The organism is Stutzerimonas sp. S1, from assembly GCF_025966695.1.
GTDB lineage: Bacteria > Pseudomonadota > Gammaproteobacteria > Pseudomonadales > Pseudomonadaceae > Stutzerimonas.
Genome location: NZ_JAOEIY010000007.1, coordinates 76,918 through 188,420 on the forward strand (window position 1 = coordinate 76,918; position 111,503 = coordinate 188,420).

Sequence of the window (111,503 nt, forward strand, 5' to 3'; positions counted from 1 at the left end):
CACTCATAGCTCAGCTGGATAGAGTACTCGGCTACGAACCGAGCGGTCGGAGGTTCGAATCCTCCTGAGTGCGCCATATGTTAGAGCTTCAATCGTAGATTGGAGATCATGACAGCCAGAAGCGATCTGGCTTATCAAGCGCTTACGCACTCATAGCTCAGCTGGATAGAGTACTCGGCTACGAACCGAGCGGTCGGAGGTTCGAATCCTCCTGAGTGCGCCATATACGAAGGGCCTGCAGCGATGCAGGCCCTTTTTGTTTTGTGGATCATCAGCGTTTGCCGGTGACGCAACCGCCTTCGTCGAAGGTTATGGTCCGTGTTCCGCCGTCATTGTCTGTATAGCGGTAGCGCACGCGGCCATTGCTGCTGGCGACGTTGTCCGGGCGCCCCAGCGCGCTTTCGACGTCGGCGCGGGTCATTCCGGCCAAAATCCGTTGTGCGATGATGGCGCTGCGTCGATCGCTACCCGTCACTCGATTGCCGCAACCATCATGTCGTTCAGCGACAATGGTCAGCCTTTCCTCGTTAGGGTGTTTGGCTTTTCGCGTTTCGCGCGGTTTGGTCGACGCCATCTTCGTTGCCTTCCCGGTGCTTGGTGTGGGGTTGTACGCCTGTTGCCTTTGCCTGTCGGTGCCGTCCGGACAGCCTTGCTGGCTGAAGGTCACCTGTCCATCGCTATCGGTGCAGCGGAACACGGTCGACGCAATAGACGCCTGGCTGGCCATAAGGGCTGAAGTGAAGAGCGTGACGGCTAGGTATTGGTGCATGTTCGTCCTCCATGACGAAAGGTGCGGTCTAGCCTAGGCGCAAAATTCTTTGTTGTGCAGTCGTGCCTTGTCGTGACGTGAAAGCGTCGACACATGAGACGTCCGCTAAGCATGGCTGAGCGCCAGCAGCTCTTTCGGGCCTGTGCTGCGAGCAGTTGTCAGCCGTTTGAAAGGCTTCTCCGGTCGGCGGGTGTTATCATCCGTGCCGTTCGCCCTTCGGGCCAATGGAAACCAATCTCCCTATGGACTTACCCAGTAGTCGCTCAAGAATCCTGCTTGCCAATCACATGATTGATTGATTCCCCTGGCGCGCCCCCTAGCGCCCGGGGGTGGAGTGCGCCATGACAGAAATAGAAGCAAAAAAACCGCAAGAAACGTTGCAGGACCGCCTGGCGCAGGTGGTCGAGCTGTTGCATCGGCATCGCCTGGTCGAGGATCTGACCCATCGTCAGGAGGGTGAGCACCAGGAGTTAGTGGAAAGTCTGGTGCATCGGCAGAACCTCGCCGAGCTGCAGCGCAAGCTGGATGAGCTCCATCCGGCGGATGTCGCGCATATCCTCGAAGCACTTCCGCTCGATGATCGTTTGACCGTATGGCAGCTGGTCAAGGCCGAGCGCGATGGCGACATTCTTCTGGAAGTCTCCGACGCGGTGCGAGAAACCCTGATCGCCGACATGGATGATCATGAGTTGCTAGCGGCCGCCAAGGAGATGGATGCCGACGAGCTGGCTGACCTCGCACCAGAGTTGCCGCGCGACGTTGTTCACGAACTCATGGAAACCCTCGACGCGCAACAGCGCGAGCGAGTTCGCTCGGCTTTGTCCTATGAAGAGGATCAGGTCGGTGCGCTGATGGACTTCGAGATGGTCACCATCCGCGAGGATGTCAGTCTGGAAGTGGTGCTGCGTTATCTCCGTCGGCTCAAAGAGCTGCCCGGCCACACCGATAAGCTGTTTGTGGTGGACTATGACGGCGTGCTGAAAGGCGTGCTGCCGATCAAGCGATTGCTGGTCAACGACCCGGAAAAGCAGGTGGCCGAGGTCATGGCTAGCGATCCGGTGACCTTTCACCCGGACGAGGACGCTTACGAGGCCGCGCAGGCGTTCGAGCGCTACGATCTGGTATCCACTCCGGTGGTCGACAAAAGCGGTAAGTTGATTGGGCGACTGACGATCGATGAAATGGTCGACCTGATTCGTGAGGAGAGTGAAAGCGAAGTGCTCAACATGGCCGGTCTGCGCGAGGAAGAGGATATCTTCGCCTCGGTGTGGAAGTCGGTACGTAACCGCTGGGCCTGGCTGGCCGTCAATCTGGTTACGGCATTCGTGGCTTCAAGGGTTATTGGTCTGTTCGATGGCTCGATCGAGAAGCTCGTTGCGCTCGCCGCGCTGATGCCAATTGTCGCAGGCATCGGAGGCAATTCCGGTAACCAGACGATCACCATGATCGTGCGGGCGATGGCTCTCGATCAGGTCGGGACCGGCAACACCGCTCGGTTATTGCGCAAGGAGGTAGGGGTCGGGCTGGTCAATGGCCTGGTGTGGGGCGGGGTGATCGGCGTGGTCGCCTACTGGCTCTACGGCAGCTGGTCTCTTGGGGTGGTAATGACCGCGGCAATGACCTTGAATCTGCTGCTGGCTGCGTTAATGGGCGTACTGATTCCGATGACCTTGGCTCGTCTTGGTCGGGATCCGGCGATGGGTGCGAGCGTCATGATCACCGCCATGACCGATAGCGGTGGATTCTTCATTTTTCTCGGATTAGCTACCGTATTCCTGCTGTAACTACGGCATTTCCCTTGTTCTGCGTTTGCTCTGGCTTTCTTTTTCAGGCTAAGGTTCGCTGGCTTCGCTTCGCGAGACTCGCCTGAAATATAACTACGAACAATAAGCGGCCGTGCCGCTGACAAGGGAACCCTTTATGACCCCTGGCGAACTTCTGCTCGAAGGTGTCGAACTCATGCTGTTCGGCTTGGGCTTCGTCTACCTTTTCCTCATCCTTTTGATCGTTTGCATCCGATTGATGTCATCGCTGACCACCCGTTTCGCCAGTGAGCCGATCCCTCATGCTCCTGCTCAAGCGGTTGTCGAAACGGATGCCGAGATTCTTGCCGCCATTCAGGCCGCCATCCATCAACACCGCGCGCGACGCGGTTGATTCGGAAAGGGAGTTCTTTTCCATGACCGTCGTAAAACGACCGCTCGGCATCACCGATGTGGTGCTGCGCGATGCGCATCAGTCTATTCTCGCCACCCGCGTCCGTCTCGAGGATATGCTGCCGATTGCCGCCAAACTCGATCGAGTCGGCTTCTGGTCCGTCGAATCCTGGGGTGGGGCGACTTTCGATGCCTGCATCCGTTACCTCGGCGAGGATCCTTGGGAGCGCATTCGCGAGCTGAAAAGGGCGATGCCCAACACGCGGCAGCAGATGTTGTTGCGCGGCCAGAACCTGTTGGGGTACCGGCACTATGCGGATGACGTCGTGGAGAAGTTCGTCGAGCGCGCGGCGATCAATGGCGTCGACGTGTTCCGTGTGTTCGACGCGATGAACGATCCGCGCAATCTGGAAACCGCGTTGCGTGCAGTGAAGCAGCAGGGTAAGCACGCTCAGGGAACCATCTCCTACACCACCAGCCCTGTGCATACGCTGCAGATGTGGGTCGACCTCGCTAAGCGGATTGAGGATCTGGGCGCTGATTCCGTTGCGATCAAGGACATGGCGGGCATCCTAACGCCCTATACGGCATTCGAACTCGTATCGCGCCTCAAGGCTAGCTTGGCGATTCCGATTCACATGCAGTGCCATGCCACTGCAGGGCTTTCCACCGCAGCGATCGTCAAGGCAGTGGAGGCCGGTATCGACAACGTAGATACCGCTATCTCTTCGCTTTCGATGACGTACGGGCATTCGCCCACAGAGTCAGTGGTCGCGATTTTCCAAGGGACCGAGCGGGATACTGGTCTGAATCTGGAGCTGCTTGAAGAAGTGGCAGCGTATTTCCGGGAGGTGCGGCGCAAGTACTCGAAGTTTGAAGGCAATCTGCGGGGAGTCGATTCGAGGATTCTGGTCGCGCAGGTGCCGGGCGGCATGCTGACCAATATGGAAAGCCAGCTGAAAGAGCAGGGTGCGCTCGATAAGTTCGACCAGGTGCTTGCCGAGATTCCTCGGGTACGTCAGGACCTTGGTTTCATCCCATTGGTAACACCCACTTCACAGATTGTTGGCACTCAGGCAGTGATCAACGTGCTGACTGGCGAGCGCTACAAGTCGATCACCAAGGAAACGGCCGGCATTCTCAAGGGCGAGTACGGCGCAGCTCCTGCGCCATTCGACTCTGAGCTGCAGGCGCGAGTGCTGGCGGGCAGCGATGTGATCACCTGCCGTCCCGCCGACCTTCTGCAGCCCGAAATGGACCGGCTGACCGCAGAACTGAAGGCCTTGGCGCAAGAAAAGAGCATCAAGCTGGCGGCGGACGAGATTGACGATGTGCTGACGTACGCATTGTTCCCGCAGATCGGTCTGAAATTCTTGGAAAACCGAGGCAATCCCGCAGCGTTTGAGCCTGTCCCCAGTGGGGATGAGCAACCGGCTCGTGCGGCTGGCAAACCGGAGGTTTACACCGTAGAAGTCAACGGTAAGGCGTTCGTCGTCCAGGTCAGCGAGGGAGGTGATATAGAAGGTCTGAAACCTCTCGCTGCGCCCGCTAGTGCATCATCGACAGCCGGCGCCACGCCAGTTGCCGAAGGAGAGCCTCAGGTAGCGCCGCTCGCTGGAAATATCTTCAAGGTTCTGGTGAAGCCAGGGCAGTCGGTACAAGAGGGTGATCTGGTGATCATTCTCGAAGCGATGAAGATGGAAACCGAAATCCGAGCTTTCAAGGCGGGTACCGTCGCCAGTGTCGACATCAAGGTGGGCGACGCGGTTTCGGTAGGCGATTGCCTGCTGAGCATCGCTTGAGGGGCACTCAATGGATAAGTTAATCAAGCTTTGGCAGGGAACCGGCCTGTACCACCTAGAAGCAGGACAGGCGCTGATGATCGTCGTCTGCCTACTGCTTATCTACTTGGCAATTCGCAAAGGGTTCGAGCCGCTGTTGCTGATCCCGATCGGTTTTGGTGGCATTCTGGCCAATATTCCCGTGGCCAACATGGCCCAAGGGGCTGGGATTCTCCATCTGTTCTATGAAGTGGGTTTGCCAACCAGCGTGTTTCCGCTGCTGATCTTCATGGGCGTGGGGGCGATGACGGACTTTGGACCCATGCTGGCGAATCCGAAGACGCTATTGCTCGGTGCGGCTGCCCAGTTTGGCATATTCGCCACCTTGCTGGGCGCGCTGGCACTGACCGTCTCCGGTATCCCGGGGATGGAGTTTACGCTGCGCGAGGCGGCGTCCATTGCCATCATTGGTGGCGCAGACGGGCCAACTTCGATCTTTGTCACGTCCAAATTGGCGCCCGATCTGTTGGGCCCCATTGCGGTCGCGGCATATTCCTACATGGCGCTGGTTCCATTGATCCAGCCGCCGATCATGCGTGCTCTCACAACGCCTGAAGATCGCGCCATCGTCATGACGCAGCTGCGTCACGTCGGGCAGGCGGAGAAGATAGTGTTTCCTCTGGTGCTCTGCCTGCTGGTCGGCTTGCTGCTGCCCGACGCTGCGCCATTGGTAGGGATGTTTGCGTTCGGCAACTTGCTGCGTGAGTGTGGCGTCGTGGATCGTCTTGCCGATACCTCGCGAAATGCCCTCATCAATATCGTTACCATCGCACTGGGCTTGACCGTAGGCTCCAAGCTTTCGGCGGACGCGTTTCTCCAGCTCAAAACGTTGGGAATTCTCGTGCTGGGCATGGTGGCTTTCTGCGGCGGCACGGCGGCGGGCGTGCTGATGGCGAAACTGATGAATCGCTTCAGTGAAAACAAGATCAATCCGCTGATCGGCTCAGCAGGTGTGTCGGCGGTGCCAATGGCGGCCCGTGTCTCGAACAAAGTGGGCTTGGAAGCCAACCCACAGAATTTCCTGTTGATGCACGCAATGGGGCCGAACGTGGCTGGTGTAATTGGATCCGCGGTAGCCGCAGGGGTGCTACTCAACTTCGTTGGATAGGATAAATAGGCATAAAAAAGCCGGCATTTGCCGGCTTTTTTATGGAGGCAGCCTAGAGTCAGCTGTCCTCTTTTGCCAACTCTACATCTTGTGCGATTAGGGCAATCAATGCGTTCTGCTGTCGATGTGTGAGCTGACGGAAACGTTGCAGCAGCTCACGCTCATGCAGCGACAGCTCGGGGCTATCCAGGCGCATGCTCAGGTCTTCATCCAACGCGCCTTCTTGAAGGAGGCTCTGCTCCAGGCGCGCGATGATTTCCGAGTTCATGCTGCGATGGTGGTTGCGCGCCACATCGGCGATGCGCTCACGCATTCCGTCGGGTAAACGAACCACGAACTTGTCAGCCGTTCGGCTGGAATAAACTGCCTGCTTCATAGGGCGCATATTAAACCGGTTAGTCAGGTTGGCGTGGTGGCTTATTGCCGTTGGTAGTCATCGGTCTGACAACCGCCGCCCCGCGCTGTTCCGCTGTGCATAAAAAACTTGTTGGGACGGGTTGGTGACGCCAATTATACGGCGGCGCATTTTTGGGGTAAAGGCATGGTGCTATCAAAATGCCTTTATTGTGATCGAGTGCCGCTCTCTGCGAACTGCGGTCATATCCGTAGAGATAAAGACAAGCCGGGTAGCGGATCCCTCGTTAGAAAAGCTAGCGAAGGATAGGGTCGAATTTGATGCGGCGGCCAACGAACATCGCACCTAGGAACGCAACGCTGCCGAGGCCAAGTCCTCCTTGGGCTGCGATTTGCCAGCCGGTGGCTGCGTCGGGAGCGACAATCAGAAAGACGCCAGACCCAGTAGCGACAGTCAGGCAGAAAATGGCGAGCTTGGACATATCCGTTATCCCTTGGTCGGCTGGTTACTGTCGGCGAGGTTTAGAAAACCCAGCGCTGCGTATGATACTGGGTACCCATTTCGCTGCCGCTGAGTGTAAAAACGCGGGCGCTTGGCGCATGGCTGGACGATTGGGGCGTGAGCGGTTGCGTTGCGAAAGGCTGGTGAGCGCCAGTGTCATTTTTCTGAAGCAGCTGCATGGCGCTGACAGAGGCAATTAGTAGAGTCGTGCTGAGCAGGTAGGCCGTTTTCCACATCATGCGTTTCCATTCGCGGAATCTAATGCCTCCTTTGGTGCATGCGTTGTGCCAATCGCTACGGTATTTTTATTTCTTATAAATCAATCACTTAGTAAGATTATTGGCCGAGCTTTCAATGCAGGATGCACGGTTCTGTAATTCTTTCATTGCAATTTGCAATGCGGGCTCAGTGTCATATGTTGGTAATTGCCCGCGAATGACAAATTCGCATCGGGTCGCTAAGATGCGGCCCGCACGTCCCAGTAGCTCAATTGGATAGAGCATCCCCCTCCTAAGGGGAAGGTTGTGAGTTCGAACCTCGCCTGGGACGCCAGTAAAATCAACCGCTTAGAGCTTTATGCCTAAGTGGTTTTTTTATGCGTGGGTGCAGGGCGGGTGCGTTTAGGTGCCTCTTGCCGCTTCCCTACACCTTCGAGCCGTAGCTGAGGCTCTCGTCTGCGGAAATTGACTAAGGTCGCCCCTAATCGCTGCTCCACCGCTAAGCGAAGCACCTTCAGCTTCCCGTCTCCACCCTTCAGAAATGGAATACCTACCTGTCCGAGCCAGCGCGCTTGGGCGGACGGCTTCTGGTAGCCGGTAAGTTGTTCTAAATCGCTCGTCGAAAGGAACACAAGGCCTGCTCTTTAACGGTGGCGGGACAGGTCAATTCCCAGCAGGGCGCCTTTTAGACGAGGCCTGTTTCTCAGAGGCGCGAGCGATTGCGAGGCGCTCCACCAGGGTCAAAGATCCGTCAGGGCGAAAGCGCGTCCTCGGTTCAATGTACCTTGCGGAAGGGGACACAAAGTAGCTTCGACCATGTTTCTCCGGAGCCGGATAAATGAATCCCTCCCGTGCCCACCGACGTAGAGTATTCAACGTGGGCGGTGTTTCGTAGGTTTGCTTTGCCCATTCTTCGAGTGTCAACAAAGCCATCGATCTCTGCCTCTCACGTTCCGTATGGTTGGGAGTACTGTAGCTACTCGCGGCCTATGTGAGCGGAGGAGGGCTCAACTCCCTGACTTTAGAGTTTGCCTTGGACACTACCCTCAGCGCTGCCCGTGGCGCTGGGCCTGATTCAACCCAAGCGTGGTACCCCTCGACATTGATCAGTGGCTTGTTATCGGGTGCGCGAATCCACACCTGACCTTCAGGCCATGTTCCTTTGGAGCACTTGGCCCTGATCGCATGTTCGGTGTAGCCGCTCTCAACGGCGAATTGTTTGATGGTCTTGTACTTGACCATGGTGTGCCGCCTTTAAGGTTGGTGATCGACTGGCCCCCTACTTGGATGACAGTGCCGAGTGGGGGCCACTCGGCAACTAGATAATATAGTGCCGATAAGGGGCTAGCTTGGGTCGCATCTGCCGACTGCCCCCTCCACTTGATATCCAATGATTGTTTATCAGAGGCCAAGCTGGCGAACAATCTCGGCAGGATCGGTGCCACGCTGAAGGGCTCGACGGGCATCACGCTGCATTGTGTCAATGCATTCGTTCTCGAACTTCTCTGCCATCCGACACGCCTTCTTCACGATCAGGACAGCAAGTTCTCTCGGAAACGGGACGGTTTCTTGCGCTGGTCGTCCGTAGGTGATCGACACTGATTCTCTCCGTTTTGAGCGGTTCTGGGCTCCCGGCTGTTAAGGGTGCTGGTTGTGGTTTCAAGCCACACACGGCCGGCCTCAAGCGCCCCAGGGAAGGGGAAACGCGACGGGGTGGCCCTGTACGACTAAACAACAACCAACCTCTCAGAAATGCTCATAAATAGCGAAAGGTCGTGGCGCGAATTACCCGCGATGGGCCAGCGGCCGGGGTCACAGTACCTTGGGTCTCGCGTAAGTCGGAGCTAGTAGCTGCTGGGAATCCAGCGCTTCGGAACTCAGACTCCAGCACCAAGCGCTGCTGTACGCGTGCCGAGTTGCTAAGAAATAGTAGGTATGGGCATTGTCATTATTGCGACCTCGGGAGCATTACTAGCCCCGGCCAATTCACGACGACGCCAGCGTGCGGCAGTCATGGCCTTCGATAGGTCAGTGGTAACCATGTGCACTCGAAATAATGCATAGCCATTGCTGCTCGGGAAGAAACCTAAGTCCTTAGGATCGAGACCGTTATCAGCGGCTATTTGTGCAGCAAGTTGTTTGCTTGGCATCTCTGCCACTACTTGAATAGGCTCTACTACAGACAGATATGATCCTTCCGTGCAGGCGTCATCGATCTGGACAGTGCAAAGCCTGTGCTTGTCCTCGACTTCATCGGTCGTAAAATCAGCATCTGTAAACGCATGGATACGAACTGAAAGATCTTCAAATCTTGCCAGAAGCCGATCTACTGCTTGCCCCGCCTCGGTCGCTGTTAAGAACGGCCCGAAATGCGGGAGCTTCACCAGTTCGTGCTTTGCCTCAACCGAAAATAGATACCTGTTTGCCATTAAGAGCCCCGATGGGTACGTCCAAACTTACGTGCCGTACTGCTCAACAAACGGTCGAACTGATCAGCCTCCGCAAGCATCGTATACGTTTCGCCGCCTGGTAGCGTGAGATTAACCACCCCTCGGCTTGGCTCAGAAGTCATCGTGTCCAGGCCGGCCACTGTTCCGATCATTCCGCCATCGGCAAACCGAGGGATCGATAAGCCACGATTGAGCAGGTCCAGCGCGTTCTTGCCCAGTTTGCGAACTGCCGCCGCACGGATGACGTACTCGCCATTCGATAAAAGTGCGGGGATGCTGTCGCTGGTACCGGTGCCAGGGCCGCTGATGTATCCGCCAGTGGCGTAGCCAGTTGGCTCGGGGCCAGGGTCTTGCAGGGTGTATGGGTTTAAGACGTCCGTGCCACCGCCCCCGAACGTAACCGGGATAACGATCTTTTGCCCGGCCAGCCGTGTGATCTGCTCCTTTACCGCGTCCAGACTGGCCTGATCCATCTCGAGCGAAACCGGGCTTTTCTTCAGCTTTTCCAGCTCGGCCTGCAGATACTTGGCGCCGGCCTGCGCTTTGTCGAACGCTTCCTGCATACCGTCGAGCATCTTAGAATCTGCCGTCTGCTCAATGGTCTGGAGCTCCTTAATGAAACCCTCGAAGCCGTACGTATTGCCGCCCGCTGCAGCCAGGTCTTGCAGCATCTTGAGTGCGGCCTGCGCCTGCTGCTTTGCCCCTTCAAGGTCACCGGCCTGAAGCGCTTCACGGGCGCCAACTTTCAACGATTGAGCCGCACCGTAGGATGGGTCGCCAGCGGTACCGGCTTTTATCGAAGCCAGAGCGTCGGCGTATCGCTCGTAGGTGTCGAGCTGTGCCTGCTTGGCTTTCTCGAGATCGGCTGCCGCGGTTTTCTCAAGCGCTACCTGCTTTTTAAGCACCGTCTCAGTAGCAGCGATCACTTTCTTTTGGCTTAGCTCGGTGTCGGCAACATCCTTGGCGCGCAGTAGCGCCATTTCAGCAGTGTGCAAACTAAACAGCTCTTCTCGGTAGCCATATTGATCCGCTTCAGCTTTAACCGCGCCCTGTTGTGCGCCTCGCCCAAAAACGAGCAGGTTCAATGCACCATCCAGCACCTTCGGGGAGCTAAGGAGTCGGAACGTTTCGGAGAACTTGTCGAGCCAGCTCGGCGCCTTGGTCGCTGACACCTTTGCAAGCACGCCGGAGAGCCGGTCAATTGATCCGGCGAAGGTGTCGGTTACGCCAGCAGCTTCATTCGTCTTTCCAATGATGCCGGTGAGCTGGTTGCCGAAGCCATCTAGCGCTCCACCTACGTCGTTCAGGGACTTATGGAAACTATCAATGCTCCTTACCGTTTCCTCATCAAGCACCCGGCCGAGTTCGGTTGCGTGGTCGCCCATCGCTTCGAGTTTTGCAGCGTTATCCGTGAGAAGGGGCAGCAGTAAGGAGGCGTCATCCGCGATGGCCTCAAGGTAAAACGTCATCTCGGAGTGAGAGAGGTTGGCGCGCTGCAATGTCCTTACATATAGCTGCAGAGCATCGGGGCCGGAAAGCTTACGGAACTGCTCAGCGGTTACGCCTGCGGCCGGAGCGATCTTCTCGAAGAAATCTTTAAGCTCGCCACCTCCCGTTTGCAGGAAGTCGCCTACCTTGTCCTGAACGTCTTTGAAGATATCGCCAAGCTTGTCCTGCTCTATGCCCAGCGAGCGTGCCGCATAGCTCCACTTCTGGAAGGCTTCGGCGCTGGTGTTCGAAGCCTGAGCAAGCCGATTCATTTCCGAAACCGCACGCGCTGACTCGGCAATCCACGCAGCGAAGGCTCCGGAGCCAAGCGCGGCGATAATGGCAGCACCGGCGGCTTTCGCCTCGCGGCTCATCTTCCCAAGGTCACGGTTTACCTGGTCGAAAGCTTTCTTCGAGTTGTTCTTACCGTCGATGACCAGTTGAGTCTTGACTGTGCTCATTGAACGGTTCCTCCCGAGAGTTGCCGGCTGACGTCACGGGCGAACGTTCGAAACCGCTCCCTAGCATCGCCGTCGCCGGCAAGCGCTCGCTCTATCAGGTTGATGTGTTCGCGGTGCTCTTTCAGGCAGGTTTCCAACAGGGCGTCGAGATAGTCAATAGCAAGCTGTTCAATGTTCACGAGTAGCTCCGATTCAAGTCTGGCCATCAGTGGAGGCGCCGTGCCGTGCGTTGCCGCCATATGCTGTCAGTAGTTACCGATCGTTCCAGCGAGTCCGGTCCCGCGGGCGCGGCTGTCGTTTCGACAGGAGCGTTACGGTTCAAACACCCGGGAACGGGGGGATTTGATTTAGCGGTCCGCGGGGCGACGGCCTTCTTGACCGGCTCGCTCTGCACGAAGGGCGTGCCGGCGTTAAGACTGGCGACCAAGCCATCAAGCGACCCGAGGCTATGGGCGAGGCCCGCCTTTACTGCGGCCGCTCCGACTTTCGTGCCGCCGTGATCTCCCATCTTTAGCAGCTGGTCGGGCTTAACCCCGAGGTTACGGGCAACGCGCTGAGCGAAAAACTCGCCAAGGGCATCGATCGGTCCAGCAACCACGGCTCGACCTTTCTCGGTGCTGAGGTTGGGCCGCTTGTTCGGGGCGTTCCGGCTGACAATCGGTGCAGGCCCGGTGGGTTTTCTGAAGGATGCAGCTGCTCCAATCCCCCCCACCAGGGCCGTGGCATCGATGATGATTTGGCTGGCTGCGCTGGCGATCCAGTAAGCCGCGCTGGCGCCGGTTCCGCCGATGTATGCGACGACCTTCTTCTTGCTCCGGCCTGCGTAGATTGTTTCGGCCAGTTCGCTAATCCCGCTCGCCTCGCCGCCCGGGCTGTCGATGTTGAGCACGATTGCCTTGATAGCGGCATTATCGAGAGCGGCCCGGAAATCGAGTGCAAGCACCTCTGTGCTGACATAACGAGAGTTGGCATAACGAAGAATCGGGCCAATTACATTGAGGACGGCCACCGCGTTCCGCACTGTGACCGTGTGCGTTCCTATCATCCGCGGGCCGGTGTGTCCGTTCATGGCTTCAATGGCTTTTAGAGGGTGCTCGTATCCACTCGAAGCACTCGACAACATGAGCCATGGGCGGCCGTCTGCGAATCCGTATTCATAGCAATTCATGGCAGTGTCTTTTCCGAGATACGGCTGTTGATTGAAGGCATGACAGGTTCGTGCTTGGTGCCGGCCGCCGCTCCCGAGGGTCCCCGATGCAGGAGGTGGAGCGCGCCGGCTGTCGGGGTTACTACGCCACTGGCCGACTGGGCGCCTTGCAGGTTTACTCAGGGACGCAGCGCGTCGACATCAATGGCGCCGCTGGAATCTCGTACTTGCCTGGCAGTAATCCGCGCACCACCGTCCCTCGCAGTGAGCGGAATGTGCAGGTCATCCATCGCCCGAGAGTTGCGGCTGACCGCCCAATCCACGGCGAGGATCTGAGCAGCCAGCTCCGACATCTCGCTTGCCATCGCGTCCCAACGTGCGCCGAGTTTGTGGCGTACGGCGAGCAGCCGGCGCTCACGGGCGCCTTCAAAGCGCTGCCGTTCGGCGGTACGCTTCTGCTCAATCGAATCGACCTGACTTTGCAGTGCTTGGAGGATGACGGCCTGCCGAGCGGTCTTACGCTGGATCTGCTCAAGCGCTTCGGAACGACCATTTAGCGTGTCCAGGGCGGCGGTTTCTTCAGACTCGCTGCCCTGCGCGATTGCGGCTGCGTAGGCCTCTGCAGCTTGGTTCTCGCTCTGTTTGGCCTCAGCGAGTTCTGCATCGGCAGCGGCTTGCAGCTTGGCCAGTTTGGCGCTCGCCTTTTCATAGTCAGCATCAAGCGCCGCCAGCGCTTTGCCTGCCGCGTCCATTTCTTTCTTGGCGGCCTTGATGTCTGCGTCGGCGCTATCTCGCGCCGCCTTCCAATTCAGCAGGTCGTCGCGCTTCACGATTTCGCGGCCGAGCCGATCAATCTCGCCTTCAGTGGCGCGGAGCTCGTCGTGCATCCCGCTGATAGGACGCTTGGAGGCCTTGCTGTCGTTCGTTGCGGCTTCGATGTCACTTCGCAGGGCATCAGCGAGCGCGTGCGCTTCTTCAAGCTGATCTTCGAGGGTGGGTTCTTGAGGCTCGCTGAGCAGTTTCAGTCCGAACACGGTATGTCTCCTTGGGTCAGGCGTCTTCGATCGAGACGCTGCTGCGATTGAGTAAGAGAGCTTCAGTCAGGCGCTCGGCCCGGCTGAATGCGCTCTCCTGGCTATCGCCTTGGAGCACTGCCAGGGTCCGGCCGTCGTGCTTTAGGCGAGCGTGATACTTCGGTGCAAACCCGTTGTGGAAGGGGCTTGGCTGCGGGTCATGCGCGGTGATGGCGAGCGCGCTCATCGGGTCGCCGGGAGCAGGTCGTAGCTGCTCAGGTAAGCCAGGTCGACCACGCGGATATCGACGCCAACGCCAAAGACGCGAATGCGGCCAGAGGGAAGCGTTTCAATGTGCAGGCCTCGCTGCTCGGCGAGCCGCTGTATCTCGTCGCGCTTGTTTGCGAGCTGTGCGGCTCTGGTGCTCATACGAAAAGCTCCCGGCAGCTGACGAAGGGTTTGTTCTCGCTAAGTGCGATGAGAAGGGCGCTGGCTGGAATGCTGCCCTTATCTGCCGCATCACGAATGCGTGACCACGCTGCGGTTAGTTCGGCGCGGTTAGGGCGCACTTGGCGGCCTCTCGGCTTGTCGATCGTGTTCATTAGCTGACTCATGTAAAGCAACAATACATGTCGTTCAAGTAGTCATATTACTCTCGATCTGGCCTTATGCAAGCTTTTTACTGGTTGGGCATCCAGTATTTTGTGGGTGCGGTATGTCCTGGTCGCGGGGGCTGCGATAGCGTCAGGAGGAAGAACCTGTGCGAAAACTAGACACGTCAGATTCCTCCGGGGGAGACAACCACGCGCTTTATGGCTAGCGTTTGGCTATCACATACAGGGAGGTATTCAGGTGGAAATCAACGTAACGGCTGTCGAGCGAGCTGTTCGGCTATTCGCACTGCCAACGGCACTCATGCTGCTTGGGCTGATTCTGCTGGTCTTCACAGGCGGCGCGATGGACACCCTTAGCCCGATGCTGCGGCCGACGCTTGAGGCTGTGATTGTCCCTGTCAGGTGGTTTCTGGCTGGACTATCGTGCTGGGGCGCTCTTTGGTTCGCCTGGCGCTTGCTCCTCATGTACCGATGGGAGAACGGCGCCGATGGCGGTTGTCATCGATGCGGCGGCTTCGTCAGGCACCTTGAGGGCCGCTGGGGTGATTACAGCAAGTGCATGATGTGCGGCGGGACCAAATCGGGGCATCACTAACAGCGCCTGCTGGGAGGCCCGAGCCTAGGATCAGAGCAAGGGTGAGGATGTCGGCTCGATCAAATGCCGGCCTTCATTGCGAACGTTCCCGACCGCCTTATCTACAGCGAACCATTCGAAGGCGTCGACCGGTAATGCCAAGTCGCGAGCCAGTTCCTCGGCTCGTTCTAAAGACAGGTCCGGCTCGATCCATTCTCGCGCGCGGTCAGCCTCAAACACGACAGGCCGTCGATCATGGATGTCCAGCATCCCCTGGTCGCTGTCGGCGGTGATGATTACGAACCCATCCCCGTTGCGATCGGTCAGGCCGGTGCGATCCAGCTGAGCCAGCGCGGCGAACCATAGCGGCGCGCCGTCCTTGCGACGGATGTAGTAAGGCTGTTTCTTCTTCGGGTCGGTGGCGTCTTTTACCCACTCGAACCACCCATCTGCCGCAACTAGCGTTCGACCGGTGGCCCAGATGTCTCGGAAAAACCGGCTGGTCGCTGCCGTCTCGACACGCGCGTTGATGGCTGGCGGTCGTTTTCCCATTGCCCAAAATGGCTGATAGCCCCACGGTAACCGCGCCATCCGTAAGCCGGTGTCTGTCTCGTAGAAGATCATTACCTTCGAGCGCGGCGTTACGTTGAAGCGACCTATCGGCTCTGGATCGATGCCGCTCTCGATCGGCTTGTCATAGCGCAGCGCATCCAGGTACTCGACCGCTGTTCGGTACTGTGTAAAGCGACCGCACATATCCCCTCCAGCCTGCTATCGGATGGCTGCCTTACTTCATTGACCGCATGAAGTGCTCGCGGTTTACTGTACACATATACAGTAATCGCAGAGCAGTATCATGCGCGCCACTATCCTCGGCCAGCTTGGCCCGTCGTCAACATTCCTCCAGTTCGTCGACACTCGCGTTCCAGCGGGCTTTCCTTCGCCCGCGGCGGACTATGAGGAGGTCACGCTATCTATTGATGAGCTGGTCGACCTGCGTACGCCACACGTCTATCTGGTGAGGGTAGAGGGTCCCAGTATGGTCGGCGCCGGCATTTACGACGGCGATGTGCTCGTGGTGAACCGGGCACTGGAGGCTCGCGCCGGGCACATTGTCGTTGCCTACGTCGACGGCGGCATGACGGTTAAACGGTTGCAGGTGTCGCAGGAAGGCGTGTGGCTGCAGGCCGAGAATCCCGATTACCGCGCGATCCGCGTTACCGAGTCCCTGCACGTTTGGGGCGTGGCCACTCACAATTTGCACCAGCTATGTTCGCGCTGATCGACTGCAACTCGTTCTATTGCTCCTGTGAGCGCGTCTACCGGCCGTGGCTCGATGGTGTTCCGGTCGTGGTGCTGAGCAATAACGACGGCTGCGTCATTGCCCGCACGCGAGAGGCCAAACGGCTCGGCATTCCGATGGGCGCTCCGTATTTCCAATGGCGCGACCAGATGCGCGAGTGGGGCGTGGTCTGTTTCTCAAGCAACTATGAGCTTTACGGGCAGATGAGTGCCCGGGTGATGACGACGTTGGAGGGGATGTTTCCGCGAATCGAGGTGTACAGCATCGACGAGGCGTTCGCCGACCTGACAGGGATGACGGGCGATTTGTTGCCGCTGGGGCATGAGGCGCGGGAGCGAGTGCTGCGCTGGACCGGCATTCCGGTGGGGGTTGGAATTGGGCCGACGAAGACCTTGGCCAAGCTCGCCAACTGGGCAGCCAAGACCTGGCGCAAGTCCGGCGGGGTGATCGACCTGCGCGACCCGGAGCGACGGGACAAGCTGTTGCGGATGACAGAGGTAAGCGAAGTGTGGGGCGTTGGCCGACGGCTGACTGCTCGCCTACGCCCGCTGGGCATTCAAACGGCCTGGGATCTGGCGCAGTACGAGCCGGCGTCGCTGCGCCGCCAGTTCAGCGTGGTGCTGGAGAAAACAGCCCGGGAGCTGCGTGGGATTTCATGCCTCGAACTGGAGGAGGCGGTACCGCCCCGGCAGATGATTTGCTCCTCGAAGATGTTCGGTAGCCGCCTGCGCGACGTCGCGCCGATCCGTGAGGCGGTCGTGGCCTACGTCACCAAGGCCGCAGAGAAGCTTCGCGCACAGAATAGCCTGGCCGGCGCGCTGCAGGTTGCGATTCGTACCGGAATGCACAACCCCAACCAGCCGCGCTACGCCAACGCAATCAGCTGCCCTCTGCCATATCCCACCGATGACACCCGAGTGCTCGCCGCCGCGGCCGTTCGTGGGCTGGAAGCGATTTTTCGGACCGGCTACGCCTACAGCAAGGCGGAGGTACTGCTGATGGATCTGCGTCAGCGCGGCGAATTCACTGGCGACCTGTTCGCGGATGCACCTCGACCCGGCGCCGATCGGCTGATGGAAGTTGTCGATCGCATCAATGCGCGGGAAGGCCGAGGCACGGTTCGGCTCGGGCGCATCCCAGCTACCGCTGACTGGTCAATGAAACGAGAGATGATGAGCCAGCGATACACGACACGGTGGGATGAGCTTATGGTGGTGCGGTAGGCCATCATTGGAGCGAGGCCTCAGCTGGCGGTACAAAAAAGCCCCGCTTACGCGAGGCCTTAGCATCATTCTGAGGGCGCGTTTAGCGCGCGCGCACTGACTCAAGTACTTCCCGCTGACGCTTCGTGGCCTGAGTAATCACGGTATTGTAAACGCGCTTCTTCTCGTCCGATTTTGCGTTGCGGATAAAATCGGCAAACGCGCTTTTCGTTTCTTTCCGAGATGTCTGCAGAAACCCGATCATGTGATAGCTCCAGTGTTGAGTCCCAGCGCTGTTGCCAGCGAGAGCCTCGTGTGCCTCTCCGGGATATGGTAGTCGATCTTATCGACACCAGCTTTGTAGAGGCGGTTCGAATTGTCGATGTGCTTCAACAATAGGTCGACGTGAACGTCCTTACCGAACTTTAGCTTAAGAGCGTTCACCACGTCACGCGCAGCAAAGTACTGTTCGACGAAATGCTCAGGGAGAATGCGCCTTCCCTCTGCTGCTTCCCTTGCCTGTACGAACTGCCAGGCCAGCATAGGGTCTTGATAGACATACAGAATTTGAACGAACCTGCCTCGCCCAAGCGATCGCTGGACGTTAGAAGTGGCTTTGTCGAGGCTCGACAGAGTGCCGTCGAGTAAAAAGGACTGCCGGTTCTCCAAAGCCATATCAACAATTTTCTCGACCAGGATGGACGCAGGGTATTGGAAGAGCCACGCGTTGGTTCCATCGTAGCCCGCGAACCGTTCTCGCAACTCATCTGCATCGATTCTGAGAATCGGAGTATCACTAAAAAGGCTCAGCAGTTCGATAGATGCCTCGGTCTTGCCTGCGCCTGGTGAGCCTGCCATGAACACCGATACAGGCTCCGATTCAGGCGGGAACCGCTTTTTGCAAGCAAGCTCACGGGCGATCGGCTTCTTGTGTGCTTTCGCGAATCGGATTGCCTGCTCATGCAGAATTTGCTCGGCGGGGGTCATTACTGCCTCGTATCTATCAGAGAGCTACGGTTAAGCAGCCGAGGGAGCCGCCATCCTCAATTGAATTATTCAGCAGTTCGTATTTCCCAGCGAAGGTGGCGGCAGATTGCCAACGCAGGGCTGGAGGGCAAACGGACGTTCATGCTTCCTCCAGCTCGCTCCGCAGAATCTGCAGATCTAGTGGGGCTTCGATCGCGATTTGCGCCTTGCCGCCCTTGATCTCTTTAACCGTAACGGTGATGCCGTCCAGCAACAGCTCAGCGAGGAGATCCTCGGCATTCGTGCCTGGCTGGACGCGCAGGGTGATTTTTTCGCCTTGTCGGCGGGTTAGCACCAGATAACTCATGATTTAGCATCCTTGCGTGTACAAGTTTCCGGCAGGGCCTTCGTTTAGGTCGCTGCAGGCTAGACCGTTGCCGATGACAGTTGGTTAGCAACCATCAATCAAAAACGCCTCCCGCCCGTTGAAGCTAGATAGAGCGAGTCGACGTACGGGAGGCGGGCTAGAACGGTCCCGTTGCTTGCCACTGCGCCAAGCACCATACCGCGGCAAAGGAGATTTACCCCGCCCTGGATACGCTCACACATAGCATCCGGACTGTCTATGAACTGCGTCTTGTTGAGGCGCAGCATGATGATCGTCCTCCCTTCGGGCACTGCGCCGATGGGGGGAATGCAGAAAATGGTCAGTTGCGTGTAGGCCAGCACAGAGACAACGACAACCGCGATGAGAGCCGAGAGCTTCTTCATTGATCACCAGCTACAGCTTTGACGAATGTCTTTCAACGCCTCTCCGGCGCCGCTGATATCGAATACGGCTGTCACTGGGCTTTCTCCGTAGGGGGTTACATTCGCGATGAAGCTCTCGCCCTCAGCCATTTGCTTGAGTGCAGTAACCGGTGCCCGCATGAAGGCCGATTTGTGGTCAGTAGATACATCCCAAGTTGACGAGACGGCCTTGTTTTTGTCGATGCGGTGAGTGACGGTTGTCCCGTCCATACCGAGGAATGACTGCCAGTTGATGTACATCTCGGTCTCGTTTGCTTTGCAGCGAACTACAAGGTCGATGGTTTCGCCGAACCGGCCGATCCCGCGATCCGCGTCCAAGAACGCCAGATGTACAGATTGGTCAGTTAAAGGGTCGGTGTTCGTGGCGGTAGTCCACTTGCCTTTACCAGCGGAAGGCGTGACGACCGTCTTTGGTGCTAGATCGTGCCTGTCGGCCATCTGATCGAAACAGGCAAGTCGCGCAACGGTGTCTTTTTTGGCGGCGCATAGTGCGACCTCCTTGTCTTCTACCGCCATTGCTGCGAGCGGGAGGGCAAGTGCCATTAAGAGCGCTTTCTTCATCGTGCTTCCTTGCGTTGTAGTATTTGTATGCCTGATAGCCGCTGCACGAGTACGGTAATCACTGCAGGGCTTGCTTCGGCTAGTCATCGATATCGTGCGGATGCGAAAGATGATGTAAAAATGCCATTACGGCAATAGGGTCTTTAGAGACAAGGAGTCGCGGCGAGCGACTGCGCAATCCTCCAGTCGGTCGGGCGCCAGATCGGCGTCTGGCTGTAACGGCGAAGTGTGATGCTGCCCCAGAAGTACAAGTGAACTGGAGATACATCTAAATCCCTCACATTCGATGGGATAGCCGTCCTGTGCGATAGCCCCGATTGGAGCCATCACCAACGGTTGTCAGGCTGGCGCGGATCTTCTGATGAAAGTTGTCGGCCGAATCAGCGCGCGTGACGGTAGAGTCACGGTTCGGCTCGACCGCATCCTGGCCAAGACTGTGTAGTCGATAAAGTGTGAGCTGATGAGCCAGCGCTATATGCCAAGGTGCGATGAGCTAGAGGTGCTGCGCCAGAGACACACAGAAATCGATAGCGGACTGAAGAATTTAACAGTCATGACGGAGCAAAAGGAGTTGCGATGAAAGCCTACCTGTTCGGATTACTGCTGCCTCTAGCGGCTCATGCAGAAATCTACAAATGTACTGGTCCGGACGGGAAGCTCAACCTGACCGACAGGCCCTGCGGGAAAGGGGAAAGCGCTGAAATTGTGGATATTCCGCCGCCGCCAGAGTCGCCGTATGAGCGGAAGATGCGTGAGGGCAGGGAATCGATAGCTCGGTCAAACGCCCGGATAGCTGAGCTTGAGGAGCGGGCACGCCAGCGGCGCATTGCTCAAGCATCGCGGTATTGGGGCCGCACGCTTCGGGAAGGCTTATCACTTGGGATGACTTCGGATGAAGTTCTGGCTCTGGACGCCTGGGGGTTTCCAGACGACAAGAACACAACGGAATCGAAGATGCTTGTGCGCGAGCAGTGGATATACAGGACCGACATCGATAACGAGCACGAGCGGATGTACCTGTATTTCCATAACGGTAGATTGGTCACCATTCAAGATTAATTGCCAATTCGCGAGGGCGGCCAGACACCAAATTCGGCGTTTGGCTGTAGCGGTAGATGTGGCTCGGAATCACATCTAAAGGTGACGCAATCCCACATTTAAAGCCCTCGGATTTGAGGGTTTTAGCCGGTGCTGGTGGGCCTGCCGTACATACCCGTAAATCCGGGAATCTACCGGAATTGGCTAGGGGCAACCCGGCCGCGGTAAATACCCCGAATCAGGGGGATTTGATCGCCCCCAATTCGGGGCGGAAACCGGCTTTGCCACCAATGGTGGGAAAGTGGATGGCGCAGATCTGATCCATCCACCGACGGTGGGCGAGTGAGACATTTTGGTCTCACTGAGACGGTTCGGTCTCAGTGAGATATCCCCAGAAGTGGGGATATCCCCCTGCCTTGATAGCGGGAAACCCTCTAACTTGATCGAGTGAAACCGCCGATCTGGTCCGAGTCGGACAGGTTGGTCTGTCTCGCGTGTCGAAAACGACACAGTGTGTTGATTCCTACACGGTGGCGCGGTGGTGCTGGGTAGGTCCATCGGAAAAGTCCCAGAGTTGCCAGTAGTGCAAACATCTGGTGTCCCGGTTATTAGCCTTACGATGCGTCGTCGAAACTACCAGTTTTGGTAGTTTCGCCTGATATTGGTAGGGAGCCCCACCGTGGCGCTTTCGCCACTCTTGAAACCCATCGATAACCCAGCCGGTTAGGGTTGGGTTTCAACGGGCGTTGAACAGGTGTTGAACTGACGTTGCCGAAGCCGGCAGCTTTTGCAGCTAGGTCGCGGGTATCGCCTTTCGGCAATTCCGGAAAATTTTCCGGGATTGAGTCTTTCAGATTCGGATTACCTACGCGGCCTTGCAGCTCCTGCTCGATAGCCTCGCCAATCGCAACGCGCTCGGAATGGGTGATGTGCCGGTCACTTCCAGAAGGTCATCGCCCAGGGCTTCGGCGCGGGAGACGTGGCGGTTGATGTCCTGCTTCGACTGGCCGGTGGCTTCGGCAGTGTCGGCGGCGAACTGCTTCTGGTTCTGCGGGCGGTCCTTGTGCTCTGTTGCTTTTTGGGTGGAACAAGTTGTTCCACCCAGAGAAGGATTCCGAATCTCCCAGATTTCTTTCCGGCGCTTGATCGCATAGGCGCGCTGAACGCTTGGTGCACGAAACGTGCTCAGTTCTGAGCGCATTAAAAACCCCGCTCGGTGGCGGGGTCTGGTGGGTCAGTGGAAGCGCCTGGTGTCGAGTATCGCCAGATCCTCGTCGCTGAGCACGCCGGCAGCGAACAGGCCTTGCAGGAATCCCGACAGCATCTTGGTATCCAGCTCGCCCCGGTCGGCGTCGGCCTGGTACATCTCCAACGCGGCGACCGCTCCGTCACAGTGGATGACCATTGGCGCGATCTTGGCGAACAGTGAGAGCTCTCCCGGCTTCATGGTTCGTAGCGCTCCAGCAGCTTGCCCAAGCGCTTGGCGATCCCGTCCAGGGCAATGGCCCCGCTTGGAGCGATCTCGCCATCACGAAGCTGGCAGAGGTCGGAGAAGATGCCGAGCAGCATCGCCTGGCCGAATGCGTCGATGTGCGCCCCTTGGTCGTCGGCCACGATTCCGCGGTCAGGGTCGATATGAACGATGTTGGTCATGCGTGACGCTCCTCGTTTGTAGCCACTTGCTGCCCTGAATATCAGTAGATACCTGGCAGAATCTAAAAGGGTGTTCACTTTCTGAACACGTAGAACAGCGATTACGGTTCGGTTTCTGGACACGTAGGCGATAACGCCAAACCGAACCGGATAAACCCGAACGAACAGAATTCGCTACGTGTTCACTATCTGAACCGGTACGTGTTCATTTTCTGAACAGGAAGAAATCGAATTGAGCAGTGTCGGCAAAGGGCGCAGCGGTGCTCTAGTCGGGCCTACCTCAAGGTCTTTGCCGGGGCACTCGTTTACCGGAAGCCAGGACAGTGCGTAGAGCGCGCAGCGGGCGCCGTGCTTGTTGAACAGACTGCTACGAGTCTGAGTGATCCAGCCTGCCGACTCGAGATCGCTGAGCGCCTTCTGTAGCGTCGACGGTGAGCCGATCCCCCATTCCCTAGCCATCGTGCGCGTGGCTGACAGATCGCCGTTGTTGCCCCCGTTGTACTGAGACATCAGCTCTTGCAGCACCACGCGGGCAACGAAGCTCAATGCTCGATGCCCGGGCGATTGAACAAGGCGCCGCTCCAGCCGGAAGAAAGGTGGCCCCGATTTGGGCTTTGATTTGCCTGCCATATCGAACTCGCGCAATGGCTGGCAGGGCAGGGCGCCCCGCCAGCGTTATGGCCGCTAGGCCGCTGCTTCCTGCATCAGGACGTATTGCCCCACACGGTGCGGCGGTCTGCCCGGCTCGGTGGCCTGATAGGCCCATTGCGTGCGGATATCAAAGCCACGCCGACGCAGACGGCGAACCGTTGACGGCGGGTGGACGATATCCAGGTCGTTGGCGGCCTCGATGGTCGTCACTGGATGAATCCTCAGTGCTTCCAACAGTCGGCGGTCTTGCTCGGTTGCGGAGTGTGATGGCATAGTTCAGTCCTCACTTGGTGCAGTCCAATGTGTTTGCCCTTGGCGGTGTTGCAGCACCGCTTCGGGTTTCCGCTCTGCTTCCTTTCTCATGTCCATTCGTCCCTGTCCGGGGCGGCGTAGCCCCATGCTTCGTTGGCGGCCGCGTAGATCATCGAGCCCAGGGCGGCCACCGCATACGCGAGGCTGCTCCGGTCGTCGTCGCTTAGGTGATGCTCCGATTCGTCGGCGCCCAATAGCCGGCCGATGCCTTCCAGCCCTTTGCCGGCGTTCGTCAGCACCGCGGTGTTGCGCTGGATCATCTCGAACGCCTCGCGATCAGTGATGCGGCTCATTGCAGCCCCTCCACGCGCTTGATGCGCTCGGCTTCGGTGTCCATGTAGTTGTTCAGATCGTCGGCCAGGTACTGCGCAAGGTTGGCGAGGTCCAGCGCATCGCGGCCGTTCTTGTGCTTGCAGTTGAGCTGGATCGCTCGTGCTATCGAGCCAAGCCATTTGCCGTGCTCGCGCGCATAGGTCGCCAGGTCATAGGCGTCGAGTGCGTCCACCTTTTCGATTACTGCTGTATTCACTTCGCTAGCTCCAGTCGAGAGGCGCCAAGGTGGCGCAGGTATTCGAGGTCAATCAGTCGGGTGTTGGTTGGCAGTGCCAGCCACCCAATGACTTTGCCGCTGCGGTCGATTAGATGGAAGGCCCGTTCCAGGGCCTCAAAACGGGCGTTCACCGAGCGTTCTCCTTTGCCATACGGTTCAGCCAGGCGCGCAGTTCCTCGACGAGGATCAGGCGGCGCTTGCCAGCCTTGAACGACACGAGGTCGCCGCGGGCAATGGCTTCGTAAACAGCGGAACGGGTGGTGCCGGATGCGCGCGCAGCCTCTTCAGGGCCGACGGCGAGGGGTTGCAGCGTTGCGAGTTGGGTCATGGTCTTCTCCATCTGGCTTACAAAAGGAGCCAGTGGACAAATCCTAAATCTGGACGTGCTGCACGTCAACTGCATTACATAAACTCAACAGGACGCATAGACACCAATTCGACTGGCGACTAGTATCCGTTCGCATCAAGAGGAGAGGACTGATGGCAAAGAACAAGCCGAATCAAGGTTCACGGAAGACCGAGACTCTAACGCTGCGTCTTGATCCGAAGATCAAGTACACGATCGAGCTGATGTCCCGCGTACGACGGCAGTCGATTACGAGCGTGATCGAAGCGGCAGTCGAATCGGTAGCGTTCGACCTTGATACGCCGGTAGTGATCGACGGGAAGAGGGAGACGTGGCCGTTAGCTAACGCTGTGTCGGAGTTTTGGACGACCGATGAAGTGGCGCGATTTCTTGGCTTGTGCGCATTTATGCCAGAGCTGCTGACTTACGAAGAGCAGCGGATTTGGGAAACTATCAAGGCAACCCCGGAATTCTGGGACGAAAACATTGAGAGCTACATGGCTCCGTATCATCTCCCTGGGCTCGGCTACATCGACAAGTTCAAGGTGGGCAACTATTTCATGTCTCTTACGCTTCATGTCGAAGAGCACAAGGATAGTAGGACGATCGTGCCGTTTGATTTCGTGCGGCGGGTGCCGGGTTAGCCCAATAGCTCGACCGCAGCAGCCTTACTGTCCGGCGCAAGGTGAGCATAGCGCAGCGTCATCTTGATATCCGCGTGCCCCAGCAGATCGCGCACCGTATTCAGCGGTACGCCAGCCATCACCAGCCGCGACGCGAAGTCGTGGCGCATATCGTGCCAGCGGAAGCCGACGATGCCGGCATTCTTAAGCAGCTCAAGCCAGGCGGTTTTCACGTCCGTCATGGGTTTATCGTCTTCACCCGGGAAGATGTAGCCGGTACCGCTCGCCTGGTCGTACCATCCTTGCAGCGTGGCCAGCGCTTCGGCGTTCAACGGTATGTGCCGTGTCTCGCTGGTCTTGGCGCCTTCGCCGGCAATGGTCAGCGTCTTGGCTTGCAGTTTCGCGTCCTGCCATCGCAGGTTGAACAGCTCGCCGCGCCTCATTCCGGTATTGAGCGATAGCAGAACCATCGGCTTCAGGTGATCGGCGAAGGCGATGGCGCGAAGGTCTGGCAAAGCCTCTCTGCCGCGTTTTGAGCGCCATTCGTTTGCGCTATCACGCTCTGCCCTGATTCGCTCCTCGCGTGCGTCCAGCGCGTCCCTAAGGGCCTTGGCTTCGTCCTTCGATAGGTAGCGAATGCGGCCGATCGTATCGACCTTGAGTTGTTTGACCTTCTCCAGGGGCGAGGCTGGCAGGTAGGCCCATTCCACAGCGCGGCTGAATACCCCGCTGATGCTGCCCATCTTGCGGTTAGCGGTGGCGGGCTTGTTGCCACCGTTGAGCCAAGCGGTTCGGATCTGCTCCAGATCGCGGCCGGTTATCTCATCGAGGCGGCGGTGCATGATTGGCTCGAAGCTAGTGTCGAGCGTGTGCAGCGTCTTCTCGTGGCCTTTGTGGTGGGCCTTGAACCACGGTATATAGTGGTCATCGATGAAGCTGCGCAGGGTAGGGGTGCCAGCACCGCGGCGGCCTTGGGTAACCGCAAGCGGCTCGCCGTGCTTGCGGGCCTCATTGAGGTACTGCAGCGCCTCTTCGCGGGCCTGCTCAAGCGTCAGGATGCCGACACGGCCGAGCGCCTTCTTGCGACCGCGTGCCCAGGTCACAACGTAGGACTTTGCACCGGCCGCCGTCACGCGCACAAACAGGCCGGGCACGGTGGTATCGTGGACTTCGTATTCCTTGCCGGTGACTTCTAGGCTGTTCAGTCGACGCGCCGTCAGCTTCTCTCGCACGGTGTCCCCATGGGTGCAGTGTGGGTGCAAAAGTGACTATACGGAGCTGATTTACCGGATGCAACTGGACGCTAAGTGCTTGATTTACAAGGTAAGCGCTTGATTTGTAAGGGGCTTATTTGCCCCTCCTAAGGGGAAGGTTGTGAGTTCGAACCTCGCCTGGGACGCCAGTATGTCATCGCTGCAGCTCATTTCCCCCGAGCTTCCGACGCTACGCTCTACACCAGTCAGTTGGCTTTTGCGCCTGTTCTGCGGGTGATCGTGCTGATCCCACGCCAGTTTGTAGAGGCTTAACTGGGATGGTGCGCAAGGGGGATAAATGCGGGCGGCACTCTTGAGTGCCGATAGGCTGAAACCTGAGGCGGCATTGTTTCAGGTTAGCTGAAAGGGCCTTCGGTCTGGCCGCGTCGCGCCTCCCGCTGCAGTTGATAGACGAATCGCTCGATCTGGCGCTGCGAAAGGCCGCTTATCCGATAGAAACTCATGCCGCAGTAGGATAGGTCGAGTTTTTCGTCATAGACAACGTGTCGTAACTCCACCGCGGTTTGCACGGTACCGATCGGCAGGCGGAGGGAAAGTTGATCGTATACCTGGCCTGGTTGTAGGCGGCTCTGCTGGTCTCCCTTGAAGCTCAACTTGCAGCCTGTGGCGGATAGGTCGAGCAGCTTGCCTTCAAGGCAGCCTCGCAGTGCGGTACCGCTCAGGATGGCGATGGATGGCGAGCCCTGCAGTTGCGCTCGGTAGGCATTGCGCCGCTGGTGATAAGTGAGTTCGCTGGGAATCGGAATCCAATAGCAGCGGGCGCCGTCCATCTCGCTTGGATGGGCTGGTGTCGAGCTGTGCCAGGCAATCTTTACCCCTTCGTAAAAGGCTTCGGCAAGAAATGCCTCGCCTTGAAGCATCAGGCGCTCGCCGTCGTTGGGGATCAATTCATCCAGTGCGAGCCAGCCTTTTTCGCGGTTGATCTCGATCAGAAAGCTTTGATAGCGCTGATTGCGCTCGCTGAAGCGGATGATCACCGGTACGTGATTATCGAAGAGCGGTTTCAGATTTGCGTAGATCTCAAGCGGAGCTGTCAGCACTTTCGGGGGTTGTGGGCCAGCTTCGTCGATGAAAAGGTTTGACACGTTCGGGAGCTCTCCAGCGCAACAGCAGCGTCGCGAGCAAGCGAGATGCTCGTACGTCCGTGTGGGATGCGTATCAGGCCTGGCTGAGGGGCCTCTGTTGACTGATTTTGGCGGTGCCGCCGCGGTTGTCATACAGGCCGGGCGTCGTGCTGTTGGTGCCCTGCAGAATGTCCAGCGTGCTACCGATCGCCGCACGATTTGCACGGATCAATCGACCGTTGCGTTCGTTGCTGTCGCGGCAATTGTTCAGGGTGCTTTCGAGGGTTTCGGCCTGCTCGATGAGCTCCTTGCCAAGCGGCGATGAAGCGGCAAAAGCTTCCAGGCCTGCCCGATCTGAACTCAGGCCAAGTTCGCTCAGCCATTGGCTACGCTCGGTGCCGTGTTGGCCAAGCAGCGCAAGTAGAGGTTGCTTCTGCGTCAGGATGCTTTCGAGTTTCGCAAGATCGCGTTCGCTCAGTGCCTGAAACTCTTGCTCAGTAAGCTCAAGAAGTCGGCGGGCGATGCCGATATCGCCAATGAGTTGCTGGAGCAGTGTTTTGTCTTGCATATCTGGCTCTGAGGTCGCTGTGAATCGCCTTTAGCGCTGTGATTCGAAAGCTAGCAGCTTCGAGGCAACACGTTGGCTATCCACCTGGTAGCTGCCATCGGCGATGGCTTGCTTGAGCTTGGCCACTCGCTCCTGATCGACGGTGGGTTGATCGTTCAGCTTGTCTACCGCTTGCTGTAGGCGCTGGGCCTCCGGGCTGAGCTGTACCGATTCACCGGCTGTCGCCGATGCGCTGTTGGCATTGCGCGCCGCATCGCTGGAAGCAGGCTGGGAAGCGGGGCGCTCGTTGCTCTGGACACCACTGCGTGCAGTGGTCGTTCCAAGAGTGCTATTGGGCCGATTGAAGTCGATGACCATGGTGCAAACCTCGAAGGAATCAGGACGCTTGCCCGGTTTTCGGCAATGGTCGCGAGAACTTTAGCTTTTTTATGCGACGCCGTCATCGCAGAGTATCGCCGGCATGTGCGCAATGCTGCGCTACATGGCCACCTCAACCTGGCCGGGGCCGGTCACGCGTGCTTTGACGATGCGGCCGGAGCGTTGGTTCTTGACGCGGATCTGCGTACCTGGCGCGCCGTCAGACATAGCTTCGCCGGGCATTCGCACGTTGATGCCGCCGCTTCGCGCGGTGATGACGACCTGGTCTCCTTTGCGCACGACTTCGGCGAGTTGCAGGACGTTTGGTGTGAGCGCCTGGTCGGCTTGAACCGGCCGCGTCAGCTTGTTGCCCAATACCTGTTCGATCGAGGTCAGGTATCCCTGCGGAAGCAGCGAAACATCGCGCTCGGCCAGTGAGACGTCGGCAGCGGAGAGTGTGCTTTCGCGTTTGAGTGGGCGAATGGCTGTGACGACTTGCCGGTACAGGCGGACCTGGGCGGGAACGAAAACGGACCAGGGCGAACTGCCTTCGCAGCTGACGCGAACGGTTACGCGGCCGATCGGCTGGGCCGGGCTTTCGAGTCTCGTGGATAACGGCTGGTCGCAGCTCGTCAGGCGCAAGCGGGGATCAAGGCGGTTTACCTCGATTTCGTGACGGCCTTCGATGTCGCTGCGTCGCAAGTAGTCAGTGACCGCTTGCTCAAGAAACTGCTGTGTCTCGTCGATAAGCTGTTCAGGGTGTGACGTGGTTGCCGGTGCTGCCGCGAGCGAGTTCGTGCCGAGCAATGTTAGGCAGGCCACAGCGACAAGACAGGGCCGAAACCGGTCTATGCGTCGGAATACAGTCGGTTGAGCGTTCATGGCTCAATCAAAGCAAGTGGCGTGCCTGATGCGCCCGCACAGTTTCAGCAGTGCAACTTGCACAGCGAGAGGATTAAGGCATGGCCGGTGTATTGGATTCGGTTAACCAGCGTACGCAGCTGGTGGGGCAGAACCGACTGGAGTTGCTGCTTTTTCGCCTTGATGGCTCTCAGTTGTATGGCATCAATGTGTTCAAGGTGAAGGAAGTGCTGCAGTGTCCGCGTCTCACGCTGATGCCCAAGTCGGGGCCGGTCGTCAGGGGGGTCGCCAATATCCGTGGCACGACGTTGCCGATCCTGGATCTGGCTCTGGCGATTGGCAAACCTGCGCTTGCTGATCTGCAGAACAGCTTCACCATCATCACCGAATACAACACCCAGACCCTTGGTTTTCTGGTGCGTTCGGTCGAGCGCATCGTGAACATGAACTGGGAGGAGATCCTACCGCCGCCCAAGGGGGCAGGGCTCGATCATTACCTCACGGCAGTTACGCATTTCGAGAACCAGCTTGTTGAAATCATCGATGTGGAAAAGGTGCTCGCCGAGGCTGCGCCGGTTTCAGAGGTCGCATCTGTCGAAATTCTGGATGCGGACGTTCAGATCAAGGCCTTGTCATGTCGTGTTCTCATCGTCGATGACTCTTCCGTCGCGCGCAGGCAGATCATCCGCTGCCTGCAGAATCTCGGGGTGGAAGTGGTCGCGCTGAACGATGGTCGCGAGGCGCTGACCTTTCTGAAGCAGATGGCGGATGAGGGGCGGCGGCCGGCTGACGAATTTCTGATGATGATCTCCGATATTGAAATGCCGGAGATGGATGGCTATACCCTCACTACTGAGGTACGTCACGATCCTCGCATGCAGGATATGCATATTCTTCTGCATACCTCGCTGTCGGGGGTATTCAACCAGAACATGGTGAAACGGGTGGGCGCGGACGACTTCCTTGCCAAGTTCCAGCCCGACGATCTGGCCACTCGCGTGGCGGAGCGGATCAGACACGCGGACCGAAACTGAGGCTATGACCTCTCATTACCATGGCGGGAGTAATTAGTGTCAGGCGATCAGGATTTCGAGCAGTTCCGGATATTCCTTGAGAAAGCGTGCGGCATTTTGCTGGGCAGCAACAAGCAGTACCTGGTTTCCAGTCGACTGAACAAGCTGATGGAACAGCAGGGCATCAAGTCGCTCGGTGAGCTGGTTCGCAAGATCCAGGCGATGCCGAGGTCTGGGCTGCGTGAGCAGGTCGTTGACGCCATGACGACCAACGAAACGCTGTGGTTTCGTGATACCTACCCATTCGAGGTGCTCAAGACCCGCGTGCTGCCGGAGTTGCTCAAGGCTGGTGCAGGTCAGCGCCTGCGCATATGGTCAGCAGCCTGCTCCTCGGGGCAGGAGCCGTATTCGATTTCGATGAGTATCGACGAGTTTGAGCGAGCCAGCCCGAGTCAGCCCAGGTTGGGCGTGCAGATCGTCGCCACAGAGCTGTCCGGGGCCATGCTTGCGGCCAGCAAGGCGGCCGAATACGACAGCTTGGCGATCGCCCGCGGGTTGTCCAGTGAGCGCTTGCAGCGCTATTTCGACGTCAAGGCTCCCGGGCGATGGGCGGTTAAGCCCGCAGTTCGGACGCGCGTTGAGTTCAGGGTGCAGAACCTGCTCGACAGCTATGCCGCATTGGGCAAGTTCGACATCGTGTTTTGCCGAAACGTGCTGATCTATTTCTCCGCTGATGTGAAGAAGGACATCCTTCGACGCATTCATGCCACGCTCAAGCCGGGCGGCTATCTGTTTCTCGGTGCATCGGAAGCGCTCAATGGGCTGCCGGAGCTCTACCAGATGGTTCAGTGCAGCCCGGGCATCATCTACAAGGCCAAGTGATCGTCCGAGCGGCAGGTCATCGACGCTCATGGTGGGCAGACGGATAGCGGCAGAAAACCGTCATACAAGCCGGCGGTGGCGGCAACGAGGCGGTAATGCTTTGCCGCTTTTGACGCGATGGATGCCATTGGATACAGCAAATCCTTTGCAGATTAAGGGTTTACGTAAATGGCATGGCCTTTGCTGAGGTTTGCGCAAGCAGACTTGTATCCGGCAGAGGTCCAGATCCATGAGCATCAGTTTCGACAAAGCACTCGGCATACATGAAAAGGCGCTCGGTTTTCGCGCGCAGCGTGCCGAGGTGCTGGCCAACAACATCGCTAACGCCGATACACCCAATTACAAGGCACGTGATCTGGACTTCAGCAGCGTGCTGGCCGAGCAGACGGCGAAGGGTGAGGGTGGCTTTGCCACCAGGTTGACCAATGACAGGCACATAGCTGTCGAAGGGCTGGAAATTGCCGATCCGTCGTTGCGCTTTCGCACGCCGGCTCACGCCTCGCTCGATCAGAACACCGTCGACCTGCAGATCGAACAATCCAATTACGCGCAGAACGCCGTCGATTTTCAGGCGAGCTTCACGCTGCTTAACAGCAAGTTTCGCGGGCTGATGAGCGCCCTGCGTGGCGAATAAGGAGTCCAGCCATGTCTCTTAGCAGTGTCTTCAATATTGCCGGTAGTGGCATGAGTGCTCAGAGCACTCGGCTGAATACCATTTCCAGCAACATCGCCAACGCCGAGACGGTGTCTTCCAGCGTCGATCAGACCTACCGCGCTCGTCATCCAGTCTTCGCCACCGTGCTGCAGCAGGCCAGTGGCGCGCCGAACGAGTCACTGTTCGCCGATCAGGACCAAGCTGGCGTCGGTGTGCAGGTGCTCGGTGTGGTAGAGGACCAGAGCGAGCTGCAGGCCCGTTACGAGCCCAATCACCCGGCGGCCGACGATAAGGGCTACGTCTACTACCCGAACGTCAACGTGGTGGAGGAAATGGCCGACATGATTTCCGCCAGCCGCGCGTTCCAGACCAACGCCGAGCTGATGAACACGGCCAAGACCATGCTGCAGAAAGTGCTGACGCTGGGTCAGTAAGGGAGCCTTTTGATGAGCACAACAAGCGGCGTTGGCGGTACCGGCTCGATACTGGACCAGTACCAGTTCGGCAAGGACCGTGAGGCCAAAGGCGAAGAGCTCGGCAAGAACGAGTTTCTCGAACTGCTGGTCGCGCAGATGAACAACCAGAATCCGCTGGAGCCGCAGGAGAACGGCGAGTTCATCGGTCAGCTGGCGCAGTTCAGCACTGTCGAGGGCGTCGAGAAACTGAATTCCAGCATGGAGACCATCCTGTCAGGCTACCAGTCGTCGCAAGCGTTGCAGGCATCGTCGCTGGTCGGGCGCAAGGTCATCGTGCCGACCGACAAGGCGGTGGTAGACACCAGCGAAACCTTCAAAGCCAGCCTGGTGCTGCCAACGTCGAGCAGCAACGTGTTCGTCAACATCTACGACAGCACCGGCGCTTCGGTCAGCCGCGTCAACCTCGGGCAGCAGCAGGCCGGCAACGTCTCGTTCATGTGGGACGGTAAGGATGCTAGCGGCAAGACCTTGCCGCCTGGCACCTACAAGTTCGAGGCACAGGCTACTTACGACGGCGAAACCAAGGGGCTGTACACCCTGCTTCCAGCCAACGTGGACAGTGTCACGCTCGGGCAGAACGGCGGGGAGCTGATGCTCAACCTGGCCGGTATCGGCAGCATCGGGCTTTCCCAGGTCCAGGTCATCGGACAATAACCGCCGGCACCCGGCGAAAGGAGCGATTCAATGTCCTTCAATATCGGTCTCAGCGGCCTGCGTGCCGCAAGCAAGGATCTCAACGTCACCGGCAACAACATCGCCAATGCCGGTACGGTCGGCTTCAAGCAGTCGCGCGCGGAGTTTTCTGATGTGTATGCCGCGTCCGTGATGGGCACTGGCAAGAACCCGCAGGGCAGCGGCGTGCTGATGTCCAACATCTCCCAGCAGTTCAACCAGGGCAACATCAACTACACGCAGAACGCACTGGACCTGGCGATCAACGGCAACGGCTTCTTCCAGGTCAGCAACAACGGTGCGGTGAGCTATACCCGCGCTGGTTATTTCGGTACTGATCGCGAGGGCTTCCTGGTCGATAATTTCGGCTACAAGCTGCAGGGCTATCCGGTCGACGGCAATGGCAATCTGCAGAGTGGTGTCGTAGGTGATCTGCAGATCCAGACCACCAATCAGGCACCCAAGGCGACCAGCCAGATCAACACAGCGTTTAACCTGAACTCTACGCAGACGTCGCCGGCGACTTGGCAGGCTGCATTCGACAGTTACATCCAGACCAATGCCGTCGATCCGGCAAATCCGGATGCAGCCGAGCTGGCTGCGGCAGCGAATGCTGCCGCAGCGACCTTCGACCCTACTGATCCAACGACCTACAACAGCTCTACCTCGCTGAACATCTACGACTCTCAAGGTAACGCGCATGTCATGACGCAGTACTTCGTCAAGACCGGCGCAAATACTTGGGATATGAAAGTGCTGATCGATGGGCGTAACCCAGCTGACCCTGCTCAGGAGCCGGCTCAACCCTACGTGATGGGATTGACCTTCGATGCGTCTGGTGCGCTGACCGCAGTCGACAACGGTGGCTCCGCACTGTTCAGCGTCGCGCCTGACCTGAAGGTGACGCTGAATTCGGCAACAGGCATGCCACCGACAGGTGGCTGGATTCCGGCCATCTCCGATGGGGCTACTCCGGCAACTTGGTCGGCCAATGGTGCGGTGGCCAATCCTGGCGGAATTGTTCTGGACTTCTCCAAGTCCTCGCAGTACGCCAGCACCTTCGCTGTCAACAGCGTTGCCCAGGATGGCTACACGACCGGCGAGCTGGCCGGGCTGGAGATCGATGACACCGGCGTGATCTTCGCCCGCTACACCAACGGGCAGTCCAAGGTGCAGGGACAAATCATTCTTGCCAACTTTGCCAACGTGCAGGGCCTGACGCCGGTGGGCAAGACACAGTGGGTGCAGTCTTTCGAGTCCGGCGAGCCGGTCGTAGGCACGCCGATGTCCGGAACGCTGGGTGCGTTGCAGGCCGGCGCCTTGGAAGACTCCAACGTCGAACTGTCGGACCAACTGGTCAACCTGATCGTCGCTCAGCGCAACTATCAGGCGAACGCCAAAACCATCGAAACCGAGAGCGCCATCACGCAGACCATCATCAACCTGCGCTGATCCTGAGCGGCAAGCCCGTTGCCGCCACCGGCAGTATTCCGCCGCTCTCTTGAGAAAAGGCCCGTCAGGGCCTTTTTCTTTTCTAGAAAAACCTTTTATTTCAATTGCTTGCGCTTCCATGTGGGCTGTGGCACGCGCCTTGCTATTTCATCGACAACAGAATCGCAAGTGTCAATCTCGCGTCTCGGAGTTTCCCGATGGACAAGATGCTCTATGTGGCCATGACCGGTGCCAGCCAGAACGCGCGGGCGCAACAGGCCCATGCAAACAACCTGGCGAACATCTCCACGACCGGCTTTCGCCGGGATTTCGAGCAGGCACGTTCGATGCAAGTGTTCGGCGACAGTTTTCCGGCGCGCGTTTATGCGATGTCGGAGCGTCCGGGAACGGATTTCACTGCCGGTGCGTTGCAGGAAACCGGGCGCGACCTGGATGTCGCCGTCGAGGGCGAAGGCTGGATTGCTGTGCAGGCACCGGACGGCGGCGAAGCTTATGTGCGCACCGGCAGCCTGAACATCGATGTGCTGGGCATGCTGCGCACTGCCGATGGCATGCCGGTGATGGGTAATGCCGGGCCGATCGCGATTCCACCGGAGGAGAAGGTCGACATCGGCCAGGACGGCACCATCAGCATTCGCGCCTTGGGCGAAGATCCGAACATTGTCGTCACCGTGGACCGTCTGAAGCTGGTCAACCCTGATCCGCAGCAGCTGGAGAAAGGCACCGATGGCCTGATCCGCATGAAGGATGGCCAGCCGGTCGAGGCCGACGCCAACGTGCGCGTGACGTCGGGCTTCCTCGAGGCGAGCAACGTCAATGCGGTGGCCGAAATGACTTCCATGCTGGCGTTGTCCCGCCAGTTCGAACTGCACGTGAAGATGATGCGCACCGCCGAAGATGATGCGGCTGCCATGGCTCGCGTTCTGCAAATCAGCTAACACCAGCGCGTCGCGCCTGATCGCCGGCGCACGAGGAGAAAGCACATGCTTCCAGCACTTTGGGTCAGTAAAACCGGTTTGTCCGCTCAGGACATGAACCTGACGACCATCTCCAACAACCTGGCCAACGTGTCGACCACCGGTTTCAAGCGCGACCGTGCCGAGTTCCAGGATCTGCTCTATCAGATCCGCCGCCAGCCCGGCGGGCAATCCAGCCAGGACAGCGAATTGCCGTCCGGTCTGCAGCTCGGCACCGGGGTGCGTATCACCGGTACGCAGAAGATCTTCACCGCCGGCAGCCTGCAGACGACCGAGCAGCCGCTGGACATGGCCATCAACGGCCGCGGTTTCTTCCAGGTTCTGCTGCCCGATGGCACGGTTTCCTATACCCGCGACGGTAGCTTCCATCTGAGCTCCGACGGCCAGATCGTCACCTCCAATGGCTACGCGCTGGAGCCGGCGATCGTCGTGCCGCCGGAAACCCAGACCTTCACCGTAGGTGAAGACGGCACCGTCTCGGTCACTACGCTGGGCAATGCGCAGCCGCAGATCATTGGCAACATCCAGACCGCCGACTTCATCAATCCGGCTGGCCTGCAGGCGATGGGCAGCAACCTGTTCCTGGAAACCGCCGCCAGCGGCGCGCCCCAGGTCAGTACGCCGGGGCTGAATGGCCTGGGTACCGTGCTGCAGAACACACTGGAGAATTCCAACGTCAGCGTGGTGGAGGAGCTGGTCAACATGATCACCACCCAGCGCGCCTACGAGATGAACTCCAAGGTCATTTCCACCGCCGATCAGATGCTGTCCTTCGTTACCCAGCAGCTGTAAGCGCGCGTTAGCCGTTGTTTCAGGGCATGGATAGCTCGCTGTGTCCGAAGTCGTATCAATGGCCCCGTCAGGGCTGAGGTGTGTATGAGCCGCTTGTTGATCGTTGTCTCGATATCGTCCGCATTGGCGCTGGCCGGCTGCGTGGCGCCGGCGCCCAAGCCGAACGACCCGTACTACGCGCCGGTGCTGCCGCGTACGCCGCTGCCGGCGGCGCAGAACAACGGTGCGATCTACCAGGCTGGATTCGAGACCAACCTGTACGACGACCGCAAGGCGTATCGGGTTGGTGACATCATCACCATCACCCTCAACGAGCGAACTCAGGCGAGCAAGAATGCCTCGTCCAAGCTGTCCAAGGACAGCAGCGCCAATATCGGCCTAGGCTCGCTGTTCGGCGGAGCGGTGTCCATGGCCAACCCGCTGACCGACAACAAGATGACACTCGGTGCCGAGTACGAAGCCGCCCGGGACACGTCCGGCTCCGGCCAGGCAGGGCAGAGCAACAGCCTGTCCGGCTCGATCACCGTGACGGTGTCCGAGGTCCTGCCCAACGGCATTCTGGCGGTGCGTGGCGAGAAGTGGATGACGCTCAATACCGGCGATGAGCTGGTGCGCATTGCAGGTTTGGTGCGTTCGGACGATATCGCTACGGATAACACGGTGCCGTCGACGCGGATTGCCGACGCGCGAATCACCTATTCGGGCACCGGAGCCTTCGCCGATGCCAGCCAGCCGGGTTGGCTGGATCGTTTCTTCATCAGCCCGTTGTGGCCGTTCTGACCGGGAGCCTGCTCATGTTACGAAAACTGTTCGTGCTGCTTGGCCTGTCGGTCATGGCGATGGCCGCGCAGGCTGAGCGCCTCAAGGACGTTGCGACCATCAATGGCGTGCGGAGCAACCAGCTGATCGGCTACGGGCTGGTGGTCGGCCTGAATGGCAGTGGTGATCAGACCACCCAGACGCCATTTACCGTGCAGACCTTCAACAACATGATGGCGCAGTTCGGCATCAAGGTACCGGCCGGCGGCAATGTGCAGCTGAAGAACGTCGCTGCGGTATCCATCCATGCCGAGCTGCCGCCGTTCGCCAAGCCCGGCCAGACCATCGATATCACCGTATCCTCCATCGGCAATGCCAAAAGCTTGCGCGGCGGTAGCCTGCTGATGGCGCCGCTCAAGGGGATCGACGGCAACGTCTATGCCATCGCTCAGGGCAACCTGGTGGTCGGTGGCTTCGATGCTGGTGGTGCCGATGGCTCGCGAATCACCGTCAACGTACCGTCGGCTGGGCGGATTCCCGGCGGGGCTACGGTCGAGCGACCGGTGCCCAGCGGCTTCAACCAGGGCAATACGCTGACCCTTAACCTCAACCGCCCGGACTTCACCACGGCGAAGAACATCGTCGACCAGATCAATGATCTGCTCGGTCCAGGCGTGGCGCAGGCGCTGGATGGCGGTTCGATCAGCGTCAGCGCGCCGCTGGACCCGAGCCAGCGGGTGGATTACCTGTCGATCCTGGAGAATCTCGAGGTCGATGTCGGCCAGGCGGTGGCCAAGGTCATCATCAACTCGCGTACCGGCACCATTGTGATCGGTCAGAACGTGCGGGTTCAGCCGGCGGCCGTTACGCATGGCAGCCTGACAGTGACCATCACCGAGGACCCCCAAGTCAGCCAGCCCAACCCACTGTCGGACGGGCAGACTGTCGTGGTGCCGAACTCCAAGGTCAAGGCCGAAGAGGAAGCCAAGCCGATGTTCAAGTTCGGCCCCGGCACCACGCTGGATGAAATTGTGCGTGCGGTGAATCAGGTGGGCGCTGCTCCCAGCGATCTGATGGCGATTCTTGAGGCGCTCAAGCAGGCCGGGGCGCTGCAAGCCGACCTGATCGTGATTTAAGGGCTAACGGATATGGACACTCGTCTTGGCGCCGGCGGGCGCGGCGTCGACAGCGGCAGTTACACCGATCTGAACCGCCTCAACCAGCTGAAGGTGGGCAAGGATCGTGATGGCGAAGAAAACGTGCGCAAGGTTGCGCAGGAATTCGAGTCGCTGTTTCTCAACGAGATGCTCAAGTCGATGCGCTCGGCGAACGCGGTGCTGGCCGAGGACAGCCCGTTCAACAGCCAGGCCGCCAAGCAGTATCAGGAAATGTATGACCAGCAGTTGTCGGTCAGTCTGTCCAAAGAGGGCGGTGGTATCGGCCTTGCCGATGTACTGGTGCGGCAGTTGAGCAAGCAGACCGAATCGGTCACTCGTGCCAACCCCTTCGCTCAGGTCGCCGCGACCGAGGGCGCGAGCTGGCCGAGCAAACCGGCAGCGGCCGCCGAAACGGCGCGTGACGATTCGCGCCTGCTCAACCAGCGCCGTCTCGCCCTGCCGGGCAAGCTCAGCGAGCGCCAGGTCGCCAATGTTTCGGCAACCGACTCCGCCGCTGCAACGCCGGCGCTGGTGTCCGATGGCAAGCCGCTGGTCGATCTCGACTGGAAGCCGGCCACTGCCTTCGCCGCGCCACAGGACAAGTCTCTGATCATCAATGGCGAGCCGTCGAACGCGCCGCGCTCGCCAAGCAAGACCCGCTTCAGCTCGCCGGAAGAGTTCATCACCACCATGCTGCCGATGGCCGAGAAGGCCGCCGAGCGCCTTGGCGTGGAGCCGCGTTACCTGGTGGCTCAGGCCGCGCTGGAAACTGGCTGGGGCAAATCGATGATCCGGCAGCGCGACGGCAGCAACAGCCATAACTTGTTCGGTATCAAGGCCACCGGGTGGCAAGGTGAGTCCGCGTCGGCGACCACCACGGAATACGTCAATGGCAAGGCGACCCGACAAGTCGCAGGCTTTCGTGCCTACGACTCCTTCGAGCAGAGTTTTAACGACTTCGTCAGCCTGCTGGAGAACAACGACCGCTACCGGACCGCCATCCAGGTCGCCAGCAGTTCCGGCGACTCGGAGCGCTTCGTCAAGGAGCTGCAGAAGGCTGGCTACGCAACCGACCCGCAATACGCGCGCAAGATCAGCCAGATCGCGCGCAAGATGCAGACCTATCAGACCGTCGCCGACGCAGGTTCGGCGCCCGCCATGCGGACCAGAGGCTAATTCATGGCTGACTTACTCAACATTGGCCTGTCCGGCCTCTCTGCCAGCAAGACCCAACTGTCCATCACCGGCCATAACATCACCAACGTCAATACGCCGGGTTTCTCTCGCCAGGATGCGACCCAGGCGACCCGCTCGGCGCAGTTCAGCGGCGCTGGTTATATCGGCTCGGGCACGACGCTGGTCGACGTCCGCCGCAGCTACAGCGAGTTCCTCACCAGTCAGCTGCGCAGCAGCACCTCGCTGAACAGCGACGTCGCAGCCTACAAGAGCCAGATCGACCAGCTCGACTCCCTGCTGGCGGGCACCACCACGGGCATCACGCCGTCGCTGCAGAGCTTCTTCTCGGCACTGCAGACCGCTGCCGAAGACCCGGCCAACATCCCGGCTAGACAGCTGGTACTGGCTGAGGCCGAAGGACTGGCGCGGCGTTTCAACACTGTCTACGACCGCCTTGCCGAGCAGAACAGCTTCACCAACAAGCAGATGGCGGCGGTGACCGACCAGGTCAACCGGCTGGCCGGCAGCATCGGCAGCCTGAACGAAGCCATCGCGGTCGCTGCCGCCAATGGCAAGCAGCCGAACGATCTGCTCGACGCGCGTGACGAGGCGGTGCGAGAGCTCTCTACCTACATCGGCGTGACGGTCGTGCCGCAGGATGACAGCAGCTTCAACGTATTCATTGGCAGCGGTCAGCCGCTGGTGGTCGGCAGTAGTGTGGCCCGCCTGGAGGTTGTGCCGGGGCAGAGCGATCCCAATCGCCATGAAGTGCAATTCATCAGCGGTGGCTCGCGGCAGGGCATTACGTCGCAGATCACCGGTGGCGAGCTCGGCGGGTTGATTCGCTATCGCAGTGAAGTGCTGGACTCCACGATGAACTCGCTGGGCCGCTTGGCGGTGGCAGTGAGCGATCAGGTCAACAGCCAGCTGGGGCAGGGGCTGGATCTGAAGGGCAATGTGGGTTCAGCGCTGTTTGGCGATTACAACGACGAGGCGCTGGCCCGGCTGCGTGTCAACGCGTTTGCCGGCAACAGCAATGCACAGCCGTTGCTGGAGATCACGGACACAAGTTCGCTGACCACCAGCGACTATCTGATGGAGTATGACGGGACCGCTTACACGGTTCGGCGCTTGAGCGACAACCAGCCCATGACGGTCACCGACAGCGTTCCCTCGGGAACACTGTCCATCACCGATAAGAATGGCCAGGATCAGGGTTTCCAGATTCAGCTCGGTACGCCGCTGCCGGCTACCGGGGACAAGTTCACCTTGCAGCCTACGCGCCGCGGTGCGACCGATATAACAGCGATTCTCGATCAGGCGGACCAACTCGCCTTCGCGGCGCCGATGCGTGCCGAGAGCAATCTGCAGAACAGCGGGACCGGGCTCATCGGCCAGCCTGATCTGGTTGCCGGGCCATCACCGATCGACAAGGCTACGCTGAGCGCGGCAAGCCTTTCCCTCGATGTGACGCTCAGCGCGGACGGCAAAACCTATACTTTGAGTGATCCCCTGCCGGCCGGTTGGTCCTACGTGGACAATGAGGGTGCTCCGCTGACGCCGGCGCCGACTTTCGCGTCGGGCAATACCAATACGGTGCGCCTGGCGTATACGGCGGGTGCCGACACGTATCGGTTCGAGCTCTCGATGAGTGGCCGGCCAGCGAACAATGATCAGTTCAGCCTCACTTTCAACCAGAGTGGCGTGTCCGATAACCGCAACGCTTTGAAGCTGGTGGATCTGCAGAGCAAGCAGACCATCGGTGTCGATGATGCGATTGCCGGTAGCGGCGCCAGCTTCACCGACAGCTACGGCGAACTGGTGGAGCGGGTAGGCACGCTGACAGCGCAGGCGCGCCTGGACAGCGAGGCCACTGGCGCGATTCTCAAGCAAGCGACTGACAACCGTGACTCGCTCTCTGCGGTGAACCTCGATGAGGAAGCCGCCAACCTGATCAAGTTCGAGCAGTACTACAACGCCTCGGCGCAGATCATTCAAGTTGCGCGCTCGCTGTTCGATACATTGATCAGCACCTTCAGGTAACAGGCCTACTCATGCGCATATCGACCTTGCAAGCATTCAACAATGGTGTCGCTGGCCTGCAGCGCAACTATGCGAACGCGACGCGAACCCAGGAGCAGATCAGCACCGGCAACCGCATTCTCACGCCCGCCGACGATCCGGTCGCCTCGGTGCGTCTGCTGCAGCTGGAGCAGCAACAGAACGTACTGAGCCAGTACGATGCAAACCTGACTGCGGCAAAGAACAGCCTGACCCAGGAAGAAGTCACGCTCAACTCGGTCAATACGATCCTTCAGCGCGTGCGCGAACTCGCGGTTCAAGCTGGCAATGGAGGCTTGGATCCTCAGGATCGTGCATCCATCGCTGCCGAACTCGGCGAGCGCGAAGATGAACTGCTGTCGCTGATGAACACCCGCAATGCGCGCGGCGAGTATCTGTTCTCCGGTTTCCAGGGCAAGGCACAGCCATTCGTGCGGCTGGATAATGGCACTTACGAGTATCGCGGCGACGAGGGGCAGCGAAACCTGCAGATCGCCAGCTCGCTGAACATTCCGATCAGCGACAATGGCAAAAGCGTGTTCGAAAGCGTCGTCAACGCTGGTCGACTCGCCGTGGATAATCCCGCGGCTCTTGGTTTCCCCGTTTCTTCCCCGTTGGTCAGCGATGAAGTCGCCTTTGCGAACTACCGCGGCATTCGAGTGGATTTCGATGCCGCGGATGCAAGCAAATACGAGGTGTTCGGATTGCCGAAGGATGGTGGGGCGGAAGTTTCGCTCGGGACCGGCAGCCTGGATAGCGACAGTGAGACCGATGACAAATTGGTATTTGGTGGGGTGACGCTGTTCGTCGGTGGCCAACCGACGGCTGGTGCGTCGATCACAGTACAGGGGAAGGTGCCTGCGGAGGAGAAGCAGGGCATTCTCAATACCATTGCAAATCTGCGTCTCGCGTTGGAGAACCCAATGTCGACCAACGGGGAAGTTCGCGATGCGGTAGCCGAGGGGCTGACCAACCTCGACAACGGTATGATCAGCGTCGATGCGGCACGGGGCAACATCGGCGCTCGGTTGAATGTCATCGAAACTACCCAGACCGACAACGCCGATGTAACGCTGGTAAACAAGTCGGTCCAGGCCGAGCTGAAGGAGCTGGACTACGCCGAGGCACTGTCGCGCTTGTCTTTCCAGACCGTGATTCTGGAGGCTGCTCAGCAGAGCTATGTGAAGATCAGTGGGCTCAACCTGTTCAATGCGATGAGATAGCACCCCGATATGACGAGGTTCGCAAAGTTCGCACCTCGTTTTTGACTTCGGTGGGAGGCTGTCTAAATTGAGCTGGCCGCGGAGCAGGATGTCCCGCGGTGTCTAGCCAATATTTCATAAGGATATGAACATGACCAGAGCGTTTCTTTCCGCGGTAGCCTTCGCGTTGCTGACCAGCATCTCCGTTCCGGGCTATGCAGCCAGCAAGGTTCAGCAGGATACCCCCAAAGCCACCGTCGAAGTGGCCGCCGTCAAGCTCAACAGCGCCGATGCGGAAACGCTGACGCGAGAGTTGAAAGGCATTGGTCCGGCCAAGGCCAAAGCGATCATTGCTTACCGTGACGCCCACGGTCCTTTCCAGTCCATCGACGAGTTGCTCGAAGTGAAGGGCATCGGTGCGGCGACTCTAGACAAGAATCGCGCCAAGCTGAGCCTATAACTGTAAGCTGGAGCGAGCTGCAATGGCTCGCTTCTCCCATCGCTGATAAACCCGGCTCACGCCGAACCCCGTCTATGTAAATCAGTCAAAACGCTATCGAAAAAGCGTTGACATATGACGGTTATGCACATTCCAAACAGCCAGCAGGCCTGTCCTCCCGTACTTACTTATGCTGCTTGCCGATATCCGGTAAATCCTTATTTATCAATTAGTTGAGTGGCTGCGCAAAAAAGAGTCGATCTGTCTCTGAAGCCCATGAGCTGGGCGTTTCGGGCAGTCATCCATAAACTGTTCACAAGGTTATCCACAGCTTCGGTGGATAACCCCTCGCCATGCAGCAATACCGCCACTTTGGAGGGTTTCGACGTGAAAGCACCGTGGAATTTTCTGCGATTCCTGCCGGTCGCACAGCGACTTATCGCCCGCGGCCGGATTCCCGCCCTGTTGCTCGCCGTCGCGCGCAAGCGTTCCTCCAATCGTGGCTTGCTGAAAGGGTTGCGGGAGGATCTGGCACTCTTCCAGTCGCTGGGTGTTGCTTGGTGGAAGGGCGAGTATCGTGCGATCAGCACGCAGGCCTTCATCTCAGTGGTCGCCGCGCTGCTCTATTTTCTCTCGCCGCTAGACGCCATTCCCGACTGGATCCCAGGACTTGGCTTCATTGATGATCTCGCTGTATTAGGGTGGGTTATGCGCAAATGGTCCGATGAACTCTCTGCGTTTCGCATATGGCGCGATGCGCAGTCCCCAACGAAACGAGCGGAGCTGGATGAGCTACCGCAGCAGAAGGAAACCGAACGGCTCTGATACGTCGGCGCTGCTGGTCGGTGGAAAGCGAACAAAAGTCTTCGATGTTTTCCTGATTCAGTCCTTCCATGCTTTAACCGCTGTTCAGGGCTGTTAAGATTCGCCGTTACCGATGGTGAAGAATGCAGAGGGACCGAGATGAATGTGCAGGTCATCATGCGCGATGGCGCACCCGAATATGCTGTCCTGCCGTGGAGCGAGTACGAGGCGTTATTGAGCGAGGTGGGCCGTCAGGCTGCCGCACTGCAACAGCCCCAGACCGCCTCGGTACTGAATGCCACACCTGCGCTTCGGCAATTGGCGGAGTTGCGTGAAGCGAAGGGGATGAGCATCGAGGCGCTTGCCCGTTCGGTAGGCATCAGTCCGGCTTATCTTGCGATGATCGAAAGTGCTGAACGGACTCCGGATACGGCGATTCGCCGTGCTCTGGCGCGCGCGCTGGATATTCCGCGCTGGGAGGAGGACGCTTGAGTGTGCAGCAGGTGTCGGTGCGCATCAGTCGGCATCATTGGCAGGCGTTACTCGTGGAGCTGGGGGAGGCCAGACGTCAGCGCCACCTGGTGACATACCGGGCGCTGGTCGAACGGTTGCAGCTGCCGCCGCCAGCGATGCAGACGCTAACCGCAGCTCTCGAGTATCTCGCCGCGCTGGACGCGCGAGCTGACCGCCCGTTGCGCAGCGCCCTCGTCATCAGTCAGGGCGCGAGTCGTCTGCCACGTACCGGCTTCTTCGAATGCGCTGCGAAGCTTGGGCGGTTCAGCGGGCCGTCCGATGGTTTTGCCGCGGCGTCCTGGCATGCTGGCGAAGTCGCACGGGTGTTTGAATTCGATTATCCGGAGGCTCCATGATGCTGTGGAAGTTGCGCGCCAGCGTCGGCTACCTGGTGGCGCGCAGGTTGATGGCTGCGCGCTGGGCGGTACAGCAACCGAAGCTGTGGCGCTGGATGGAGGGGCAGTTCTCGCGCAAGGCCAACCTGGGTGATCGGGCTGCGCAGAGCTTCTACGGCCACATGCTCTATTTCCGTGGTCATGGTTTGGGCTCCAAGCAGGAGGGTGTGCGCCTGTTGCGTCTGGCTGCGCAAGCAGGTGACGCCAAGGCCGCCTACCAGCTGGGAGTTATCAGCCTCAGCGAGGATGCCTCTCGCGGGCCGGATGGCCAGGAAGCGGCGCGCTGGTGGGGGCAGGCGGCAGCAGCGGGGCACCCGTTGGCAGCAATGCGACTGGAGCAGCTTTATCGGGCGGGCGGCTACGGGTTGACTGCAGACCCGGAGGAGGCCGATCGGCTCAAGGCGCTCACCGTACGGCGCGGGTTGTAAGTTCGCCTGGTGTTCGTCGCCATTGGCATCGGTCCAGCTGGTAGTAGATATACCTGACACCGGAAAAAGAAAGGCCGCCTCGATGTGCGGCCTTTTCGTGTCACGGTAGATTGGCTCCGGCCTAGTGTTGCGCCATCGCCGAATTGAGGCCGAGGTAGTCGAGCAGAATTCGTCCGCTTTCCGAGAGGTAAGCGTCGTCTTCCGGCTTGAGTTTTTCCGGCTCCTCATGCGTTGTGCTTTCGTCGTCCTTTTCCAATTTGGCCAGGGGCTCCTCCCCTTTTGCCTGGCGCAGGGCGTTTTCCAACGCTAGCTGGCGCTTCTCGATGTCATTTTGTTGCGCGCGGCGCTTGCTCTCATTGAGGCTGACCGTTGTTTCCTGCATCAACTCCTGAGTCAGTGCCAGGCGGTCACGGGTAAAGGCGAAATCCGGGTTCTTCTCGGTGCGCGCCTCGTGGCGTGCTTTGAGCTCAGCCAGGAATGGTTTGAACGGATTCATGTCGGGGTTGATCGCGGCGCGAATGCTGTCCCAGGGCAATGCCTCAGGCAGTGCGCTTTCGCCGATTTCCTTCGTATCCACGTCAGCCGGATAGCTGATGTCCGGAATCACGCCTTGGTGCTGGGTGCTCTGTCCGGATACCCGGTAGAACTTGGCCAGAGTCAGCTTCAGCTCGCCATGGTTGAGCGGCTGAATGGTCTGCACGGTACCCTTGCCGAAGGTCTGGCCGCCAAGAATCAACGCACGGTGATAATCCTGCATCGCGCCGGCGAAAATCTCGGAGGCTGAAGCGGAGAGGCGGTTGACCAATACGGCGAGCGGCCCCTTGTAGAAGGCACCGAGGTTTTCATCGGCCAGTACGTCGACACGGCCATCGGCGTTACGCACCAGCACGGTCGGTCCCTGGTTGATGAACAGTCCTGTCAGTTCGGTGGCCTCCTGCAGTGAGCCACCACCGTTGTTGCGCAGGTCGATTACCACGCCGTCGACTTTTTCCTTTTCCAACTCGGTCAAAAGCTTCTTAACGTCACGAGTGGTGCTCTTGTAGTTCTGGTCGCCAGCGCGCAGTGCCTTGAAGTCCAGGTAGAAGGCCGGAATCTCGATGACGCCGAGCTTGAACTGTTGGCCCTGGTGCTCGAGGTTCAGCACTGATTTCTTCGCGGCTTGCTCTTCGAGCTTCACTGCTTCGCGGGTGATAGCGACCACTTTGCTAGTTTGGTCGTTGGGTGCATTGCTGGCGGGAATCACTTCCAGGCGCACCACCGAACCTTTCGGCCCGCGAATGAGCTTGACCACTTCGTCCAGACGCCAGCCGATCACATCGACCATTTCCTCATCGCTCTGAGCGACGCCGATGATTTTGTCGGCCGGGGCGAGCTGCTTGCTCTTTTCGGCCGGCCCCGCAGGGACCAGACGGACAATCTTGACGTGCTCGTTGTCGCTCTGCAGCACCGCACCGATGCCTTCCAGCGACAGGCTCATGTTGATGTCGAAGTTTTCCGCGTTATCCGGCGACAGATACTGGGTATGCGGGTCGTAGGATTGGGCGAATGCGTTGATATAGGTCTGGAACACGTCCTCGCCACGCGTCTGCTCCAGCCTTGCGAGCTGGTTCTTGTAACGCTTGGTCAAGAGCTCTTGAATGGCCTTGGGCTCTTTGCCCGCGATCTTCAAACGCAGGACTTCGTCCTTTACCCGCTTGCGCCAGAGGTCGTCGAGTTCGCTGGCATTCTTCGCCCAAGGCGCCTTCTCACGATCGACCAGCAGCGTCTCGTCCACGCTGAAGTCCATCTTGTCCACGCCCTGTTCCAACAGATTCAGCGCGTAGCTAAGGCGGCCCTGCAGGCGCTCCAGATGGCGCTTGTAGATGACGAAGCCTGGTTCGAGATTGCCGCTTTTGAGAAAGTCGTCGAACTCGTTACGCCACCGATTGAACTCGGCGAGATCGGAAGCCATGAAATAGCTGCGCGACGGATCGAGCATCTCGATATAGCTGTCGAAGATCTTCGCCGAGCGCGCATCGTTAAGCGGTGGCTTGTTGTAATGGTGACGCTTGAGCAGCTCGACGACGTTGAGGCTGGCGATAACCTGCTCACGGTCTGGCTGTAGATAATCCCAGTTCGCTGCACTGCCGGGCTTGGCCAGGGCCAGCGAGGCTTGGAAGCCGAACAGCAGGGCGAAAACGGTACAGGTAAGTGTGCGCTTCATGGTTTGGGGGCGACGTAAGGCTGAGGAATAACGCATATTAGGCCATCTAAAGTAGGCGCCGGTTCGATATTCGTCCGGCGGTATATAGCACGAGCCCGATGGTAACAGGTGGTGAAAACAGCCAGCGAGTGACGGTTGGGCGGAAGGTATGACTCACTATGGAGGCAGCATGAAGGCATTGCAAGGCATCGAGGGGGAGCTGGAGTGGGCGGAGCGGCCAGCTCTTACTAAATGTGGCGAAGGCGAGGTGCGGATCCGAATTGCGGCTGCCGGGCTGAACCGTGCCGACCTGCTGCAGCGTGCCGGCCACTACCCGCCGCCAGCCGGTGTCACCGATATTCTCGGGCTTGAGTGTGCCGGTGTGATCAGCGAGGCCGGCGCGGGCAGCCGCTGGCGCCCTGGCGATCGCGTCTGCACGCTGCTGGCAGGCGGAGGCATGGCCGAAGAGGTGGTGGTCGATGCTCGCCACGTCCTGCCGGTACCCGAGGGCTTAACGCTGCATGAGGCCGCGGTTATTCCAGAGGTGTATGCCACCGCGTGGCTTAACCTGTACCGGCTAGGGGCATTGCAGCCTGGCGAGAAGGTACTGTTGCATGCTGGCGCCAGCGGTGTCGGCTCGGCGGCCATTCAGCTGTGCAAGGCGTTCGACAATCCCTGCTGGGTGAGTGTGGGCTCGGCTGAGCGTCTGGCCTATTGCGAGTCGCTTGGCGCCCAGGGCGGAGTGCTGCGTGGAGATGGTCTGGAGGCGCTGCGCGATTTCGCGCCGTTCGACATGATCCTCGATCCCGTCGGTGCCAAGTACGCCGCACTGAATCTGCAACTGCTGGGCATGGATGCACGCTGGGTGATCATCGGTCTGATGGGCGGGCGCAAGGCTGAACTGGATCTGGCCGGGCTGCTGGCCAAGCGCATACAGCTGATTGGCTCTACGTTGCGCAGCCGTGATGCGGACGACAAGGCGGGCTTGCTGGCTGAGCTGGAGAGCAGGGTCTGGCCGCTGTTCGCCAATGGCACGCTGTCGCCCCGCCTGGAGCAGCGTTTCCCGGTTCGGGATGTCGAAGCGGCGTTCGCCGCGCTGGCAAGCAATACCATCTCCGGCAAGGTGGCGCTGATCATTGATGACAGTCTGCAGTGACGGCAGTGCCGGGCACGCCAACGCGGGCCCGGCGGGACTTCAAGGCAGTGTGGTACTCGCGTAGAAGGCCGTCAGCACCTTAACCAGATGTTCCAGATCCTGACTGCCGGCCAGTTCCCGGATCGAGTGCATGGCGAAGGTCGGCAGGCCGATATCCACCGTGCGCACCCCGAGCTGGCCGGCAGTGATCGGGCCGATCGTCGATCCGCAGCCTAGATCACTGCGGGTCACGAAGCTCTGTACCGGCACCTCGTTCTCGACGCAGAGATGGCGGAAGAACCCTGCGGTTTCACTGTTCGTGGCGTAGCGTTGGTTGCTATTGACCTTGATCACCGGGCCGGCATTGAGCTTCGGCCCGTGATTACCATCGTGCTTGTCTGCGTAGTTGGGGTGCACCGCGTGTGCGTTGTCCGCAGAAATCAGCAGGGAGCGGTTGATGCAGCGCTGGAAACCGTCGCCCTCCGGCAGCACGCGTCGCAGAACCTGCTCGAGGAAGGGGCCATCGGCTCCGCACATCGAACAGGAACCGACTTCCTCATGATCGGTACAGACCAGCACGCAGGTTTCTTCCGGGGTAGCGTGCAGCAGGGCCTGCAGGCCGGCGAAACAGGAGAGCAGGTTGTCCAGTCGGGCGCCGGTGATGAAGTCGCCATTGAGGCCGACCACTGCCGCTGCCTGGGTGTCGTAGAAACTCAGTTCGAAATCCAATATCACGTCGGCGACCAGGTCATGTTCGCGGCTCAGTTGCTCGGCCAGCAGCGCGCGGAAGTCCGGACTTTCGTCGCCGAATACCTGCGCTACCAGCGGCGGCAGCTCGTTCTGCGCGTTGATTGCCCAGCCCTGATTGGCTTCGCGGTTGAGATGGATGGCTAGGCTGGGAATCACGGCGATGGGCAGCCTGAAATCGACCAGTTGGCTCTCGATGCGACCGTCACGACTGTAGGTGACGCGCCCGGCGAGCGAGAGATCGCGGTCGAACCACGGCGCCAGTAGGGCACCGCCGTACACCTCGACACCAAGCTGCCAGAAGCCCTGGCGTTGCAGATCCGGTTGCGGCTTGACGCGCAGGCAAGGGCTGTCCGTGTGCGCGCCGACGAGGCGCATGCCGTGCTCGACGACCGGTTTGCTGCCCAGCTGGAAGGCCACGATCGCCGAGTCGTTGCGGGTGACGTAATAACGCCCGCCGGCCTGAGTGTGCCAGGACTCGCGTTCGTCGAGTGCCTTGAACCCGGCTGCCTGCAGGTGCTGGGCGAGATTGCGAGTGGCGTGGAATGGGGTGGGGGAAGCCTGGAGAAACTCGATCAGGCCTTGGTTGAGTGCTTGCTGCATGACGGACTCCGGACTGCAATGTCGCGGAGTTTATCGCATCGGGCCGGACGGGTCTGCGCGGCAGCGTCTTATGTGTCGCGCAGCGAACGCATCCTTAAAACGGTGCCGGGCAGTTGAAGCGCAACCGTTCTCCGGTTTGCGGGTGGGTCAGGGTCAGCATGCTGGCGTGCAGGCACAGTCGCTCGTGGGCTTGCAAGGCTTGCTCGTGGGCGTAGAGCCGATCGCCGAGTAGCGGATGACCGATGGAAAGCATGTGCACACGCAGCTGGTGCGAGCGGCCGGTGATCGGCGTCAGCTCGACCCGGCAATAGTCGTCGCAGCGCTCGAGAATGCGCCAGAACGTCAGTGCGTGCTTGCCTAGTTGATGGTCCACCACGTGCCTGGGTTTGGTCGGCGGATCGTAGCGCAACGGCAGGTCGATGCTGCCGCTGTCCTGCTCCGGTTGACCCCAGCAGAGCGCGGTATAGGCCTTCTCGGTTTCGCGATCGTGGAACTGGCGCGACAGCTCGCGGTGGCTGTCGGCATCGCGGGCGAGCACGATCAGCCCCGATGTCTCCCAGTCCAGTCGGTGCACGATACGCGCTTCCGGGTAGCCGTTTTCCTGCAGGCGGGTGACCAGGCAGTCGCGGTTGTCCTCGGCACGACCGGGTACTGAGAGCAGCAGGGTCGGCTTGTTGATTACCAGCAGGGCGGCGTCCTGGTAAACGATCTGGATGTTGCGTAACGGCATGCGTTTTTCCACAAACGAAGACGGCGGCTCGAGAGCCGCCGTTTCTGGGCCACCGGAGTCGATCAACGATCCGGAAGGGTGATGTTCAGCTCGAGGATCGAGCAGCTGCCTTGATCCTCCAGTGCGACCTGAACCTGATCCTGATCGATGTTGACGTACTTGCGGATCACCTCGACCAGCTCTTTCTGCAGCGCCGGCAGGTAGTCCGGCTGAGCGCGCTGGCCACGCTCGTGCGCGACGATGATCTGCAGGCGCTCTTTCGCGATCGCGGCTGGGGTTTCCTTCTTCTTGCGTTCACGAAAGAAGTCCAAGAGGTTCATTCACGGCCTCCAAAAAGACGTTGCAGGAAGCCCGGCTTCTTCACGTCGAGGAAGCGATGGGCTACTTCCTTGCCGAGCAGGCGGTCGACGGCGTCACTGTAGGCCTGGCCAGCGTCGCTCTGATCATCGAGGATGACCGGGATACCCTGGTTGGACGCCTTGAGCACTGCCTGGGATTCCGGAATCACGCCGAGCAGGCGGATGGAGAGAATCTCCTCGACATCTTCGACGCCGAGCATCTCGCCCTTGTTGACGCGCTCGGGGTTGTAGCGGGTCAGCAGCAGGTGTTCCTTGATCGGCTCCTCGCCATTTTCGGCGCGGCGCGATTTGCTCGCCAGCAGGCCGAGCATTCGGTCGGAGTCGCGCACCGAGGACACCTCGGGGTTGGTCACCACGATGGCCTCGTCGGCGAAGTACATCGCCAGGTGCGCGCCCTTCTCGATACCGGCAGGGGAGTCGCAGATCACGTATTCGAAGTTCTGCGCCAACTCGTCGATGACCTTGCCGACACCTTCGAGGGTCAGGGCATCCTTGTCGCGGGTCTGGCTGGCGGCCAGGACGTAGAGATTCTCGAGACGCTTGTCCTTGATCAGGGCCTGCGTAAGAGTAGCGTCGCCGTTGATGACGTTTACGAAGTCATACACCACGCGCCGCTCGCAGCCCATGATCAGGTCCAGGTTGCGCAGGCCGACGTCGAAATCGACGATGGCGGTCTTGTGCCCGCGCAGAGCGAGGCCGGTACCGATGGCGGCGCTGGTGGTGGTCTTACCGACGCCACCCTTGCCGGAAGTGACTACGAGGATCTTGGCCAAGGTGATTCACCCTAAATATGGAAAGTCGGGCCCCTTGGCCTGAGCGGCTCATGGTGCCCGTTTGGTGCGGAAAATTCGCGGCAGTATCCGTTAAAGGCGGGTGATGTTCAACACGTCGCCGGCGAGCCGAATCTGCACCGCTTCGGCCCACAGGGGCTCGCGTCGCAGATCCTCGGCCACCTTGTACTGGCCCGCGATCGAGACCATCTCGGCCGCCAGCTGCTGACAGAAAATGCGGGCGTTCACGTCACCCTTGATGCCCGCCAGGGCGCGTCCGCGTAACGGACCGTACACATGGATGTTGCCATCGGCGAGAAGTTCCGCACCGGGGCTGACTGGCGCCAGTACGATCAGATCACCGCCCTGGGCATACACCTGTTGCCCTCCGCGAATCGGTGTGGTCACCACGCGGGTCGGGCGATAGACCGGTTCGGCTGGCTTGGCCGGGGTCTTGCTCGTCAGATCGACCTTGCGCTCGCGTGCGCCAGAGGGCGGCAGCACTGGGATGTCGAGTTGCTCGGCAGCGGCAATGTAGGCCTGCTGACCGGTGCGTACGGCGAGGGTACGCAGGCCGTGCTTGCGGCACAGCGCGATCAGTGCCTGGAGGTCGACTTCCAGGCCGCCCTCGGGCAGCTTGTCCAGCGCCAGTACCAGCGGCGTGTTGTTGAAGAAGTCCGGCGCCTGCTCGACCTTGGCCGCCAGCTGCTCGTCCAGGCAGTCGAGATCGTTGCGCACCAACTCCAGCACGGTGATGGCCAGCATGCTGCCCTTGAGCTGGAAGGCGGGGGATTGTTGCGGGGAGTCGGCTTGGCTCATGGTCTGCCTGCTGCGGTAAATGGCGAGGACTTATAGCGGGGCGCGCAGCGGCCTGCAACCCGCAGTTAAGGCCTGTTGCCGAGTTGCCGGTCTGCGCGTCGGTTCGGATTCCCAACGGTTTCTCGATAGAATGCGCGACTTCACCCGGTTTCGAGCTTTCCATGGAACGTCCTCACTTTCGCCTGTACTTCCTGCATCCGCGTTTCTGGCTGCTCTGGCTGGGGTTGGGAGTGCTCTGGCTGCTGGTGCAATTGCCTTACCCATTACTACTGCGGTTGGGGCGCGGGCTGGGGGCGTTGATGTATCGCGTGGCCGGGGCGCGGCGACGGATCGCGCAGCGCAATCTCGAGCTCTGCTTCCCTGAGCGCACCGCAGCGCAGCGCGAGGAGCTGCTGCGGGAGAACTTCGCATCCAACGGCATCGCCTTCTTCGAAATGGCGATGAGCTGGTGGTGGCCGCGCGCGCGCCTGCAGCGCCTGGCTCATATCGAGGGGCTGGAACACCTGCAGCGGGCCCAGGCGGAAGGGCAGGGCGTGATCCTCATGGCGCTGCATTTCACCACGCTGGAAATCGGCGCCGCGCTGCTGGGGCAGCGGCACACCATCGACGGCATGTATCGCGAGCACAAGAACCCGCTGTTCGATTTCGTGCAGCGCCGCGGGCGCGAACGCCACAATCGCGACGCCAGCGCGATCGAGCGCGAGGACGTGCGGGCGATGCTCAAGGTGCTGCGGGCCGGGCGGGCGATCTGGTACGCACCGGATCAGGACTACGGGCGCAAGCAGAGCCTGTTCGTACCGCTGTTCGGCATCAGCGCGGCCACCGTTACCGCCACCACCAAGTTCGCCCGCCTGGGCAAGGCTCGGGTGGTGCCGTTTACCCAGGAGCGTCTCGCCGATGGTTCCGGGTATCGACTGGTGATCCATCCGCCGTTGGAGGATTTTCCCGGCGAAAGCGAAGTGGCCGACTGCTTGCGCATCAATCAGTGGATCGAACAGGCTGTCAGCGCGAGGCCGGAGCAGTATCTGTGGGCGCACCGGCGTTTCAAGACGCGGCCGGCAGGCGAGCCTAGCCTCTATCGCAAGGCCTGAGCGCGCGCGCTCAAAGCGCCGCGCGTGCTCACTCTTCGATCAGCATGTTGCGGGCGCGGCTGTAGACGTAGCGTACTTTCTCGTATTCGAACGGTGAGTTGAGCTGTCCGTAACGGAAGTCGGTGGTGTAGCGCATATCCACCATGCGCAGCGCGGTCAGACCGAACTGGCCGCCGCTGGCCTCGGCATAGCCGAAATAGTCCACCTGCCGTTCGATCGTGAAGTCCGCTGCCAGGCCGGCGGTGTCGCGCAGGTTCGACGGACCGAGAGCCGGCAGGATCAGGTAAGGTCCACTCGGCACGCCGTAGTAGCCCAGGGTCTGGCCGAAGTCCTCCGGTTGGCGTTGCAGGCCCATGCGGGTCGCCGGGTCCCAGATGCCGGCGACACCGATGATGGTGTTGAACAGAAAGCGCGCCGTGGCATTCATTGCCCGCTCGCCCTTCAGCTGCAGCACGCTGTTGGCCAGGGTCGGCAGCTCGCCCAGATTGCTGAAGAAGTTGCTCACCCCGGTCCGCACCAGCCGCGGCGTCACGAAGACGTAGCCGCGCACCGCCGGCAACATCACCCATTGGTCTAGCCGGTAGTTGAAGTGATACATGCGGCGGTTGAACGATTCGAACGGGTCATACACGTCCAGCGCCTTGAACGTCGCACGCTCGAACTCGCGCTGATCCAGTCCCGGGTTGAACTCGAGGTCGCGCAGCGGGCGGGTGAAGCCGTCCTCGTCGACAGCCGGTGTCTCGCCCCAGACCAAGGAACTGGCCAGTAGCAGTGGCAGCAGTAGAAAAGACCTACCCACGGAAGAACTCCAGCATCTGTTCGGTGTTGACTCGATAGTTGAGGTTGCCGCAATGGCCGCCACGGGGGTAAAGCGTCAGGCGTTCGCCGAAGGTGCGGCGCAGGAAGCCGATATCGCCGGGGCCGAGAATCAGGTCGTCGGCATTGTGCATCACGGCGATCTTGCTGCTCTGGCGCAGATAGTCTTCGAGGGCGTAGAGGCTGACCTCCTGAATCATCTGCGCGAGGCTGCCGCCGTCGTACTGCGCGCGCCACATCGGAATCAGCTGTTCGGTGATGTAGCAGTCGAAGTTGCACAGCAACGCGCGCTTGAAGAACGGCTCCAGGCTGGTGCCCTCGTTGATCGGATACTTCGGTGGGATGATCAGGCCGCGGCGATTGATCAGGTCGGAGGTGAAGGTGATGTCTGCCGCAGCGAAGCGGAACACCGAGCCGATCAGCATCGCCATCTGCTCGTCGCTGAGCCGCAGCGACGACTGCTGGAAGTCGAAGAGCATGGCGTCATCGAAATCGATGTAGCCCTTGTGCCGGTAATAGCGGGTCAGCTTGGCCAGCACGACTTCATAGAAGGTGGTGTGATTGTCGATGCCTTCGACGCGGGTCTGCACCAGCTTGTCCAGGTTGCTGATCGAGGTATACAGGTTGACCGGCGGGTTGAGCAGCAGTACGCGCTTGAAGTCGAAACTATGCCGTGTCTCATCGAGCTGACTGACGAATGCTGCATGCAGTGCGCCAAGGCTATAGCCGACAAGGTGGAATTCGGTCACTGGCAGTTTGTGCTGTTGGGCGCGTACGGCCTGCATGACTCGGTAAAGGTCCTTGGCATCGTCCTGGCTGAGCCCGGGAGTAGCGTAGCGCGACGCGGCGGCCATGAAGTCGTAACTGGTGGGCGAGGAGAGCTGTACGACGTGATAGCCGGCGCCATAGAACAGCCGCTTAAGAGCCTCGGTCTTGCCGTTGCTGTAGTGCGCGCCAGTGCCGGAGAGGATGAAGATCAGCGGAGCCGGCCCGCTCTGGCGCGCCAGTCGATAGCCCAGCCGTTTGACTGGCCAGAAGTTGTCCGGCAGCGTGAACTCACGCTCCGGGCGCAGGCGCAGGCTGTAGTCGGCCTGGTCGATATCGTCGTCAGACGGCACCTCGGCTCGCAGCTCCAGCGGGGTGGTGGCGATGGTGGCCTCGAATGGATTGTCCAGCGGGAAGCCATATTCGGCGGCGGTGAGATCGGCGGCCTGCGCCGGGAGCACGGCGATGGCCAGCAGGGCGATCAGGTGCAACAGCTGCGGCATGAATAACTCTCCAGAAACGGGCCTGCGAGGCCAGCAAGTAATGCGTAGTCGAGCTGTGCAGCCCTTCCTTGCGCGTGTGTCCGCGGCTAGCCGTTTCGTACGGACACTGGCTCAGACAAGTGTGCGGTGAATTTGTTAGAGCATAACTGCTGGCAGTGTGCTGCATTGCGCCCGTGATGCGACTTTTGCTGCGGCTGTTGGTATACGCGCCGCATGAGCAGAATTCTCTTTGATCGGTCACGCGTGAGCCTTCCAACCGACCGGTGGAAGGCCGCCTTTCAGCGCTAAGCAGATTACGTTCCCGAAAGCCCAGAAACCGCGCGGAATATGGCTTACAGGATGTTTCAAGGGGCTGCGCGCCCTCTATCTCGCTAGTTTGCGCAAACCGCAGCCAGACTAAAGTCGGGTGGTAATGGCGAGCTTCGGCCCTAAAGTAGCCGCCTGGCCGCCACTGGGTGGTCCGAGATCGTGTGGAGACAATCCCAATGCACAATGAAAATGTTTACCGGCAGATCAATGCCGACCCACGTTTCCAAGAGCTGGTTGCCAAGCGCGGACGTTTCGCCTGGATCCTCGCTATCGTCATGCTGGCGGCCTACTTCGCCTTCATTCTGGTGGTTGCTTTCGATCCGCAACTGCTGGGCACGCCGCTGAGCTCCGGCTCCGTGACCACCTGGGGAATTCCAGCGGGTCTGGGTCTGATCTTCCTGTCCTTCGCTCTTACCGGAGTCTACGTGCAACGCGCCAACGGCGAGTTCGACCGCATGACCCAGGAAATCCTCAAAGAGGCCCAGAAGTAATGTTCGCTCGTGCTCTGATGGCTGCCGCACTTCTGGCAGCATCCCCGGCGCTGTTCGCCGACGCCCTGACTGGCGAAGTCCAGAAGCAGGCGACCAACTGGACCGCAATCAGCATGTTCGTGGTTTTCATCATCTTCACGATGGGGATCACCAAGTGGGCGGCCAAGCGTAATACCTCCACCGCCGATTACTACACCGCCGGCGGCAGCATCACCGGCTTCCAGAACGGTCTGGCGATCGCTGGCGACTTCATGTCCGCCGCCTCGTTCCTCGGTATTTCCGCGCTGGTGTTCACCAGCGGTTACGACGGCCTGATCTACTCGATCGGCTTCCTCGTTGGTTGGCCGATCATCCTGTTCCTGATGGCCGAACGCCTGCGCAACCTGGGCAAGTTCACCTTCTCCGACGTGGCGTCCTACCGCCTTGGTCAGACCCAGATCCGCATTCTGTCGGCCTTCGGTTCGCTGATCGTGGTCGCCTTCTACCTGATCGCGCAGATGGTCGGTGCCGGCAAGCTGATCCAGCTGCTGTTCGGTCTGGACTACCTCGTGGCCGTGGTGATGGTCGGTGTGCTGATGGTGATGTACGTGATGTTCGGCGGCATGCTGGCGACCACCTGGGTGCAGATCATCAAGGCCGTGCTGCTGCTCTCCGGCGCCACCTTCATGGCGGTCATGGTGATGTACAACGTCGGTTTCGATTTCAGCCGTCTGTTCGCCGAAGCAGTTGCCCTGCATCCCAAGGAGCAGGCCATCATGAGCCCGGGCGGCCTGGTGTCCGATCCCATCTCCGCGATCTCACTGGGTCTGGCGCTGATGTTCGGTACCGCCGGTCTGCCGCACATCCTGATGCGCTTCTTCACCGTGGGTGACGCCAAGGAAGCACGCAAGAGCGTGTTCTATGCGACCGGCTTCATCGGCTACTTCTACATCCTGACCTTCATCATCGGCTTCGGCGCGATCCTGCTGGTCAGCACCAATCCGGAGTTCAAGGACGCTGCGGGCGCCATCGTCGGTGGCACCAACATGGTAGCGATCCATCTGGCCAAGGCCGTGGGCGGCAACTTCTTCCTCGGCTTCATCTCCGCCGTGGCCTTCGCCACCATCCTCGCGGTGGTTGCCGGTCTGGCGCTGGCCGGTGCTTCGGCTGTGGCCCATGACCTTTATGCCTGCGTGATCAAGAAGGGCAAGGCCAAGGAAGAGGACGAGATGAAGGTCACCAAGCGCACCACTCTGGCGCTGGGTGTGCTGGCCATCCTGCTGGGTATCGCCTTCGAGAAGCAGAACATCGCCTTCATGGTGGGTCTGGCCTTCTCCGTGGCGGCGAGCTGCAACTTCCCGATCCTGTTCCTCTCCATGTACTGGAAGAACCTGACCACCCGCGGCGCCCTGATCGGCGGTGCGATGGGTCTGATCACCGCGTTGCTGCTGACCATCCTCAGCCCCACCGTGTGGGTCGACGTGCTGCACTTCGAGCAGGCGATCTTCCCGTACAAGTACCCGGCGCTGTTTGCCATGCTCGCGTCCTTCTTCGGTCTGTGGTTCTTCTCGATCACCGACAAGTCGAAGGCTGCTTCCGAAGAGCGCGCGCGCTTCTTCCCGCAGTTCGTGCGTTCGCAGACCGGTCTGGGTGCGACTGGTGCAGTCGCTCACTGACAGCGGATGCTGATGTGAGGAAGGGCAGCCTGCGGGCTGCCCTTTTTTGTGCAGCGTGAAAATCCGTATGCCTGCCTGTCGCGCCGACGCAGCGGTTTGCCATCGTCATTCAGCGCCCTGATGGATGCCGGGCGGCCGCCGGCCTTTCGCTAGACTCGCTGCCACTACCGGAACAACAGAGGCAGCAAGATGAATCACAACCGCATGATGATCACTGGGGCAGGCTCCGGGCTGGGCCGCGAGATCGCGCTGCGCTGGGCGCGCGATGGCTGGCAGCTGGCGCTGTCCGATGTCAACGAGACGGGGCTGGCGGAAACCCTGCAGCTGGTCCGCGCAGCCGGCGGTGACGGCTTCACCCAGCGCTGCGACGTGCGCGATTACAGCCAGTTGATTGCGCTCGCGCAGGCTTGTGAGGAAAAACTCGGCGGCATCGACGTCGTGGTGAACAACGCCGGGGTGGCCTCGGGCGGCTTCTTCGACGAGTTGTCGCTGGAGGACTGGGACTGGCAGATCGCGATCAACCTGATGGGTGTGGTCAAGGGCTGCAAGGCCTTCCTGCCGCTGGTGCAGAAGAGTCGCGGCAAGATCATCAATATCGCCTCCATGGCCGCGCTCATGCAGGCGCCGGGCATGAGCAACTACAACGTGGCCAAGGCCGGTGTCGTGGCGCTGTCGGAGAGCCTGCTGGTGGAGCTGCGCCAGCAGGAGATTGGCGTGCACGTGGTCTGCCCGTCGTTCTTCCAGACCAATCTGCTTGACTCCTTCCGCGGCCCGACGCCGAACATGAAGGAGCAGGTGGCCAAACTGCTGGCCGGTTCGCCGATCACGGCCACCGATATCGCCGAGTACATCCACCAGGAGGTCGCCAAGGGCACCTTCATGATCCTGCCGCACGAGGAAGGGCGGATGGCCTGGAAGGTGAAGCAGCAGAACCCGCAGGCGATCTATGACGAGATGGCGATGCTCGCCGAAAAGAAACGCAGCAAGGGCAAAAGCTGACCGAATGGTCGGTCAAGCTTGTCGGCGTACCGGCGCACGGGTAGGGTTGCCGGTCCGGCGCTTGCCCTGACTGGTTGGTCTCGTTGTGCAAATCCCCTCACGTTGGTTGTTGATGACGGCGCTGGTGCTGGCCGCCATCAACCTGCGGCCTGGTATCACCTCGTTCGCGCCGCTGATCGAGCGGATCGCCGTCGAATTGCAGCTCAGCCGCGGGGTGATCAGCCTGACCACCGCGCTGCCGGTGCTGCTGATGGGGCTGCTGGCGCCGCTGGCACCGCGTCTGGCGCTACGCTTCGGACTGGAGCGCAGCATCGCGCTGTGCCTCGGGCTGATCGCCCTGGCGCTGCTGCTGCGTCTGTTCGGTGAGCAGGCGCCACTGCTGATTCTCACCGCCGGCCTGGTGGGTGCTGGCATAGCGCTGGCCGGGCCGTTGCTGTCCGGCTTCATCAAGCGCCACTTTCTCGAGCGGATCGGCCAGACGGCGGCGTGGTATTCGCTGAGCATGGCGGTTGGCGGCACCCTAGGGGTGGTGTTGACGGCACCGGCAACTGAACTGTTCGAGCAGCGTTGGACCTGGGGGCTGGCGCTGTGGGCGTTGCCTGCATTTGCCGCGCTGGCGCTCTGGTGGCGCCTGCCGAGTCCGCCGGAAACAGCCCCGGAGCAACGGGCGGGGCTGCCGTGGCGTGAACCGCGCGCCTGGCTGATCAGCCTGTATTTCGCTCTGCAGGCGGGCCTGTTCTATGCGCTGGCGACCTGGCTGGTAGCGCGTTATCACGAGGCTGGATTCAGCCTGCTGCACAGCAACGGCTTCTTCAGCGGCTTCATGCTGATCGGCCTGCCGAGCGCCTTCGTCGCGCCCTGGCTGGCGCAGCGTTTCGGTCGGCGACACCTGCTGATGGCCGGCTGCGGTGTGCTGGCGACACTCTGCCTGGCCATCATCGCACTGGTGCCGCAGTGGCAGCCGCTGTTGGTCTGCATGCTACTCGGTGTTGCGCTCAACGCGACTTTCTCGCTGGCGATGGTGTTGCCGATGTACGAGGCGCACACGCCGCTGGCGGTCAGTCGGCTCACGGCGATGATGCTCTGCACCGGATACAGCCTGGCCTGTCTGACGCCGGTACTGGCCGGGCTGGGACGTGATCTGGCCGGTGACTACCGCTTGCCGTTCCTGGTGCTGGCTGCTATGGCTGCGGCCATGTCGCTGCTGGCGACGCGCCTGGGCCCGCGGCGCTAGGCACGTCGGCTGTGCGCGGTTTCAACTCCTGGCACGGTGCGGGTGACCGCCTCGACGCTCTGTGCTAGAAAGCTCGCCGTCTCTCTAGCCCGCTGCATCGGAGTAATCGCGTGGAGTCCGAATCCATCGTCTATGGCTGCATCCGTGATTGGCCGTCGACTGATCCCGAGCAATGCCTGCGGCGCCGCGCAAGCAACCGCAAGGTGCTGCGGGCGCTGCCGCAGGGCGAAGCCTGGCCGTTCATCGGCCGCGAGATGTTCTCTTATTGCAGCGAAGCAGAGCAGGGCCTGTACCAGACCCAGGTGATCCACTTCGGCGCCAGCTATCGGGCGGTGGAATACGAGTGGGCGCTGTGGGTCCAGCATTTCGAGGCGCTGCTCAAACAGCTTTACTGGAGCAGTGCGGTAGTCCACCTGGAAACCGAACTCAGCGGCGCCCACACCTTTCGCTGGGAAACCGAAACCGGCACCCACAGTCCGCAGCAGAGCGATCTGCGCCTGCGCTGCGCCTGGGAGCGCGAAAGCTCACTGTTCAGCTGAGTTCGGTCTGCGTAGTCAGTCGAGCCATTGGCGCGGCACTTCGTGCCGCAACGCCAGCTGACACTGCTGGCTGTCGGCATCGAACACGATCACCGCTTCGCCTTTGTCCAGCGCCCGGCGCACCCGTTCGACGCGGGTCGCCAGCGGTGTCTCGTCACCATTGTCGGTACCGTCGCGGGTGACGAAGTCCTCGATGAGGCGGGTGAGGGTGTCCGGTTCGAGCAGGTCGTGGGGGATGAGCATTGCGGTCGGGTCAGAGGCTGCGATCCGGCGATTCTACCGGGGCGGGGCGCTCGTCGTGCAGATAGCTGTCGAGGCAGGCGTACAGCTGCTGACTCTCCAGCGGTTTGCCGATGAACTCGTCCATGCCGGCCGCGGCGCCCTGCTGACGATGGTCGGCGAGCACGTGGGCGGTGACGGCGATGATCGGCACCGCCGGCCAGCGCCACTCGGCCTCCAAGGTGCGGATCTGGCGGCTGGCTTCGAAACCGTCGACTTCGGGCATCTCGCAGTCCATCAGGATCAGGCGGATCGAGCGCGGGTCGCGGCGGTAGATATCCACTGCCTGGCGGCCGTTATCGGCGAGCTGCACGGCATAACCACGCTTTTTCAGCAGGCCGCTGACCACCATCTGGTTCACCGGATTGTCTTCGGCGACCAGAATGCACGGCGCGCCGGCGGCCCGGTCGCCGTGAGGCCGCGTGTCCGCGGCTGCGGGTGCGTCCTGGTACAACGCCAGCAGCGCATCGCGTAGCGACGCGCTCTGCAGTGGCAGCGGCAGGCTGGCCAGGCGCAGGGACGGCATGGCCGGCGGATGCTCGTGGAGCGGCGGATAGAGCAGCAGCACGCGTTGGTTGTTTTCCAGTTGCGGCATCAGTTGTTCCAGCCACTGGCTCGGGGTGCCTGGCCAGGGCGCCAGCAGCACCAGCAGGGGCGGTGCGGTGAAATCGCTCAGATAGTCGATCAGCCGCTCCGGGTCCAGACAGCGTTCGGTGCGCATGCCCCAGCGTCGCAGCAGCTGGCCGAGGGCGTCCAGCGCATTGCCGTCGAGCGAGGCGAGCAGCGCCGGGCGTCCTGCCAGCAGAACGATCATCGGATCGTCATCCTGGTCGGTGGCCCGCAGCGGGATTTCGAAGCTGAAGCGGCTGCCGCGCCCCGGCGTACTCTGTACCTCGATACGTCCCTGCATCATCTCCACCAGCTCTTTGCTGATCGCCAGCCCCAGGCCGCTGCCGCCATAGCGGCGGGTGGTACTGGAGTCGCCTTGAGAGAAGGATTCAAACAGGTGCGCGAGCACTTCTGCGCGCATGCCGATGCCACTGTCGCTGACGCAGAACAGCAGGCGTGGCGTGTCGTCCGCACCCTGGGTGCAGGCGACTTCCAGGCGCACGTATCCCTGCTCGGTGAATTTCAGCGCATTGCTCAGCAGGTTCATGAGGATCTGCTTGAGCCGAGTCGGATCGCCGTGCACTCGGCGTGGCACGTGGGGTTCGAGGCCGACGTGCAGACTCAGCTGCTTCTCCAGCGCCTGCGCGGTGAACAGGCTGATGGTTTCGGAGATCAGCGCCTCGAGGTCGAACTCTATGTCCTCCAGGCTGAGCTTGCCCGAGCCGATGCGGGCGTAGTCGAGGATGTCGTTGATCACCGTCATCAGGGAGTTGCCGGAACTGGTGATGGTGTCCAGATAGAAGCGCTGGTTGCGATCCAGCGGCGTCTCGCGCAGCAGTTGCAACATGCCTAGCACACCGTTTAGCGGCGTGCGGATCTCGTGACTCATCTTGGCGAGGAAACGGCTCTTGGCCTCGTTTTCGCTGTGCGCCTGTTCGGCGGCCTGGCGGGAGCGGAAGCCTTCCTCCTTGAGTCGGTTGATGCGATCGGCCAGCCCCAGTGACAGGGTGATCAGCTCGAAGGACACGGCGGCCTTGACCACCGAGGCGCCATACAGCCCGAGCAGCTCGAAACCCAGCGAGCCGGCTGTGACGATGACGAAGGACGCCAGCAGTACGCCCCAGGCGAGGGTGTAGTAGAGCCCGTAGCGAACACCGTGGCGCCAGACGAAGGCGCCGGTCGCCAGCAGACCGATGGAGGTGATGATCACTGTGATGCTGGCGAGGATGCTCCAGACATGCATGCTCAGCACTGCGCAGGAAGCGAAGCTGGCGAGCGCCGCCAGCAGGGCCAGACGCAACCCGCGGTCCAGTCGTGGGAAGTGTTCGCGGGTATGCAGGAAGTGTCGGCTGAACTGGATCGCCACCAGGCAGTGGCTGAACATCAGTGCGTACACGCCGACCGACGATAGCGCGCCGTTGTCGGCCAGCCATTTGACCAGCATGCCGTCGAACGCGAGGGCGAACAGACCAACATTGAGGTTGTAGATCAGGTACCAGAAATAGGCCGGTTCGCGCAGCGAGGCGAACAGGAACAGGTTGTAGCAGAACATCGCGAACAGCACGCCGTAGAACGCCCCGCTGAACCCGAGCAGTTCCTCCTGAGCGGCGGCGCTGGCGGCGTAACTGCTGAAGTACAGCGGCACGTAGAGCGTGCTGCTGGTTTTCAGGCGCAACAGCAGCGTCGTGTCGCCGGCTGCCAGCTCGACCGGGAACCAGAAGTCGGCGACCTTTACCGGCCGCTGGCTGAACGGATAACTGTCACCCGATAGCTGGCGACTCAGGCTGCCGTCCGGGTGGCGCAGGTAGAGTTCGATGTGGTCGAGCAGCGGATAGTTGATCTCGATGAAACCGCCGAGCGCTTCGGCCAGACGGTTGTCCAGTTGCACCCGCAACCACCAGGTCGAATCGTTCTTGCCCTTGTTGACGTGGCGGCCGGTCAGGCGCTGAAAGCGCTCTTCCGGCAGCGTAAGCACCTCGTCGACGCTCAATTCGCCGTTCGGGTCTTCCAGATAATAGGTGTGGCTACCGAGCGCCTGGCGCGCGTCGGTCGATTCCAGCGCGGCAGGCACGAATGCCCAGGCCTGGGCCGACAGGCAGTAGAGCAGAATCGCCAGGCAGAGACGCGGCAACATGGTCGGGTTCCGGGAGCAGTGCAGCAGAAAAAGCTGAAAGGCGGTCAACAGGTCGGGGAGCGTTTCTGGGTTCCTTCCCCAAAGGCCCTGGCTCGGGCCATCCATTGTGCCGCGCGGTTGCGGCGCTATCTTTGCCTAGGTACAACGCGGGCGGCAACCCTGGCTTCGCCGAAGCTGGGAAGCCGTCACGCGTCATTGCGCGCGCTCGTCGGCATTGCGTCCGATCAGCGAGTCCACCGCCGGTACGCGGGTATCGTTCTCCATCTGCGCATCGTGTTCCAACTGATGACTGAAGCGCTCCAGTGAATCCTCGGTGTGCTGAGCGTCGCTGGCGAATACTGGCGGGCTCAGCATATAGCCGCACAGCAGGCGACTCAGCGCCGCGAGGCTGTCGATGTGGGTGCGTTCGTAGCCGTGGGTGGCGTCGCAGCCGAAGGCCAGCAGCGCGGTGCGGATATCGTGGCCGGCCTCGATCGCCGACTGGGCGTCGCTGTGGTAGTAGCGGAACAGGTCGCGGCGTACCGGGATCTCGTGTTCACCGGCCAGCTTGAGCAGGTGGCGCGAGAGGTGGAAGTCATAGGGGCCACCGGAGTCCTGCATGGCCACGGTCACCGCGTGTTCGCTCGATGCCTGGCCCTTGGCTGCCGGTGCGATGTCGATGCCGACGAATTCGCTGACGTCCCAGGGCAGGGCGCCGGCGGCGCCGGAGCCGGTTTCTTCGGTGATGGTGAACAGCGGGTGGCAGTCGATCGGGGGTTCGCGGCCGCTCTCGACGATTGCCTTGAGGGCAGCGAGCAGGGCGGCGACGCCGGCCTTGTCATCCAGATGGCGCGCGCTGATGTAGCCGCTCTCGGTGAATTCGGGCATCGGATCGAAGGCGACGAAATCGCCAATGTTGACCCCCAGCGCGCAGGTTTCGTTGTGGCTGTAGGTGTAGGCATCGAGGCGCAGTTCGACATGGTCCCAGCTCACCGGCGCTTCATCCACCGCCGTGTTGAAGGCATGTCCGGAGGCCAGCAACGGCAGCACGCTGCCACGGATCACGCCGGTATCGGTGAAGACGCTGACCCGGCTGCCTTCGGCGAAGCGGCTCGACCAGCATCCCACCGGTGCCAGCCCTAGGCGCCCACTGGGGTGGATTTCGCGAACGATCGCGCCGATGGTGTCGAGATGTGCCGCCACCGCACGATCCGGGCTGTAGCGGCGGCCCTTGAGGGTGGCGCGGATGGTGCCGCGGCGGGTCAGCTCGAAGGGGATGCCGATCTCCTTCAGGCGTTCGGCGACGTAGCGCACGATGGTGTCGGTGAAGCCGGTGGGGCTGGGAATGGCGAGCATTTCCAGCAGCACCCGCTGCAGGTAGTTGAGGTCGGGTTCAGGCATTTTCGCAGTCATGAATGCTCCCGTCGGTGGCCGCTTGCGGCCGGGTGGATGCCGGAGCCGTGCCAGACCCGAGGCCGGCGGGCGGCGTGGGGTCGGTTCAGCCGGCGTTCTGGCTGAGCGGGAAAAGCAGGTCGATGAAACGCTCGGCGGTCGGCTGCGGCTGATGATTGGCCAGCCCGACCCGCTCGTTGGCCTCGATGAACACGTAGTCCGCCGAATCCGCAGCAGACACCAGCAGATCCAGCCCCACCACCGGAATGTCCAGCGCCCGGGCGGCGCGCACGGCGGCCTCCGCCAGTTCCGGATGCAGCTGCGCGGTGACATCTTCCAGCGTGCCACCGGTGTGCAGGTTGGCGGTACGGCGCACCGCCAGCCGCATGCCCTGTTCCAGCACGCTGTCGAACTCGAGTCCGGCGTCGCGCACGCAGCGCAGGGTTTCGTCATCCAGCGGAATCCGGCTTTCGCCGCCGGTAGCCGCCTGGCGCCGGCGGCTCTGCGCTTCGATCAGCGCGCCGATGCTGTTGCGCCCGTCGCCGATCACCTCGGCCGGGCGGCGGATCGCGGCGGCCACGACCTCGTAGCCGATGACCACGATGCGCAGGTCCAGGCCGGGATGGAAGCTTTCCAGCAGCACCCGGCTGTCGAACTGACGGGCGCGGCGGATCGCCTCTTCCACGTCCTCGGCGCTGCGCAGGTCGACGGCCACGCCCTGGCCTTGCTCGCCATCCACGGGCTTGACGACCACGCTGCCATGCTCGGCGAGGAAAGCGGCGTTGTCGGCGGCGTTGCCGGCCAACTGCTGGGCTGGCAGGCGGATGCCGGCGCGGGCGAGGGTGCGGTGGGTCAGTTGCTTGTCCTGGCAGAGGGTCATGCTCACGGCGGAGGTGAGGTCCGACAGCGATTCGCGACAACGGACCCGCCGGCCGCCCTGGGTGAGGGTGAACAGCCCGGCTTCGGCATCGTCGATGACAATCTCGATGCCGCGTCGGCGGGCTTCGTCGACGATGATCCGTGCGTAGGGGTTGAGCGTGGCTTCGGGGCCGGGGCCAAGAAACAGCGGCTGGTTGAAGCTGTTCTTGCGCTTGACGGTGAAGGTCGGAAGGTCGCGAAAACCGAGTTTGGCGTACAGCGCCTTCGCCTGCTGGTTGTCGTGCAGTACCGAGAGATCGAGATAGGCCAGCCCGCGGCTCATGAAATGTTCGATCAGATGGCGTACCAGCGCTTCGCCCACACCGGGTCGCGGGCAACTGGGGGAAACTGCCAGGCACCAGAGGCTCGAGCCGTGTTCCGGATCGTTGAAAGCCTTGTGATGGTCGATGCCCATCACACTGCCGATGATCTGTCCGGAGCTTTCGTCCTCGGCAATCCAGTACACCGGGCCGCCTTCCTCGCGCGGCGTGCAGCGTTCCGGGTCCACCGGCATCATGCCGCGCGACTGGTAGAGGCCGTTGATCGCCTGCCAGTCGGCATCGTTTTGCGCACGTCGTACGCCGAAGCCGCGCACGCTCTTGCGCGCCGGGCGGTAGTCGGTGAACCAGATGCGCAGCGTATCCGAGGGGTCGAGGAACAGCTGCTGCGGTGCATGCGCGAGCACCTGGTGTGGCGCGGCGACATACAGCGCGATGTCGCGCTCGCCGGCCTGTTCGTTGAGCAGGTCGGCCGCCAGCCGCGCCGGGTCGGCATAGGTGTGCCCGATGAGGATGCGTCCCCAGCCGCAATTCAGCGTGACTGGCCCGCTCGGCTCGCTCTGCCCGTCCTCGGCGAAGCGTGCCTGCAGACGCTGGTAAGTCGGAGATTGCCCGCGCAACAGGCGCTGACCATAGGCTTGAGACTTCTGCATGGTGCGTTCCTTGAGGCGTTGGTCACGACCCTGGCGGCGCAGCGAGGCGCCGACCCGATTGCCGCGTGCCGGTGCGGCGGGTCGTGAGCGTTCTTAGAGGCCCTGTTCGCTCAACCAAAGGTTGACCGCCGCCAGTTGCCAGAGTTTTGAGCCGCGTAGCGGTGTGAGCTGGCCGTCCGGGTCGGCCAGCAGCCGTTCGATCGCCTCGGGGCGGTAGAGTCCGCGATCCTGGCTGGGGTCGAGCAGCAGCTCGCGCACCCAGTGCAGTGTTTCGCCCTGCAGGTGCTTGAGCCCCGGCACGGGGAAATAGCCCTTGGGCCGATCGATTACCGCCGCCGGAATAACCCGACGCGCGGCTTCCTTGAGCACATACTTGCCACCCTCGGGGAGCTTGTAGCGGGCCGGAATGCGCGCCGATAGCTCGGCCACCCGGTAGTCGAGGAACGGCGTGCGCGCCTCCAGCCCCCAGGCCATGGTCATGTTGTCCACCCGCTTGACCGGGTCGTCGACCAGCATCACCGTGCTGTCGATGCGGAGCGCCTTGTCCACCGCGGCGTCGGCGCCGGGCTCAGCGAAGTGCTGGCGGACGAAGTCGGCGGAGAAGTCACCCTGCAGCCAGCGCTCCTGCATCAGCGCGCGATATTCGTCGTAGTCGCGATCGCGGAAGGCAGTGAGATAGGCCGCCACCGGATCGGCAGCGCCGTCCACCTGTGGATACCAGTGGTAGCCGGCGAATAGTTCGTCAGCGCCCTGGCCGCTCTGCACCACCTTGCAATGCCTGGCCACTTCCCGCGAGAGCAGGTAGAAGGCGATGCAGTCGTGGCTGACCATCGGCTCGCTCATGGCCCGGAAGGCCGCCGGCAGCCGTTCGAGGATTTCCTTTTCCTGGATGCGCAGCTGGTGATGGCGGGTGTTGTAATGCCGGGCGATCAGGTCCGAGTACTTGAATTCGTCGCCGCGCTCACCGCCGGCATCCTGGAAGCCGATGGAAAAGGTCAGCAGGTTGTCGCCGACGCCCGCTTCGCGTAGCAGGCCGACCAGCAGGCTGGAGTCGACGCCGCCGGAGAGCAGTACCCCGACGTCCACCGCAGCGCGCTGCCGAATGGCCACGGCCTCGCGCAGGGTGTCGAGGGTGCGTTGCTGCCAGTCCTCGAAGCTGTAGTCCTGCTCGTCCTCGCGCGCGCCGTACTCCAGTTGCCACCAGCGCTGCCGGGTGGTGACGCCCTGAGCGTCGATGCGCATCCAGCTGGCCGGCGGCAGTTTCTCGATGCCGGCGATGAGGGTGTCCGGTGCGGGCACCACGGCATGGAAACTCATGTAGTGGTTGAGCGCCACGGGATTCAGCTCGCCGGCGATATCGCCACCCTGCAGCAGCGCCGGCAGCGTGGAGGCGAAGCGCAGGCGCTGCCCGGTACGCGACAGGTACAGCGGTTTGACGCCGAGACGGTCGCGGGCGATGAACAGTTGCTGGCTGTCGCGCTCCCAGATGGCGAAGGCGAACATGCCGTTGAGGCGCGGCAGCAGCGCCTCGCGCCAGGCGTGAAAGCCCTTGAGCAGTACCTCGGTGTCGCCGTCGGAAAAGAAGCGATAACCCAGGCCTTCCAGTTCGGCGCGCAGCTCCGGGTAGTTGTAGATGGCGCCGTTGAAGACCATCGACAGGCCAAGCGCCGAGTCGATCATCGGCTGCCCGGACGCCTCGCACAGATCCATGATCTTCAGGCGTCGGTGGCCGAGGGCCAGCGGGCCCTGGCTATGGAAGCCGCATGCGTCCGGGCCGCGCGCGGTCAGGTGTTGGGTGATGCGTTCAATCGCGGCCAGATCGGCCGGTTGGTTATCGAAACGAAGTTCTCCAGCTATGCCACACATAAGTTCCTTACCGGTTGGTGCCGTTGGGGTGTGTGACTGGCGGGTCTCCCGTGAAGTTCAGGTTTTTTGCCCGATAGCTCGGTGCACGCGCAGTCGCCGCGCGTTTCTACAAGCGGAAACCTTCGACGATATAGTCGGCCAGTGTCTCGCTCACCGGCGACTGGCTGCGCGGGTTGCGCAGCAGCACGATGCTGCATTGCGGCAGGGCAGGCAGGCCCTCGGCCTCGCCAAGGATGCGCAGCTCCGGCGCGATCAGACTGTGCAGCTGGGCCGTCACGGCCAACCCGGCGCCGACCAGTGCCATGATCGCCGCCAGGCTGGGGCTGGTATAGGCGATGCGATAGTCGATGTCCGCTGCATCCAGCGCATTGCATACCCAGGCGCGGCAGAAGCAGCCGTTGTTGAACATCGCTAGCGGGATCGGCCGCTGCTGGTGCAGGTCGAAACCGGCAGCCTCGGCCCAGACGAAGCGCTCCTGGCGTAGCAACTGGCCGATCTCGGTGCCGGGCTCGCGCGTGACGATCGTCAGGTCGAGATCCTGACGCTGCAGCAGCTGGCTGGAGGGTTCGCAGTGCAGCTCGACCTGCACCAGCGGGTAGGCCTGGGCGAATCGGGCAAGGATGCCGGGCAGGAAGCGCATCACGTAGTCATCCGGCGTACCGATGCGTACCGCGCCGACCATGTGCGGCTGGCGCAGCGTGGTCATCACCTCACCATGCAGTTTGAGGATGCGCCGCGCATAGCCGAGCAGTACCTGCCCTTCGGCCGTCAGGCGTACCTGCCGGCCGCTTCGTTCGAACAGCGGTCGTTGCAGCACGTCCTCTTCCAGCCGCTTCATCTGCATGCTGATGGCCGACTGGGTGCGGTTGACCGCATCCGCCGCGCGGGTGAAACCGCCGTGATCGGCGATGGCGACGAAACTGCGCAGCAGTTCGGTATCGATGCCGGGGTAGCTGGCCAATCATCAATCTCCAAGATGGGTTGCATCAAGACTATTCGTTGGATTGATCGTAGCGCCGGCAAGACACTGACGCCATCCCGAAATGGAGGGCCAGACCATGAATCTTCAGCACAACGATCTGCATCTGCTGCGTCTGCCGGTAACGCGTCACGCGGGCTGGCTTGCGCTGTTGCGCGACGGCTGGCGGCAGCTGCGGCGCTGGCGTGAGCTGGCGCGTCAGCGTCGGCAGCTGGCGTCGCTGAGCGATGCGACGCTCAAGGACATCGGCTACAGCAGGGCGGATATCGAGCAGGAAGCCGCGAGGCCGTTCTGGGATGATCCGCTGCGCCGCTGAGTCAGTGCCCGAGCAACAGTTTCTGTACACCCAGCGACAGGCTGACGGCTACCAGCATCAGTGCGAACAGCCGTTGCAGCACGCTGCTGTTGAGGTACTGCGCGAGGCGGTTGCCAGCGAGCACACCGCAGGCGCCGCCGGTGGCCAGTCCGCCGAGCAGGGCCAGCGGTGGCTGTGCATCGCTGAGGTAGAGGAAGAAGCCGCCACCGCTGACCAGGGCGATCACCGCCATCGAAGTGGCCATCGCGCTCAGCAGTGACAGTGGCGTGAACCAGAGCAGCGCCGGGACGACGAGAAAGCCGCCGCCCACGCCCATTAACCCGGAGAGCAGACCGACCCCGAGGCCGATTGCGACCAGTGCGCCGTGCCGTACTTCGGCATTTTCCCGCGCCGGTAGGCTGGCTCCGCGCCACATGCGCCACGCGGACCAGAGCACCAGCAGGCAGAACGCGATGATTAGCGCCTTTTCCGCAATGAACTCGCCAAGCCACTGGCCGGCGGCATTGCCCGGCAGGCCACAGATGGCCAGCAGTAATACCGGCTTCCATGCGACCTGGCGCTGAAATGCACGGGGGATCGCACCGATCAGCGCCGACATCGCGACGGCGCCGAGGCTGACGCCGATGGCGTCGCGCAGCGGCAGATGCAGGCTGAGCAGCAAAGGCAGGGCGACCAGCGAGCCGCCGGCGCCGGTCAGGCCGAGCAACAGGCCGAGCACCAGGCCGATGCCGAGTGCTTCGAGCAGCAATGCTTCCATCAGCGCCGGCCGGGGCCCGAGAGAGACGGTTGGATTGCGCTGGCGCAGGGGTTGCTCATCTGGTGCTCCGGTGGCAAGGCGGGTCGAGGCGGTGATGCTACCCGATCCGCCTTGCCGCCGCTCAGCGCTCCAGTTGCTTGCGCAGACTGAAGGCGCCGCGCAGGTCGCCTTCCTTGAAGCCGCGCGCCTGATCCTCGGGATAGTGCTGGTCGAGAAGGCTGAGCAGTTCCGGCTTGATGTTCGGGCCGTGGCAGCCCAAGCAGGCTTCGCCGGTGCCGATCGCCTGCATGTAGCGGTACTCGTTGTTCACGACTTCACCATGACGGAGCTGATCCAGCGGCTCGCCTGCCGCGGCGCGCTGGGCGAACTGTTCGAGTACCTGGCGCTCCCAGGCATCCGGGGCATTGTCCGGATTGCGGACCTTGAGCGCGGTTCGGCCCACCTGCCACGGCGCCTTGCTGTGCTGCTCGGCGATGCCCGGGGCGAGCAGGTTGCAGGCTTCCACGGCCTTGCGTGGGCCACCCTCGGCGACGGCCTGTTTGACCGTGCCGAGCAACTGCTGTTGAAAGGGCGGAATCAATGCGGCCGCTTCGCTTTGCAGCTGCGCCGTGTCGACCGCCGGAGCGGCGTGCAGGCCGAGTGAGAACAGGCTCAGAAGCATCAGGGAATGGCTTTTCATCGGGCTCTCCAACAGGTGGTCACTATAGTGGGGGGAGTATCGTTCGATGGTCTGAAGAGCGCAAGATGCGCGGCATTGCCGCAGCCGGCTGTGCATGGTCGTCCGCCGCGCGACCGGCAGTCTTCGCTCAGCCGCCGCGGACGAGCTTGCGTAGCAGGAAGCGATTGGGGTGGCAGGCTTCGGCCACTTCCCGCGGCAGCGGCAGCGGTTCGCCATTCAGCCAGGCCGCCAGCAGTTCTCCCGACAGTAACGTGGTGATCATCCCGCGCGAGCCGTGTGCCGTATTGACATACAGACCGTCCAGCCAAGGGCAGGGAGCATCCGGTGTTCGCCGGGCGTTCTTGCCCAGCTCGGCATAGGTGCTGGCGAAACCTTCGGCGTCGGCCAACGGACCGACCAGCGGCAGGTAGTCCGGGCTGGTGCAGCGCATCGCCACGCGCCCGGCAAGGCTGGCGGCGGTGCTCGGATCGGCCTGCAGGCGTTGGTAGAGATCGGTCGAGACGCCGGCGAGCTGTTCAAGGTTGGACAGATGTTCGGCTTCGCTCGGCGCGGCGTCGGTCTGCTGGAAGTTGAAGCTGGCACCCAGGGTGTGCACACCGTTACGTGCGGGCGCGACATAGCCTTTGGCGCACAGCACGGTGCGCAGCTGGGCGCTGGCCTCGGTGGCCGGCAGGCAGGTGATCTGCCCGCGGATGCGCTTGAGCGGCAGCCAGTCGCACTGGCTGAAGGCTGCCGCATCGGCGGCGCCGGCGAGCACCACCACGGGCGCCTCGACCAGCACTTGGCCGGCGCAGAGTGCCTGCCACTGTTCGCCATCGCGCTGCAGTTCGAGCACGTCGCGATGGCGTAGCAATTCGATGTTCGGTTGCGCCAGCAGCCAGCGGCAGACCGCAGGCGGGTGGGCCCAGCCAGCGTCCGGATAGAACAGGCCGCCGGCCGGCAGCGCCACACCGGCGAGCTGTTCGGCGTCGCGCTGCGCGAGCGCGTGCACCAGATCGGCAGGGAAGGCCGCCGCCAGCTCTTCCTGGCGCTCGCGTTCGCTGTCGTCATAGGCGATCTGCAGTACGCCGCAGGCATCCCAGTCCTGACCCTGTTGCAGATGACGCAGCAGCCGGCGGGTGTAGCCGAAACCACTGACCACCAGTCGCGACAGCGCCGTGCCGTGCGCTGACAGCTTGAGATAGAGCACGCCCTGCGGGTTGCCGGATCCTTCTTCGGCGGGCGCCGCGTGGCGCTCCAGGACCGTAACATGCCATCCGCGTGCCGCCAGGCTGGCGGCACTGGCGCAGCCGGCGAGCCCGGCGCCGATGACCAGCGCGCGGCGCTGTCGCGGCTGGAAGTCCGGGCGTGCATACCAGGGCTTCGACGTGATCGCCGGCGTGCCGATAAAGCGCCCACGCAGGATTTCGCGCTTATGGCCGAAGCCCGGTACGCGCTGCATGTCGAAGCCGGCCTCGCCCAGGCCGCGGCGGACGAAGCCGGCACTGGTGAAGGTGCCGAGCGTCGCGCCCGGGGCCGAGAGGCGGGCCAGCTCGGCGAACAGCGAGGGTTGCCACATGCCCGGGTTCTTCGCTGGGGCGAAGCCATCGAGGAACCAGGCGTCGACCCGTGCGTCCAGGCTCGGCAGGCAATCCTGCACATCGCCGACCAGCAGCGTCAGCACTACCCGGCCGCCGGCGAAGACCAGCTGCTGGAAGCCCGGGTGAATCGCCAGATATTGCTCCAGCAGTTGCTCTGCCTGCGTATGCAGCTGCGGCCATAGCGCCAGCGCCCGCGCGAGGTCGGCACGGGTCAGCGGATGTTTCTCGACGCTGACGAAATGCAGGCGTGCGCCGGAGGGCGCGACCTCGTCGAACAGCTGCCAGGCACAGAGGAAGTTCAGACCAGTGCCGAAGCCGGTTTCGCCGATCACCAGATGTCGGTCGGCGGCAAGCTCGGCGAAGCGGCGCTGCAGATCGTTCTGCGCGAGAAACACGTGCTGCGTTTCCGCCAGCCCCGAAGCGCGGGAGAAGTACACGTCACCATAGTGACGTGATTGCGGCTGACCGTTGTCGTCCCAGTCGAGTTCGGCGTGCTGGAAGTCGGGCGTTGCGGGGCGATCTGACATCTAGGAGGTCCTACGCGGGCGCGATGGGTGGAGGGGAGTGCGGTGTGGCACTCCCGGGTGGGCAACTCAGCTGGCGATGTGCGCCGCGCGGCTCAGGCGCTCGATGGCGGCATCCAGCTCGTCGAGCGCGGCCTCGGCATCCGGGCTGTTCTGCTTGAGCAGCGTCTCGCTCTGCTGGCAGACATTGCGCAGCTGCGGGACACCGCAGTAGCGGGTGGCACCGTGCAGGCGGTGCACGCGTTCGATCTGCAGCTGGCGGTCGCCGGACTGCCGTGCCTGTCGAATCGCCACGCGATCGTCGTCCAGCGAGCCGAGCAGCATGCTCAGCAGTTCGGCAGCGAGATCGGCCTTGCCGGCGGCGAGGCGCAGGCCTTCCTCCTCGTCGAGTATTGGGAAGATCTGCTCCAGCGTCGGCGTCGGCGCCGGCAGCGCCGCGGGGCGGGATGGCGCCGGGGCAACCTGCTGCGGCAGCGCGGCGGGCTGGCTGCGCAGAATCAGGCCAGTCCACTTCAATACCACCTGCGCCAGCTGACGCTCGCTGATGGGTTTGGTCAGGTAGTCGTCGAGTCCGGCCTGCAGCAGCGCGCGTTTCTCGTTGGCCAGCGCATGGGCGGTGAGGGCGACGATCGGCAGCGGCGTGCTGCCCGTGCTGCTTTCCCACTGGCGAATTGCTTCGGTGGTCTGGCGGCCGTCCATGCCGGGCATCTGCACGTCCATCAGCACCAGATCGAAGGCGCGTTGCTTGACGGCCTCCAGCGCATCGGGACCGTTATCCACCGCAACGACCTCGGCGCCAAGATCGCTGAGCAGGGTCTCCACCAGCAGCAGGTTGGCCGGGTTGTCGTCCACGCAGAGCAGGCGCGGGGGGCGGCCGCTGGCTGGTTGGAGCGGCGCGGCAAGCACCTGCAGCGGGCGTACCAATTCGAGCAGAACGCGCTGCAGCTTGCGCGTGCAGGCGGGCTTGCCTTGTAGCTGGGCGTGCGTGTGGCTGTCCGGCAGCGCGTCGCTGAACAGCGGCTGCTCGGTGGTCGGGCAGAGCACCACACACTTGCAACCCAGTGCCTCGAACTCGTGCAAACGTTCGCCGAGTTGCGCCGGCGCGAGTTCGCGGGTGGTGATGCCGAGCACGGCCAGGTCGATCGGCGCATCGCTGTCGCGCAGGGCGGCGATGCTCGTCTGCATCTGTTCCAGGCTGTCGAAGCACTGCACGCTGAGGCCGCAGCTCTCCAGTTGATGCTGCAGTGCCTGGCGCGCCAGCGGATGCTGCTCGAGCAGAGCAACACGACGCTCCAGCAGGGCGATGTGCGGGTGGTCCTCGATGTCGTCGCGCGCCTTCGGCAGGCTCAGGGTGATCCAGAACTCCGAGCCTTCCTCGGGAATGCTGTCGACACCGATCTCGCCTCCCATCTGCTCGATCAGTCGCTTGGAGATCACCAGGCCCAACCCCGTGCCGCCCGGTTGACGCGACAGCGAGTTGTCGGCCTGGCTGAAGGCCTGGAACAGCGCACGCAGATCCTGGTCGGTGAGGCCGATGCCGGTGTCCTGCACGCTGATGCGCAGCTGCGCACGCTCGGCGCTTTCTTCCTCGACCATCGCGCGCACCGCGATGGTGCCTTCGTTGGTGAACTTGATGGCGTTGCTGACCAGGTTGGTCAGCACCTGCTTGAGACGCTGCGGGTCGCCGACCAGCGACAGCGGGGTGTCGCGGTAGACCAGGCTGACCAACTCCAGCTGTTTGGTGTGCGCGGCGGGGGCGAGAAGGGTCAGGGTGTCTTCGATCAGGTCGCGCAGGTTGAACGGCACGCTGTCGAGCACCAGCTTGCCGGCCTCGATCTTCGAGAAGTCGAGGATCTCGTTGATGATGCCCAGCAGGTTGTCGGCGGACTTCTCGATGGTCGACAGATAATCCTGCTGGCGCGGGGTCAGGTCGCTCTTCTGCAGCAGATGGGTGAAGCCGAGGATACCGTTGAGCGGGGTACGGATCTCGTGGCTCATGTTGGCGAGGAACTCGGACTTGATCCGGCTGGCTTCCAGCGCCTCCTTGCGTGCCAGATCCAGCTCGATGTTCTGGATCTCGATGGTCTCCAGGTTCTGCTGCACGTCCGCGGTAGCCTGGTCGATGCTCTGTTGCAGCTCTTCACGGGCGCTGAGCAGCGCCTCGGCCATGCGGTTGATGCCCGAGGCCAGTTCGTCCATCTCGTGGCTGCCCAGCGACGGCAGGCGGGTTTCCAGATGGCCGTCCTTGAGCTGGGCGACGGCGAGCTGAACGCGCTGCAGCGGCTGGCTGATGGTGCGGCTCATGCGCAGTGCGAGCAGGGCGGTGATGATCAGGCCGGCACCCACCAGTAGCAGACTGGTGAACAGGCTGCGATAGCCGCGCAGCAGCGTGCCGTGGTGCGACAGCTCCAGCTCGAGCCAGCCGATCAGCTCGCGGCCGTCGTTGCGTGCTTCCTCGCCGAGATTCAGGTCCTGGTGCAGCACCGGCATGAGAATGCGCGTGGTATCCAGGCTGCTGACCCGGGTCAGGCCTTCCGGATCGCCGGGCGGCGAGGGAGTGAGCATCTTCGGTCCGACGTGGACCCGCGGGTTGCGCTCGGCGTCGAGAATGGTCACCGCGCGGACATCGTTCTGGTCGAGTACTTGGGCGAGAATGCGCTGCAGGCGCTTGTCGTAGCCGAGGCTCATTGCTGGCGCCGCCAGCGGCGCCAGCTGTTCGGCGATCAGCACGCCGCGCTCGTCGAGCTGGTGGCGCATCTCGGAGAGCTGCATCCAGGTGAAGTAGGCACCCAGTGCAATGGCCAGCAGGGTGCTTGGCAGCAACGTGAGTACCAGCACGCGGCCTCTGATTCCTAGGTCTTTCAGCACAGTCCATTCCCGTGGTTTGCCAGCGCGCTAGTGTAGCGATTCGGCGGGGTGGAATCTGCACGTGAGGTCAAGCCCGCGTGCCGTGGCGGGGTATCAGTCCAGCCCGCGGATCTCCTTGCCGTTGAAATCCGGCAGCTTCCAACGAAAGCTCATGGCCAGCACGCGGAACAGGAAGCCGCTGCCCAGGGCCAGCAGGGTGGCGACCGAGGTGTTGATCTCCAGCCAGAGCAGGGCGACGTAGAACACGCCGGTGAACAGCGCCACGGTGGCGTAAAGCTCACGTTGCAACACCATCGGTACCTCGTTGCACAGCACGTCGCGCAGCAGGCCACCGAAGATCCCGGTGATCACCCCGGCGAGTACCACGATCGACGGATGCGCGCCCATGCCCATCGCCACGTCGCAGCCGATCACGGTGAACGCCACCAGACCGAGGCCGTCGACCAGCAGAAAGACCAGGCGCAGGCGGTGCAGATAGCGGGCGATGAACGCGGTGACGATGGCTGCGCCGATGGTGAAGGTGAGGTATTCCGGGTGGGCGATCCAGCCGACCGGATAGTGACCGAGCAACACGTCGCGGGCGGTGCCGCCACCCAGCGCGGTCACGGTACCGAGCAGACAGATGCCGAACAGGTCCATGCCGCGACGCATGCCCATGATGGCGCCGGACATGGCTTCAGCGGTAATCGCGATCAGGTAGATGGTGTGCAGAAGTTCCACGACGGTCTCCGTGCGCCGCTGCTGCCGAAGGGCGTCAGCGTGAAAGGTGCGCGATTATGGAGCACTGGCTGGCTTAAAGTGCTATCGCTAAGTATTTTTAGGCCATCCAAATATTTTCTTAATGAGTGCTGGCGATGAACCTCGATCCGAAGCAGACCGAAGCCTTCCGCAGCGTCATCCGCACCGGCAGTTTCGAGCAGGCGGCGCTGCGTCTGCATCTGACGCCGCCGGCGGTTTCGCAACGGGTACGCGCGCTGGAAAGTGCTCTCGGCAGTGCCCTGGTGGTGCGCAGTCGGCCGTGTCGCCCCACCGAGACCGGCCAGCGTCTGCTGCAATATCTCAAGCGCGCGACGCTGCTGGAGGCTGATCTGCTGGCTGAGCTTGCCGAGCGCAGCGATGCGCCGCTGGTGGTGGTGGCGGCGCTCAATGCCGACAGCCTGGGGACCTGGTTCTTCCCGGCGCTGGCCGAGGTGCTGATCCGCGAACGGGTGCTGCTCGACCTTACGGTGGAAGACCAGGATCACACCTACAGCCTGCTGGAGACCGGCCTGGCCATCGGCTGCATCAGCAGTGAACCGAAACCGATGCGTGGCTGTACCGCCAGTTCGCTGGGCAGCATGCGCTATCGCCTGGTGGCGTCTGCCGATTTCCGCCGCCAGCATTTCGCCCACGGCATGACGCGCAACGCTGCGCGCAAGGCGCCGGTGGTGGCCTATACCCGCAAGGACACCCTGCAGTCGTCGTTCCTGCTGCGGCGCCTGGGGTTGCCTGAGGGTGCCTACCCCTGCCACTACGTCCCGGGTGCCGAACCGCATTACAGCGCCATTCGCTACGGGCTGGGTTACGGCATGGTGCCGGAACTGCTGGTGAGCGATGCCCTGGCGCGCGGTGAGGTGGTCGATCTGGCGCCGGACGAGCCGCTGGATATCCCGCTCTACTGGCACACCTGGAAGGTGCAGTCGCCGCGCATGGAGCATCTGTCGCGACAGATCATCGAGGCGGCGCCGAAGATTCTCGGGCGGCCAGCGGGTGAGGCGGACTAATGCTGCGGCGCCTGCCTCCCGGCGAGTCCGGTCGCTGAGCCGCGGTGCCGCACTCGGTCTGCCCGCAGGCGGCTGTTGCCGGTATCATGTGCGCCTTTTCCACGCCGTGCGGTTCGATGACGCCATGACTATCCATTACCCGACCATTGCCGATTGCATCGGCAATACGCCGCTGGTTCGTCTGCAACGCCTGCCGGGAACGACCAGCAACACCATTCTGGTCAAGCTCGAGGGCAACAACCCGGCCGGTTCGGTCAAGGATCGCCCGGCGCTCTCGATGATCAACCGCGCGGAACTGCGTGGCGACATTCAGCCGGGCGACACGCTGATCGAGGCGACCTCCGGCAATACCGGCATCGCCCTGGCCATGGCGGCGGCGATCAAGGGTTACCGGATGATCCTGATCATGCCGGACAACTCCAGTGCCGAGCGCAAGGCGGCCATGACCGCCTACGGAGCCGAGCTGATCCTGGTGAGCAAGGAGCAGGGCATGGAGGGCGCCCGCGACCTGGCGCTGCAGATGCAGGCCGAGGGTCGCGGCAAGGTGCTCGACCAGTTCGCCAACGGCGACAACCCGGAGGCGCACTACAGCAGCACCGGCCCGGAAATCTGGCGGCAGACCCACGGCAGCATCACCCATTTCGTCAGCTCAATGGGCACCACCGGCACCATCATGGGCGTGTCGCGCTACCTCAAGGAGCAGAACCCGGCGGTACAGATCGTCGGCCTGCAGCCGATGGAAGGCGCCGCGATTCCCGGCATCCGCCGCTGGCCGCAGGAATACCTGCCGAAGATCTACCAGGCCGAGCGCGTCGATCGTGTTGTCGACATGTCGCAGGATGAAGCCGAAACGGTGATGCGTCGGCTGGCTCGTGAGGAAGGTATCTTCTGCGGGGTCTCCTCGGGCGGTGCGGTGGCCGCGGCGCTGCGCCTGTCGCAAGAAGTCGAACAGGCGGTGATCGTCGCGATCATCTGCGACCGCGGTGATCGCTACCTCTCCACCGGCGTGTATGACGCGCCCAACTGAGTCCGGCACTGCCGCCACCGGCTATGCGGTGGCGGCGAGCCGATGCACCACCCTCCCTTGAAACAGGTTCAAGCCAATGGCCAAACGTAGCGGCGCTCTGCGCTTTCAGCCCAGCGGCGGCGCGCGCAAGCCGCAGGTGCCGGTCGGCAAGAGACAGCAGCTGAGTATCGAACGGCTGGCGCATGATGGCCGCGGCATTGCTTTCGTCGATGGCAAGACCTGGTTCGTCGATGGCGCGCTGCCGGGCGAGCAGGTCGAGGCACGCGTGCTGGCGGCGCGCGCGCAGATCGTCGAAGCCCGCTGCGAACGGGTGATCGACGCCAGCCCGCAGCGTCGTCGTGCGCCTTGTCCGCATGCCGACCGCTGCGGTGGCTGCAATCTGCAGCATGCTTCGGCGGCCGATCAGCTGGCGCTCAAGCAGCGCACGCTGAGCGAGCAGTTGACCCGCTTTGCCGGTCTGCAGCCACAGGTCTGGGCTGCGCCGCTGAGCGGGCCGGAGTTCGGCTATCGTCGCCGGGCTCGTCTCGCGGTGCGCTGGGACGCCAAAGCCGCGCGCCTGGAGGTGGGATTCCGCGCCACGGCCAGCCAGCAGATCGTGTCCATCGAACAGTGTCCGGTTCTGGTACAGCCCTTGCAGTCGCTGTTGCCGGGTTTGTTGGCAGCATTGCGTGCCTTGGAAAAACCGCAGGCTATTGGCCATGTCGAACTCTTCAGCGGCACCGCCGAGGCAGTGTTGGTACGCCATACCGCCGCCTTGCCGACCGCTGATCTGGCGCGCCTGCAGGCGTTCGCCCGCGATCAGCACGCGCAGCTGTGGCTGCAGGGCGCGGGCGAGCCGGCAGCGGTGGAGCCAGTGGCCACGCTGGGCTATCGCCTGGAGCAGTGGCAGCTGGAGCTGGCGTGGCGACCAGGCGACTTCGTCCAGGTCAATGCGCCGGTGAACGAGGCGATGGTCGCCCAGGCGCTGGACTGGCTGGCGCCTGCGCCCGGCGAGCGGGTACTGGATCTGTTCTGCGGGCTGGGCAATTTCGCCCTGCCGCTGGCGCGGGCCGGCGCCAGGGTGACCGGCGTGGAGGGAGTGGAGGCGATGGTCGAGCGGGCACGCACCAATGCGCAGCACAATGGTCTGGACGACGTGCACTTTTATCGTGCCGATCTGTCGAAGCCGCTGGTCGATGCACCCTGGGCGCGCGACAGATTCGAGGCGGTGTTGCTGGATCCGCCGCGTGATGGCGCGCTGGAGGTCGTTCGACAAATGTCGAGTCTCGGTACACGCCGCCTTGTCTATGTTTCATGCAATCCTGCGACGCTCGCCCGCGACGCCGCCGAGCTGGTGCAGCAAGGCTACCGGCTGACGCGTGCCGGGGTGCTCGACATGTTTCCGCAGACCGCGCATGTCGAGGCAATGGCGCTGTTCGAGGCGGCGGACAGGCGCACTCAGTGATTTTCTTGGCAGGCAACCGGCCTGCGGTTTAACCGACCGGCACGCAGAATGCCGGCGTGATGCGCAGTGACTGCGCAGAGGGAAGGTTTAGATGGTACAGGTCAGAGCGCTTCAGCCGATCAACACCGACGGCAGCATCAACCTCGACAGCTGGCTCGATCACGTGCTGGGGATGGACCCGGCGCTGGATCGCGCGGCACTCAAGGACGCCTGCGAGTTCGCCCACGCGGCCGAGCAGCAGGCCAACGCGGCGCAGAATCTGTGGAGCGAAGGCACTTCCAGTTATCAGATCGGCCTGGAGATCGCCGAGATCCTCGCCGACCTCAAGCTCGACCAGGACAGCCTGGTCGCGGCAGTGATCTATCGTGGCGTGCGCGAGGGCAAGATCCCGCTGACCGAGGTGCATCAGCGGTTCGGTCCGGTGGTGGCCAAGCTGATCGAGGGCGTGCTGCGCATGGCGGCGATCAGCGCCAGTCTCAATCCGCGCGAATCGCTGGTGCTGGGTTCCCAGGCGCAGGTGGAGAACCTGCGCAAGATGCTGGTGGCGATGGTCGACGATGTGCGCGTGGCGCTGATCAAGCTGGCCGAGCGGACCTGCGCGATTCGCGCGGTGAAGAACGCCAGCGACGACAAGCGCCAGCGCGTGGCCCGCGAGGTCTTCGATATCTATGCGCCGCTGGCGCACCGTCTCGGCATCGGCCATATCAAGTGGGAGCTGGAGGATCTGTCGTTCCGCTATCTGGAACCCGAGCAGTACAAGCAGATCGCCCAGCTGCTGCATGAGCGCCGGCTCGACCGCGAGCAGTACATCACCAACGTGGTGCAGCAGCTGAAAGACGAGCTGTCGGGCGCCGGCATCCAGGCCGACATCGACGGGCGCGCCAAGCACATCTATTCGATCTGGCGAAAGATGCAGAAGAAGGGCCTGCAGTTCAGCCAGATTTACGACGTGCGCGCCGTGCGCGTGCTGGTGCCGGAGGTGCGCGACTGCTACACCGCACTGGGCATCGTGCATACGCTGTGGCGGCACATCCCCAAGGAGTTCGACGACTACATCGCCAACCCCAAGGAGAACGGTTACCGCTCGCTGCACACCGCCGTGCTCGGCCCCGAGGGCAAGGTGCTGGAGGTGCAGATCCGTACCCACGCGATGCATGAAGAAGCCGAACTCGGCGTCTGCGCGCACTGGCGCTACAAGGGCACCGACGTCAATTCCGGCTCCGACCATTACGAAGAGAAGATCGCCTGGCTGCGCCAGGTGCTCGAATGGCACGAGGAGCTGGGCGATATCGGCGGCCTGGCCGATCAGCTGCGCGTGGATATCGAGCCGGATCGGGTCTACGTATTCACCCCGGACGGTCATGCCATCGACCTGCCCAAGGGCGCGACGCCGCTGGACTTCGCATATCGCGTGCACACCGAGATCGGCCACAACTGTCGCGGCGCCAAGGTCAACGGGCGGATCGTGCCGCTCAACTACAGCCTGCAGACCGGTGAGCAGGTGGAGATCATCACCAGCAAGCACGGCTCGCCGAGCCGCGACTGGCTGAACCCGAACCTGGGTTACATCACCACCTCGCGCTCGCGGGCGAAGATCGTCCACTGGTTCAAGCTGCAGGCGCGCGACCAGAACGTCGCCGCTGGCAAGACACTGCTGGAGCGCGAACTGAATCGTCTCGACCTGCCGCCGGTGGATTTCGACAAGGTCGCGGAGAAGGCCAACCTGAAGAGTGCCGAGGACATGTTTGCCGCGCTGGGTGCCGGCGACCTGCGGCTGGCCCAGCTGGTCAACCTGGCGCAGCAACTGGTCGAGCCCGACCGCGACTTCGACCAGCTGGAGCTGATCCCGCGGCGTTCCGCGCCGCACAAGCCGGGCAAACGCGGCGACGTGCAGATCCAGGGCGTGGGCAACCTGCTGACGCAGATGGCCGGCTGCTGCCAGCCGCTGCCGGGCGATCCCATCGTCGGTTACATCACGCAGGGGCGCGGCGTCAGCATTCACCGTCAGGACTGCCCGTCGGTGCTGCAACTGGCTGGTCGCGAGCCGGAGCGCATCATCCAGGTCAGCTGGGGGCCGGTGCCGGAGAAGACCTACCCGGTGGAGATCTTCATCCGCGCCTATGATCGCTCGGGCCTGCTGCGCGACATCTCGCAGATGCTGCTCAACGAGCGGATCAACGTGCTGTCGATGAACACCCGCTCGAACAAGGAAGACAGCACGGCGCAGATGACGCTGACCATCGAGATTCCGGGGTTGAATGCCTTGGGTCGCTTGCTCAGCCGTATCTCTCAGCTGCCGAACATTATCGAAGCCAAGCGCCAGCGGGCCACGTAAGGCGCAGAACCGGCGGTGGCGCCGGTCGCGTCACGGTGGATGAGTGAAGCGTCATCCACCCTACGAGGCAATACGGTTTTGGGCGTTTGGCTCGCGACCGAACCGTAGGGTGGATGTCGTTTTTTACATCCACCGCGATGCCATCAGCGTCCCTCACCAGCACTCGATTCGCTGAGGAATTCTATGTACCAACTCAACGACCTGCTGCACCTGATGGCCCGTCTGCGCGACCCGCAGCACGGCTGCCCCTGGGACCTGCAGCAGAACTACGCGAGCATCGTGCCGCATACGCTGGAAGAAGCCTACGAGGTGGCCGATGCCATCGAGAGCGGCGATTTCGACCATCTGCCCGGCGAGCTGGGCGACCTCTTGTTCCAAGTCGTCTACTACAGCCAGCTGGCCAGGGAAGAAGGGCGGTTCGAGTTCGCCACCGTGGTCGATGCGATCACCCGCAAGCTGGTTCGCCGGCACCCGCATGTGTTTCCTGATGGTGACCTGTACGGTTCGCCCGAGCTGCCGCGCCTCGACGAGGCGGCGATCAAACAGCGCTGGGAGGAGATCAAAGCCGAGGAGCGCGCCGAAAAGGCCGCGGCGCCGGAACAGTTGTCGCTGCTCGATGATGTGCCGAATGCGCTGCCGGCGTTGAGCCGCGCCGCCAAGCTGCAGAAACGTGCGGCTCAGGTCGGCTTTGACTGGCCGGAGGCGCTGCCGGTGGTGGACAAGTTGCGCGAGGAACTCGGCGAGGTACTCGAGGCAATGAGCGAGAACGACCCGCAGGCCATCGCCGAGGAGTTGGGCGACCTGCTGTTCGTCGTCGTCAACCTGGCGCGTCACCTCAAGGTCGACCCGGAGAATGCCCTGCGTGCGGCCAACGGCAAATTCGAACGACGCTTCCGCTTCATCGAACAGGCCTTGCGGGAAGCCGGGCGGCCCATCGAGAATTGCGACCTTGAGGAACTGGACGCCCTTTGGGGCGCGGCGAAGAAGGCCGAGCGGGAGCTTTCCTGCGGCTGAAGCCCGCTACTTCGCAGGGTGGATAGCGCTTCACGGATCGCCGACAATCCCGCCCGACGGAGCGCTGACGCCTCATCCCCGTCCCCCTGTCCACTTCGAATCCACGACGAGACGAGCCGAAACATGAGTCTTTCCCTCCGTGACCAGCTGCTCAAAGCCGGGCTGGTCAATGAAAAGCAGGCCAAGCAGGCCGTCAAGCAGAAGCAGAAACAGCAGCGCCTGGAGAAGAAAGGTCAGGTCGAGAAAGACGATTCCCAGCGCCAGGCAGCCCTGCAGGCACAGGCCGAGAAGCTCGCCCGCGACCAGGAACTGAATCGTCAGCAGCAGGAGAAGGCCGAGCAGAAGGCCCGCACCGCGCAGGTCAAGCAGCTGATCGAAACCAGCCGCCTGCCCAAGCTGACCACCGACGACTACTACAACTTCGTCGACGACAAGAAGGTCAAGCGCCTGTCGGTCAACAAGCTGATGCGCGAGAAGCTGGCGTCCGGTTCGCTGGCGATCGTCCGCCATGGTGGCGGCTACGAGGTGATCCCGCGCGAGGCCGCGCTGAAGATCCAGGAACGCGATCCGCGGCGCGTGGTGCAGCTCAACACCCGCACCGAAGAGCCGGATGCGGATGATCCGTACGCCGCCTACCAGGTCCCCGACGACCTGATGTGGTAAGCCACCGACGCCGACAGATGGCGGGATAGAACCGCCGCGTCGGCGCTCTACTGTCAGGACGCATCCGCTCCGGGTGCCTGCAGTGGAGGGCCGCAGCATGACCAGTGCATCGATTCCAATGGCCAGCAGCGAGGCGCAATACTGGCGCGCCGGCGGCGTGCCGGGCGATCCAGAGGAGCCGGGTGTCCCGGCGCAGCCGACCGAACCGGGCGAACCCACGGTGCCGGACCAGCCGCCGCCGGCGCCCGTGGCCTGAAGAGAGGCAGACGATGCCGCCACCCGTTCACTCGCCGAACGGATAGGTATCCGGCATGGCCGTGTCGTCGAAGCGACGCGGGCCGATGGGGGTGACGGCGGTGGTCTGCTCGAACCACACCAGCGCATCGAACTGTTCGGCGAGAATCGCCCGGAAGTAATGACTCTGCCGCTCGGTCAGCGGCCGGTAGATCACGCCGATGGCGCGCTCCAGACGCGGCCGTGCCAGCGCCTGGCATAACTTCTGATGCGCCTCGCTGCGCCATTCGGTGAGTGAAGCCGGGTAGCCGGCGCGCAAGAACAGCTGTTCCCAGCTGTCCGGCCGCGAGGGCAGAACCTGCTTGACCTGCATCGGCTCGTCCCAATTGTCTGCCGCGGCCACCTCGCCGCGATCGGTGGCCATGCCGATCAACACCGCGTCGCGGCCATAGGCTGTTCGGCAGAGCTCGCCGATGTTGAATTCGCCGCCCCAGCCCATCGAGGTGGCTGCCGCGTTGCCGATGTGCGAGTTGTGCGCCCAGACCACTGCTTTCGCCTCAGGGCCACGATGCTCGAGCAGTGAGCGCAGGGTGTCGAACATGTGGCGGTCGCGCAGGTTCCACGATTCGCTCGAGCCGCGGTACATGGCCCGATAGTAATGTTCGGCCGCCAGCACGACGCGGGCGTTACGCTCGGCGTTGAAGAACTGTTCGCCGTCGTGGTCCGCGTAGTGCAGGCGCTGCTCCAAGAGCGCGCGCAACTGCTCGACCACGGCATCCTCGCAGGACGGTGCGCCGAGCATGACCCGATGACCGTAGGCCGCCGGCTCCTCGTGCCAGGGGCTAAGGCAGCCATAGCGCTGGCGCGCGCTGCTGGCGGCCTGTGGATCGACCTGGTCGAGGTAGCGCAGCACCTCGGCCATCGAAGCGCCCAGGCTGTAGACGTCCAGGCCGCGGAACTCGACGCGCTGGGCGGCGGGCAGAGCGTCGTTGTGCAGGCGCAGCCAACGGGTGAACGCGGCCACCTCGCGATTGCGCCACATCCAGCTGGGAAAGCGTTTGAAGGCATCCTCCACCCAGGCTGCCGGCTGATGCTGACGCACATGACGATCGATCCGCGCCGCGTCCGGCCAGTCCGCTTCGGCAGCCACGATGGTGAAGCCGTGGCGTTCGATCAGACGGCGGGTGATGGCGGCGCGCGCGCGGTAGAACTCCGACGTGCCGTGGCTGGCTTCGCCGATCAGTACCACCCGGGCATCGGCAAAACGCTCGAAGCTGTCGGCGAAACGCGGGTCGTCGACGTGTGGCAATGGCGTTGCGTGTTGCTGCAGAAGGCCCACCAGCTGCTCGTCGTTGAGGTCCGGGGAAACCTGGAGGGATTCGCTCATGGCTTGGCTCCTGCGCGCGGTCGGTGGATGACAGCGTAGCCGGTGCGGCGGGGCGGTCCAGCGCGCTGGTCGAGCGATTGTTGCCGGTGCGACCGAACTGAACCGCGTGACGCGATCTCTAATTGGGATACGACCGGTATCGGTGGCGCTTGTCGCCGGCCTGGCGCTTTGGATAACAACGAGGGGCAGCCAATGACAACCTGGATCATCGCGTACAACAAAGACGGCAATACGGCGACGCTGAAGATCGAGTCTGCGCATCAGCCGGACATCGATGAAGCCGTCGAGCTGGTTACCCGCAAGGCCGAGCAGGACTATGCCGGGCAGGAAAGCGAGCACGAGCACGACCCAGATCTGGAGAACACGCCGGCCACTCGCCTGGCTGAGCGCTTCGGCATCACCATCACCGGCATCTCACAGGCCTAGCTGCGCGCATCCGCCAGCGGCCATACCGCGCCGTCTCCGACCAGATAGATGCGCCGACCACGGTCGGCGCCGATCGTCATCGTCCCGGTAAAAGTGCCGAAGGCTGGTAGCAGACTGAGTCGTTCGCCGATGCAGAAGCACGGCAGGCGCAGGCGCTGGCGACCGCGACCATGCAGCTGAAAGGCCGGGTGCAGATGGCCGGCGAGCACGTGGTGGGTTGGGTGCGGAGTGGGTTCATGCTGCAAGGCAAACGGGCCGAGCAGCAACGGCTCGTTGACCACCCTGAGGTTCAGTTCGGCCGGCGGGTCGCCGGCGCGGCGGTCGTGATTGCCGCGCACCAGGATGACGTCGAGCGGCGCATGACGTGCCCGCCATTCGGCCAGACGTCTGTGCGTGGCGGGCGTGTGGGATTCGGGCGCGTGCAGGAAATCACCGAGAACGATCAGTTGTCGGCTGGGGTAGCGTGCCAGCAGGTCGTCCAGTTGGCGCAGATTGGCGTCGGTGGTGCCGTGCGGTACCGGTTGGCCGAGCCGGCGGTAGGCCGCGGCCTTGCCGAAATGGATATCGGCGACCAGCAGCGCCTGCTGTTCGGGCCAGTAGATGGCCTTTTCGGCCAGGAGCCAGAGCGTGCTGCCGGCCAGTTCGATCGGCTGATAGGCGTTCATAGGATGTCTATTCAGGGGCGTCATGGGCACGCTTGGCTTTCTTCGTGCGCGGCGTGCCGTCCTTGCGCGCACGTGGCTTGCGGGGGCGCGGGCTGTCGTGCTCGATGGCGATTGCCGTCTGCGGTTCCGCCTGATAGCCACCGGCCCCCGCGGCCTTGTCCAGCTCGGCGACCATGCGGCGGATGCGCTCGGCCAGCTTCTCCGAACTCAGGCTTTCGCGAAAACGTTCCACCAGCAGCGGGAAGGCTAGCGGGGTAGGGCGTCGCGGCAGCCGCAGATCCAGTCGACGCTCGCGCAGGCGCTGCAGCGTCTGTTCGAGCCGCTCGACATCCAGCTCCTGGCGCAGCACCTCCTCTTCGGCCTGGGTGAGCAGCAGATTGCCTGGGTCGTACTGACGGAACACTTCGAAGAACAGGCCGCTGGAAGCTTGCAGTTGGCGTGCGCTCTTCTGTGCGCCGGGATAGCCGGAAAACACCAGCCCGGCAATGCGCGCGATCTCGCGGAAGCGGCGTCGCGCTAGCTCGCCGGCATTGAGGCTGGCGAGCACGTCCGGCAACAGATCGTGCGAACTGAACAGTTGCGCGTTCAGCCAGCGCGGCCAGCCCACTTCGGTGGCCGAGAGCAGCTCCAGCCCGTAATCGTTCACGGCGATGGAGAAGGTGACCGGCTGGCGCTGGCCTATGCGCCAGGCGAGCAGGCTGGCCAGCCCTAGGTGTACGTGGCGCCCGGCGAATGGGTAAAGGAACAAGTGCCAGCCCTCGCGGGATTTCACCACCTCGGCCAGCAGGCTGGTTTCGTCGGGCAGCGCCGACCAGTCCTGCTGGACCCGCAGCAGCGGTTGTAGCAGGCGCATCTCGGTACTGTCGAACTCGCCGCGCGCAGCGGCACCGAACTGTTCGACCAGCGCATCGGCCAGTTCGCTGGAAAGCGGCATTCGCCCGCCGTTCCAGCGCGGGACCGCGGCCTTGCGGCCAGCGGCACGACTGACGTAGGCGGTCATGTTCTCCACCCGCACCAGCTCCAGCAGTCGGCCGGCGAAGAGGAATGCATCGCCGGGACGCAGGCGGGCGATGAAACCTTCCTCCACCGAACCCAGTGAGCGTCCACTGCCGCCCTTGGCCCAGAACTTCACCGTCAGGCTGGCATCGCTGACGATGGTGCCGATGCTCATGCGATGGCGCAGCGCAACGCGCCGGTTCGGCACCTTCCACAAGCCACTGTCGTCCGGCTCGACGCGCTGGTAGTCCGGGTATGCGGTGAGCGAGTGCCCGCCGTGGCGCACGAACGCCAGCGCCCACTGCCAATGCTCGTCACTCAGCTCGCGGTAGGACCAGGCCTGGCGTACTTCGGCCAGCAGCTCGTCGGGGCGAAAACCGCCGCCGAGGGCCATGCTGACCAGATGCTGCACCAGCACGTCCACCGGCCGCTGTGGCGCGTTGCGGGGCTCGATGCGGCGTTCGGCGATCGCTCGCTGCGCCGCGGCGGCTTCCAGCACTTCCAGGCTGTGGGTGGGCACCAGGGTGACCCGCGAAGCGCGACCGGGGGCGTGACCAGAGCGGCCGGCACGTTGCAGCAACCGCGCCACGCCTTTCGGCGAACCGATCTGCAGCACCCGCTCCACTGGCAGAAAGTCGACGCCCAGGTCCAGGCTCGAGGTGCACACCACGGCTTTGAGCGCACCCTGCTTGAGGCCCTGTTCGACCCAGTCGCGTACCTCGCGCGCCAGTGAGCCGTGATGCAGGGCGATCAGGCCGGCCCAGTCGGGGCGCGCATCGAGCAGTGCCTGATACCAGCGCTCGGCCTGCGAACGGGTATTGGTGAACACCAGCGTGGTGGCGGCGCTGTCGATCTGTGCGACCACCTGCGGCAGCATGCGCAGGCCCAGATGCCCGGCCCAGGGAAAGCGCTCGATGCTCTCGGGCAACAGGCTGTCGACCAGCAACGGCTTGTCGACGCGTCCCTGCACCAGACGACCCTCATGTGGATGCAGCAGCACCTGCAAGGCTTCCGGCAGATTACCCAGCGTGGCCGACAGACCCCAGACGATCAGCTGCGGATGCCACCGGCGCAGGCGGGCCAGCGCCAGTTGCAGCTGCACGCCGCGCTTGTTGCCGAGCAGCTCGTGCCATTCGTCGACGACCACCATCTGCAGCCCGGCAAAGGCCTGGCGGGCATCGGTGCGGGTCAGCAGCAGGGTCAGACTTTCCGGCGTGGTGATCAGCGCGCTCGGCAGTCGACGACGCTGGCGCGCCCGTTCGGCGCTGCCGGTGTCGCCGGTGCGCAGGCCGATGCTCCAGGCGATGCCGAGTTCGTCGAGCGGCGCTTGCAGCGCGCGGGCGGTATCGGCCGCCAGCGCGCGCATGGGGGTAATCCACAACACGCTGAGTGGCGCAGGTTTGGGGGAACGGCTGGCGAGCTGGTCCAGCGCTGCGAGCCAGACTGCGTAGGTCTTGCCCGAGCCTGTGGTGGCGTGCAGCAGGCCGGATTCGCCGTCGCGCACGGCCTGCCAAACCTCGCGCTGAAACGCAAACGGCTGCCAGCCGCGGCTGGCGAACCAGCGCTCGCCGAGAGAGATCATCCGACCGTCGTTCATCCGAGCAGGGCCTGCAAGCTGGCCAGCGTGTCGGCTTCCTCCACCGGCTTGTCATGCCGCCAGCGCAGCATGCGCGGGAAGCGTACGGCGATGCCGCTCTTGTGTCGGCTGCTGGCAGCAATGCCTTCAAAGCCCAGCTCGAACACCAGGGTTGGCGTCACGCTGCGTACCGGGCCGAATTTTTCTACCGTGGTCTTGCGCACGATGGCGTCTACCTTGCGCATTTCCTCGTCGGTCAGCCCGGAGTAGGCCTTGGCGAAGGGCACCAGTCTGCGCGCGGGATCGCCCGGCTCGCCGTCCCACACGGCGAAGGTGTAGTCGGTGTAGAGGCTGGCGCGCCGACCGTGGCCGCGCTGGGCATAGATCAGCACCGCGTCCACCGAATAGGGGTCGATCTTCCACTTCCACCAGACGCCGACGTCCTTGGTGCGGCCGACACCATACTGCGAGGCGCGGGCCTTGAGCATCAGGCCCTCGACCCCAAGGGTGCGGGAATGTTCGCGCTGGCGGGCGAGGGACTGCCAGTCCTCGCCCTGCACCAGGGGCGAGGTCAGCAGCGCCGGATGGTCGCACTGGCCGATGACCGCCTCCAGCTGACTTCGGCGTTCCAGGTGCGGCCGTTGCCGCCAGTCTTCGCCCCGCCATTCGAGCAGGTCATAGGCCAGCACGACCACCGGTGCTGCGTCGAGTACCTTGCTGGTGAGGTTCTTGCGGCCGATGCGCTGCTGCAGCAGGGCGAATGGCTGCACGCCGAACCTGCCCGGTGCGGCTGCATCGTCGGCTGTCTCGAACAGTACGGCGGAGGGGGCTTCGGCGGTTTTCCAGACGACGATCTCGCCATCCAGCACGGTGCCGTCCGGCAGGCAGGCTGCCAGGGCACAAAGCTCCGGAAAACGCTCGCTAACCAATTCCTCACCGCGCGACCAGATCCAGATCCGGCTGTCGCGCTTGACCAGCTGGGCGCGGATGCCGTCCCACTTCCACTCGATGTGCCAGTCACCGGGCGGTCCGAGCAACGCGTCGAACCCCTCGACGTCGGCCTGCAGCGGGTGGGCGAGAAAGAACGGATAGGGTTGGCCGCCGCGCTGGGCGTGCTCATCGTCCGACTCGGCGGCGATCAGCGCGCGATAGCCTTCGGCGCTGGGGCGATGGGACAGATCGGTATAACCCACCAGTCGCTGCGCCACGCGCTTGGGATCGAGCTCGGCAAGGGCCGCCAGCGCGCGGGTGACCAGCAGCTTCGAAACGCCGACGCGGAATGCTCCGGTGATCAGCTTGATGCTGACCAGCAGACTCTGCCGGTCCAGCTCGGCCCAGAGCCGCGGCAGTCGGGTACTCAGTTCGTCCGGCGGCAATCCGCGCAGCGGCAGCAGCCGTTCCTGCATCCACACGGCTAGACCGGCGTCGGAGTGGTGCTCGGCCTCCGGCAGCAGCAACGAGATGGTTTCAGCCAAGTCGCCGACCGCCTGGTAGCTCTCCTCGAACAACCATTCGGGCAGCGCGGCCGCGCGCAGCGCCGTCTCGCGCAACAGGCGGCTCGGTACCAGCTGGCGCGGGCGGCCGCCAGCGAGGAAGTACACGGCCCAGGCCGCATCCTCTGCGGAGGCGTCGCGAAAGTAGTCGCGCATCGCCGCCAGCTTGGCGTTGCTCGAGGTGGTGGCGTCCAGGCGGGCGTAGAGGTCGGCGAAGGCTTTCATTCGGCATCCTGCGTCGCGGCATCGTCCTCGTCGCCGTACTCGGTGTCGAACGCCTGGGCATCCAGTCCGCGCTCTTCGCGCAGGTAGCGCACCAGCACCGCGACCGAGCCATGGGTGACCATCACCCGTTCGGCGCCGGTCTGTTCGATCGCCCAGAGCAGGCCGGGCCAGTCGGCGTGGTCGGAAAGCACGAAACCGCGATCGACGCTGCGCCGCCGGCGTGTGCCGCGCAGCATCATCCAGCCGCTCGCGAAGGCGTCGGCATAGTTGCCGAAGCGGCGCATCCAGGTGCTGCCAGCGGCCGAGGGCGGAGCGATGACGATGCTTTGTTGCAGACGTGGATCGTGCTTCGCCAGATCGCCGGCGTACAAGGTCGGCGCTAGTTGGACTCCGGCCTCGCGGTAGACCCGGTTGAGCGGCTCGACCGCACCATGCACCACCACCGGCCCGATGCTGTCGTCGAGTCCGTGCAGGATGCGTTGTGCCTTGCCGAACGCATAGCAGAACAGCACGCTGGGGCGTCCCGCCGCGGCGTTGGCGCGCCACCAGTCGTTGATTTCGCGAAACACTCGCTGTTGCGCGGGCCAGCGGTAGATCGGCAGGCCGAAGGTCGATTCGCTGATGAAGGTGTGGCAGCGCACCGGCTCGAATGGTGTACAGGTCGCGTCCGGCTCGACTTTGTAGTCGCCGGACGCGACCCAGACCTCACCGCGGTATTCGAGACGCACCTGTGCCGAGCCGAGTACGTGGCCGGCGGGATGGAAGCTCAGCCTGACACCGTTGTGTTCGATGGCCTCGCCGTAATCCAGGGTCTGCAACGGCATGTCCCCACCGATGCGCGCACGCAGGATGCCTTCGCTGGCACTGGTCGCCAGGTAATGTCCCATGCCCCAGCGCGCATGGTCGCCGTGGGCGTGGGTGATGACGGCGCGCTCCACCGGACGCCAGGGATCGATATAGAAATCACCGGGCGGGCAGTACAGGCCTTCGGGACGGGCAACGACAAGGTCCATGACTACGTGAGGTCGAGGGGCTTGTAGTGTTGGAGCCCGGCGCAGTGCCGCGAGTTCGTTGGCCAGGCAATCGCTGGCCTCTGTAGGGCGGAAAATCGTGAAGCGTTATCCACTGAGCGAGGTGCTGCGACGCCGCGGTGCTCCGGTAGAAGGCGGCGCCGTGACCCCGCGTCGATCAGTCCACCAGCTTCAGATGCGAAGTGTTGGGAACCGGTGCATCGCTGGCGCGGCGGCGTTCACCCATGTCACTGCCCACCGGCGCCAGGCTGAACTGCGACAGGTCCACGCGCGGTGCCACGGGCTCCGGACGGGCGTCCTGCAGGTCGACCCCGACCGGGGCGATGCCGAAGTCCGGCGCCTCGACATCGACGAAGGCCGCCATGTACTCGTCTCGCGGCGCCACTTTCAGCGCGCCCGGCGTGGTGCTCGAATTCCCGCTGTCCAGGGGAGCGGTCGCAGTGGCAGGGGCTTCGACGGCCGGTGGCGGCGCCAGTTCGATTTCCTCGACATCCACCGGCATCGGCTTGACTTCCACCTGCGCGCCGGCGCGTTCCATCGCCTGGCGGTACTTCTCCACCGCGGCGAAATCCAGGTTTTGCTTGATGACGACGCGCCGTCCGGAGAACAGCAGGGCGATGCGCTGGGCATCGGCCTGGAACAGTTTGGTCAGGTTGGCTTCGACCTGCTCGAGCCGGGCCCCGGGGAGCAGTTGGCCGGAAAAGGCGATCTCGTAGAGGCTCATGGTGCTGTTCCTTCTGTGGCCGGTGCCCGTGCCGGCCTGGTGGAGTTGGCCCCGGTCGGGGCGATGTAACGGCGATGATCCGTCAAAGCGCGTCACGCCGCGATTGCTGGCGTCACAGCTTTGCGCTTCGCAGAGCGTAGCCTCGTCACGGCAGCGGCGCGAGTAGCGCGTCGATATCGCTCTGCTGCAACTGCCAGTCGCCCTGGCCGGCGCTGTCCAGCACGCCGGCGGCGAGTTCCGCCTTGCGCGCCTGCAGCTGCTGGATCTTTTCCTCGACGCTGCCGCGGGTGATCAGCTTGTAGACGAATACCGGTTTGTCCTGACCGATGCGGTAGGCACGGTCGGTGGCCTGATTCTCCGCCGCCGGGTTCCACCAGGGATCGTAGTGGATCACGGTATCGGCGGCGGTGAGGTTCAATCCGGTGCCGCCGGCCTTGAGGCTGATCAGGAACAGCGGCACCTCACCGTTCTGGAAGCGCTGTACCGGCGTGCGCCGGTCCTGGGTGGCGCCGGTGATCTGCACGTAGGGGATTGCGCGCTGGCGCAGCTCCTCTTCGATCAGTGTGAGCATCGAGGTGAACTGGGAGAACAGCAGCACGCGTCGTCCTTCGGCAAGCAGCTCGTCGAGCATCTGCAGCAGGCTTTCCAGCTTGCCGGAGTTGCCGCCGCGCGGGCGTTCGACGCCACCGTTGATCAGGCGCAGGTCGCAGCAAACCTGACGCAGCTTGAGCAGGGCGTCGAGGATGACGATCTGACTGCGCGCCAGGCCCTTGCGGTCGATTTCCTCGCGGACCTTGCGGTCCATCGCCAGACGTACCGTCTCATAGAGGTCGCGCTGTGCGGGCGTCAGGTCGACCCAGTGGACGATCTCGCTCTTCGGCGGCAGTTCGCGAGCCACGTCTTCCTTGCGCCGGCGCAGCAGGAACGGGCGGATGCGCGCAATCAAATGCTGCAGGCGGTCGTTGTCGCCATGCTTCTCGATGGGCGTGCGGTAGGTCCGGGTGAAGCTCCTGGCATCACCGAGCCAGCCGGGCATGAGGAAATGGAACAGCGACCACAGCTCGCCGAGATGATTTTCCAGCGGCGTGCCGGTCAGGCACAGGCGCTGCCGGGCGATCAGTCGGCCGGCTGCCTGGGCGGCCTTGCTGCCGGCGTTCTTGATGTTCTGCGCCTCGTCGAGTGCCAGCACGTGCAGCGGTTGTTCGGCGAGGCGTTCGATGTCCCGCGGCAGCAGGGCATAGGTGGTCAGCAGCAGGTCGTAGTCGGCAAGCCGGTCGAAATGCTGCTGACGACCGCTGCCATGCAACGTCAGCACCCGCAGTTGGGGTGTGAAACGCGCCGCCTCGTCCTGCCAGTTGGGAATAAGGCTGGTGGGCATGACCACCAGACTGGGGCGGTCGAGGCGGCCGGCCTGCTTTTCCAGCAGCAGGTGGGCGAGGGTCTGTAGCGTCTTGCCCAGGCCCATGTCGTCACCGAGGATGCCGCTGACGCCCAGTGCGCGCAGCGCCTGCATCCAGTTCAGGCCGTCCAGCTGATAGGGTCGCAATGTCGCGTTCAGGCCTTGCGGCGCCGCACAGGGTTGCCCGGCGTAGTCGCGCAGGCGCCGGGCAAACTCGAGCAGCTGCTCGCCACCGTGCCAGTCGAACGGCAGTGCTTCGAGCGGTCCCAGTCGCGCGGCGTCGAGTCGTGACAGGCGCAGGCTGTCGCTGATCGGTTGGTCACGCAGGTAGAGCTCGCCAAGGGTCGCGAGAATCGGCTTCAGACGGCCGAATGGCAGCAGCACCTGCAACGGGCGGTCGTCCACCGCGCTGCGTTTGCCCAGCGCCACGCGCAATGTCTCGTTATCGCCGCGCTGCGCCAAGTTCTGCGGGGCGAGCAGGGCGGGGTTCTTGCGGATCACACTGAGCAGCACCGGTAGCAGGCTGATGCGCTCGCCCTCGACGATGATGCCGAGTTCCAGATCGAACCAGTTGTGCTCGGGCGACTCGTCCAGCTCGGCGTACCACTGCTCGACCGGCGTCAGGTCGTAGACGAAGCCGGGCTGGATGACGATCTGCCAGCCCCGTTGACGCAGTGTCGGCAGCTGTTCCTCGGCGAAGCGCTGCCATGCGCTTTCGCTGGGCAGGTCGAACATTTCCGCCGAATCCTTGGGCAAGGCCGGGCTCTGGCGCAGCGCCGGGCGAAAGCCCAGTTGCTGCAGTTGCTGGCGCAGCGCCTGTTCGGCCACCGGCTGGCGGGCGATGCTCAATACGCGTTCGCCCTCGGCCTGGCGAAGACGCTGCTCGCCCTTGGCCTTGCCGTGGGTGGCGAGATTGCCGTAAACGAAACTGAGGCCGGCGCGGTGCTGCTGCTCCTTGACCATGCGCCTACTGGCCGGCTGATAAACCATCGCCTGATGGCTACCGAGCGCCAGGCGGGCGACGGGCTGCAGGTCGTCGATGCGCTGTTCCTCGGCTTTCGCGGGCGCCGGCAGCTGCGGCGCGATCTCGCTGAGCGAGAGACTGAACAGGCCCGCCTGGCTGGGCGGTACCGACGGCGCGTCGAGCAGGTGGCGGGCCAGCGGGGTCGACAGGCCGTGTTCGATCAGGCCGATCTCGTTCGTCTGCTGGTCCAGGTAGTACAACGGGTCCACGGCGGTGAGCGCTTGGCCCGCAGCGCCCTCCATCTCCAGGCCGGGGCGGAAGGCGCCCTGATGCTGCTTCCAGACGAAGCGGGCCGGCCGGCTGGGACCCGGGTGCAACGGCGGATGATCCCAGTCGAGAAAGGCGCGGCCGGTTTCCAGCAGCAGGCGCAGCGCTTCACCGCCATTTTCTCCGCTCAGAGCGAAGCCGTTGCCACGGGCCGGGGAAAGCGCCAGCAGCGCGGCGATATGCAGGTCCAGCGGCTGGAGGAACCGTGGTTGGCGGAACGCCGCCTCACGCATCGCATGATAGGGCTCGCGAGCGGCGATCGAGCCGTCCTCGCGCAGGCGGACCTTGAACACCTCGACATACAGCTCCGGCGTGATTCGGTAGTGCACGCATTGCTGCGGCCCATCGCGGCGGGCGTCCTCACCGAGCGCTTGCGGCAGCAGCGAGAGCCATTGGCGCACCGTGGCCGGGAGTTCGCTATCCGGCTGTTCGGCAGCAGCTTCGGCGCCGCGCTGTGCCTCGCGTTCGAGGTGATGGATGACCGCCGCCGCGTGCTTGCAGGCAAGACCTACCGGACAGCTGCAGACGCAGCTGAGCCAGCCGCCCTTGCCGAGCATCAGCGACTGCCGGTAGCGCTTGCTGCCAGTGCCCCGGCAGGTCGCTTCCACCAGCCCGTCATCCTCACGCAGGAGGGTGACGCGTTCCTCCTCGGCGTACTGCTTGCCCCTCGCCAGGGCGTTCTCGGAAAACGCCAGGCGCCAGGTCGGTGGCAGGTGGGCGAGAAAACCCTTGGCCATGATTCAGCGGCTCGCCTTGATCAGCAGGCCGAGGCTGTTGTGGTCGATGTAGCGCAGCTCGCCGGGACGTAGCCGGACTTTCTGCCGCAGTTGTTCGCTGGCGAGCAGTTGGCCGTACTCGCCGAAGCGATTGACCCAGAAGCGCGCGTCCACCTCCAGCCAGCGGCCCTGGCGCAGAACGAGAGTGCCCTGCAGGGGAAAATGCTCGAAGTGCGACTGGCCCTGGGCAAGACTCAGGCGGACGCTTTGATCGTCGAGGCGTTGCCGCCAGGTTTCGTGCAGCAGCACGCGATAGCCGTCGCTGGCATCCAGCCGGGTGGCCAGCTCGTCGAGTGCCGGGGCGCGTCGGGCTGCAGCCTCGAGCCGCGGCGCGGCATGTGCCCAGTCATGGGGTGCGCGTTGACTGGCCTCCAGCGGCGCGGCCTGGCGAAACAGGATGAGCTCGATCCGGTACGGTTCCTGCGCCACAACCGGTGGCGCGGTCAGCAGGGCCAGCAGGGCAAGACGACGTAGCGACTGCATGAGGCATCCTTACTCGTTGGGCGCGAGGCGTTCCAGCAGCGCTTCGAGGGTGTTGAAGCGTTCCTCCGGACGTTCCATCGGGACCTGGAATTTGAACAGCGTGGCGCCTTCGAACTTGTAGCGATTCGGCTGGCTCTGGATCAGCTTGATCAGCACCATCGGGTCGACCGAGGTATCGGCCGAGAACTCGATGCGTCCGCCCTGCGGGCCGGCGTCGATCTTGGTGATACCGAGCTTTTCCGCCTGCAACTTGAGCAGCGTCAGGCGCACCAGGTTCTTGGTCGGCTCGGGCAGCAGGCCGAAACGGTCGATCATCTCCACTTGCAGTTCTTTCAGCCCGTCCTCGTCGGCGGCGTTGGCGATGCGCTTGTAGAGAATCAGGCGCGCATGCACGTCCGGCAGATAGTCTTCGGGGATCAGTGCCGGCAGGCGCAGGTTGATCTCCGGGCCGCCACCCAGCGGCTGTTCCAGATTGGGCTGTTCGCCCTTGCGGATGGCCTTGACCGCGCGCTCGAGCATTTCCATGTAGAGGGTGAAGCCGACCGCCTGAATCTGCCCGCTCTGGCCTTCGCCGAGCAGCTCGCCGGCGCCGCGGATTTCCAGGTCGTGGGTGGCCAGGACAAAGCCGGCACCGAGGTCCTGGGCGTTGGCGATGGCTTCCAGACGCTTCTGCGCATCATCGGTCATGGCCTTGCGTGGCGGCGTCAGCAGGTAGGCATAGGCCTGGTGGTGGCTGCGACCGACGCGGCCGCGCAGCTGGTGCAGCTGGGCCAGACCGAACTTGTCGGCGCGCTCGATGATGATGGTGTTGGCGCTGGGCACGTCGATGCCGGTCTCGATGATGGTCGAGGCCACCAGCACGTTGAAGCGCTTGTGGTAGAAGTCGCTCATCACCTGCTCGAGTTCGCGCTCACGCATCTGCCCGTGGCCGACGGCAATACGGGCCTCGGGCACCAGCTCGGCGAGGTCGGCGGCACACTTCTCGATGGTCTTGACGTCGTTGTGCAGGTAATAGACCTGGCCGCCACGCAGAAGCTCGCGCAGCAGCGCTTCCTTGATCACGGTGTTCTGCTGCTCCATGACGAAGGTGCGCACCGACAGCCGGCGCGCCGGCGGCGTGGCGATGATCGACAGGTCGCGCATGCCGGCGATGGACATGTTCAGCGTGCGCGGAATCGGCGTGGCGGTCAGGGTGAGGATGTCCACCTCGCTGCGCAGCGCCTTCAGTTGTTCCTTCTGGCGCACGCCGAAGCGGTGTTCCTCGTCGATGATGACCAGGCCGAGGTTGTTGAACTTAACGTCGTCCTGCAGCAGCTTGTGAGTCCCGATGAGAATGTCGATCTTGCCTTCGGCGAGCTCGGCGATGGCGCTCTGCACTTCCTTGGCCGACTTGAAGCGGCTCATCACCTCGACGCGCACCGGCCAGTCGGCGAAGCGGTCGCGAAAGCTGTTGTAGTGCTGCTGGGCGAGCAGGGTGGTGGGCACCAGTACCGCCACCTGCTTGCCGCCATGCACCGCGATGAAGGCCGCGCGCATGGCGACTTCGGTCTTGCCGAAGCCGACGTCGCCGCAGACCAGACGGTCCATTGGCTTGGTCGAGAGCAGGTCCTCGCGTACTGCGTCGATGGCGGTTTGCTGATCGGGCGTTTCCTCGAAAGGGAAGCCGGCGGCGAAGGTTTCGTAATCGACCTGCGGGTCCTTGAAGGCATAGCCCTGGCGTGCGGCGCGGCGGGCGTAGATGTCCAGCAGCTCGGCGGCGACGTCGCGCACCTGTTCGGCGGCCTTGCGCTTGGCCTTCTGCCAGGTTTCCGAACCAAGCTTGTGCAGCGGCGCCAGGGCGTCGTCGCTGCCGGTGTAGCGGGCGATCAGGTGCAGGCTGGCGACCGGCACGTAGAGCTTGGCCTCGTCGGCGTACTGCAGCAGCAAAAACTCCTGCGCCTGGCCTTCGATTTCCAGGGTAACCAGCCCCTGATAGCGACCGACGCCGTGATCGATATGCACCACCGGTGCGCCTTCGCGCAACTCGGTGAGATTCTTGATGACGTTATCGCCGCCGTCGCGACCTCTCTCTCGCCGTCGGCGCTGCATGACGCGCTGGCCGAACAGCGGGCTTTCGGCGACTAGCGCGACGTTGTCCAGCAGCAGACCTTCGTCGAGCGGCGCGATGGTGATCGCCAGGCGTTCCTGGCTGGCGAGGAATCCGGCCCAGCCTTCGACTTCTTGCGGCCGTAGCTTCAGACGAGCGAGCAGCTCCAGCAGCACCTCGCGGCGACCGGCGGATTCGGCGCTGAACAGCACGCGTCCTGAGTAGCTCTCGAGGAAGTGGCGTAGCTTGCCCAACGGCTCGCCGGCCTTGGCCTCGATCGCCAGCTCCGGCAGTGCCTGTGCAGCGAAGCGCTCGCGACCGATGCCTGGCTCGACGTCCTGCTGGCTGGCGACCACGCGTGGCCACAGCTTGAGGCGGGCGAAGCAGTCTTCTACCGGCACGAACAGCTCGGCAGGCGGCAGCAGCGGCCGCTCGGGGTCAACGCGGCGCTCCTCGTAGCGGTTGCGCACGTCGTTCCAGAACTGCTCAGCGGCCTGTTCGATGCCGGGCAGCGAAAAGACCTGGCTGTCCTCGGGCAGGTAGTCGAAGAGCGTCGCAGTCTCTTCATAAAACAGTGGCAGGTAGTACTCGATGCCTGCCGGGGTGATGCCGGTGGAGAGATCCTGATAGATCGGGCAGCGGCGGAAATCGACGTCGAAGCGCTCGCGGAAGCGTGCACGGAAGCCGGTAACCGCCTCCTTCTTCAGCGGGAACTCGCGCGCCGGCAGCAGGCGGATCGACTCGACCTTGTCGATCGAGCGCTGATTCTCCGGATCGAAGGTGCGCAGCGTTTCTATTTCGTCGTCGAACAGGTCGATGCGGTAGGGCAGGGCGCTGCCCATGGGGAACAGATCGATCAGCGCGCCGCGTACGGCGAACTCGCCATGCTCATAGACGGTGTCCACGCATCGGTAGCCGGCCGCTTCCAGGCGTAGGCGCATCTGCTCGACGTCAAGCTTCTGCCCGACATCCAGCACCAGGCTTGAGCCGAGCAGGAAGCGCTTGGGCGCCAGCCTGTGTAGGGCGGTGGTGATCGGCACTACCAGCACGCCGTGGCTCAGCTCCGGCAGCTGATAGAGCGTGGCGATGCGCTGGGAGATGATGTCCTGATGCGGCGAGAACAGGTCGTAGGGCAGGGTTTCCCAGTCGGGAAAATGCAACACCGGTAGCTCGGGCGCGAAGAAGGCGAGCTCTTCCTGCAGGCGTTCGGCGCTCTGGCTGTCGGCGGTTAGCAGGAGCGTGAAGCGTGAGGCGTTGCTGGCTGCTTCGGCAATCGCCAGGCTCAGCGCGGCTCCTGGAAGATTGCCCCAGTGTTGCTTGCCGCTGGCAGCAGGCAGCGGGGGAAGGCGCAAGACGGACACGAGAAGGCGTGGCTCCGATCGAAAAATAGGCCGCCGGGATTGTAACTATCGAGGTGCTCGGCTGTCAGTGTTTCGTCCGCTGCAGATTGCCGGCGCTAGGGTGCGCCGTCATAATGTAGCCCCTTTTCTCAGCCCCTACATGTTGGAAGGAACTGCCCGTGACTCAGAAGCCCGACCAGTGTCTTGGTGAATGGATTGACCGCGAAGCGCTCGCCGAAGCGATGATTCCGCTGATTGGTCAGCTGTACCGTAACAACAACGTGGTGACTTCGATCTACGGGCGCGGCCTGATCAATCGTTCGGTGATCGCCATCCTCAAGGCGCACCGTTTCGCCCGTCACCGCATTGCCGACGAAGCCGAACTGTCGGTGCATGACACCTTCCAGATCCTCAAGACCATGAGCGAGATGAACCTGGGGGCCGCTTCGGTCGATCTGGGCAAGCTGGTGGCCAAGTACAAGGAAGCGGGCAACGGCCGCAGCCTCGAGCAGTTCGTGCGCGAGGAACTGGCTGAAGTAGCTGACAAGCGTCACACCGTCGCCGGCCGTAAAGGCACCGACGTCGTGCTGTATGGCTTCGGCCGCATCGGTCGCCTGCTGGCGCGCATCCTGATCGAGAAGACCGGTGGTGGCGACGGCCTGCGCCTGCGTGCCATCGTCGTGCGCAAGGGCGCCGACAATGATCTGGTCAAGCGCGCCAGCCTGCTGCGTCGCGATTCGGTGCATGGTCCGTTCGATGGCACCATCACCATCGACGAAGAGAACAACACCATCACCGCCAACGGCAACCTGATCCAGGTGATCTACTCCAACGACCCGGCCTCGGTGGACTACACCCAGTACGGCATCGAGAACGCACTGCTGGTCGATAACACCGGTAAGTGGCGTGACGCCGAAGGTCTCGGTCAGCACCTCAAGTGCCCGGGTGTCGCTCGCGTCGTGCTGACTGCGCCGGGCAAGGGCGAGCTGAAGAACATCGTGCATGGCATCAACCATGGCGACATCACCGCTGATGACAAGATCATCTCTGCCGCGTCCTGCACCACCAACGCCATCGTGCCGGTGCTCAAGGCAGTGAACGATCAGTACGGCATCGTCAACGGTCACGTCGAAACCGTTCACTCGTACACCAACGACCAGAACCTGATCGACAACTTCCACAAGGGCAGTCGTCGTGGCCGTAGTGCCGCGCTGAATATGGTGATTACCGAGACCGGTGCGGCTACTGCTGCGGCCAAGGCGTTGCCGGTGCTCAAGGGCAAACTGACCGGCAACGCCATTCGTGTGCCGACGCCGAACGTGTCCATGGCGATCCTCAATCTGAATCTGGAAAAGGCCACCAGCCGCGACGAGATCAACGAGTACCTGCGCCAGATGGCCATGCACTCCGATCTGCAGAAGCAGATCGACTTCGTCAACTCGCAGGAAGTTGTTTCAACAGATTTCGTCGGCTCGCGCCACGCTGGTGTGGTGGACGCCGAGGCGACCATCTGTAACGACAACCGCGTCGTGCTGTATGTCTGGTACGACAACGAGTTTGGCTACAGCTGCCAGGTAGTGCGAGTGATGGAAGACATGGCCGGGGTCAACCCGCCAGCCTTCCCGCGCTAAGCGCTGCGCCAGTTGAACGAAACGGGAGCTACGGCTCCCGTTTTGCTTTTTGGTGGCTCGTCAGGACCGCATGAATCTTCCGCAAGTAGCCCGTCGTCCGCAGGTTCGCAGCGGTATCGCGTGGCGCCGTTATTCCTAATCCGCTTGTCCGCAGTCAAAAAACGGCGCGTCCCGGGTGGCCAGTCAAGGCACACCCCCCCTATAATCGGGCGGATTTTTTACCTGGGTCCGCGGCATAGCGTCGCGCCAATAACGTATTGGTGCGCGCTGCGCAATCCTACTTTTGTGGCAAGCCGTCGGCCTGAAAAAAGCTTTCCAAAATAAGTGGTTAGGCAAACCGATGATCAATATAAAACGAGGGCTAGACTTGCCCATAGCCGGTGCGCCAGCGCAGCGTATCGAGGTCGGAAGGCCTGTGCGCAGCGTAGCCGTCATAGGCTTCGACTATCCAACGATGAAGCCGACCATGGCGGTGCAGGTTGGGGATCGGGTTAAGTTGGGCCAGCTTCTGTTTTCGGACAAGAAGTCGCCCGGCGTGAATTTCACCGCTCCTGGTGCCGGCGTGGTCAGTGCGATTCATCGCGGTGAGAAGCGCATCCTGCAATCGATCGTCATCGATCTTGAAGGGGATGACGAGGAGTCGTTCGCTGCCTATTCGGTCGCGCAGCTGGACAGCCTGAGCGGCGAACAGGTTCGGGAGAATTTGCAGCAGTCCGGACTCTGGACGGCGCTGCGTACGCGCCCTTACAGCAAGGTTCCGGCGATCGATGCGGTGCCGAACTCGATCTTCGTCACGGCGATCGACACTCATCCGCTGGCTGCTGATCCATCGATCATCATCGGCGAGCAGGCCGAAGCCTTCGAGGCGGGCCTCAAGGTGCTCACCAGGCTTGCCAAGGTGTTTCTGTGCAAGGCGTCCAACGTCGCGCTGCCCGGCGAAGGTCTTGCCAATGTACAAACCGAGGCGTTCAGTGGGCCGCATCCGGCGGGTCTCGCCGGTACGCACATCCATTTCCTCGACCCGGTTAGCGCCAGCAAGAGTGTCTGGGCCATCGGCTATCAGGATGTGATCGCGATCGGCAAGCTGTTCACCAGCGGTCGCCTGTCGGTCGAGCGCGTCGTCTCACTGGCGGGGCCTGTGGTGGCGACTCCGCGTTTACTGCGTACCCGTCTCGGTGCCAACCTGGATGAGCTGACCGCAGGCGAGTTGCAACCGGGCGGCAATCGTGTGGTTTCTGGCTCGCTACTCGGCGGTCGTACCGCGCATGGTGCATTCGCCTATCTCGGACGCTACCACCAGCAGGTTTCCTGCCTGCGCGAGGGCAAGGAACGCGAGATGCTGCACTACATGCGTGCCGGCGTGGACAAGCACTCGATCCTCAACATCTATATCTCCAAGCTGATGGCCGGCAAGAAGTTCGCCTTCTCCACCTCGACCAACGGCAGTCCGCGGGCAATGGTGCCGGTGGGCAACTACGAGGAAGTGATGCCGCTCGACGTGCTGCCAACCCAATTGCTGCGCTCGCTGATCGTTGGCGATACCGAGATGGCCCAGAAGCTCGGCTGCCTCGAACTCGATGAAGAGGATCTGGCACTGTGCAGCTATGTCTGTGCCGGCAAATACGAATACGGCCCGATCCTGCGGGACAATCTGACCCGCATCGAGAAGGAGGGATAAGGCATGGGCATTCGCGCATTCCTCGACAAGATCGAGCACCATTTTGAAAAAGGCGGTAAGTACGAGAAGTGGTATGCACTCTACGAAGCCGCAGACACCTTCCTCTATCGTCCGGGCAGCGTCACCAAGACCACCGCGCACGTGCGTGACGGCATCGACCTCAAGCGGATGATGATCACCGTCTGGTTGTGCACCTTCCCGGCAATGTTCTTCGGTATGTGGAACGCCGGTTATCAGGCCAACCTGATCTACGCGGCCAATCCGGAGTTGCTGCAGGCACAGTCCGACTGGCAGTTCGCCCTGACCGGCATGCTGGCAGGCTTTGATCCGGGCAGTCTGTGGGACAACTTTGTCCAGGGCGCAGCGTACTTCCTGCCTATCTACGCGGTGACCTTCATCGTCGGCGGCTTCTGGGAAGTGCTGTTTGCCTCCATCCGCAAGCATGAGGTCAACGAAGGATTCTTCGTGACATCTGTGCTGTTCGCGCTGATTCTGCCGCCGTCGATTCCGCTGTGGCAGGTTGCGCTGGGCATCAGCTTCGGTGTGGTGATCGGCAAGGAAGTCTTCGGAGGTACCGGCAAGAACTTCCTCAACCCGGCGCTGACTGGTCGCGCCTTCCTGTTCTTCGCCTATCCGGCGCAGATGTCTGGTGATGTGGTCTGGACTGCGGTCGACGGCTACGCCGGTGCGACAGCGCTGAGCCTCGGCTTCGCAGGCGGCATCGAGAATGTGATCAGCAACGGCATCACCTGGATGGATGCCTTCATCGGTACCATTCACGGTTCGGTCGGTGAAACCAGCACCCTGGCGATCCTAATCGGTGGCGCGGTGTTGCTGATGACCAAGATTGCCTCCTGGCGGATCGTTTCCGGGGTGATGCTGGGCATGATCGGTCTGAGCTACCTGTTCAACCTGATCGGCTCGGACACCAACCCGTTGTTCGCCATGCCCTGGTACTGGCACATGGTCGTCGGCGGCTTTGCCTTCGGCATGATCTTCATGGCAACCGATCCCGTCTCGGCATCGATGACCAATACCGGCAAGTGGATCTTCGGCATTGTCATCGGCGTGATGGTCGTGCTGATCCGTGTGGTTAACCCCGCCTTCCCGGAAGGCATGATGCTGGCGATTCTGTTCGCCAACCTTTGTGCACCGTTGATTGACCATTTCGTCATTCAGGCCAACATCAAGCGGAGGCTGGCACGTAATGTCTAGTCAAAAAGAATCCACCGTCCGCACGCTGACGGTGGCCCTGCTGGTCTGCCTGGTCTGCTCCGTATTCGTCGCAGGCGCGGCGGTTGCGCTGCGACCAACGCAGCTGGAAAACCGCCAGCTTGACAAGCAACGCAGCATTCTGGCGATCGCCGGTCTCGGCGAGGCGGGTATGTCCGCCAAGCAGGTCAAAGCGCTCTATGGCGAGCGCATCGTCGCCAAGCTGGTCGATCTGGAAACCGGCAAGTTCAGCGAAGAGTTCGATGCGCAGAGCTTCGACCCGCTGGTCGCTGCCAAGGATCCGGCGCTGTCCTCAACGCTTGCAGGTGAACAGGACATTGCCTCGATCAAGCGTCGTGAGCGCTACAGCACCGTATACATGGTGGAAAAGGACGGCCAACTGGATACCCTGATCCTTCCGGTACGCGGCTATGGGCTGTGGTCGACCCTGTACGGTTTCATGGCGGTCAAGGGCGATCTGAACACTGTGGTTGGCCTGGGCTTCTACCAGCACGGTGAAACCCCCGGTCTGGGCGGTGAAGTCGATAATCCGAAATGGCGTGGCCAGTGGCCGGGCAAGGAGCTCTTCGACGACAGCGGCAAACTGGCCGTGCAGATCGTCAAGGGCGGGGTAGACCCGCAGAGCCCCAAAGCCGATCACCAGGTCGACGCACTGGCGGGTGCGACGCTGACCAGTAACGGCGTCAACAACCTGCTGCACTTCTGGCTGGGTGAAAACGGCTTCGGTCAATTTATCGCTAACCTGCGTGCTGGGGAGGCTTGAGCATGTCGCAACCTACTATCAAGGAAGTCCTGTTCAATCCGGTCTTCAACAATAACCCCATCGGTCTGCAGATCCTCGGTATCTGCTCTGCGCTGGCGGTGACCTCAAACCTCAAGACGGCGCTGGTGATGTCCATCGCGCTGACGCTGGTGACCGCGTTCTCGAGCATGTTCATCTCGATGATCCGTAGTCAGATCCCGAGCAGCATCCGCATGATCGTGCAGATGGTGATCATCGCTTCGCTGGTGATCGTGGTCGATCAGCTACTCAAGGCATATGCCTTCGCGCTGTCCAAACAACTGTCGGTATTTGTCGGTCTGATCATCACCAACTGTATCGTGATGGGGCGAGCTGAAGCCTTTGCTATGCAGAACCCGCCAATGCTGTCGTTCTTCGACGGTATCGGCAACGGCCTGGGCTACAGCGCCATGCTGATCGCGCTCGGTATCGTTCGCGAGCTGACTGGTGCTGGCAAACTGTTGGGTTACACCATTCTGCCGGTAGTCAACGACGGCGGTTGGTATCAGCCCAACGGCATGATGCTGCTGCCGCCTTCGGCATTCTTCCTGATCGGCCTGTTCATCTGGGGCATTCGTGCCTGGAAGAAAGAGCAGGTTGAGAAGCCTGCCTTCAAGATGGCGCCGCAAGTCTCGAACAAGGAGGCTTACTAATGGAGCATTACATCAGCCTGTTCGTCCGTGCCGTGTTCATCGAGAACATGGCTCTGGCGTTCTTCCTTGGCATGTGCACCTTCATCGCGATTTCCAAGAAGGTGGAAACCGCCATCGGCCTGGGCATCGCGGTCATCGTGGTGCAGGCGATCACCGTGCCGGCCAACAACCTGATCTACACCTATCTGCTCAAGAGCGGAGCGCTGGCTTGGGCCGGGCTGCCCGAGGTCGATCTGTCGTTCCTCGGTCTGCTGAGTTACATCGGCGTGATCGCGGCGATCGTGCAGATTCTCGAGATGCTGCTCGATAAGTACGTGCCCAGCCTGTACAACGCGCTGGGTGTGTTCCTGCCGCTGATCACGGTGAACTGCGCCATCATGGGTGGCACGCTGTTCATGGTCGAGCGTGACTACAACCTGGCGGAAAGTACGGTCTACGGCGTGGGCTCCGGTCTGTCCTGGGCTCTGGCCATCGCCTTGCTTGCCGGCATCCGCGAGAAGCTCAAGTACAGCGATGTACCGGAGGGCCTGCAGGGGTTGGGGATCACCTTCATCACCATCGGACTGATGTCGCTGGGCTTCATGTCTTTCTCTGGCGTACAGCTGTAAGGACGGGATGAACTGATGAGTTACGAAATTTTCCTCGCCATCGGCATGTTCACCGCCATCGTGCTTGCACTGGTGGTGATCATTCTGGCGGCCCGCGCCAAGCTGGTATCCAGCGGCGACGTGTCCATCGAGATCAACGGCGAACGCACGATCACCGTACCGGCTGGCGGCAAGCTGCTGCAGACGCTGGCGGCGAACAACATCTTCCTTTCGTCCGCCTGTGGCGGCGGCGGTACCTGTGCGCAGTGCAAGTGCATCGTCGAGAGCGGTGGTGGCGAAATGCTGCCCACCGAGGAGTCGCACTTCACCCGGCGCGAAGCTGGCGAGGGCTGGCGCTTGTCCTGCCAGACGCCGGTCAAGGCGGACATGAAGATCGAGGTTCCGGAAGAAGTCTTCGGTGTGAAGAAGTGGGAATGCACGGTGGCGTCGAACCCCAACGTGGCCACCTTCATCAAGGAGCTGACGCTGCAACTGCCGGAAGGCGAGAACGTCGACTTCCGTGCTGGCGGTTACGTGCAGCTGGAATGCCCGCCGCACACGGTGAAATACAAGGATTTCGACATCCAGCCGGAATTCCGTGCCGATTGGGACAAGTTCGATCTCTGGCGTTACGTCTCCAAAGTCGACGAAACCACCATTCGCGCCTACTCCATGGCCAACTACCCGGAAGAGCGAGGACTGGTGAAGTTCAATATTCGCGTGGCGTCGCCGCCGCCGGGGCGAGACGACATCCCGCCGGGCAAGATGTCCTCGTGGGTATTCAGCCTCAAGCCGGGCGACAAAGTCACCGTCTATGGTCCGTTCGGTGAATTCTTCGCCAAGGATACCGATGCTGAGATGGTCTTCATTGGCGGTGGCGCCGGCATGGCTCCGATGCGCTCGCACATCTTCGACCAGCTCAAGCGCCTGAAATCCAAGCGCAAGATGAGCTTTTGGTACGGTGCGCGCTCCATGCGCGAGGCGTTCTACGTCGAGGAGTACGACAAGCTGCAGGCGGAGAATCCAAACTTCGAGTGGCATCTGGCACTGTCCGACCCGCTGCCCGAAGATAATTGGGAAGGCCCGACCGGCTTCATCCACAACGTGCTGTACGAGAATTACCTCAAGGACCATCCGGCGCCGGAGGATTGCGAGTTCTACATGTGCGGCCCGCCAATGATGAACGCCTCGGTGATCAAGATGCTCACCGAGCTGGGCGTCGAACCGGAGAACATCCTGCTCGACGACTTCGGCGGCTAGCATGGCCCGAGCGTTACTGCGGCCTTTCAAGGCTGCTGCGCCACTCCAGCCCGTCATCGCTGTCGCTCTCGCGGCAGCCCTGACGGGCTGTCTGTTTCAGGACAAGGTCGAATCCTTCGACGGTCCGACCATGGGTAGCACCTTTTCGATCAAGTACGTGCGCAGCGATGGCGTGGCCGAGAAGCAGCAGCTGGTGCGCGAAACCGAAGCGATCCTGGCTGACCTTGATCGCCAGCTGTCGACCTATCGTTCCGATTCGGATATCGAGCGCTTCAATGCCCAGCCGGCGGGGCGGTGTGAGGTCATGCCTGAGGCGGTGCGGCTGCTGGTCGATGCCGGCAAGCAACTGTCCGAGGAAAGCGATGGTGCATTCGATCTCACTCTTGAGCCGTTGCTCAATCTCTGGGGTTTCGGTCCTAACGGGCGCGTCGAGCAAGTGCCGGCACCGGAGAAAATCGCCGAGGTTCGACACTATGTGGGCTATCAGCACCTACGGGTCGACGGTCAGAAGCTATGCAAGGATGCTGCGGTGGAGCTGGATTTCAACAGCATCGCAGCCGGCTACGCGGTTGACCGAGTGGCGGCGCGGCTACAGGAGCTAGGGGTGCGCAGCTATTTGGTGGAGATCACGGGTGAGCTTAAAGCGCAGGGGCGTAAGCCTGACGGCGCCTCCTGGCGGATTGCAATCGAGGCGCCGCGCGATGATCAGCGAGTTGCTCAGCAGATCATTGAGCTCGACGGCCTGGCGGTTTCCACCTCCGGCGACTATCGCAACTATTTCGAGCGCGATGGCCGGCGGTACTCACATACGCTGGATCCGCAGACCGGCAGCCCGATCGAGCATAAACTGGCGGCAGTGACGGTGCTGGACGGCTCCGCGTTGCGTGCGGACGGGCTGTCGACGACATTGATGGTCATGGGTCCTGAGCGGGGGTTCGACTTCGCCAGTCAGCGGAACATCGCAGCCTTCTTCGTGATTCGCGAAGGGCAGAATTTCGTAACGAAAAGCACCCCGGCCTTCCAGCAGGTCGTCGGTGCGGGAGTAGCGCAATGACGTGGTTACTGGTGTTTCTGGTCATGCTGATCGTTGTGTTCGGCATGGCTATCGGCGTGATCATGGGTCGAAAGCCCATCGCGGGTTCTTGTGGCGGTATTGCCAATCTAGGAATCGAGAAGGAATGTTCGATCTGCGGCGGCAGCCGTGAGAAGTGCGAAGAGGTGAATGAAGCGAACAAGGGACAAGGCGACAAGGCCGCTTTGGCCTACGACGCCAGCAAGCGTTAACCCGCCTTCGCGCGTAGGTTCATAGTCGCTGAATCCCCGGCTGCGCCGCCGTCAGTGTGGCGGTTATCACGTACCGTCCTGCGCAGCGTCTCTCCCTGGTTTGCAGCGAATTGGTTGACAGCGGCGCATGGCTCGCCGCGTTTTCAGGAGTGTATATGGCTGTCTATAACTACGATGTGGTGGTGTTGGGTTCCGGTCCGGCCGGGGAGGGCGCGGCAATGAACGCCGTGAAGGCGGGACGCAAGGTCGCCGTGGTAGACAATCGGCCGTTGGTCGGCGGCAACTGCACGCATCTAGGCACTATCCCGTCCAAGGCGCTGCGCCATTCCGTTCGCCAGATCATGCAGTACAACACCAATCCGCTGTTTCGCCAGATCGGCGAGCCGCGCTGGTTCTCTTTCCCCGATGTGCTGAAAAGCGCAGAGAAGGTGATCAGCAAGCAGGTCACCTCGCGTACCGGTTATTACGCGCGCAATCGCATCGATACCTTCTTCGGAACCGCCAGCTTCGCTGATGAACAGAGTGTCGAAGTTGTCTGTCTCAATGGGATGGTGGAAAAACTGGTCGCCAACCAGATCGTCATCGCCACTGGCTCGCGTCCGTATCGTCCGGCCGACATCGATTTTGGGCATCCGCGGGTCTACGACAGTGACACCATTCTGAACCTCAGCCACACCCCGCGCCGCATGATCATCTACGGAGCCGGCGTGATCGGTTGTGAGTATGCATCGATCTTCAGCGGCCTGGGAGTGCTGGTCGACCTGATCGACAACCGTGACCAGCTGCTCAGCTTCCTCGACGACGAGATCTCCGATGCGCTGAGTTATCACCTTCGTAACAACAACGTGCTGATTCGCCATAATGAAGAGTACGAGCGGGTGGAGGGGCTGGAGAATGGAGTGATTCTGCACCTCAAGTCCGGCAAGAAGATCAAGGCCGATGCATTCCTCTGGTGCAATGGCCGTACCGGTAATACGGACAAGCTGGGGTTGGAGAATATCGGCCTGAAGGCCAATAGCCGCGGTCAGGTGCAGGTGGACGAGTTCTACCGCACCGCCGTTGGCAACATCTATGCGGCAGGCGATGTGATCGGCTGGCCTTCGCTGGCCAGCGCGGCGTACGACCAGGGCCGCTCGGCGGCAGGCAGCATCGTTGATAACGACACTTGGCGCTTCGTCGATGACGTGCCGACCGGTATCTACACGATTCCCGAGATCAGTTCGATCGGCAAGAACGAGCGCGAGCTGACCCAGGCGAAGATCCCCTATGAGGTGGGCAAGGCCTTCTTCAAGAGCATGGCGCGCGCGCAGATTTCCTTCGAGCCGGTTGGCATGCTGAAGATTCTCTTTCACCGCGAGACGCTCGAAGTCCTCGGGGTGCACTGCTTCGGCTATCAAGCCTCCGAGATCGTCCACATTGGCCAGGCGATCATGAATCAGAAAGGCGAGGCGAATACCATCAAGTACTTCGTCAACACCACGTTCAACTACCCGACCATGGCCGAGGCCTATCGCGTCGCGGCGTTCGACGGGCTCAACCGGCTTTTTTGAGCGGCTCCGGCCGGTGGCCTGAGCCGGTCGGAGACTCCAGCGATTCCCGGGGGTGGCGCTGGCCGAACCGGGAAAGTCTGTGATCAGGTAGGTAAGGTGGGACAGCCGTAAGGGCTGCACCGCCGTCGCGCCTCAGGTAGTGCTGCTGGCTCGTGCATGACCTCTTGGGTGAGTTTTGCGTTACCTTTTGACGCCCGTTCGGGATGTTCCGAGAGTGGCTACC

The 111,503-nt window shown here is 62.2% G+C and carries 115 protein-coding genes and 2 tRNA genes (1 of these 117 running past the window's edge); 54 read left to right on the forward strand and 63 right to left on the reverse strand.

Going from position 1 to position 111,503, the window contains the following annotated elements; translation table 11 throughout:
- Positions 1–146: 146 nt before the first annotated feature.
- Positions 147–223: transfer RNA gene (locus tag N8H22_RS16120), tRNA-Arg, on the forward strand.
- Positions 224–271: 48 nt separating this feature from the next.
- Here N8H22_RS16120 and N8H22_RS16125 read toward each other — a convergent pair.
- Positions 272–769 (reverse strand): DUF4124 domain-containing protein, encoded by a 498-nt coding sequence (locus N8H22_RS16125; protein ID WP_264591530.1) that lies wholly within the window; start codon positions 767–769, stop codon positions 272–274.
- 341 nt (positions 770–1,110) lie between these two features.
- Between N8H22_RS16125 and mgtE the strand changes: the two genes are divergently transcribed.
- The 4 genes from mgtE to N8H22_RS16145 all read left to right on the forward strand — a co-directional run bounded on the left by mgtE (position 1,111) and on the right by N8H22_RS16145 (position 5,874).
- The gene (gene mgtE, locus N8H22_RS16130; RefSeq protein WP_264591531.1) at positions 1,111–2,553 is read left to right on the forward strand and encodes a magnesium transporter; all 1,443 of its coding nucleotides are present in this window, start codon (positions 1,111–1,113) and stop codon (positions 2,551–2,553) included.
- Positions 2,554–2,689: 136 nt separating this feature from the next.
- On the forward strand, positions 2,690–2,926 hold the full coding sequence (locus N8H22_RS16135; RefSeq protein ID WP_264591532.1) for an OadG family transporter subunit: 237 nt from the start codon (positions 2,690–2,692) through the stop codon (positions 2,924–2,926).
- A gap of 22 nt (positions 2,927–2,948) precedes the next feature.
- Positions 2,949–4,727 (forward strand): sodium-extruding oxaloacetate decarboxylase subunit alpha, encoded by a 1,779-nt coding sequence (gene oadA / locus N8H22_RS16140; protein WP_264591533.1) that lies wholly within the window; start codon positions 2,949–2,951, stop codon positions 4,725–4,727.
- Positions 4,728–4,737: 10 nt separating this feature from the next.
- Complete coding sequence (locus N8H22_RS16145) at positions 4,738–5,874, forward strand: sodium ion-translocating decarboxylase subunit beta (RefSeq protein ID WP_264591534.1); 1,137 nt, start codon at positions 4,738–4,740, stop codon at positions 5,872–5,874.
- A 58-nt stretch (positions 5,875–5,932) separates the two neighbouring features.
- On the opposite strand, the gene N8H22_RS16150 is transcribed toward N8H22_RS16145, so the two are convergent.
- Both N8H22_RS16150 and N8H22_RS16155 read right to left on the reverse strand, forming a co-directional pair.
- A complete protein-coding gene (locus N8H22_RS16150) occupies positions 5,933–6,259 on the reverse strand; it encodes an Arc family DNA-binding protein (RefSeq protein ID WP_264591535.1) in 327 nt (108 codons plus the stop codon).
- Positions 6,260–6,524: 265 nt separating this feature from the next.
- The gene (locus N8H22_RS16155; RefSeq protein WP_264591536.1) at positions 6,525–6,710 is read right to left on the reverse strand and encodes a PA3371 family protein; all 186 of its coding nucleotides are present in this window, start codon (positions 6,708–6,710) and stop codon (positions 6,525–6,527) included.
- Positions 6,711–7,205: 495 nt separating this feature from the next.
- Here N8H22_RS16155 and N8H22_RS16160 point away from each other — a divergent pair.
- Positions 7,206–7,282, forward strand: a tRNA-Arg gene (locus N8H22_RS16160).
- Between the two features lie 28 nt (positions 7,283–7,310).
- Here the strand turns inward: N8H22_RS16160 and N8H22_RS16165 are convergent.
- The 12 genes from N8H22_RS16165 to N8H22_RS16220 all read right to left on the reverse strand — a co-directional run bounded on the left by N8H22_RS16165 (position 7,311) and on the right by N8H22_RS16220 (position 15,451).
- A complete protein-coding gene (locus N8H22_RS16165) occupies positions 7,311–7,580 on the reverse strand; it encodes a DUF4224 domain-containing protein (RefSeq protein ID WP_264591537.1) in 270 nt (89 codons plus the stop codon).
- A gap of 31 nt (positions 7,581–7,611) precedes the next feature.
- Positions 7,612–7,881: an excisionase gene (locus N8H22_RS16170; RefSeq protein ID WP_264591538.1), complete on the reverse strand. Its 270-nt coding sequence runs from the start codon at positions 7,879–7,881 to the stop codon at positions 7,612–7,614.
- A gap of 468 nt (positions 7,882–8,349) precedes the next feature.
- A complete protein-coding gene (locus N8H22_RS16175; protein ID WP_243364120.1) occupies positions 8,350–8,547 on the reverse strand; it encodes a hypothetical protein in 198 nt (65 codons plus the stop codon).
- A gap of 320 nt (positions 8,548–8,867) precedes the next feature.
- Entirely contained in the window at positions 8,868–9,377 is a 510-nt protein-coding gene (locus N8H22_RS16180; protein WP_264591539.1) for a hypothetical protein, read from the reverse strand.
- Complete coding sequence (locus N8H22_RS16185) at positions 9,377–11,347, reverse strand: hypothetical protein (RefSeq protein WP_264591540.1); 1,971 nt, start codon at positions 11,345–11,347, stop codon at positions 9,377–9,379. The genes N8H22_RS16180 and N8H22_RS16185 overlap by 1 nt, the downstream gene beginning before the upstream one ends.
- The gene (locus N8H22_RS16190) at positions 11,344–11,526 is read right to left on the reverse strand and encodes a hypothetical protein (protein WP_264591541.1); all 183 of its coding nucleotides are present in this window, start codon (positions 11,524–11,526) and stop codon (positions 11,344–11,346) included. Before N8H22_RS16190 ends, N8H22_RS16185 begins: the two co-directional genes overlap by 4 nt.
- Positions 11,527–11,552: 26 nt before the next feature.
- Positions 11,553–12,515 carry a S49 family peptidase gene (locus N8H22_RS16195; protein WP_264591542.1) on the reverse strand — a complete coding sequence of 321 codons (963 nt, stop codon included), beginning with the start codon at positions 12,513–12,515 and terminating at the stop codon, positions 11,553–11,555.
- Between the two features lie 158 nt (positions 12,516–12,673).
- The gene (locus N8H22_RS16200) at positions 12,674–13,528 is read right to left on the reverse strand and encodes a hypothetical protein (RefSeq protein ID WP_264591543.1); all 855 of its coding nucleotides are present in this window, start codon (positions 13,526–13,528) and stop codon (positions 12,674–12,676) included.
- Positions 13,529–13,544: 16 nt separating this feature from the next.
- Positions 13,545–13,754 carry a hypothetical protein gene (locus N8H22_RS16205; RefSeq protein WP_264591544.1) on the reverse strand — a complete coding sequence of 70 codons (210 nt, stop codon included), beginning with the start codon at positions 13,752–13,754 and terminating at the stop codon, positions 13,545–13,547.
- Positions 13,751–13,936: a hypothetical protein gene (locus tag N8H22_RS16210; protein WP_243364109.1), complete on the reverse strand. Its 186-nt coding sequence runs from the start codon at positions 13,934–13,936 to the stop codon at positions 13,751–13,753. Before N8H22_RS16210 ends, N8H22_RS16205 begins: the two co-directional genes overlap by 4 nt.
- The gene (locus N8H22_RS16215) at positions 13,933–14,109 is read right to left on the reverse strand and encodes a hypothetical protein (RefSeq protein WP_243364107.1); all 177 of its coding nucleotides are present in this window, start codon (positions 14,107–14,109) and stop codon (positions 13,933–13,935) included. Before N8H22_RS16215 ends, N8H22_RS16210 begins: the two co-directional genes overlap by 4 nt.
- 637 nt (positions 14,110–14,746) lie before the next feature.
- Entirely contained in the window at positions 14,747–15,451 is a 705-nt protein-coding gene (locus N8H22_RS16220) for an SOS response-associated peptidase family protein (RefSeq protein WP_264591545.1), read from the reverse strand.
- A gap of 100 nt (positions 15,452–15,551) precedes the next feature.
- Here N8H22_RS16220 and umuD point away from each other — a divergent pair, with 100 nt between their 5' ends.
- Positions 15,552–15,977, forward strand: a complete 426-nt coding sequence (umuD, locus tag N8H22_RS16225; protein WP_234302658.1) for a translesion error-prone DNA polymerase V autoproteolytic subunit — start codon at positions 15,552–15,554, stop codon at positions 15,975–15,977.
- Positions 15,965–17,221, forward strand: coding sequence for a translesion error-prone DNA polymerase V subunit UmuC (gene umuC / locus N8H22_RS16230; protein WP_264591546.1), 1,257 nt, complete (start codon positions 15,965–15,967; stop codon positions 17,219–17,221). Before umuD ends, umuC begins: the two co-directional genes overlap by 13 nt.
- A gap of 82 nt (positions 17,222–17,303) precedes the next feature.
- Here umuC and N8H22_RS16235 read toward each other — a convergent pair whose 3' ends face one another.
- From N8H22_RS16235 to N8H22_RS16255, 5 genes are all read right to left on the reverse strand, one after another.
- On the reverse strand, positions 17,304–17,465 hold the full coding sequence (locus N8H22_RS16235) for a hypothetical protein (RefSeq protein WP_264591547.1): 162 nt from the start codon (positions 17,463–17,465) through the stop codon (positions 17,304–17,306).
- Positions 17,462–18,187, reverse strand: a complete 726-nt coding sequence (locus tag N8H22_RS16240) for a zeta toxin family protein (RefSeq protein ID WP_264591548.1) — start codon at positions 18,185–18,187, stop codon at positions 17,462–17,464. The genes N8H22_RS16235 and N8H22_RS16240 overlap by 4 nt, the downstream gene beginning before the upstream one ends.
- A 139-nt stretch (positions 18,188–18,326) precedes the next feature.
- Positions 18,327–18,533 (reverse strand): carbon storage regulator, encoded by a 207-nt coding sequence (locus N8H22_RS16245; RefSeq protein ID WP_264591549.1) that lies wholly within the window; start codon positions 18,531–18,533, stop codon positions 18,327–18,329.
- 98 nt (positions 18,534–18,631) lie between these two features.
- The gene (locus tag N8H22_RS16250; protein WP_264591550.1) at positions 18,632–18,937 is read right to left on the reverse strand and encodes a hypothetical protein; all 306 of its coding nucleotides are present in this window, start codon (positions 18,935–18,937) and stop codon (positions 18,632–18,634) included.
- 3 nt (positions 18,938–18,940) lie between these two features.
- Positions 18,941–19,537, reverse strand: coding sequence for a type VI secretion protein (locus N8H22_RS16255; protein WP_264591551.1), 597 nt, complete (start codon positions 19,535–19,537; stop codon positions 18,941–18,943).
- A gap of 576 nt (positions 19,538–20,113) precedes the next feature.
- On the opposite strand from N8H22_RS16255, the gene N8H22_RS16260 reads away from it, so the two are divergent.
- Positions 20,114–20,596 (forward strand): DUF4124 domain-containing protein, encoded by a 483-nt coding sequence (locus tag N8H22_RS16260; RefSeq protein WP_264591552.1) that lies wholly within the window; start codon positions 20,114–20,116, stop codon positions 20,594–20,596.
- Positions 20,597–21,440: 844 nt separating this feature from the next.
- Here N8H22_RS16260 and N8H22_RS16265 read toward each other — a convergent pair.
- The 9 genes from N8H22_RS16265 to N8H22_RS16305 all read right to left on the reverse strand — a co-directional run bounded on the left by N8H22_RS16265 (position 21,441) and on the right by N8H22_RS16305 (position 24,069).
- Positions 21,441–21,776 (reverse strand): hypothetical protein, encoded by a 336-nt coding sequence (locus tag N8H22_RS16265; RefSeq protein ID WP_264591553.1) that lies wholly within the window; start codon positions 21,774–21,776, stop codon positions 21,441–21,443.
- Positions 21,777–21,809: 33 nt separating this feature from the next.
- The gene (locus tag N8H22_RS16270; RefSeq protein WP_264591554.1) at positions 21,810–22,022 is read right to left on the reverse strand and encodes a hypothetical protein; all 213 of its coding nucleotides are present in this window, start codon (positions 22,020–22,022) and stop codon (positions 21,810–21,812) included.
- A complete protein-coding gene (locus N8H22_RS16275; RefSeq protein ID WP_264591555.1) occupies positions 22,019–22,228 on the reverse strand; it encodes a hypothetical protein in 210 nt (69 codons plus the stop codon). The genes N8H22_RS16270 and N8H22_RS16275 overlap by 4 nt, the downstream gene beginning before the upstream one ends.
- A gap of 174 nt (positions 22,229–22,402) precedes the next feature.
- Entirely contained in the window at positions 22,403–22,858 is a 456-nt protein-coding gene (locus N8H22_RS16280) for a MarR family transcriptional regulator (protein WP_058064164.1), read from the reverse strand.
- Between the two features lie 54 nt (positions 22,859–22,912).
- Positions 22,913–23,152: a helix-turn-helix domain-containing protein gene (locus tag N8H22_RS16285; RefSeq protein WP_125885646.1), complete on the reverse strand. Its 240-nt coding sequence runs from the start codon at positions 23,150–23,152 to the stop codon at positions 22,913–22,915.
- An 86-nt stretch (positions 23,153–23,238) separates the two neighbouring features.
- Positions 23,239–23,484 (reverse strand): hypothetical protein, encoded by a 246-nt coding sequence (locus N8H22_RS16290; protein ID WP_045632001.1) that lies wholly within the window; start codon positions 23,482–23,484, stop codon positions 23,239–23,241.
- Positions 23,481–23,720 (reverse strand): hypothetical protein, encoded by a 240-nt coding sequence (locus N8H22_RS16295; RefSeq protein WP_264591556.1) that lies wholly within the window; start codon positions 23,718–23,720, stop codon positions 23,481–23,483. The genes N8H22_RS16290 and N8H22_RS16295 overlap by 4 nt, the downstream gene beginning before the upstream one ends.
- Positions 23,717–23,872 (reverse strand): hypothetical protein, encoded by a 156-nt coding sequence (locus N8H22_RS16300; RefSeq protein ID WP_264591557.1) that lies wholly within the window; start codon positions 23,870–23,872, stop codon positions 23,717–23,719. The genes N8H22_RS16295 and N8H22_RS16300 overlap by 4 nt, the downstream gene beginning before the upstream one ends.
- Positions 23,869–24,069, reverse strand: a complete 201-nt coding sequence (locus N8H22_RS16305; protein WP_058064166.1) for a helix-turn-helix domain-containing protein — start codon at positions 24,067–24,069, stop codon at positions 23,869–23,871. Before N8H22_RS16305 ends, N8H22_RS16300 begins: the two co-directional genes overlap by 4 nt.
- A gap of 152 nt (positions 24,070–24,221) precedes the next feature.
- Between N8H22_RS16305 and N8H22_RS16310 the strand changes: the two genes are divergently transcribed.
- Positions 24,222–24,731 (forward strand): hypothetical protein, encoded by a 510-nt coding sequence (locus N8H22_RS16310; RefSeq protein ID WP_264591558.1) that lies wholly within the window; start codon positions 24,222–24,224, stop codon positions 24,729–24,731.
- Here N8H22_RS16310 and N8H22_RS16315 read toward each other — a convergent pair.
- The 5 genes from N8H22_RS16315 to flgA all read right to left on the reverse strand — a co-directional run bounded on the left by N8H22_RS16315 (position 24,728) and on the right by flgA (position 28,855).
- On the reverse strand, positions 24,728–25,942 hold the full coding sequence (locus N8H22_RS16315; protein WP_264591559.1) for a site-specific integrase: 1,215 nt from the start codon (positions 25,940–25,942) through the stop codon (positions 24,728–24,730). The genes N8H22_RS16310 and N8H22_RS16315 overlap by 4 nt on opposite strands.
- 377 nt (positions 25,943–26,319) lie before the next feature.
- Entirely contained in the window at positions 26,320–27,069 is a 750-nt protein-coding gene (locus tag N8H22_RS16320) for a flagellar brake protein (RefSeq protein ID WP_264591795.1), read from the reverse strand.
- Positions 27,070–27,142: 73 nt separating this feature from the next.
- Positions 27,143–27,616 carry a flagellar protein FlgN gene (locus tag N8H22_RS16325; protein WP_264591560.1) on the reverse strand — a complete coding sequence of 158 codons (474 nt, stop codon included), beginning with the start codon at positions 27,614–27,616 and terminating at the stop codon, positions 27,143–27,145.
- Positions 27,617–27,646: 30 nt separating this feature from the next.
- A complete protein-coding gene (gene flgM, locus N8H22_RS16330; protein WP_264591561.1) occupies positions 27,647–27,973 on the reverse strand; it encodes a flagellar biosynthesis anti-sigma factor FlgM in 327 nt (108 codons plus the stop codon).
- 120 nt (positions 27,974–28,093) lie between these two features.
- Positions 28,094–28,855 (reverse strand): flagellar basal body P-ring formation chaperone FlgA, encoded by a 762-nt coding sequence (flgA, locus tag N8H22_RS16335; protein WP_264591562.1) that lies wholly within the window; start codon positions 28,853–28,855, stop codon positions 28,094–28,096.
- A gap of 80 nt (positions 28,856–28,935) precedes the next feature.
- On the opposite strand from flgA, the gene N8H22_RS16340 reads away from it, so the two are divergent.
- The 18 genes from N8H22_RS16340 (at position 28,936) to N8H22_RS16425 (ending at position 44,687) form a co-directional block, all read left to right on the forward strand.
- Complete coding sequence (locus N8H22_RS16340; RefSeq protein ID WP_264591563.1) at positions 28,936–29,868, forward strand: chemotaxis protein CheV; 933 nt, start codon at positions 28,936–28,938, stop codon at positions 29,866–29,868.
- A gap of 36 nt (positions 29,869–29,904) precedes the next feature.
- Positions 29,905–30,729, forward strand: a complete 825-nt coding sequence (gene cheR, locus N8H22_RS16345; protein ID WP_264591564.1) for a protein-glutamate O-methyltransferase CheR — start codon at positions 29,905–29,907, stop codon at positions 30,727–30,729.
- 229 nt (positions 30,730–30,958) lie between these two features.
- On the forward strand, positions 30,959–31,363 hold the full coding sequence (flgB, locus tag N8H22_RS16350) for a flagellar basal body rod protein FlgB (protein ID WP_264591565.1): 405 nt from the start codon (positions 30,959–30,961) through the stop codon (positions 31,361–31,363).
- An 11-nt stretch (positions 31,364–31,374) separates the two neighbouring features.
- Positions 31,375–31,818: a flagellar basal body rod protein FlgC gene (gene flgC / locus N8H22_RS16355; protein WP_264591566.1), complete on the forward strand. Its 444-nt coding sequence runs from the start codon at positions 31,375–31,377 to the stop codon at positions 31,816–31,818.
- A 12-nt stretch (positions 31,819–31,830) separates the two neighbouring features.
- On the forward strand, positions 31,831–32,514 hold the full coding sequence (flgD, locus tag N8H22_RS16360; RefSeq protein WP_264591567.1) for a flagellar hook assembly protein FlgD: 684 nt from the start codon (positions 31,831–31,833) through the stop codon (positions 32,512–32,514).
- 30 nt (positions 32,515–32,544) lie between these two features.
- On the forward strand, positions 32,545–33,984 hold the full coding sequence (locus N8H22_RS16365) for a flagellar hook protein FlgE (RefSeq protein ID WP_264591568.1): 1,440 nt from the start codon (positions 32,545–32,547) through the stop codon (positions 33,982–33,984).
- 197 nt (positions 33,985–34,181) lie between these two features.
- Complete coding sequence (gene flgF, locus N8H22_RS16370; protein WP_264591569.1) at positions 34,182–34,922, forward strand: flagellar basal-body rod protein FlgF; 741 nt, start codon at positions 34,182–34,184, stop codon at positions 34,920–34,922.
- Between the two features lie 45 nt (positions 34,923–34,967).
- The gene (gene flgG, locus N8H22_RS16375) at positions 34,968–35,753 is read left to right on the forward strand and encodes a flagellar basal-body rod protein FlgG (RefSeq protein WP_264591570.1); all 786 of its coding nucleotides are present in this window, start codon (positions 34,968–34,970) and stop codon (positions 35,751–35,753) included.
- Between the two features lie 84 nt (positions 35,754–35,837).
- On the forward strand, positions 35,838–36,533 hold the full coding sequence (flgH, locus tag N8H22_RS16380) for a flagellar basal body L-ring protein FlgH (RefSeq protein ID WP_264591571.1): 696 nt from the start codon (positions 35,838–35,840) through the stop codon (positions 36,531–36,533).
- Positions 36,534–36,547: 14 nt separating this feature from the next.
- A complete protein-coding gene (locus tag N8H22_RS16385; RefSeq protein WP_264591572.1) occupies positions 36,548–37,648 on the forward strand; it encodes a flagellar basal body P-ring protein FlgI in 1,101 nt (366 codons plus the stop codon).
- A 12-nt stretch (positions 37,649–37,660) separates the two neighbouring features.
- On the forward strand, positions 37,661–38,845 hold the full coding sequence (flgJ, locus tag N8H22_RS16390; protein ID WP_264591573.1) for a flagellar assembly peptidoglycan hydrolase FlgJ: 1,185 nt from the start codon (positions 37,661–37,663) through the stop codon (positions 38,843–38,845).
- 3 nt (positions 38,846–38,848) lie between these two features.
- Positions 38,849–40,888: a flagellar hook-associated protein FlgK gene (flgK, locus tag N8H22_RS16395; RefSeq protein ID WP_264591574.1), complete on the forward strand. Its 2,040-nt coding sequence runs from the start codon at positions 38,849–38,851 to the stop codon at positions 40,886–40,888.
- Between the two features lie 11 nt (positions 40,889–40,899).
- On the forward strand, positions 40,900–42,129 hold the full coding sequence (flgL, locus tag N8H22_RS16400) for a flagellar hook-associated protein FlgL (RefSeq protein WP_264591575.1): 1,230 nt from the start codon (positions 40,900–40,902) through the stop codon (positions 42,127–42,129).
- Positions 42,130–42,259: 130 nt separating this feature from the next.
- Complete coding sequence (locus tag N8H22_RS16405) at positions 42,260–42,568, forward strand: ComEA family DNA-binding protein (RefSeq protein ID WP_264591576.1); 309 nt, start codon at positions 42,260–42,262, stop codon at positions 42,566–42,568.
- Positions 42,569–42,934: 366 nt separating this feature from the next.
- Positions 42,935–43,372, forward strand: coding sequence for a YkvA family protein (locus N8H22_RS16410; protein WP_264591796.1), 438 nt, complete (start codon positions 42,935–42,937; stop codon positions 43,370–43,372).
- 138 nt (positions 43,373–43,510) lie between these two features.
- Entirely contained in the window at positions 43,511–43,843 is a 333-nt protein-coding gene (locus N8H22_RS16415; RefSeq protein WP_264591577.1) for a helix-turn-helix transcriptional regulator, read from the forward strand.
- On the forward strand, positions 43,840–44,220 hold the full coding sequence (locus N8H22_RS16420; RefSeq protein WP_264591578.1) for a hypothetical protein: 381 nt from the start codon (positions 43,840–43,842) through the stop codon (positions 44,218–44,220). Before N8H22_RS16415 ends, N8H22_RS16420 begins: the two co-directional genes overlap by 4 nt.
- Positions 44,220–44,687: a sel1 repeat family protein gene (locus N8H22_RS16425; protein ID WP_264591797.1), complete on the forward strand. Its 468-nt coding sequence runs from the start codon at positions 44,220–44,222 to the stop codon at positions 44,685–44,687. Before N8H22_RS16420 ends, N8H22_RS16425 begins: the two co-directional genes overlap by 1 nt.
- Positions 44,688–44,808: 121 nt before the next feature.
- Here N8H22_RS16425 and N8H22_RS16430 read toward each other — a convergent pair whose 3' ends face one another.
- The gene (locus N8H22_RS16430; protein WP_264591579.1) at positions 44,809–46,890 is read right to left on the reverse strand and encodes a carboxy terminal-processing peptidase; all 2,082 of its coding nucleotides are present in this window, start codon (positions 46,888–46,890) and stop codon (positions 44,809–44,811) included.
- 169 nt (positions 46,891–47,059) lie between these two features.
- Here N8H22_RS16430 and N8H22_RS16435 point away from each other — a divergent pair, with 169 nt between their 5' ends.
- Positions 47,060–48,025, forward strand: coding sequence for an NAD(P)H-quinone oxidoreductase (locus N8H22_RS16435; protein ID WP_264591580.1), 966 nt, complete (start codon positions 47,060–47,062; stop codon positions 48,023–48,025).
- A 39-nt stretch (positions 48,026–48,064) separates the two neighbouring features.
- Here N8H22_RS16435 and N8H22_RS16440 read toward each other — a convergent pair whose 3' ends face one another.
- The 5 genes from N8H22_RS16440 to minC all read right to left on the reverse strand — a co-directional run bounded on the left by N8H22_RS16440 (position 48,065) and on the right by minC (position 52,032).
- The gene (locus N8H22_RS16440; protein WP_264591581.1) at positions 48,065–49,354 is read right to left on the reverse strand and encodes a M18 family aminopeptidase; all 1,290 of its coding nucleotides are present in this window, start codon (positions 49,352–49,354) and stop codon (positions 48,065–48,067) included.
- A 94-nt stretch (positions 49,355–49,448) separates the two neighbouring features.
- Complete coding sequence (locus N8H22_RS16445) at positions 49,449–50,084, reverse strand: RluA family pseudouridine synthase (protein ID WP_264591582.1); 636 nt, start codon at positions 50,082–50,084, stop codon at positions 49,449–49,451.
- Between the two features lie 62 nt (positions 50,085–50,146).
- Positions 50,147–50,404 (reverse strand): cell division topological specificity factor MinE, encoded by a 258-nt coding sequence (gene minE / locus N8H22_RS16450; RefSeq protein ID WP_264591583.1) that lies wholly within the window; start codon positions 50,402–50,404, stop codon positions 50,147–50,149.
- Entirely contained in the window at positions 50,401–51,216 is an 816-nt protein-coding gene (gene minD, locus N8H22_RS16455; protein ID WP_264591584.1) for a septum site-determining protein MinD, read from the reverse strand. Before minD ends, minE begins: the two co-directional genes overlap by 4 nt.
- Before the next feature lie 90 nt (positions 51,217–51,306).
- Complete coding sequence (gene minC, locus N8H22_RS16460; RefSeq protein WP_264591585.1) at positions 51,307–52,032, reverse strand: septum site-determining protein MinC; 726 nt, start codon at positions 52,030–52,032, stop codon at positions 51,307–51,309.
- Between the two features lie 161 nt (positions 52,033–52,193).
- On the opposite strand from minC, the gene N8H22_RS16465 reads away from it, so the two are divergent.
- On the forward strand, positions 52,194–53,123 hold the full coding sequence (locus N8H22_RS16465) for a lipid A biosynthesis lauroyl acyltransferase (RefSeq protein ID WP_264591586.1): 930 nt from the start codon (positions 52,194–52,196) through the stop codon (positions 53,121–53,123).
- A gap of 28 nt (positions 53,124–53,151) precedes the next feature.
- Here the strand turns inward: N8H22_RS16465 and N8H22_RS16470 are convergent, their stop codons facing one another.
- Positions 53,152–53,922: a VacJ family lipoprotein gene (locus N8H22_RS16470; RefSeq protein WP_264591587.1), complete on the reverse strand. Its 771-nt coding sequence runs from the start codon at positions 53,920–53,922 to the stop codon at positions 53,152–53,154.
- The gene (locus N8H22_RS16475) at positions 53,915–55,207 is read right to left on the reverse strand and encodes an alpha/beta hydrolase (protein WP_264591588.1); all 1,293 of its coding nucleotides are present in this window, start codon (positions 55,205–55,207) and stop codon (positions 53,915–53,917) included. The genes N8H22_RS16470 and N8H22_RS16475 overlap by 8 nt, the downstream gene beginning before the upstream one ends.
- Positions 55,208–55,692: 485 nt before the next feature.
- Between N8H22_RS16475 and N8H22_RS16480 the strand changes: the two genes are divergently transcribed.
- The 5 genes from N8H22_RS16480 to N8H22_RS16500 all read left to right on the forward strand — a co-directional run bounded on the left by N8H22_RS16480 (position 55,693) and on the right by N8H22_RS16500 (position 60,434).
- Positions 55,693–56,007 (forward strand): DUF485 domain-containing protein, encoded by a 315-nt coding sequence (locus N8H22_RS16480; RefSeq protein WP_264591589.1) that lies wholly within the window; start codon positions 55,693–55,695, stop codon positions 56,005–56,007.
- On the forward strand, positions 56,007–57,662 hold the full coding sequence (locus N8H22_RS16485) for a cation acetate symporter (RefSeq protein WP_264591590.1): 1,656 nt from the start codon (positions 56,007–56,009) through the stop codon (positions 57,660–57,662). Before N8H22_RS16480 ends, N8H22_RS16485 begins: the two co-directional genes overlap by 1 nt.
- Before the next feature lie 189 nt (positions 57,663–57,851).
- The gene (locus N8H22_RS16490) at positions 57,852–58,661 is read left to right on the forward strand and encodes an SDR family oxidoreductase (RefSeq protein WP_264591591.1); all 810 of its coding nucleotides are present in this window, start codon (positions 57,852–57,854) and stop codon (positions 58,659–58,661) included.
- Between the two features lie 112 nt (positions 58,662–58,773).
- Entirely contained in the window at positions 58,774–59,895 is a 1,122-nt protein-coding gene (locus N8H22_RS16495; RefSeq protein ID WP_264591592.1) for an MFS transporter, read from the forward strand.
- Positions 59,896–60,005: 110 nt separating this feature from the next.
- Complete coding sequence (locus N8H22_RS16500) at positions 60,006–60,434, forward strand: hypothetical protein (protein ID WP_264591593.1); 429 nt, start codon at positions 60,006–60,008, stop codon at positions 60,432–60,434.
- Positions 60,435–60,449: 15 nt separating this feature from the next.
- Here the strand turns inward: N8H22_RS16500 and N8H22_RS16505 are convergent, their stop codons facing one another.
- The 6 genes from N8H22_RS16505 to N8H22_RS16530 all read right to left on the reverse strand — a co-directional run bounded on the left by N8H22_RS16505 (position 60,450) and on the right by N8H22_RS16530 (position 69,503).
- Complete coding sequence (locus tag N8H22_RS16505) at positions 60,450–60,677, reverse strand: YheU family protein (protein ID WP_264591594.1); 228 nt, start codon at positions 60,675–60,677, stop codon at positions 60,450–60,452.
- Between the two features lie 10 nt (positions 60,678–60,687).
- The gene (locus N8H22_RS16510; RefSeq protein WP_264591595.1) at positions 60,688–63,456 is read right to left on the reverse strand and encodes a hybrid sensor histidine kinase/response regulator; all 2,769 of its coding nucleotides are present in this window, start codon (positions 63,454–63,456) and stop codon (positions 60,688–60,690) included.
- Positions 63,457–63,648: 192 nt separating this feature from the next.
- Positions 63,649–64,848, reverse strand: a complete 1,200-nt coding sequence (locus tag N8H22_RS16515) for an osmoprotectant NAGGN system M42 family peptidase (protein ID WP_264591596.1) — start codon at positions 64,846–64,848, stop codon at positions 63,649–63,651.
- An 85-nt stretch (positions 64,849–64,933) separates the two neighbouring features.
- Positions 64,934–66,676 (reverse strand): N-acetylglutaminylglutamine synthetase, encoded by a 1,743-nt coding sequence (gene ngg, locus N8H22_RS16520; RefSeq protein ID WP_264591597.1) that lies wholly within the window; start codon positions 66,674–66,676, stop codon positions 64,934–64,936.
- A 93-nt stretch (positions 66,677–66,769) separates the two neighbouring features.
- On the reverse strand, positions 66,770–68,542 hold the full coding sequence (locus N8H22_RS16525; RefSeq protein ID WP_264591598.1) for an N-acetylglutaminylglutamine amidotransferase: 1,773 nt from the start codon (positions 68,540–68,542) through the stop codon (positions 66,770–66,772).
- A gap of 106 nt (positions 68,543–68,648) precedes the next feature.
- Positions 68,649–69,503, reverse strand: coding sequence for a LysR substrate-binding domain-containing protein (locus tag N8H22_RS16530; protein ID WP_264591599.1), 855 nt, complete (start codon positions 69,501–69,503; stop codon positions 68,649–68,651).
- A 97-nt stretch (positions 69,504–69,600) separates the two neighbouring features.
- Between N8H22_RS16530 and N8H22_RS16535 the strand changes: the two genes are divergently transcribed.
- Complete coding sequence (locus tag N8H22_RS16535) at positions 69,601–69,837, forward strand: DUF1127 domain-containing protein (protein ID WP_264591600.1); 237 nt, start codon at positions 69,601–69,603, stop codon at positions 69,835–69,837.
- Position 69,838: 1 nt separating this feature from the next.
- On the opposite strand, the gene N8H22_RS16540 is transcribed toward N8H22_RS16535, so the two are convergent.
- The 5 genes from N8H22_RS16540 to N8H22_RS16560 all read right to left on the reverse strand — a co-directional run bounded on the left by N8H22_RS16540 (position 69,839) and on the right by N8H22_RS16560 (position 76,965).
- The gene (locus tag N8H22_RS16540; protein ID WP_264591601.1) at positions 69,839–70,594 is read right to left on the reverse strand and encodes a sulfite exporter TauE/SafE family protein; all 756 of its coding nucleotides are present in this window, start codon (positions 70,592–70,594) and stop codon (positions 69,839–69,841) included.
- A gap of 121 nt (positions 70,595–70,715) precedes the next feature.
- Positions 70,716–71,273, reverse strand: a complete 558-nt coding sequence (locus N8H22_RS16545) for a DUF3365 domain-containing protein (protein WP_264591602.1) — start codon at positions 71,271–71,273, stop codon at positions 70,716–70,718.
- Positions 71,274–71,400: 127 nt separating this feature from the next.
- Complete coding sequence (mnmC, locus tag N8H22_RS16550) at positions 71,401–73,380, reverse strand: bifunctional tRNA (5-methylaminomethyl-2-thiouridine)(34)-methyltransferase MnmD/FAD-dependent 5-carboxymethylaminomethyl-2-thiouridine(34) oxidoreductase MnmC (RefSeq protein WP_264591603.1); 1,980 nt, start codon at positions 73,378–73,380, stop codon at positions 71,401–71,403.
- A 66-nt stretch (positions 73,381–73,446) separates the two neighbouring features.
- Positions 73,447–76,245 (reverse strand): response regulator, encoded by a 2,799-nt coding sequence (locus N8H22_RS16555; protein ID WP_264591604.1) that lies wholly within the window; start codon positions 76,243–76,245, stop codon positions 73,447–73,449.
- A gap of 93 nt (positions 76,246–76,338) precedes the next feature.
- Complete coding sequence (locus N8H22_RS16560; protein WP_264591605.1) at positions 76,339–76,965, reverse strand: trimeric intracellular cation channel family protein; 627 nt, start codon at positions 76,963–76,965, stop codon at positions 76,339–76,341.
- A 134-nt stretch (positions 76,966–77,099) separates the two neighbouring features.
- On the opposite strand from N8H22_RS16560, the gene N8H22_RS16565 reads away from it, so the two are divergent.
- The 7 genes from N8H22_RS16565 (at position 77,100) to N8H22_RS16595 (ending at position 84,747) form a co-directional block, all read left to right on the forward strand.
- A complete protein-coding gene (locus N8H22_RS16565; protein WP_264591606.1) occupies positions 77,100–78,008 on the forward strand; it encodes an HTH-type transcriptional regulator ArgP in 909 nt (302 codons plus the stop codon).
- A 124-nt stretch (positions 78,009–78,132) separates the two neighbouring features.
- Positions 78,133–79,035, forward strand: coding sequence for a cysteine synthase CysM (gene cysM / locus N8H22_RS16570; RefSeq protein ID WP_264591607.1), 903 nt, complete (start codon positions 78,133–78,135; stop codon positions 79,033–79,035).
- Between the two features lie 76 nt (positions 79,036–79,111).
- On the forward strand, positions 79,112–80,479 hold the full coding sequence (gene rlmD / locus N8H22_RS16575; protein ID WP_264591608.1) for a 23S rRNA (uracil(1939)-C(5))-methyltransferase RlmD: 1,368 nt from the start codon (positions 79,112–79,114) through the stop codon (positions 80,477–80,479).
- A gap of 91 nt (positions 80,480–80,570) precedes the next feature.
- Positions 80,571–82,814, forward strand: a complete 2,244-nt coding sequence (relA, locus tag N8H22_RS16580) for a GTP diphosphokinase (RefSeq protein WP_264591609.1) — start codon at positions 80,571–80,573, stop codon at positions 82,812–82,814.
- A gap of 183 nt (positions 82,815–82,997) precedes the next feature.
- Positions 82,998–83,828 carry a nucleoside triphosphate pyrophosphohydrolase gene (gene mazG / locus N8H22_RS16585; protein ID WP_264591610.1) on the forward strand — a complete coding sequence of 277 codons (831 nt, stop codon included), beginning with the start codon at positions 82,998–83,000 and terminating at the stop codon, positions 83,826–83,828.
- A gap of 123 nt (positions 83,829–83,951) precedes the next feature.
- Entirely contained in the window at positions 83,952–84,491 is a 540-nt protein-coding gene (locus tag N8H22_RS16590) for a DUF2058 domain-containing protein (RefSeq protein ID WP_264591611.1), read from the forward strand.
- A 97-nt stretch (positions 84,492–84,588) separates the two neighbouring features.
- Positions 84,589–84,747 carry a hypothetical protein gene (locus N8H22_RS16595; RefSeq protein WP_264591808.1) on the forward strand — a complete coding sequence of 53 codons (159 nt, stop codon included), beginning with the start codon at positions 84,589–84,591 and terminating at the stop codon, positions 84,745–84,747.
- A 27-nt stretch (positions 84,748–84,774) separates the two neighbouring features.
- On the opposite strand, the gene N8H22_RS16600 is transcribed toward N8H22_RS16595, so the two are convergent.
- The gene (locus tag N8H22_RS16600; protein ID WP_264591612.1) at positions 84,775–86,112 is read right to left on the reverse strand and encodes an erythromycin esterase family protein; all 1,338 of its coding nucleotides are present in this window, start codon (positions 86,110–86,112) and stop codon (positions 84,775–84,777) included.
- A gap of 192 nt (positions 86,113–86,304) precedes the next feature.
- Here N8H22_RS16600 and N8H22_RS16605 point away from each other — a divergent pair, with 192 nt between their 5' ends.
- The gene (locus N8H22_RS16605) at positions 86,305–86,538 is read left to right on the forward strand and encodes a hypothetical protein (RefSeq protein WP_264591613.1); all 234 of its coding nucleotides are present in this window, start codon (positions 86,305–86,307) and stop codon (positions 86,536–86,538) included.
- Here the strand turns inward: N8H22_RS16605 and pdeM are convergent.
- The 8 genes from pdeM to mfd form a co-directional block, all read right to left on the reverse strand.
- Complete coding sequence (gene pdeM, locus N8H22_RS16610) at positions 86,535–87,203, reverse strand: ligase-associated DNA damage response endonuclease PdeM (RefSeq protein WP_264591614.1); 669 nt, start codon at positions 87,201–87,203, stop codon at positions 86,535–86,537. The two genes, N8H22_RS16605 and pdeM, sit on opposite strands and share 4 nt — an antisense overlap.
- Positions 87,204–87,210: 7 nt before the next feature.
- A complete protein-coding gene (locus N8H22_RS16615; RefSeq protein ID WP_264591615.1) occupies positions 87,211–89,796 on the reverse strand; it encodes a ligase-associated DNA damage response DEXH box helicase in 2,586 nt (861 codons plus the stop codon).
- The gene (locus N8H22_RS16620) at positions 89,793–91,493 is read right to left on the reverse strand and encodes an ATP-dependent DNA ligase (protein ID WP_264591616.1); all 1,701 of its coding nucleotides are present in this window, start codon (positions 91,491–91,493) and stop codon (positions 89,793–89,795) included. Before N8H22_RS16620 ends, N8H22_RS16615 begins: the two co-directional genes overlap by 4 nt.
- Positions 91,490–92,506, reverse strand: coding sequence for a ligase-associated DNA damage response exonuclease (locus tag N8H22_RS16625; protein ID WP_264591617.1), 1,017 nt, complete (start codon positions 92,504–92,506; stop codon positions 91,490–91,492). Before N8H22_RS16625 ends, N8H22_RS16620 begins: the two co-directional genes overlap by 4 nt.
- A gap of 175 nt (positions 92,507–92,681) precedes the next feature.
- Positions 92,682–93,248: a hypothetical protein gene (locus tag N8H22_RS16630; protein WP_264591618.1), complete on the reverse strand. Its 567-nt coding sequence runs from the start codon at positions 93,246–93,248 to the stop codon at positions 92,682–92,684.
- A 145-nt stretch (positions 93,249–93,393) separates the two neighbouring features.
- On the reverse strand, positions 93,394–96,675 hold the full coding sequence (locus tag N8H22_RS16635) for a DEAD/DEAH box helicase (protein WP_264591619.1): 3,282 nt from the start codon (positions 96,673–96,675) through the stop codon (positions 93,394–93,396).
- A 3-nt stretch (positions 96,676–96,678) separates the two neighbouring features.
- The gene (locus N8H22_RS16640) at positions 96,679–97,197 is read right to left on the reverse strand and encodes a peptidoglycan binding protein CsiV (protein WP_264591620.1); all 519 of its coding nucleotides are present in this window, start codon (positions 97,195–97,197) and stop codon (positions 96,679–96,681) included.
- Between the two features lie 9 nt (positions 97,198–97,206).
- Positions 97,207–100,644 (reverse strand): transcription-repair coupling factor, encoded by a 3,438-nt coding sequence (gene mfd, locus N8H22_RS16645; RefSeq protein ID WP_264591621.1) that lies wholly within the window; start codon positions 100,642–100,644, stop codon positions 97,207–97,209.
- A gap of 158 nt (positions 100,645–100,802) precedes the next feature.
- Between mfd and N8H22_RS16650 the strand changes: the two genes are divergently transcribed.
- The 10 genes from N8H22_RS16650 to sthA all read left to right on the forward strand — a co-directional run bounded on the left by N8H22_RS16650 (position 100,803) and on the right by sthA (position 111,280).
- Complete coding sequence (locus tag N8H22_RS16650) at positions 100,803–102,254, forward strand: glyceraldehyde-3-phosphate dehydrogenase (RefSeq protein WP_264591622.1); 1,452 nt, start codon at positions 100,803–100,805, stop codon at positions 102,252–102,254.
- Between the two features lie 340 nt (positions 102,255–102,594).
- Positions 102,595–103,932 carry a Na(+)-translocating NADH-quinone reductase subunit A gene (locus N8H22_RS16655; RefSeq protein WP_264591623.1) on the forward strand — a complete coding sequence of 446 codons (1,338 nt, stop codon included), beginning with the start codon at positions 102,595–102,597 and terminating at the stop codon, positions 103,930–103,932.
- 3 nt (positions 103,933–103,935) lie between these two features.
- Entirely contained in the window at positions 103,936–105,147 is a 1,212-nt protein-coding gene (locus tag N8H22_RS16660; protein WP_264591624.1) for an NADH:ubiquinone reductase (Na(+)-transporting) subunit B, read from the forward strand.
- Positions 105,140–105,928: a Na(+)-translocating NADH-quinone reductase subunit C gene (locus N8H22_RS16665; RefSeq protein WP_264591625.1), complete on the forward strand. Its 789-nt coding sequence runs from the start codon at positions 105,140–105,142 to the stop codon at positions 105,926–105,928. Before N8H22_RS16660 ends, N8H22_RS16665 begins: the two co-directional genes overlap by 8 nt.
- A complete protein-coding gene (locus N8H22_RS16670) occupies positions 105,925–106,599 on the forward strand; it encodes an NADH:ubiquinone reductase (Na(+)-transporting) subunit D (protein WP_264591626.1) in 675 nt (224 codons plus the stop codon). The genes N8H22_RS16665 and N8H22_RS16670 overlap by 4 nt, the downstream gene beginning before the upstream one ends.
- On the forward strand, positions 106,599–107,207 hold the full coding sequence (gene nqrE, locus N8H22_RS16675) for an NADH:ubiquinone reductase (Na(+)-transporting) subunit E (RefSeq protein WP_264591627.1): 609 nt from the start codon (positions 106,599–106,601) through the stop codon (positions 107,205–107,207). Before N8H22_RS16670 ends, nqrE begins: the two co-directional genes overlap by 1 nt.
- A 12-nt stretch (positions 107,208–107,219) precedes the next feature.
- A complete protein-coding gene (gene nqrF / locus N8H22_RS16680; RefSeq protein ID WP_264591798.1) occupies positions 107,220–108,446 on the forward strand; it encodes an NADH:ubiquinone reductase (Na(+)-transporting) subunit F in 1,227 nt (408 codons plus the stop codon).
- 1 nt (position 108,447) lies between these two features.
- Positions 108,448–109,500, forward strand: coding sequence for an FAD:protein FMN transferase (locus N8H22_RS16685; protein ID WP_264591628.1), 1,053 nt, complete (start codon positions 108,448–108,450; stop codon positions 109,498–109,500).
- Positions 109,497–109,730 carry a (Na+)-NQR maturation NqrM gene (gene nqrM, locus N8H22_RS16690; RefSeq protein WP_264591629.1) on the forward strand — a complete coding sequence of 78 codons (234 nt, stop codon included), beginning with the start codon at positions 109,497–109,499 and terminating at the stop codon, positions 109,728–109,730. Before N8H22_RS16685 ends, nqrM begins: the two co-directional genes overlap by 4 nt.
- Before the next feature lie 155 nt (positions 109,731–109,885).
- Positions 109,886–111,280, forward strand: a complete 1,395-nt coding sequence (gene sthA / locus N8H22_RS16695) for a Si-specific NAD(P)(+) transhydrogenase (protein WP_264591630.1) — start codon at positions 109,886–109,888, stop codon at positions 111,278–111,280.
- A gap of 180 nt (positions 111,281–111,460) precedes the next feature.
- On the opposite strand, the gene N8H22_RS16700 is transcribed toward sthA, so the two are convergent.
- Positions 111,461–111,503: the 3' end of a glycerophosphodiester phosphodiesterase gene (locus N8H22_RS16700; protein ID WP_264591631.1), read on the reverse strand. It continues 698 nt past the right edge of the window; only the last 43 of its 741 coding nucleotides appear in the window; its start codon lies beyond the right edge, outside the window; its stop codon occupies positions 111,461–111,463.

Bases quoted from the DNA above. Each gene is read 5' to 3' on its own strand.
- flgL (WP_264591575.1), top strand. From the start codon at position 40,900: ATGCGCATATCGACCTTGCAAGCATTCAACAATGGTGTCGCTGGCCTG.
- N8H22_RS16270 (WP_264591554.1), bottom strand. From the start codon at position 22,022: ATGAAGCCGGGAGAGCTCTCACTGTTCGCCAAGATCGCGCCAATGGTC.
- flgA (WP_264591562.1), bottom strand. From the start codon at position 28,855: ATGAACGCTCAACCGACTGTATTCCGACGCATAGACCGGTTTCGGCCC.
- flgC (WP_264591566.1), top strand. From the start codon at position 31,375: ATGTCTCTTAGCAGTGTCTTCAATATTGCCGGTAGTGGCATGAGTGCT.
- N8H22_RS16210 (WP_243364109.1), bottom strand. From the start codon at position 13,936: ATGAGCACCAGAGCCGCACAGCTCGCAAACAAGCGCGACGAGATACAG.
- N8H22_RS16205 (WP_264591544.1), bottom strand. From the start codon at position 13,754: ATGAGCGCGCTCGCCATCACCGCGCATGACCCGCAGCCAAGCCCCTTC.
- N8H22_RS16545 (WP_264591602.1), bottom strand. From the start codon at position 71,273: ATGAAAAGCCATTCCCTGATGCTTCTGAGCCTGTTCTCACTCGGCCTG.
- minC (WP_264591585.1), bottom strand. From the start codon at position 52,032: ATGAGCCAAGCCGACTCCCCGCAACAATCCCCCGCCTTCCAGCTCAAG.
- flgM (WP_264591561.1), bottom strand. From the start codon at position 27,973: ATGGTCATCGACTTCAATCGGCCCAATAGCACTCTTGGAACGACCACT.
- flgG (WP_264591570.1), top strand. From the start codon at position 34,968: ATGCTTCCAGCACTTTGGGTCAGTAAAACCGGTTTGTCCGCTCAGGAC.
- N8H22_RS16660 (WP_264591624.1), top strand. From the start codon at position 103,936: ATGGGCATTCGCGCATTCCTCGACAAGATCGAGCACCATTTTGAAAAA.
- mnmC (WP_264591603.1), bottom strand. From the start codon at position 73,380: ATGTCAGATCGCCCCGCAACGCCCGACTTCCAGCACGCCGAACTCGAC.
- oadA (WP_264591533.1), top strand. From the start codon at position 2,949: ATGACCGTCGTAAAACGACCGCTCGGCATCACCGATGTGGTGCTGCGC.
- N8H22_RS16180 (WP_264591539.1), bottom strand. From the start codon at position 9,377: ATGGCAAACAGGTATCTATTTTCGGTTGAGGCAAAGCACGAACTGGTG.
- N8H22_RS16220 (WP_264591545.1), bottom strand. From the start codon at position 15,451: ATGTGCGGTCGCTTTACACAGTACCGAACAGCGGTCGAGTACCTGGAT.
- N8H22_RS16630 (WP_264591618.1), bottom strand. From the start codon at position 93,248: ATGAGCCTCTACGAGATCGCCTTTTCCGGCCAACTGCTCCCCGGGGCC.
- N8H22_RS16170 (WP_264591538.1), bottom strand. From the start codon at position 7,881: ATGGCTTTGTTGACACTCGAAGAATGGGCAAAGCAAACCTACGAAACA.
- N8H22_RS16150 (WP_264591535.1), bottom strand. From the start codon at position 6,259: ATGCGCCCTATGAAGCAGGCAGTTTATTCCAGCCGAACGGCTGACAAG.
- N8H22_RS16255 (WP_264591551.1), bottom strand. From the start codon at position 19,537: ATGAAGAAAGCGCTCTTAATGGCACTTGCCCTCCCGCTCGCAGCAATG.
- N8H22_RS16265 (WP_264591553.1), bottom strand. From the start codon at position 21,776: ATGCGCTCAGAACTGAGCACGTTTCGTGCACCAAGCGTTCAGCGCGCC.
- N8H22_RS16440 (WP_264591581.1), bottom strand. From the start codon at position 49,354: ATGCAGCAAGCACTCAACCAAGGCCTGATCGAGTTTCTCCAGGCTTCC.
- N8H22_RS16425 (WP_264591797.1), top strand. From the start codon at position 44,220: ATGCTGTGGAAGTTGCGCGCCAGCGTCGGCTACCTGGTGGCGCGCAGG.
- N8H22_RS16275 (WP_264591555.1), bottom strand. From the start codon at position 22,228: ATGACCAACATCGTTCATATCGACCCTGACCGCGGAATCGTGGCCGAC.
- N8H22_RS16665 (WP_264591625.1), top strand. From the start codon at position 105,140: ATGTCTAGTCAAAAAGAATCCACCGTCCGCACGCTGACGGTGGCCCTG.
- N8H22_RS16340 (WP_264591563.1), top strand. From the start codon at position 28,936: ATGGCCGGTGTATTGGATTCGGTTAACCAGCGTACGCAGCTGGTGGGG.
- N8H22_RS16605 (WP_264591613.1), top strand. From the start codon at position 86,305: ATGACAACCTGGATCATCGCGTACAACAAAGACGGCAATACGGCGACG.
- N8H22_RS16485 (WP_264591590.1), top strand. From the start codon at position 56,007: ATGTTCGCTCGTGCTCTGATGGCTGCCGCACTTCTGGCAGCATCCCCG.
- N8H22_RS16135 (WP_264591532.1), top strand. From the start codon at position 2,690: ATGACCCCTGGCGAACTTCTGCTCGAAGGTGTCGAACTCATGCTGTTC.
- N8H22_RS16415 (WP_264591577.1), top strand. From the start codon at position 43,511: ATGAATGTGCAGGTCATCATGCGCGATGGCGCACCCGAATATGCTGTC.
- N8H22_RS16215 (WP_243364107.1), bottom strand. From the start codon at position 14,109: ATGAACACGATCGACAAGCCGAGAGGCCGCCAAGTGCGCCCTAACCGC.
- N8H22_RS16620 (WP_264591616.1), bottom strand. From the start codon at position 91,493: ATGAAAGCCTTCGCCGACCTCTACGCCCGCCTGGACGCCACCACCTCG.
- N8H22_RS16595 (WP_264591808.1), top strand. From the start codon at position 84,589: ATGACCAGTGCATCGATTCCAATGGCCAGCAGCGAGGCGCAATACTGG.
- flgJ (WP_264591573.1), top strand. From the start codon at position 37,661: ATGGACACTCGTCTTGGCGCCGGCGGGCGCGGCGTCGACAGCGGCAGT.
- umuD (WP_234302658.1), top strand. From the start codon at position 15,552: ATGCGCGCCACTATCCTCGGCCAGCTTGGCCCGTCGTCAACATTCCTC.
- minE (WP_264591583.1), bottom strand. From the start codon at position 50,404: ATGAACCTCTTGGACTTCTTTCGTGAACGCAAGAAGAAGGAAACCCCA.
- flgD (WP_264591567.1), top strand. From the start codon at position 31,831: ATGAGCACAACAAGCGGCGTTGGCGGTACCGGCTCGATACTGGACCAG.
- N8H22_RS16280 (WP_058064164.1), bottom strand. From the start codon at position 22,858: ATGGCAGGCAAATCAAAGCCCAAATCGGGGCCACCTTTCTTCCGGCTG.
- N8H22_RS16250 (WP_264591550.1), bottom strand. From the start codon at position 18,937: ATGAAGAAGCTCTCGGCTCTCATCGCGGTTGTCGTTGTCTCTGTGCTG.
- N8H22_RS16195 (WP_264591542.1), bottom strand. From the start codon at position 12,515: ATGAATTGCTATGAATACGGATTCGCAGACGGCCGCCCATGGCTCATG.
- flgB (WP_264591565.1), top strand. From the start codon at position 30,959: ATGAGCATCAGTTTCGACAAAGCACTCGGCATACATGAAAAGGCGCTC.
- N8H22_RS16240 (WP_264591548.1), bottom strand. From the start codon at position 18,187: ATGACCCCCGCCGAGCAAATTCTGCATGAGCAGGCAATCCGATTCGCG.
- N8H22_RS16260 (WP_264591552.1), top strand. From the start codon at position 20,114: ATGAAAGCCTACCTGTTCGGATTACTGCTGCCTCTAGCGGCTCATGCA.
- rlmD (WP_264591608.1), top strand. From the start codon at position 79,112: ATGGCCAAACGTAGCGGCGCTCTGCGCTTTCAGCCCAGCGGCGGCGCG.
- N8H22_RS16125 (WP_264591530.1), bottom strand. From the start codon at position 769: ATGCACCAATACCTAGCCGTCACGCTCTTCACTTCAGCCCTTATGGCC.
- N8H22_RS16365 (WP_264591568.1), top strand. From the start codon at position 32,545: ATGTCCTTCAATATCGGTCTCAGCGGCCTGCGTGCCGCAAGCAAGGAT.
- N8H22_RS16600 (WP_264591612.1), bottom strand. From the start codon at position 86,112: ATGAGCGAATCCCTCCAGGTTTCCCCGGACCTCAACGACGAGCAGCTG.
- N8H22_RS16245 (WP_264591549.1), bottom strand. From the start codon at position 18,533: ATGAGTTATCTGGTGCTAACCCGCCGACAAGGCGAAAAAATCACCCTG.
- nqrE (WP_264591627.1), top strand. From the start codon at position 106,599: ATGGAGCATTACATCAGCCTGTTCGTCCGTGCCGTGTTCATCGAGAAC.
- N8H22_RS16475 (WP_264591588.1), bottom strand. From the start codon at position 55,207: ATGCCGCAGCTGTTGCACCTGATCGCCCTGCTGGCCATCGCCGTGCTC.
- N8H22_RS16405 (WP_264591576.1), top strand. From the start codon at position 42,260: ATGACCAGAGCGTTTCTTTCCGCGGTAGCCTTCGCGTTGCTGACCAGC.
- N8H22_RS16625 (WP_264591617.1), bottom strand. From the start codon at position 92,506: ATGGACCTTGTCGTTGCCCGTCCCGAAGGCCTGTACTGCCCGCCCGGT.
- N8H22_RS16155 (WP_264591536.1), bottom strand. From the start codon at position 6,710: ATGTCCAAGCTCGCCATTTTCTGCCTGACTGTCGCTACTGGGTCTGGC.
- N8H22_RS16235 (WP_264591547.1), bottom strand. From the start codon at position 17,465: ATGATCGGGTTTCTGCAGACATCTCGGAAAGAAACGAAAAGCGCGTTT.
- N8H22_RS16290 (WP_045632001.1), bottom strand. From the start codon at position 23,484: ATGAGCCGCATCACTGATCGCGAGGCGTTCGAGATGATCCAGCGCAAC.
- N8H22_RS16185 (WP_264591540.1), bottom strand. From the start codon at position 11,347: ATGAGCACAGTCAAGACTCAACTGGTCATCGACGGTAAGAACAACTCG.
- nqrM (WP_264591629.1), top strand. From the start codon at position 109,497: ATGACGTGGTTACTGGTGTTTCTGGTCATGCTGATCGTTGTGTTCGGC.
- N8H22_RS16145 (WP_264591534.1), top strand. From the start codon at position 4,738: ATGGATAAGTTAATCAAGCTTTGGCAGGGAACCGGCCTGTACCACCTA.
- mazG (WP_264591610.1), top strand. From the start codon at position 82,998: ATGTACCAACTCAACGACCTGCTGCACCTGATGGCCCGTCTGCGCGAC.
- N8H22_RS16305 (WP_058064166.1), bottom strand. From the start codon at position 24,069: ATGACCCAACTCGCAACGCTGCAACCCCTCGCCGTCGGCCCTGAAGAG.
- relA (WP_264591609.1), top strand. From the start codon at position 80,571: ATGGTACAGGTCAGAGCGCTTCAGCCGATCAACACCGACGGCAGCATC.
- pdeM (WP_264591614.1), bottom strand. From the start codon at position 87,203: ATGAACGCCTATCAGCCGATCGAACTGGCCGGCAGCACGCTCTGGCTC.
- N8H22_RS16505 (WP_264591594.1), bottom strand. From the start codon at position 60,677: ATGCTCATCCCCCACGACCTGCTCGAACCGGACACCCTCACCCGCCTC.
- flgF (WP_264591569.1), top strand. From the start codon at position 34,182: ATGGACAAGATGCTCTATGTGGCCATGACCGGTGCCAGCCAGAACGCG.
- N8H22_RS16325 (WP_264591560.1), bottom strand. From the start codon at position 27,616: ATGCAAGACAAAACACTGCTCCAGCAACTCATTGGCGATATCGGCATC.
- N8H22_RS16430 (WP_264591579.1), bottom strand. From the start codon at position 46,890: ATGAAGCGCACACTTACCTGTACCGTTTTCGCCCTGCTGTTCGGCTTC.
- N8H22_RS16480 (WP_264591589.1), top strand. From the start codon at position 55,693: ATGCACAATGAAAATGTTTACCGGCAGATCAATGCCGACCCACGTTTC.
- N8H22_RS16515 (WP_264591596.1), bottom strand. From the start codon at position 64,848: ATGACTGCGAAAATGCCTGAACCCGACCTCAACTACCTGCAGCGGGTG.
- mgtE (WP_264591531.1), top strand. From the start codon at position 1,111: ATGACAGAAATAGAAGCAAAAAAACCGCAAGAAACGTTGCAGGACCGC.
- N8H22_RS16385 (WP_264591572.1), top strand. From the start codon at position 36,548: ATGTTACGAAAACTGTTCGTGCTGCTTGGCCTGTCGGTCATGGCGATG.
- N8H22_RS16490 (WP_264591591.1), top strand. From the start codon at position 57,852: ATGAATCACAACCGCATGATGATCACTGGGGCAGGCTCCGGGCTGGGC.
- ngg (WP_264591597.1), bottom strand. From the start codon at position 66,676: ATGCAGAAGTCTCAAGCCTATGGTCAGCGCCTGTTGCGCGGGCAATCT.
- N8H22_RS16495 (WP_264591592.1), top strand. From the start codon at position 58,774: ATGACGGCGCTGGTGCTGGCCGCCATCAACCTGCGGCCTGGTATCACC.
- N8H22_RS16435 (WP_264591580.1), top strand. From the start codon at position 47,060: ATGAAGGCATTGCAAGGCATCGAGGGGGAGCTGGAGTGGGCGGAGCGG.
- umuC (WP_264591546.1), top strand. From the start codon at position 15,965: ATGTTCGCGCTGATCGACTGCAACTCGTTCTATTGCTCCTGTGAGCGC.
- N8H22_RS16635 (WP_264591619.1), bottom strand. From the start codon at position 96,675: ATGGCCAAGGGTTTTCTCGCCCACCTGCCACCGACCTGGCGCCTGGCG.
- N8H22_RS16640 (WP_264591620.1), bottom strand. From the start codon at position 97,197: ATGCAGTCGCTACGTCGTCTTGCCCTGCTGGCCCTGCTGACCGCGCCA.
- N8H22_RS16565 (WP_264591606.1), top strand. From the start codon at position 77,100: ATGAACCTCGATCCGAAGCAGACCGAAGCCTTCCGCAGCGTCATCCGC.
- cysM (WP_264591607.1), top strand. From the start codon at position 78,133: ATGACTATCCATTACCCGACCATTGCCGATTGCATCGGCAATACGCCG.
- N8H22_RS16465 (WP_264591586.1), top strand. From the start codon at position 52,194: ATGGAACGTCCTCACTTTCGCCTGTACTTCCTGCATCCGCGTTTCTGG.
- N8H22_RS16590 (WP_264591611.1), top strand. From the start codon at position 83,952: ATGAGTCTTTCCCTCCGTGACCAGCTGCTCAAAGCCGGGCTGGTCAAT.
- N8H22_RS16535 (WP_264591600.1), top strand. From the start codon at position 69,601: ATGAATCTTCAGCACAACGATCTGCATCTGCTGCGTCTGCCGGTAACG.
- N8H22_RS16525 (WP_264591598.1), bottom strand. From the start codon at position 68,542: ATGTGTGGCATAGCTGGAGAACTTCGTTTCGATAACCAACCGGCCGAT.
- flgH (WP_264591571.1), top strand. From the start codon at position 35,838: ATGAGCCGCTTGTTGATCGTTGTCTCGATATCGTCCGCATTGGCGCTG.
- N8H22_RS16445 (WP_264591582.1), bottom strand. From the start codon at position 50,084: ATGCCGTTACGCAACATCCAGATCGTTTACCAGGACGCCGCCCTGCTG.
- N8H22_RS16615 (WP_264591615.1), bottom strand. From the start codon at position 89,796: ATGAACGACGGTCGGATGATCTCTCTCGGCGAGCGCTGGTTCGCCAGC.
- N8H22_RS16685 (WP_264591628.1), top strand. From the start codon at position 108,448: ATGGCCCGAGCGTTACTGCGGCCTTTCAAGGCTGCTGCGCCACTCCAG.
- N8H22_RS16510 (WP_264591595.1), bottom strand. From the start codon at position 63,456: ATGTTGCCGCGTCTCTGCCTGGCGATTCTGCTCTACTGCCTGTCGGCC.
- N8H22_RS16540 (WP_264591601.1), bottom strand. From the start codon at position 70,594: ATGGAAGCATTGCTGCTCGAAGCACTCGGCATCGGCCTGGTGCTCGGC.
- N8H22_RS16310 (WP_264591558.1), top strand. From the start codon at position 24,222: ATGGCAAAGAACAAGCCGAATCAAGGTTCACGGAAGACCGAGACTCTA.
- N8H22_RS16655 (WP_264591623.1), top strand. From the start codon at position 102,595: ATGATCAATATAAAACGAGGGCTAGACTTGCCCATAGCCGGTGCGCCA.
- sthA (WP_264591630.1), top strand. From the start codon at position 109,886: ATGGCTGTCTATAACTACGATGTGGTGGTGTTGGGTTCCGGTCCGGCC.
- N8H22_RS16285 (WP_125885646.1), bottom strand. From the start codon at position 23,152: ATGCCATCACACTCCGCAACCGAGCAAGACCGCCGACTGTTGGAAGCA.
- flgK (WP_264591574.1), top strand. From the start codon at position 38,849: ATGGCTGACTTACTCAACATTGGCCTGTCCGGCCTCTCTGCCAGCAAG.